This is a genomic window from Sphingomonas sp. BL-S-30, assembly GCF_055521475.1.
The window spans coordinates 175,014-290,356 of sequence record NZ_CM145481.1 but is presented as its reverse complement, the minus strand read 5'-3'; the positions used below and the strand labels follow the sequence as shown (position 1 = coordinate 290,356).

The following is a 115,343-nucleotide window of genomic DNA, read 5'->3' as shown; positions in this document are numbered from 1 at the left end:
GTGCGCGAACCCCTCCTGCTCGCGGTTGATGACGATGTTGATCGCGCCCTGCCGCCAGCGCTCGACTGCCTTGCGGCGATGCCTGCCGACACACACGAAACCCAGCGCGGCCAGGGTACCGCGCAGCATCGCCGCCTCGGCATCGTCCGCCGCGAACTCGATGAAGCTCACCCGGGTCGGCGACACACGCGGTGGCATGGTCGGCGCGACCGGGGTCCGCGGCCGCCGGCCTACCTCGTCCTCCAGCGCGATCAGCGAACGATAGCCGTCGAGCGCCACGACATGCGCCGACCCCGATCGGAACCGGTCGTTGAAAATCTCCAGCGACCAGTAGCCGTCATAACCGATCCGCATCAGCTCGGCGGCATATTCGCCGATCGGGAAGTCGCCCTGCCCCGGCATGTTGCGCAGGTGCCGCGCCCAGGACAGGTAGTCCATCTCGACGAACGGCGCGTCGGCGACCTGGACGATGAACAGCTTCGCCGGGTCGATATCGCCGATGCTCGACGAGGGGATACGCCGCGCGAGCGAATGGAAACTGTCGAGGATCAGCCCGAGCGCCGGATGGTTCACGTCGCGCACCACGCTCCAGGCATCGCGATGATCGTTGACATGCCGCCCCCAGGCCAGCGCTTCATAGCCCACCCGCAAACGCCGCGCCGCCGCCCGGTCGGCCAGTTCGGCAAAGTCGTCGAGGATGCGGTCGCGGTCGGGCAGCGAGAGCGGCGAGCAGTTGGAGCAGACCAGGATCAGGTCGGTGCCCAGTTCGTGCATCAGATCGAACTTACGCTCGGCCCGGTCGAAGGTGCGGGCGCGCAATTCTGTCGGCATGCCCTCGAAATCTCGGAACGGCTGGAACAGCGTACAGGCCAGCCCGAGGTCGCGCATCATCGCCCCGATCTCGCGCGGGGACGAGGCTGCGGCGAGCAGGTCGTTCTCGAAGATCTCGACCCCGTCATAGCCGGCATCGGCAATCGCGCGCAGCTTGTCCTCGAGCGTACCGCTGATCGAGACCGTGGCAATCGAGGTAAGCAAGAGGCGGCTCCGGCACTGTGTACTAACTGGTTACCACCAATGCAGGGCGGGTGTCGATAGCGCCGCCATCGACACCCGAAGCATCAGTCGCGCGGCGAGCCGGAACGCGGCGGCGCGGGCTGAGTCGCGACATTATGCGCCATCAGCCAGTCCTGCCGCCTGGGGTCGAGTTTCACCAAGGACACCTGGTCACCAAACATGATCTTGCGTTCGTCGCCCGGTTTCCAGGCCGGCCAGGGCATCGCCGGCGTGCTCGGGTTGCCGGTCGCGGCAAAGGCGATCAGCGCCCCCATCATCTGCTGCGACAAGGTACGGTCCCACGCCGTCCAGTTCCGCGTCGGTCGCTGCCAGTTGTATTTGTCCTGCGTGCCGAACCAGTAAGGGATGTCGGCGGTGTGATAGGCACCGACCGTGGCGGTGTCCTGATCGGCGATGCGCACGCCCGGCACATAGGGATGAACCCGCGTATATTCGTCGATATAGGCCGGCTGCCCCACCGCGGTCTGGGCCTTGGCGCAGAAGCGCGCGCTGGATTGCAGCCCGGCTTCGGTCGCCGCGACCCGGGCCACGCCCGGCACTTCGGCATCGGTCTTCACCGGGTAGAATTTCAGGAAGGCATCGGCATCCGCCCCATAGAGCTTGCGCGCGCCCTCCTGGAATTCGGCGATCGTCTTCGCCGACAGGATCGGCTCGAGCCCGAAGCTAAGATCATTGGCGTTGTAGCTCGCGATGATCGGCACCTGGTTGAACGTCCCCGCCGCGAGCATCGTCGCCTTGGGCGCGGGCAACACATAACCGTCGACGATCGGCCCGCCGACCCGCACGCCCTCGACCCGCACGCCGAGCTGGTTCTCCGATTGAGTCGCCAGGATGCGATCCGCCGGGATCTGGCGCAGCGCATCGAGACTCGTCACCTTGAGCCGCTCCTGCAATTGCAGCCCGACCTTTTCCGCATCGGCGAGCGACGGACCGTCGCCGCGGAAGTTGCACCCGCTCGACATCACCGCCGCGCGGAACAGACCCTTGGCCTGCGGGCTGAAGATCTGCGCGATGACCGAGCCGGCACCGGCGGACTGGCCCATGATCAGCACCTTGTCCGGATCGCCGCCGAACCGGGCGACATTGTCGCGGATCCAGCGCAGCGCCAGCGTCTGGTCCATGATGCCGTAATTGCCCGAATGCCCGCCCTGCTCGCGCGTCAGTTCGGGGTGCGCGAGGAAACCAAAGGCGCCGACGCGGTAGTTGAAGTTGATGAACACCGCCCCGGCCTTGGCCATCGCCTCGCCGTCATAATTGGCCATGCCCGACGACCCGATGGTGAAGCCGCCGCCATAGAGGAACACGATCACCGGCAGCTTCGATTCAGGCGTTGCCTGGGCCGGCGCCCACAGGTTCATATAGAGGCAGTCCTCGGACGAAGGCTCCTCGCCGAAATAATGGTTGATGTCGTGCGGGCGCAGCACCTGGATGCATTCGGGCCCTTTGCGATCGGCATTCCACACGCCCTTCCAGGTCGCGGGCTGCGGCGGCGCCCAGCGCAGCGGCCCGACCGGCGGCGCGGCAAAGGGGATGCCGAGATAGGCGCGGACACCCGAATCGAGCTGCGTGCCGGCGATGCGCCCGCTCGCCGTGACAACCGGATCGCTCGCAATCGGTGTCATCGAGCGGTCGGCCGGCGCCATCCCCATCAGCGCCGACGCGCCCAGCAGCATGCCCAGAATCCTGTGTTTCGACCCGATCATCCATCCATCTCCCACTGAGCGCCTGTCGCGCCTGCTTGTTTATATGTACTAGTTCGTTACATAACTGGCAGTCGCCGGCTTTGCAAACGGGATGTTCGACATCCGGGGCAGCGCGGCCGAAAGGATGAGGGCCGGAAATGACGATCGGACGCGCGACCTTATGGCTGACGATCGGCGGGTTGCTGGCCCTGCTCTCCACGTCGGCCGCACTGGCCCAGCCAAAGCCCGAGTTGCTGCTGTGGCGGCTGGATTGCGGCACGGTCGACGTGCCCGATCTCGACTTCCTGTCGGACAGTTTCGCCTTTTCCGGCATGTCGAAGACGGTGTCGGTCAGCTGTTATCTGATCCGCGACGGCGACCGCTATCTGCTATGGGACACCGGCCTGCCCTTGTCCCGGCTCGGTGCTGGACAGACCAGCGTGGGCGGCGGCCGGGCACGGCTCGCCCGCTCGATCCTGGACCAGTTGCGCGACATCGGCGTGCGCCCCGACCAGATCGGCCTTGTCGCACTGAGCCATCACCATGCCGACCATGCCGGGCAGGCGTCGAGCTTCCCCACGGCAACCTTGCTGATCGGCGCCGAGGACCTTGCCGTGGTCCGCGGCACGGGCAAGACCTTCAATCTCGACCGCGACCAGTTCGTGCCCTGGACCGGGGGCAGCGCGCCGATCGACCAGGTCTCGGGCGACCGCGACCTGTTCGACGACGGGCGCGTGATGATGCTGGCGACGCCCGGGCACACGCCCGGCCATCATTCGTTGCTGGTCCGGCTCGCCGATGGGCCAGTGATCCTGACCGGCGACCTGTGGCATTTCGCCGAGCAAAAGGCGGCCAATGGCGTGCCGAAGATCAACACCAGCCGCGCGGATACCCTCGCCTCGATGGATCGCATAAACCGGGTGGCCGAGATACTGCATGCCCGTATCATCATCGGCCATGAGCCAGCGGATATCGGCCTGTTGCCGGCCTTTCCGCAGCCCGCCCGCTAACGGCATCCTCCCCGGAGCAACGCCATGACTGAAGCCCCGTTCCTCACCCGCCGACAGGCAGCGCTTGGTGCCGTGCTGGCGGCGGCGCTGCCGCGATCCGCGTTTGCCGCGGCCGATAAGACCCCGGCTGCGCCCGCGCTCGAATTCGTCTTCGAGGCCGTGATCTTGCTCGCGCCGCCGGTCGAGCTGGGAATGGTCGACGGTGCCCGGCGGCGGCTGGTGCCGATCACCGGCGGCACCGTCAAAGGCCCCCGGCTCAACGGCACGGTGTTGCCCGGCGGCGGCGACTGGCAGGCGATCGGCAAGGACCGTACCCTCATCCATGCGAAATACACGCTCGAGGCATCGGACGGCACGCGCATCGCCATCGACAACCCGGGCGTCAGGGTCGCCGCGCCCGAGATCATCGCCCGGCTGACCGCCGGCGAGGATCTCGACCCGGCGCTCTATTATTTCCGAACCACGCCCCTCTTCGAAGTCCAGGCCGGGCCGCATGACTGGATGACCCGCAGCGTCTTCGTCGGACAAGGCATCCGTCATCCGAGCAACGTCGTCATGCGCGTCTTCCGCGTCACGTGACGCTAGGCTGAGGCGTCAGGCCCGGCCGAAAACGCAATCGTCAGGATCATGGTCAGCAGGGCCAGCAGCGCGATCGCCACTGCGACCGGCACCGGGCTGTGCGGCGCCAGGGCGGCGACGAGCGAGCTGACCGCGGCGTTGCCCAGCATCTGCAGCGCGCCAAAGGCGCTGACCGCAGTGCCGACCCGCTCAGGGCTCCCCGCCAGCGCAGCGACAAAGGCATTGGGCACGACCAGCCCGCCGCCGAACGAGAAGACCGCCATCGGCACGATCATCGCGACGATCTCATGCCGCCCGAGCGCCGCGCCGACCAGGAATCCGATCGCTCCGGCCGCGGCGAGCGACGCTCCCAGCCGCATCAGGCTGCGCGCACCAAGGCGCCCCGCCAGCCGGTTCACCGACAGCGCGCCCGCCCCCGCGCCAAGCGCAACGGCGCCGTAATAGATGCCGAGCCCGTGCGGATCGGCCCCGTAGAAATCGACCAGCAGGAAGGGCGACGCACCAAGAAAGACATAGAGCCCGGCAGTGAACGAGGTGCCGAGCAGCAAATTGCGCAGGAAGACCCTGTTCGTCAGCACCTGCGCCCAGTTCGTCAACAGGCTCGTCCCGCCGGCGGGACGCGGAACGAAGGTCTCGGGCAGCCAGCGCATCGCGGCGATCCCGCACGCCAGACCGAGCAAGGTCAGCACCGCGAAGATCGCGCGCCATCCGCCGCTATCGGCCAGGACGCTGCCGAGCAGCGGCGCAATCATCGGCGACAGCATGACGATCGCGGTGAGCAGCGCCATGTCGCGCGCGCCGCGCCCCTCCGCCGTATCGCCGGTCATCGCGCGCCCGACGACCAGCCCCGCCGATGCGCCGAGCGCCTGGATCAGCCGCCCGGCGAGCAGCAGCCACACCGATCCCGCCGCCCAGCAGATCGCCGAGCCGAGCACGAAGATCGCGATCCCGCCGAGCAGCACCGGCCGGCGTCCGACATGATCGGCCAGCGGTCCGCTGACGATCTGGCCGGTACCCACGCCGACCAGATACAGCGTCAGCGTGAGCTGCATGACCGAGGGCGAGGCCTGCAGCATGACCGCAGCAATCGGCATGGCCGGCACGAACATATGGATCGCGAGCGAGCCGAGCGCGGTAATCGCGCCGAGCAGCATGACCTGCCGGTGCGGCGATGCTGAAGTCGCTGGTGGCAAGCCGGTCAGGGCCGGACGAGAATGTCGACGCGCCGCCGCGACGGCTCGGCCAGCCCATCCGCCGTATCGACATCGATCGCAGCCGCCTTGCCCTCCGCCCGCACGGTGATGATGTGCCGGTCCACCCCGAGCCTCACCAGCGATTCAGCGATCCGGTCGGCGCGGGCGCGGGCGATCGCCGGATCTTCGGCGATGCTGCGCCCCGAAACCGTCACCGGATCGGTCGCCGCGCGTCCCGTCACGACGATCGACCTGGGCTTTGCCGCGCGAATCCAAGTGATCGCCTGATCGAGCAGGTAATCGTCATATTGATAGATCAGGAAATCCCGATCGAAGTCATAATAGAGGTGGAACGTCGTCGGCGCATAGGGCCCCGGCGGGACGGCGCGCTCCGCCGACATCGGCGCGACGTTACGCTTGGGCAGCACGAACGGACGCCCTTTGTAGCTCTCGGCCGGCAGCATGTGCCGCGTGCACGCGCCCGGCAGGATCGAGGTGCGCACCGGCTCGAGCACCACCCCACCGCACGGATCGCCCGGCGCAGCGCTTACCCTGCCCTCGACCAGCACCTCATGGTTCCAGTCCGGCTTGGACGGCGCCTGGCTGACGTCAAAGCGGCGCCCGTCCGCAGGATCATCGACCAGCCAGCAGCCGGATTTCTTGCCGCTGTCCGTATCGCGATAGACCGGGCAGGCAATGAAGCGGACCGTCTCGGGCGCGCTGCCCCCGGTCACCGCGGCCATGGCGAGCAGGGCAGCGACCGTCTTCACAGCGCGCTCATCAGGTTGACCAGGTCCTGCTTCTCCTGCTCGGTATAACCGATGGAATAGCGCCGCTCGTAGAAGTCGACGATGCCGCGCAGATCCTTCGCCAGCCCATTGGAGAAATAGGGCGCCCGCGCCGACAGGCCGCGCAGCGATTGCAGCGTGATCTTGCCCACATCGGCACACCGCCCGGTGGTCAGCGCATAGCCCGGATCATTGGTCAGGATGACGCGGCCATAATGCGGATGCGGCGGCCCCTTGCAGGTCACGCGGAACAGCGGCAGCCACGGCATCGGATCGGCAAAGGGCTGGTTGGTCGTACCGAGATCGACCTGGCCCGGCGCGACATCATTCCCCATCTGCGACATGTTGTGGCAGAAGGCGCAGCCATTGCGCACCGGGTTACCGAAACCGACCGGCGAGTTGATCCCCGCGCTGTCGGTGATCAGGAACGTCTTGTCGCGGAAGATCTTCGCGCCGCGGGCTACCGACGCGCGAAAGGCCGCCTGTTCGGGGCTAAGCCCCGGCGCCGGCTTCTCCCAGGCCTCGAACTCGCTCCACACAGGCTTGCCGATGCTGCCGAGCTGGCCCGGCTTCGACACGGCGAGCTTCTCCGCGCCGCCCTCGGCGCCCGCGATGTTCAGCGCGCCGCCCGTCCTGTCGACCTGTTGTGCGGTATAGACCCGGCTCTCAAAGTCGACGATCCGCGCCATGTCGACCGCGTCCATATGCTTGAGCAATTCTAGATGAGTCGCCGACGCATCGTTCATCTGTGCGTTCAAGGTGCTCGCGCGGCCATCGGCCATCAGATTGCCTGACAGCGGCTTGCCCGTCTCGGGATCGAGCGGCAGCGGCATGCCCTGCTTGGGATCGTGATAGAAACCGACCGCCAGCAGATATTTGAGGTTCGCGACCGGCCGTGGCCGGCGATAGACCGAGATGCTGCCCTTCGCCGCATTGCATCCGGTCGGATCGCGCACGACCTCGATCGTGATATCGGGCGTCATCGCCCTGCCCGCCGCGTCCCTGGGCGGCCACGGGCGCTGGATGCGGATCAGCCCATGGTCGAGCAGCAGTGAATGCGATGCGCGCTCACCCTGCGGCAGGGTCGGGCAGTTCGACCCGTCATAGGCAGCGAACAGCGGGTCCTTGCCGCCGGTCGCGTCCCAACGCGCCTGTGCGGTCGCAGCGGACAGGCTCATCGCGTCGGCCGGCTGGTGGCAGGTGACGCAGGCGCGACCATGCGGCCCGGTCGCGGTGAAGAAGGGATGGCCCTTCGTCTCCATCGGCCCGCCAGTCAGCAGCACGCGCAGGCTGCCCGTGCTGTCGGCATAATCGACCTGCGCGGGGAAAGTCCGCCCGCTGTCCGGCGCCCACCAGGCGTCGCCATAATCCGCCTGCGCCGCGACGCTGGTCGCGAAGGCGGCGAGGGAGAGGCCCAGTGCGATCGGGGCGGCGCGAAGCTTCATCCGAACGCGTACCCGCCTTCACCCCTTGTCCCTTCCCCGGCGGAGGCCGGGGCCCAGTTGGGATGGCCGAGGTAACTACGCGCAGCGCCCGTTCCCTTCTGCCCCCTAACTGGACCCCGGCCTTCGCCGGGGAAGCACGGGTAGATGGAACGGCCGGCAACCATCATCAGAACTTCGCCACCGCGCGGATGCCGTAGGTCCGCGGCGCGCCATAGATGCTGCCGCCATCGGCGCTCGACGAATTCTGGATCTGCGAGGCGATGTACCGCGTGTCGGTGAAGTTCGCGACATAGCCTTCGAGCTTGTAGTTGCGGTTGATCTGCAGGGTCAGCCGCGCATCGAACACGTCGCGCTTCGGTACGATCGTGTTGAAGCTCGGGAACGGCGTCGCGACCTGTTCCGACAGATGCGACCATTGCACGCGCGGCGTCAGCGAGCGCTCGTCGCCGCCCAGCGGGATTTCGTACTGGACACCGGCATTGATCGTCCATTCGGGCGAGAAGGGCAGCACCCGGCCGTCCGGCACAAGCCGCAAATTGGTCGGGCAGCCGGCATCGGTGCCCGCCGAATTGGTGTCGGTGATGCAGGTGCTGCCGTCGAACCGGGCATGGAGATAGCCGCCGCCCGCGTTGAAGCTCAGCCCGCCGAACTGGCCGGTGACCTCGAGCTCCGCGCCATAGGATTTGCCGGCGGCCGCGTTCTGCGTGACCGGCAGGCCGTTCAGCAGGCTCGACAGCTGGATGTCGCTATATTCGGAATAGAAGACGTCGCCGTTCACGCGCAGGTGATTGTCGAGGAACTGAGTCTTGAATCCGGCCTCGTACACGCGGTTGGTTTCCGGCCCGAAATTGGGCGTGCCGATGGTCAGGTTGACGCCGCCCGCCTTGTAGCCCTGCGACGCCGTCACATAGAGCAGGTTGCGGCCGAGATGGTAGTTGATGCCGACCTTGCCGGTCACCTTGGTCGAATGCTGCGTCGCGACCAGGCTCGCCCCGGCCGGCACAGCGCCCGCCGGGATGAGGCGGTTGTAGATCTGGGTATCGTCGGAATAGCGCGCACCGGCGACGATCTCGAGCGGCGACGTCACGAACCAGTTGACCTGGCCGAACACCGATTTGGTGATGTTGTTCGCGCTCGTCTTGAAGGTCGAGGTCGACGAGATGAAGTCGGTCGTGTGGTTGTTGTCGCGCTGCGAGAAGGTGTCGACCGTCTCGTCGAGATAGAAGCCGCCGACCACCCAGTTGAAATTGCCCTTGCCGGTCGACAGCAGGTTCACTTCGCCAATGAAGGTATTGATGTCGGTCGACACCAGGCTGACCCGGCCCACCGCATTGGCCGGTGGGCGCGGCAGAGCGGTCGCGGTGCGATCGCCGTCGGTCTGGTCGATCGTATGGAGATCCTGGTACGACACCATGGTGCGCAGATCGACGCCGTCGAGGATCTTGATCTTCACTTCGCCCGACAGCTTGCCGCCATGCTGGTTCTGGAAGGACCGCGCATCCTCCTCGATCACGAACGGATTGGACGAGACCAGATCGTTGCGGCGCTTCACCGCATTATTGTCCGATTTGGAATCGAAATAGTCGACGCGCAGATTGGCACGCAGCACCTCGTCGGGCGAGCGCACCGCGAGGTTGAAGCGCCCGGCATAGAGGCTGCTATTGCCCGGGGTGCTCGGGCTCGGCCCGATATTGTCGGTGAAGCTCCCGCGCTCGTCATGCGTCGCCGCGACGCGGAACGCGACTTCATCGCTGATCGGCACGTTGATCGCGCCGACCAGCTTGAACGTGTCGTAATTGCCATAGGTCGCGTCGACGAAACCAGAATAGGCGTCGAATTCGGGCTCGGGCGTGCGCACATAGATCGCGCCCCCGGTCGAATTCTGCCCGGTCAAGGTGCCCTGCGGACCGCGCAGCACTTCGATCGACGCGATGTCGAAGAAACTCTGCCCGATGAACTGCTCATGCGGGATCAGCTGGCCGTCGATATAGAAAGCGACGCCCGGGTTGGAGGTCGGCGCCGACTGCGCGATGCCGACGCCGCGGATGTTGATGAAGGTCGATCGGTTGAAGGTGTTGATCGCGATCGACGGCGCGACCTGCTGGATGTCGGCGAGGTTGTTGACGCCCTTGCGCGAGATATCGGCGGCGTTGAGCACGGTGGCCGAGATCGGCACGTCCTGCAGGCTCTGCGTCCGGCGCTCGGCGGTGACGACGATATCCTCGAGCCCGCCATTGTCCTCCGCCTGGGGCTGGAGATCGGCGGCGGGTGCCGACGGGCTGGCAACCTGGTCCTGCGCGGCGGCGCTCTGCGCCTCGGCCGGCATCGCGGCCAGCGCGACAGCAAGGCCAGTCACGCCGGTAAGAAGAATCGCCTTTGAAAATGGGGTCACGGACATCCTCCTCGCTTGACCGCCGGCGCCCTTGCGTCGCCCTGGCTAAGGCCGCTTACTACCATTGTGGTGCGAAGCTGCAAGCGTTTTCATTATGGCATATAACTAATGCCGGACAGGGCCTTTGCCGCGTCCGGCGCCATGTCGAGCGACCAGATCGCCGCCGCCAATTCCGCCGCCGCGTCCGCCGTCAGCGCCTGGTGCGCCCGGCCCGCACAATCGACGAACTTCGCCTCGAGCGCGGCATCGTCGATCGGGCGCGAGACATGGCCCGCGGCCATGTCGACCCAATGCTCCAGCCGGGTTCCGTCGTTCAGCATGACGGCAAGTCCGCCCGACGCGGCGCGCTCACGGCCCCAGTCGGGATGGCGTTCGAAACTCACCTTGGCTGCCTCGGCAAGCTTGCGCGGATCGGCGAGCGACGCGGCGTCATAGCTGTCGAGCGTGACCTCGTCGTCGATCAGCGCGGCGGCGATGGTGAAGGGAATCGAGAATTTCGCGTCGATCGCCGTCGCCGGCGCGCGCTTGCTGGCGGCGGGCTCGACCAGCATCACCTGCACCTCGCCGCCCGTCGCCACGATCGAAGCGACATCCCCCGGCGCAAAGCCATGCGCGGCGCGCAGCGCTTGTACTGCCTCGATATAGGCATGTGTGCCGCGACAGGCCGGCCATTTCTTGAAGCTCAACTGCTCGATCCAGAACCGCTCGCCGAGCCCGTCGAGGAGATCCGCCGGCTCATATCGCCCATCGGCATACAGGCGGAAGAACCCGCCTTTGCCCTCGAACGGCGCATCGAAACCGCGCACGCAGAGCACCGCAAGCGCGGTCGCCCGCACCGCCGCCTCGGCCGGCAATGCCTCGCGCACCGCACGGATCACGGTGTCGCGGCTATATTTGATCTCGCCTGGGCAGCTTGCCTGGCACAAAGCCAGCGACAGTGCATCGAGCGTCTGGCGCGAGGACAATCCCCGTAACCGCGCCGCCGCGGCGGTCGCGCCGAACACGCCGAGGATAGGCGGCGGATACCAGCCGCCCGCCTCCATCTCGCGGCGCAGGCTCAGCCCCAGCCGGCAGACCAGGTCGCAGCCGATCGCGATCGCGCCGAGCAGATCGCGGCCGGACACCGGCGCGCCCGTCTGCAACACCGCGAGCACCGCCGGCAGCAGCGATGCATTGGGATGGCTCGGCGCTGCGTCGAACGCGTCCTCGAAGTCCAGCGCATGCGCCATCGCGCCATTGGCGAGCGCAGCAAGCGATGCACTGGTCGTCACCCCGCGCCCCAGGATACTCGCCTCGCCCGGCCCGCCGGCGCTGGCATAGGCAATGAAGGGCTCGACTTCCGGACTCGTCCCACTCGCGGCGAGCATCACGCCAAGCCCGTCGAGCAGTGCCCGCTTCGCTGCGTGAAGCGTCGCGTCGCTCAGCCGTCCGGCATCGAAGCCGGTGATGTGATCGGCGAGTCTTTCGCTCAGTGAGCCGGCCTGATCCACGGAAATCCTCCAATGTAAGCGCTTGCGTCGCCTTGCCGCATCGGCAATGAGCCTGTCGAGCACATAATGGCGATTCTAGCCGGAGCGGGACATATGGAAGCTGGATTGCAGGCGATGGCGGGTAAGATCCGGTGGCGGCTGATCCTGCCGACGATCCTGTTCATGCTGCTCAGCTCGATCGACCGAGTGAATGTCAGCTTCGCCGCGCTGCAGATGAATGCCGATCTCGGCTTCACCCCCAGCCAGTACGGTTTCGGCGCGGGCATCTTGTTCGTCGGCTTCCTTGCCGGCCAATATCCCAGCGTGTTGCTGCAGCAGCGCATCGGCATGCGGCGCTGGATGGCGGCCTGCGCCCTGTTATGGGGCGTCTGCGCCGGTGGCATGGCCTTTATCGAGACTCATTGGCAATTCTACACCTTGCGCGTGCTGCTCGGCCTGGCCGAGGGCGGCCTCGCGCCCGGCATCGTGCTCTATCTCAGCCAGTTCGCGACAGAGCGCGAGCGCGCGACGACCTTCGCCATGCCGATGATCGCCATTCCCCTGTCGATCGTGATCGGCGGGCCCTTGTCGGGCTGGCTGATGAGCATGGAACCGCCCTTCGGTCTGGCCGGCTGGCGCTGGATGTTCCTGGGTGAGGCGTTGCCGACGCTGGTGTTCGGCGTGGCCGCCTATTTCTATTTCCCCGACCGCCCGGGCGACGCCACCTGGCTCGACGCGAGGGAAAAGGACTGGCTGTCGCGCAACGCCGCCAATCGCCGCGACACGGCGCAGGCGAACGACTGGAGCGTGCTGCGCAAGCCGCTGGTCTGGGCCTCGGCGCTGTTGTGGTTCTGCCTGTTGTCGGGCTCCTATGGCGTCATCTTCTGGCTGCCCCAGATCGTGAAGCAGATGACCAGCCTGACTCCGGTCGAGATCGGCCTGGTCAACGCCCTGCCCTGGATCGGCAATGTGCTGGGCATCTATTTCAACTCGAAACATTCGGACCGCACCGGGGAGCGTTTCTGGCACATCGCGATTCCGGCGACAGTGGCCGCAGTCGCCATCCTAAGCGCTGCCGCGGCGGGCGCGACGCCGCTCGGCCTGGTCGCGCTGTTCGTTGCGGGCACCGCGCTCGGCGCGGCGCAGGGGGCGTTCTGGGCATTGCCGACCCGCATGTTCACCCCCGCCACCTTCGCGGTGGGGGCGGTCGCGATCAACATCGCGGGCAGCTCGGGCGGGTTGATCGTGCCGCATCTGGTCGGGCTGGTGCGCGAGAAGACCGGCGCGTTCACCGCGCCGATCTGGCTGATCGCCGGCATATTGCTCCTCGCCGCGACGATCGTCCTGATCCTGCGCCGTTCGGCCGGCAATGAGGCAAAGGCGACCGCCTGATGCCCGGTTTCGCGATCGTGGCGGTCGGCGATGTCGGCGCGAAGCGCGACGATCTCGCCTCGATGTTCGCCCCCCTTGCTGGCTTGCTCGAACAAGCACCGGTGGTGTTCGGCCAGCTAGAGACGACCGTGTCGGACCGCGGCGCGATCGTGCCCAATGCGAAGCTCGCGATGCGCGCGCCCTTGGCGCTCGCTCCGGCCCTGGCCGATGCCGGCTTCACCATGATGTCCTTCGCCGGCAATCATTGTCTCGATTGGGGCTATGACGCGTTCGACGATACGCTGCGTCATATGGCGGATGCCGGCGTACTGCTGGCCGGTGCCGGCGCCAGCCTGACCGAGGCGCGCGCGGCGGTGATCCAGGAGCATGACGGCGTCCGCGTCGCGATGATCGCGGCCAGCTCGATCCTGCCGGAGGGCTATGCCGCCCGCACCGACAAGCCCGGCTGCGCGCCGTTGCGCGCCCACACCTTCTACGAGCAGATCGAGCATGATCAGCCCGGCACCCCCGCCCGCATCCGCAGCCATGCCGACCGCGCCGATCTCGCCGCCCTGCTCGCCGCGATCCGGTCGGCGCGAGCCCAGGCCGATATCGTGCTGGTCTCGCTCCACTGGGGCATCCACATGGTGCGCGGCAGCCTCGCCGAATATCAGATCGAGGTCGCGCATGCCGCGATCGAGGCCGGCGCCGATGCGATCCTCGGCCATCACCCGCATCTGATGAAGGGCGTGGGCTTCCACCGCGGCAAGCCGATCTTCTACAGCCTGGGCAATTTCGCGATCGAGCAGCCGCATGTCTGGGACCCGGCGATCGTCGACACCGACTCCTTCCGCCACCTCGTCAGCCTCAATCCGAGCTGGACGATGGACGCGACGTACATGTTGCCGGCGGAGACGCGGATCACAGGCATCGTCGGGCTGGTGGTGCGGGATCGGAGCGTATCGGAAGTACGCTTTCGGCCATGCTGGATCGGCGACGACAGTGCGCCGCGGCCGCTAGCGGCGAGCGATCCGTTGTTTGCGCGGGTGCACGACTATCTGGTGGAGGTAACGGCGGCCGAAGGGCTGACGACGAGCATCGCGATTGATGGCGACGAACTGTTGCTGGCGTGTCAGGATATTCCAGAGTGCGTGAAATCATTCCCCGCCGTTCGTCCTGAGTAGGGGCTGAGCGAAGTCGAAGACCCGTATCGAAGGACATGGGTGAGGCCTGTCCTTCGATACGCCATTTCGACAAGCTCAATAGCTACTCAGGACGAACGGAGTGGCTCATGTACGTACACCCTACTTAAACGTCAGCGGCACGCTCAGCGCCCCAATCTCCGGAAAGCGCGTCGGCACCACCTCGCCTGCCAGATCGAACGACGGCAGCCGCGCCATCATCTCCTCCAGCGCCACGACCAGTTCCAGCCGCGCCAGCGCCGCGCCGACGCACATATGGGTGCCGCGCCCGAAATGGAGCGAATCCTTCATGTTCGGCCGGTCGATCCGGAAGCTCTCGGCATCCTCGAAAACATCCTCGTCGCGATTGGCCGAGGCATAGACGAGCGCGATCGGCTCGCCTGCCGGGATGACGCGCCCGTGCAGTTCCACGTCGCGCGTCGCCGTCCGGGCAAAACCGCGATAGGGCGTGTAGAGCCGCAGGAACTCGTCCACCGCCGCCGGGATCAGCGCCGGCTCCGCGCGAAGCTTTGCCTGCAATGCCTGGTCGCGCGACAGATGCACCGCGATCGAGCCGATCATCACCGTCGGCGCGATGATGCCGACCACCAGCACCTGGCGGATCGTGCCGACGATCATTTCGTCGGGCAACGGCGCGCCATCGACTCGCGTCGCCAGCAAGGCACTGGTCGCGTCGTCGGCCGGATCGAGCGGCGCGGCCTTGCGATCGGCGACGAGCTTGCGCGCCATCTCGTAGAGCAGCAGGCTGGTTTCCTTGGTCGCGACCATGTCGTTCGACTGGACCGCGATATTGTAGCGCCGGCCGACTTCGGCGAGCGAATCGATCTGCTCCTGCGGCAGGTTCATCCAGGTGGCGAACACCCGGATCGGCATGCGCGCGGAGAATTCCTCGCAGATATCGCCACCACCCCTCGCCGCCATCGCGTCGAGCAGGCTGATGCAGATCTCGCGGATCACCGGCTCGAGCGGGGCGACCTTGCGCTCGGTCAGCAGCGGGCTGAGCGCGCGGCGATAGGGCGTATGCTCGGGCGGATCGAGATGCAGCGGCGGCCGGCGCCCGGTAAAGGCGACCGCCGGCACGACATTCTGCTTCGAGGTGATGTAAGTGGAACTGTCCGCCGCGGCCGCCGCGACATCGGCATGCTTCATCAGCGCCCAGAAGCCGCCCCAGGCGTCGCTATGCGCCACGGGGCAGCGGCCGCGCAGGTCGCGATACACGGCCTGGGCACTGTCGAACGTCTCGGGAAGCAGGGGATCGAAGTCTTGCATGGCTTCGCTTAAGCGATGATGAAAGCGCTTGCAACGGCTTTCGGCGCCAGTCTTTCCCGGTTAGCGTAGGAAAATGACCGACAGCCCCAAGATTCCGAAACTGGAGGATGTCGCGCAGATCGCCGGTGTTTCGTCGGCGACCGTATCCCGCTTCTTCAACAACCCGGCGATGGTCGCGACCGCGACCGCGGATCGCATCCGCGACGCCGTCGCCGCCACCCATTATGTTCCGAACCTGATGGCCGGAGGCCTCGCATCGAGCCGAAGCCGGCTGGTCGCCTTGCTGGTGCCCGATGTCGCGCAGTCGATCTTCAACGCGACGGTCGAGGCAATGGTCGACGAATTGTCCGCCAGCGGCGACATCGTCATGCTCGGGCTGACCGGGGTCGACAATGTGCGCATGCCAAGCCTCATTTCGGCCGCGCTCGCGCGCCGCGCCGATGCGATCATCCTGACCGGCATCGTCTCCGATCCCGCCACGCGTGATCTGATGCGCCGGCGCGAGGCGACGGTGATCGAGACCTGGGGCCTGCCGACCGACCCGATCGACGTCGCGGTCGGTTTCTCACACCGCGCGGTCGGGCAGGATATCGCGCGCTTCGTCCATGGCCGCGGCTATCGCCGGCCGCATCTGCTGACCGCTTCGGGCACGCGCGCGATGGAGCGCCGCCAGGGTTTCATCGACGACTGGGCCTCCGCTGGCGGCGATACCCCGACCGAACAGATGTTCGCCAGCCAGACGCGCTTCGGCCATGGCCGCGCCGCCTTCCGCGCCCTGCGCGAGCTGGACAATCGCCCCGATGTCGTCGTGTGCAGCTCGGACTGGCTCGCCCAGGGGCTGCTGGTCGAGGCGATGGCGGCGGGCGTGCGCGTGCCGGACGAACTGGCCGTGGTCGGCTTCGGCAACCTCGCCGTCGCCGCCGAGATGCGCCCGACCATCACCACCATCGATATCGACGGCGCGCGCATCGGCCGCGAAGCGGTCAGCCTGCTCCGCCGCCGCACCGCCGGCGAGAAGATCGAGAACCGCCTCATCGATGTCGGCTTCCGCCTGATCGTCCGCGAAAGCGCCTGACAATGTTCAGGCGAGCCTGGACTCAACCGTCAGATACTCGGGGGTGAGAGCCCGGAGCAGATCCGGTGCATCGAAGGCAGCGCCCGGCGCCAGCACACCGGCACCCTCGAACCGCCCGTCGAGGAGGCGCTCCACCGCTTCGCAGATCTGCGGCGCGGAGAACGCATAGATGTCCTGCCCCGAGGCGGCGACCCGGCGCCGTTCCGTGCCCCGTGTCACTACCGCTTCGACCAGGAAGCGCTGCGCCGATCGGCCGCTGGCATCCACCGCCTTCGGGGCCGGTGTCGTTGGATCGCGGATGTCCTTCAAGGCGATGTCGTTGAGATAGGTGTGGAGAGTGTCGGTCCGCAGATGGCGGGAGATCAGGATCGTCTCCGAGAAGGGCAGTTCGACCATGGTCTGGCGGGCAAAGGGTGGCGGGAAATCCCAGCTCGTCGTCGCGGCGGGCAAGGCGATCGGCACCAGCTTCCCCTGCTCGATCGCGAGGCGCGGCGCGGTGTTCCGTACGCCCGTGATCCTGGTGCCTCGGGTCGGGTGCCAGCTATCCAGCGCAATGCCGATCTCGATCGCGTCGGCGGACGCCCAGTCGCCCATCGCGCTGGTGGCGAGAAGATCGGCAAGGCCGCCATAGAATCCCATTGCCGGGATCAGGACGACACCGGCCCGGCGCGCGTCGGCATTGAAGCGATCGAACACGGCACTGGCACTTGCCTGCTCGGCCGTCACGTCGAGATAGGGGACGCCCACGCGCAACGTCGCGGCGGCCACTGCCTCGGCCGTTTCGAGAAACGGCCCCGCGCAGTTGATCACCGCGTCGGCACCATCGAACGCGCGGTCGAGCGAGGCCGGCTCCTCGACTGTCGCGACCCGGCGATCGGCGACTTCCAGTTCGGCAAGCCTGGCCGTGTCCCGCCCGACCGCGATCGGCGTCAAACCTCGGCGCAGCAATTCAGCGATCACGAACCTGCCCGTGTGCCCGGCCGCCCCGAATATTGCGACGCTACGCCCCTTTTCCATCCCGGCCACATCCTTCCCTTCAATATACTACAGACCTGTCTGTTCTTTCGATACGTACAGGTCTGTAGCGAGTCAATCGCCGCTGTGATATCCGGCATGGAACCGGAGATTTCGATGACGACAACGACCACCACCCCCCAGGGCACCGATGTGAAGGAGCGCATTCTGGAGACGGCCTCGGCGCTCTTCTATCGCTTGGGCGTGCGCGCGGTGGGCGTCGATCTCGTCGTCAAACAGGCCGATGTCGCCAAGACCAGCCTCTACCGTCATTTCGGGACCAAGGACGATCTGATCGCCGCTTTCCTCGAACGCGAGGACGCGGAATTCTGGGGCACTTGGGACGCGGTGGCCGAACGGCACAAGGACGACCCAAGGGCCGAGCTGGACGCCCATCTCGACTGGATCGGCGAACGCGTCGGGCGGCCCCAATATCGGGGCTGCCCGCAGATCAACGTCGCCGCCGAATTCCCCGACGCGGATCATCCCGCGCGCAAGGTAGCGTCAGCGCACAAGCAGGAAATGCGGCGGCGGTTGCGGGGTATCGCCGAACGGCTCGGCGTCGCGCGACCGGATGAGCTAGCCGGCCAGCTTGCGCTGCTCATCAACGGCGCCTTCGTCAGCGCGCAGATGTTCGAGCCCGGTGAGGCGACGCTGCTGCTACGACAGACGGCGCACAGTCTGATCGCCGCGACCTGACGCCACCACCCCCAACCGTTCGTTTCGAGCGAAGTCGAGAAACCTTGCTCAGCACTTGAGGCCTGTTTCTCGACTTCGCTCGAAACGAACGGGGTATTTGGTGCTGGCTGAGGGCCCGTCAACTCTCTGCCCGGGCCTCGGCCTTCGCGCGCGAGAAACGCGGCGCCACTGACAGCAATATGATCGCCGCCACCAGGATCGCCGCCCCGATCGTCTCGGCCGCGGTCGGTGCCTTCAGGCCCCAGAACCATGCCAGCAGATAGGCAGCGGCGATGCCCGCGAGCAGGCTCGACGCCCGCTCGAGCGGCACGCAATAGCTGTTCTCGCGCGCATCGAGCAGGATCACCGCGGCAAAGATCGAAATGATCGTCAGCGTGGTGCCGATGCCGATCAGCCACCACACCACCGGATCGCTCCACACCGCGATAAAGCCCCAGCTCAACTGCCCGGCCTGCGCGCCGATCCCGCTCCACGACAGAATGGCGAGCGCCGCCACCGACAGCGGCAGCGCGACCAGCTTCTCCTCGACGAAATAGCGCCGCACCAGCGCCGGATCGCCGCTCTTCGCCGTGCTCGTCATCACCGCGAGGCGGATGAAGTAACCGACCGTGTAGAGAATGACCGTCAGGATCGCGAGCGGCGGCAGATGGAATCCACCGCGCTGCTGCACCACGAAGGCAAGCGACACCGCGACCATGAACAGCGCGACCCAGCTCCACCAGCGCACCCGCCGCCCGAACATCAGGTCGACCAGCGGCGCGATGATCAGGATGTCGCCGCGCATCAGCAACTGGATGAAGGGGATGCTCACGCCTTCGAAGGTGAAGGACAGGGGCACGGTGAACAGCACCAGCGCCGTGCCGATGCCCGACAGGAAGGTCGACCGGGTCCACACCGGCACGCGCAGCCCGCCGACCTGTTTGCCATGCGCATCGCGGTGCCAGCCCGACACGAAGATGAAGACATAGGTCAGCACCAGGCTGACGATCAGCGACGCGGGCAAGGTCTCCAGCCCCGTCGGCGGCCGCCCCAGCCCGGCATTGGGCGCGGTGGTGACCAGCTTGGTCATGATGATATTGGGCAGATAGCTCAGGAAATAGAGCAGGGTGATCAGCTCGATCGGCAGGCGGCGGCTCATTGCGCCGGACCCGCGATGACGACATGGTCGCCGGCGATCTCGTACCGCGCGTTGAGCCCGGCCTCGGCCGTGATCGCGGTCATGTAATCGATCACCTCGCCGAAGCGCGGATCCTCCGGCGGCAGGATACGCGGCACCGCGTCGCGGTCGATCCACAAAGGCAGGAATCCCGTCTCCACGACCTTGCCCTCCCTCACCTCGATCCGCGCGATCATCGACATGCGCGCGGCGGGCGGGAAATTATACAGGCTCTCGAAATCGGGCACCCAGTCCTCGGCCAGCGCCTGGATCTCCTTGAAGCTCTTGCTCGCGGCATGCGCCGGATCCATCCGCAGGTCGCAGGCGAAATTGCACAGGCTGTAATAGACCGGCTTGCCCTGGATAAACTCGATGCCCTTCAGGATATGCGCGTGCCCGCCCAGGATTACGTCGGCCCCGGCGGCGATCGCCGCGCGCGCCACGTCGCGCTGATAGTCCGCGATCGACGCGCGCACGAAATGGATGCCCCAATGCTGCGAGACGATGACCACATCGGCCTGCTGCTTCGCGGCGCGGATATCGGCCTCCATCGCCGCAAGATCGTCGCGGTGCGGATAGCTGTGCACGCGCGGCGGCGTGCCCGGCTGGTCATGCTCGATCTGCTCGTAAATGGTGTGGGCCCGCATCGGCGCGCAGCCCGGCCGCCGCTCATCGGCCCAGTATGACATGGGCAGGATCGAGCAATAAGCCAGCGTCGCGATCAGTGTGCCATCACTCAGGGTCGAGAAAACCGGCTTGCGCGCTTCGGCGATAGTGGCGCCGGCGCCCACCACCGTGACGCCCGCCGCGGCGAGGTTGCCCATCGTCTCGAACAGCGCCTCATTGCCCCAGTCGAGCACATGATTGCCGGCCATCGAGATAATGTCGAAGCCGGCGCGCCCAACGGAGGCTGCAGCGTCCGGCCTGGTCAGCACGGCATGCCGCGCCTGGGGCAAACGCGTGCCGCGCTCGGCGAAGCTGGTCTCCAGCTGGCCGAACACCAGGTCCGCCTCGCGCAGCACATCACGCGTCGCCGCGAAGCATTCGTCGGCATCGTCCCGGTCTGGGGCAATGTCACCGGTCGCCAGAATCAGGGGCATGCAGGATCCTCTCGCCTTTGGGCTAGGAGATTATGCAAGCGCTTGCAATATCTCGTCGCTTGGCCATGAAATTTCGTTTCGTAATATAACCGTTGAACATATCCACTAAATATGGTCTTTGCTGCTCAGGCAGCGATGAGTCTCTCGACAGAAGGGGCGTGGGATGCCGCGATGGAGGAGATGCCGGTGATCGGAAAAGGCCCTGTGTCGGGACGCGCGCGGATCACCGCAGCGCTCGCTTGTATCTCCCTTCTGGCCACGCCGATGAGCGCGATCGCGGCTTCCGGAACGCCTGCTGCAATGGCTTACAGCGATGTGACCCGAAGCTCGCTCTACGTGCCGGTGCGCGACGGCACGCGCCTCGCGGTCAACATCTATCGCCCGGTGGTCGACGGAAAGCCGGTCGAGACGCCGCTGCCGATCGTCTTCGCCTTCACCCCCTATCGCGCGCGCTATTTCGACAAGGACCACAAGCCGGTCGAGCTGGCCGATTCGCCGATCTTCGGCCTGCGCGCGCTGGTGAAATCGGGTTATGTCGTCGCCACCGCCGATATTCGCGGCAAGGGTGCCTCGTTCGGCGCGCGGCGCGGCTTCCTCGACCAGACCGAGGCGCATGACGGCTATGACCTGATTCAATGGCTCGCGGCCAGGCCCTGGTCCACCGGCAAGGTCGGCATCACCGGCTGCTCCTATCTCGGTGGCACGTCGATGCTCGTGGCGGGCGCTTCGCCGCCGGCGCTTCGCGCGGTGTTCGCCGCCGCGACCGACATCGACAAATACAGCTTCGTGCGCAACGGCGGCATTACCGGCCAGTTCAACACCCGCCCCGACGAGCCGCTCGATGTCGATCTCGCCAGCGTGCCGGTCGATGCGGACAGCGACGGCACGATGCTCAAGGCGGCGGTCGCCGAACACGCGCGCAACATGCCGATGGCGAAATTATGGGAGACCATGCCCTATCGCGACAGCGTGTCGCCGCTGACCGGCAACCGCTATTGGGAAGAGGTCGGGCCCTATACCCATCTCAAGGCGCTCAAGGACCCGAAGCTCGCCTGGCTGCTGTGGAGCAACTGGGAGGACGAGCCGACCGAGCAGATGATCCTCAACGCGGTCAACATCCCGTCGCGGATGCTGATCGGTCCGGGCAGCCACTGCGTCGGCCCGAAGCAGTTCGACATCGCCGGCGAGCAGCGCCGCTTCTTCGATCATTATCTCAAGGGCATCGATAACGGCTTCGATCGTGGCCCGCGCTACAGCTGGTATCACGAGGCCCCGGGCGGGACCGGCACGATGGTCGCGTCGGCTACGGCACCCGGCATCGGCGTGGCCCGTTCAGCGCTCTACCTCTCCGCGACGACGCAGGGCGACCTGTCGCCCGCCAGGCCGGGCAATAGCAGGCGGCAGTTCACGGTCGACTATGATGTCGGCAAGGGCGAATATTTCGCCTTCTGGCCGCCCTCGCCGAACGGCAAGGGCCCCAGCTTCACCAGTCCGCCGCTCGCCGCCGACGCCGCGATGACCGGCTATCCGATCGCGACCATCACCACCGCGCTCGACCGCCCGGACGCGAACCTGTTCGTCTATCTCGAGGACGTCGATCCGGCGGGCAAGGCCTATATGGTCTCGTTCGGCCGGCTCGCCGCCTCGCACCGCAAGCTGTCCAGGGCACCGTATGACCGGCTCGACCTGCCCTATCATTCGGGGCTGAAGGCGGACGCCCTCCCGATGGTGCCAGGCAAGCCGGCGACCCTAACCTTCTCGATGGTGCCCCGCGCCTTCACTTTCGCTGCGGGCCACCGGCTGCGCGTCACCCTGGCCGGCGCCGATCCGCGCCAGCGTAACCTGGCCCAGATCCGCCAGGACCCGCCACCGGTCTTCACCATCGTCAGCGGCGGCAAGGACGCCTCGCGCATCGACATTCCATTCACGACGAAACCGACGTTCCGCTGAGCAAAGCGGGCGCGACAAGGGGAGAGACATGATGAAGGCCCACACGAAAATCTTCGCCCGATCGGGCGTCGCCCTGCTCGCCCTCGCCTGGGCGACCGCAGCGCAGGCCCAGGAGGCACCCGCTGCGGGCCAGCAGGAAGCCGCCGGCCCGACCACGACCACCGCCGAGGACGACGTCGCCGGCGAAGTCGTCGTCACCGGCAGCCGCCTGCGCGGCGCGGCGCCGGTCGGCTCCTCGGTCATCTCGCTCGGCCGCGAGGACGTGATCGCTTCGGGCGCCGTCACCACCGACCGGCTGATCAAGCAGATCCCGCAGGTCTTCGATCTCGGCGTCAGCGAGAATTCGCGCGGCCAGTCGGGCGGCAATGGCAACATCACCTATGGCAACAGCGTCAATCTGCGCGGCATCGGGCCTTATGCGACCCTGATCCTGGTCGACGGCCACCGCGCGGTGAACAACAGCCGCGCCTTCGATCCCTCGGCCATCCCGACGCTCGGCCTGGAGCGCGTCGAAGTCGTCGCCGACGGCGCCTCGGCCATTTACGGCTCCGATGCGGTCGCCGGCGTGGTCAACCTCATCCCGCGCCGCACCCTCAACGGCGTCGAGGCGAGCGCGCGCTACGGCGTCGGCGGGCGCGGCGATTTCTCCGAATATCAGCTCGGCATCGCGGCCGGAAAGGTCTGGGACACGGGCCAGGCAATGCTCGCTTATGAGCATGTCTATCGCTCCGCCCTCAACGGCGACGACCGTGATTTCTTCCGCTCGGACCAGCGCGCCTTCGGCGGCAACGACTATAGCGTCACGCGGTGCGCGCCCGGCACCATCACCGCCGGCGGCGTCAACTACGCGATCCCCAAGGCCGGCGTGACCCAGGCGAGCGCGGCCAGTCTCGTCGCGGGCACCACCAACCGCTGCGACGACCTGATCGGGCAGGATCTGTTCCCGCAACAGACCTATGACTCGGTCAACGGCACCTTCACGCAGGAGATCACCCCCTGGCTGACGGTCTTCGCCGACGGCTTCTATTCGAAGCGCAAATTCCTGCGCTACCCGGCGGAATCGAGCGCGACGCTGACGGTCCCGCAAACCAATGCCTTTTTCGTGCGCCCGGCCGGCTTCGCCGGCACCAGCTACACCATCGCCTATAATTTCATGAACGACCTGCCGCGCAACGCCAATCCGGGGTCGGCCGAGAATTGGGAGATCACGCCGGGTGTCCGCATCAAGCTGCCCGGTGACTGGCAGGTGGAAGGCATCTTCACCTATGGCCGCGGCAACGACCAGGCGGACCAGACGCGCGGCCTGAACAACGCGGCCCTGAACGCGGCACTCGCCAGCAGCAATCCCGCCACGGCCTTCGACCCCTATGGTCTCGGCCGCACCAGCGAGGCGACGTTGCTGGCCATCAGCAACTTCGTGTCCTTCTCCCCCACGCTCAACAAGTTCAACGGCTATGAGGCGCGGGTGAACGGCACGCTGTTCCGCCTGCCCGGCGGCGGGGTGAAGGTCGCGGCGGGCTATGAAGGACAGGAGATCACCGTCGATCTCGGCTCGGCGCGCGGCGTGCCCACCACGCCCATCGTCTTCCGGCATTTCACCCGCCGCGTGGACTCGGGTTATGCCGAACTGCTCGTGCCGATATTCGGCGCGGACAACGCGATCCCGTTCTTCCGGAAGCTCGAGATCGACGCCGCCATCCGCTACGACAAATATAGCGATGTCGGGTCGACCACCAATCCGAAGTTCGGCGTCAACTGGTCGCCGGTTACCGGCCTCACCCTGCGCGGAAGCTACGGCACCTCGTTCCGCGCCCCGCTGATCTCGCAGATCTACGGCAACAGCAACGCGCTGTTCATTCAGAACTACCAGAACCCGGCCGGCGGCGCCCCGCTGGTCGGCGTCGCCTATTCCGGCCCGAACCTCGCCTTGCAACCGGAAGAAGCGACCACCTGGTCGGTCGGCGGCGACTGGGACATCGCGCCCGGCCTCCGGCTCAGCGCCACCTATTTCAACGTCGAATATATCAACCAGGTCGACACCTATCTCTCCGATCTGGCGATCCTTACGCGTGAGGCGCAGTTTGCGGGGACCGGCATCATCCTGCGCGGAACCCAGGCGCGGGACCGCGTGCTCGCCCTGCTCGCCCAGGGCGTGGGCATCGGCGGCGGCGTCTTCCCCGGCGGCGATCCCAACAACGTCACCCTGTTCGTCGACGGGCGGAACAACAATCTCGGCCGCTCCAACACCGAGGGCATCGATGTGACCGCCAACTGGCGGCTGGCGACGGCATCCACCGGCACGTTCAACTTCAACGCCAGCGGGACCTATCTGACCCGGTTCGAAGCGGCGATCTCACCCGCGGGCACGCCGATCAACCGGCTCAACACCATCTTCTTCCCGCTGAAGTTCAAGGCGCGCGGCAGCGTCGCCTGGGACATCGATCCGTTCCGGGTACAGCTCACCGCGACTCATGTCGGGGGGTACACCAACAACGCGGTCACCCCGAACCAGAAGGTGGCGAGCTACACGCCTGTCGATCTCAGCCTCGCCTGGACGGTCGGCGGTGCGGACAAGGGCCCGTTCGGCGGCAAACTCACCGTCGGCCTGGAGGTCCGCAACCTGTTCGACGCCGATCCGCCCTATGTGAACCTGACGCCATCGGGCAATGGCAGCGGCGGTTATGACGCCTCCGCGTCGAACCCGATCGGCCGGCTGTTTGCGGCATCGGCCCGCATGAAGTTCTGAGGTCAAAGGGGGCGGAGCGCGCGCTTCCGCAAGGGAGCGCGCGCTCTGGTTACTCCTTCGCGCGGTAATAGGCCGCGAGCACATCGAACGCCTGTTTGCGCTGCCCGGTCTCGGAAATCAGCCCCTTGCGGTTCCAGCCTTGCTGGAAGTCGGGATTCTGCCGGCGCGGCGAACGAAAGTCCTTGAGGATCCAGGGCGACATGCCGCGCAAGGTCGGGACCGAATCCGCCATCTTGAGCGTCGCGCGGTAATAATCCGCCTGATATTCCTCGGAGAATTTCTGCGGACCGGTCAGGTCGTGGAACCCGGCCCGGGCATCGGCGCCGAATTCGGAGAAGACCAGCGGCTTGTCGGCGGGCACTTTCCAGACGCTGCCGGGCAGGTCGGTCAGCCGGTCGTTGGTGTACCAGCCATTATAGGTGTTGATCGCCAGCACATCCAGGACCTCGGCGAGCGGATCGGCCATGGTCATGGTCGGCGTCTTCGCGTCCTTCGAGCGCTCGACCAGCAAGGCCGCGCTGACCAGCCGCGTATCGTCGAGGCGGCGGACATCGCCGACCAGCGTGCGCAGGAAGATGTTGCGCGCCTCGCTGACGGGCGTCTCGTTGGCGACGCTCCAGATCGCGATCGAGGCGCGGTTACGGTCGCGCAGGATATTCTCGGCCAGCATGTTGCGCGCGGTCGCCAGGGTATCCGGGTTGGACCAGGCAACCAGCCAATAGACCGGCACCTCGCTCCACACGAGCAGGCCGAGTTCGTCGGCGGTGCGCGTCATCATTTCGGAATGCGGGTAATGCGCCAGGCGGACGAAATTGCCGTGCAGCCCGTCCTTGATCTCGCCGAGCAGGGCGCGTGCCGCTGCCGGGCTGATCGCGCGGGTCGGCTCGCTGCCCAGCTCCTCCTCGTGCATCGAGATGCCGCGCAGGAAGATCGGCTTGCCGTTGAGCAGGATGTCGGCCCCATGCACTTCGATGGTGCGGAAGCCGATACGGTCGCGCCACTGGTCGTCGCCGCTCGCGATCGTCACGTCATAGAGTTTGGGGCGCTCGGGCGACCAGGGGACCAGCGCGCGCGGCGCGGCCATGGTCGCGCGCCAGTTGCCGGCGGCGTCGGTCGTGCCCGCCTGGTCGAGGCCGAGCTCGGCGACGCGCAGCCGGACCGCGCGATTGGCCGCCTGCGGCCCGTCCAGATGCACATCGACCGCCATGCGCCCGTCGCGGGTCAGGCGGACCCAGGCATCGTCGACATAGGTGTCGGGCGTCGAGATCAGCCGCACCGGCCGGGTGATGCCGCCATAATTCTCCCAGTCGGTGACGGGCGGGGGCACGGTCGCCTCGGTCGCCTGCGAATCCACGCCGACGGTGATCTGGTTGTCGCCGTCGCGCAACAGGCGGGTGACCTCGAAGGCGAAGGGCGTAAAGCCGCCTTCATGGCGCCCGACCGGCTGGCCATTGAGATAGACGACGGTGGCGTAGTTGGCCGCGCCGAAGCGCAGGAACATCCGCCCCTTGCGCTGCGCCTGCACCGGGAAGCTGCGCTGATACCACATCAGACCCTGATAATAGCGCAGCTCGGGCGCCTCGGTCAGCCAGGACGAGGGAAGCGTGGTGACCGGCGACCGGGCGAGGTCGAACTCGTACAGGACGCGGCTGTCCTGCGCCATTTCCTTGCGCACATCGACATCGCGGTAACGCTGCTGGCCCTTGTCGGGCGTCTCGCCATGGAAGCCGGCCAGGCCGGAGCGGTACGGATCGATCGAATAATGCCAGGCGCCGGACAGATCTGTGCCCTGCCGCATGTCGGCGGAAACCAGCAACGGCCCGGTCTGAGCCGTCGATTTGGGAAGCGAGGGGGGGGCGGCCTGCTGTGCGGCTATTGGGTCTGCCCACAAAACGGCCGCGGCTATGAGCCATGCGGCCTTCATTCGGTTAAGCACATCCGTCTCCCATCGCCGGTCGTCATGATATTCCGGAGGTCGCATGCGCGATCCCGCGTTCGAGCCCGCGCAGTTCCGCCAGCCCGCGCATGCGGCCGAGCAGCGAATAGCCCGGGTTGGTCACCTTGGTCAGGTCGTCGAGCATCTGATGGCCATGGTCGGGGCGCATCGGGATCGAGCGGCCGCTTCGCTGCTGCAGGCGGTGGACCGCCGCCACGATGTCGACCATCCCGGCATCACCCTCGAGATGCGCTGCCTCGTGAAAGGCGGTGTTCGGTTCGCGCTGCACGGAGCGCAGGTGCAGGAAGCCGATCCGGTCGCCGAGCCGATCGACCATGCCGGGCAGATCGTTGTCGGCGCGCACGCCGAACGATCCGGCACAGAAGCACAGGCCGTTGGAAGGGTTGGGCACGCGCGCGAACAGCAAGGCGACATCGGCCTCGGTGCTCACCACGCGCGGCAGGCCGAAGATCGGGAAGGGCGGATCGTCGGGGTGGACGACCAGCCGCAGCCCCAGCGCATCGGCGACGGGGCAGACCGCGGCCAGGAAGTCGGCATGGTTCGCGCGCAGGCGTTCCGCATCCACATCGGCATAGGTCTCGATCGCGGCGAGGAGCGCGGTGGAGGTGAAACTCTCCTCGCTGCCCGGCAAGCCGGCGATGATCGTCCGCTCCAGCCTGTCGCGCGTCGCCTCGTCCATGGCGTGGAAGCGCCGCGTCGCGCCTTCGACCATGGCCGGCGTATAGGAAGCGTCGGCGCCGGGCCGGCGCAGGATGTGGAGATCATAAGCCGCGACCATCTCCAGCTCGAAGCGCAGTGCCAGCGCGCCATCGGCAAGCGGCCAGGCCAGATCGGTCCGTGTCCAGTCGAGGATCGGCATGAAATTATAGGTCACGGTGGTGATGCCGCACGCCGCGAGGTTGCGCAGGCTTGTGCAATAGCGCTCGACCAGTCGGTCCCATCCGGGCCCGCGGGTCTTGATCTCCTCGTGCACCGGAAGGCTTTCGACCACGGTCCAGCCAAGCGCCGCCTGCTCGATCTCACCCTTGCGCGCCGCGATCGCCTCGCGAGTCCAGACCTCGCCGTTCGCGACCTCGTGCAGCGCGGTCACGACCTCGGCCGCGCCTGCCTGGCGGATGTCGCGCAGCGACACCGGATCGGACGGCCCGAACCAGCGCATCGTCTGCGTCATCAACATACGCCTTTACTCCCTGGCCGGCGCGCGCACCGCGCGAGGCCGGCTGTTTTACGCGTCACGTCTAGGACGCAGGCTTGAACTCGAGCGACATGCCCGAGGCTTTGTTCGGCTGGAACCCCTTCCACAAAGTGGCGGCGGGAGGCCCGGGGCTGAAGCCGGCATAGCGGCCTGGCGGCGCGCTGGCCCAGACCCCCTCGTTCGAATTGGGCACGAGACCATCGATATAGGCTGCCCTGGTCATGTCACCCTTCACATAGCGATCGAGAAAGGCGGTGATGAAATGCGCCTCGATCGCCATCAGCCGGTCCTTGCGCCACACCGAATCCTCGAACCAGTCCTGGTCCCAATAGCTCTTCCGCATTTCCGGCGGCGCGCCGATCAGGGCGATGCTGTGCCCCGCCTCGCGAAACGTCAGCAGATAGCGCGCCGCATGCACCTCGTCGTCGAACAGCGTGCGCACGCCGGGATCATAACCGACGGTACGGTCCTGGCTGCCGACGATGAACAGGGTGGGTGCGTGAATCGCGGCGACGCCGGGTGCCGCCCACATGGCGGCGCCGCGCACCGCACGCGGCGGCGAGATCGCGACCACCGCCTTCAGGCCGGCAACCTTGAGCGCGCCCGCTTTCGGTCCGCCCGCGACATAGGGCGCGAGCACGTCGCGCGTGGCCCCGGCCAGCGCGGGATCGAGCGGGGCGCCCGCGGCCGTGAGCACGCCGTAACCACCCATCGAATAGCCGATCAGCGCGGTACGATCGGCATCGGCGACGGCGAACGGCCCCTGCCCCGCCCGCGCGCGCCGCTGCGCCTCGGCCGCGACGAATGCGATGTCGAGCGGCCGCCGGGCGATCGGGCCAGCGGCGGCGGCAGCAGTACGGATGGTGATCGGTGGATCGCGAAAGGCCGGGGCGACGACGACATAGCCCTTGCTCGCGAGATTCTCGCCGAGCCAGGACAGGACTTCGGGCGTGTTGCTGTATCCATGCGCCAGGATCACGAGCGGGAACCGGCCCCGCGCGGCACGCGCCTCCGGTGTGGCGATGCCGGGAACGGTGAAGGCGATGTCGGTGCCTTTCTCCCCGGGCAGCGCCGACCGGTAGATCGTGCCGGCCCCGGGTGCGGCGGCAGGATACCAGACCTTGAGCGGCAGGTGACGGTCGACGATCGCCGGCCTGTCCTGGCCCTGGAGCGGGTCGGCCTGGCCGGGCTGGACGACCTCGATCGCGGCGACGCCGACCGGATAGGACCCGAGCGCGGCAAGCTCCGGCGCGTCGACGGCGGGTTTCGCCGGTGCATCCGCTGCCGGCGCGCTTGCCGACAACAATGCAACGGCACCCGCCATCGCCACCGGCAGCGCAACACGAAACATTTCTTGCTCCCGATCCGTTGGAGAACAGAGGGGGCGGCGTGCGCCCCCGCTGCCTTCAGAAATTCACGCCAACCCGGACACCGCCATAGCGGCGGAAGTCGCGTGGCAGCAGTGCCTGAGTCGCCAGCTTGTTGCCGAAATTGCCCGCCGTGTTGACCAGGGAGGGGAAATATTGCTTGTCGAACAGGTTGTTGACGAAAGCGACCACTTCCCATTTGTGGTCCTCGGCGCGTACGCCGAGCCCGCCATTGACGATGCCATAGGCCGGCTGGAACGTCTGGGGATCCTCCGCCACATAATAGACGCTGCTCTGATATTGCCAGCTGGCCTGGACGATGCCGCGCAGATCGCCGCCCAGCGACGGCGAATAATCGGCGTTGACCGAGAATTTCCACTCGGGCGCCTGCACCGCGCGCTGGTCGGTCAGGACCTGATAAGCGGGCTGGGCCGGTACTGGCGGCGCCGCCGGCACCGCGGGTACGCATCCCTGTGCCGGCGTCTGCAGGGGATAACATTGAGCGCGCGGAAATGACGTGTATTTCGCGTCGAGATAGGCGACCGACGCGCCAAGGTTGAGATCGTTGCCAATCCGCGCCGAGGTGTCGAGTTCCACGCCCTTGGTGTTCAGCCCGCCGACATTGGTCAGACGGAAATTGCTGGTCCCGTCCGTCAGCGTCTCGATCGTCTGCGCCTGCAGATCCTCATAATCGGTGTTGAACAAGGTGAGGTTGGCCGTCACGCGCCGGTCGAGGAACTGCATGCGCGCGCCGAGCTCCCAGTCACGCGACCGTTCGGGCCTGATCGGGCCGGCGTTCGCGCGGTTGGCGTTGAAGCCAGTGGTCAGATCATAGGTCTGGCCCTTGTAGCCGGTCGAATAGGTCGCGAAGACCATCATGTCGGGCGTGACTTCGTAGCGCCCGCTGAGGCGATAGGTGCCCGCGGTATCCTCGGCACGGCCGCTGAAGAGAGACGGCGCGCCGACGGCCGCGAGATTGTCCTTGAAGGTATAGGCAATCTTCTCGTTCTGGACGCGCCCGCCGCCGGTCAGAGTCAGATGCGGCACGATCTCCCAGTCGATCTGCGCGAAGGCAGCGATCTGTTCCGACTTCGACGTCGCGAACCAGTTGGCGAGCGAGAAAGCCGGGCCGCGCAGGAAGGGCCGGTCGAACTTCACATTCGCATAATAGGCGCCCACCGTATAACGGAACGGCTTGTCGCCGGGCGACAGCAGGCGGATTTCCTGCGTGAACAATGTCGAGTGGAACGTGCCGACCTGGATGTTGCTGCCGCTGGGAGTCGTGGACGACGTATCGTCCTGATCGAGAAAGTCGTTGAGGCGGAACTTGTCGTACGAGCTGATCGACACCAGGGTCATGTCGCCCAGACCGACTTCCGCGCGGAGCGACCCGCCGCCGCCCTCATATTTGGTGCGCGCGTCGTAATTGTTGCTGACGTTCTGATTGTCCTCGTTGATCGTCACGCCGGGCATCGCCACCGCCGCGGTCTGGCCCGCGATACCGCGGAACAAGGCGGTCGGGTCCATGCGGATGAACGGCCGGCCGACGCTGGTATTGCCGTTGAGATAATTGCCCGACAGGGTCACGGTGACGTCGTCGGTCGGTTCCCAGCGGAGCTTGGCGCGGGCATTGAATGCCTCGCGCCCGTTCACTTTCTTGCCGTTGAACAGGTTGCGGACATTGCCGTCCCAGTTGGAATAGCTGGCCGACAGGACATAGCCCAGTTCAGGGGTCATCGGGCCCGACACGCTGAAATTGCCGCCATATTCGCTGTCGGTGGTCGCCAGAGCATTCGCCCGGAAATGAAATGTGTCGGTCGGCTGGCGGGTGATGATGTTGATCAGGCCGGCCGAGGCCGACTTGCCGTACAAGGTGCTCTGCGGCCCGCGCAGCACTTCGATCCGCTCGACATCGGGCAGGTCAGTGAAGGCGCGTGCCTGGAAGGCGAGCGGCACTTCGTCGACCAGCACCGCGACGCTCGGCTCGACGCCGATGCCGAAGGCGAAGGTGCCGACGCCGCGCAGCGACACATTGGCGTTGACCGGATGTTCGGCCGGACGGACCGTCAGCGAGGGCGCGATGCGCCCCAGGTCGGAGAACTGGCGCACGCCGGAGGCCTGCAATTGCGCCGACGACAGCACGGACACGGCGAGCGGCACATTCTGCACATTCTCGGCGCGCTTGTTCGCGGTGACGATGATGTCGTTGGGTTCTAGCCCGGTCTGCGCTGCTTCGGCCGGCGCGCTTTGCGGTGCCGCGGCCGAATCGGCTTGCGGCGCGGCGGCGGGGTCGGCCTTGGCCATCGCCGGCGTCGCGCCCAGCGCCAGCGACGCGGCAAGCGCCCTCAGGCAAACGGTCTGGTGGAATTTTCCCATCTTGATCCTCCCCTTGGCGTCGGATCACGAATGCCCGCGCCCGTTTCTTTGTAGGGAGGTGGCTATCAAATGGCCTGACCAGTTGCAAGCCCTGTCTGACAATGGCTTTCGCACCAGCCTTGGCGGCTTTCGCCCTGTTGCCCGATTGTCACGGGGCTGATATAGGCCAGTTCAGCTATGCCATTGAAGAAATTGATCAGACCAGTTGGCGACCCGGCGACGGCCACGCTGCAAGCGGACGGGCGGAAACTCTACCAGCAAGTCGCCGCCGCGGTGGCGGAGGCGATCCAGCGCGGCGATTTCGCCCCCGGACAGCGCATTCCGTCCGAACGCGAACTGGCCGACGAGTATAAGGTCAGCCGGCCGACCATCCGCGAGGCGATGATCGCGCTCGAGGTGATCGGCATCGTCCGGTCGCGCCACGGCGCGGGCATCTTCGTCACCGACAATCCGCCGCTGGACGCGCCGACCATCGGGCTCGATATCGGCGCGTTCGAGCTGACCGAGGCGCGCCGGTTGTTCGAGGCGGAGGCGGCGGCGCTAGCCGCGGTGTCCATCAGCGATGCCGAGATCGCGACGCTCGAGACGCTGATCGGCGAGATGGAACGCGAGAATCTGGAGAATATCAGCGGCGAGCATGCCGATCGCGAATTCCACCTGACCATCGCGCGCGCGACGCGCAACTCGGCCGTGGTCGATGTCGTCGAATCCCTGTGGGACGCGCGTTACCGCTCGCCGCTCTGCGCGCACATGCTCGAACGCGCGCGCAGCGTCGGCGTCCAGCCGCGCATCGACGAACATCAGGTCATCCTGGCGGCACTGCGCGACCGCAACCCCAAGGCGGCCCGCACGGCGATGCGCAATCACCTCGCCCGTGTGATCGACGGCCTGTTGCAGGCAACCGAGAACGACGCGGTCAACCGCGCCCGCGCCGAAGTGGAGGCCAAGCGCACTGACCTGGCGAAGCGCGTGGCGGTGTAACGCCGGTCGCCGTCAGACCCTGATGACCACGCCGCGCCGGCCCTCATGCTTGACGGCATCGCCAATCCCGCCATTCACGATCAGTTCGCGCTCCTCCCCCGGCGGCAACAGGAGCGTGATCCTGTCGTCGCCAAAGGTCCCCGGCCCCTCGCGCCGCACCTCCAGGACGATTCGTGCCGCATCCGCAGTGCCGGTAATGCACCACTGGTCGATCGCCCCTGCCCCGTCGCCGGCATCCTCGAGGGCGGACCAGGCAAAGGCGCCCTGGCGTGGCGGGAACAGCCAGACGCCGCGGCGATAGGGCCCGGGCCGCCACCCGCCTTCAGCGAGATCGACCAGCATCGCCGATCCCGCTCGCGCGAGCAGCGGCGGCGGGCCGTCGAGCGGTGCGTCGAGCACCGCCGTCACGCCGCCAGCAACGCGGTCGCCGGTCCACACGTCCAGCCACTCCGCCCCGGCCGGTGGCCGGACGGTGCGCGTATCGGCACCCGCCTCCATGACGGTGGCGACCAGCAGGTCAGGCCCGAGCAGATGCTCGTCATTTTCCGCCCAGGCCGCCGCGTCGCCGGGAAAATCGAGCCAGGTCGGCCGCACCATCGGCTCATACGCCTGATGGTATCGATGCAGCAGATCGTAGAAGAACGGCAACAATGTCTGCCGCAACGCCATCAGGCGCCGGATCGCGGGCAGCGATTCGGGGTACATCCAGGGCTCGTTGACGCTGCGATCGTCGTTCCAGCTATGGATGCTGAAGCGCGGCATCAGCACGCCCGCCTGCACCCAGCGGACCAGCAATTCCGGCGACGGCGCCGGCCCGGCGAACCCGCCGACGTCATGCCCGCTGTTCGACACACCGGACAGCGCCAGGCCGATCGCCATGCGGGCATTGTAGCGCAACGTCTTCCACTCGGTGCGATTGTCGCCGCTCCACGTCTGGGCATAGCGTTGCAGCCCCGCCATGCCCGAGCGCGTGACGACATAGGGGCGGCTGGCCGGCGCGGCCTCGGTCTGGGCGCGGCGTGAGGCCCGCGACATCAGCAGGGGCTGGACGGGACGCCAATCGGCCGCCGCGCGAGGCGTGCCGAAGCCCGCAAACCGCGCCCGCCTGTCCCAGATCTCATATTCGTTATTGTCGTTCCAGGTCGCGACGATGCCCTGATCGAGCAAGGCGCTGCCGACCTGCGCCCGCCACCACTGCGCCGCGGCGGGCTTGGTGAAGTCGATATAGCTGCCGACTTCGTCCCAGAACTGCGCCTCCACCGGCACACCCTCCGCATCGGCCACGAACAGACCCTCGGCGGCGACCTCGTCATAGCGCGGATGGCTGCGCAGCAGCGCCGGTTTGATGTTCGGGACAAGCTGGATCCCCGCCGCCGCATAGCTTTGGACGAAGTGCGCGGGCTCCGGGAATTTCTCCCGGTTCCAGTGGAACACATATCTCTTGTCGCCGATCGAGGTGTATCCCGATGACAGATGAAACGAGGTGCAGCCGATATCGTGCTCCGCCAGCTTCTCGATGAACCCGGCCATCTGCACCGCGGCGTCGGGCGCGTCGGTATAGGTCATGGTCGATCCCGAATAACCGAGCGACCAGCGCGGCATTAGCGCCGGCCGGCCGGTCAGCCAGGTGAAGCGGCGCGTCACCGCCAGCGGATCGGGCCCGGCGATCATCCACAGGTCGAGATCGCCGGCCTCCGCCACCATGTGGCGATACAGGCCGTGATAATTGTCCAGCTCGCGGCCGAAATCGAACGCCGTGTCGGCAAGCGTGTCGTAAAAGGCGCCGTGGCAGTGCCCCGCGGCGTCGGCGACCAATAGATAGGGGATCGACTTGTACAGCGGATCGCCATTCTCGGCGTCATAGCCCATCGGATCGAGATTGGTCAGGCGGAAGCTGCGCCCCGCGCGGTCCGTATCGCCCGAACGGTCGCCCAGGCCGTAGAAGCGCTCGCCCGGTCGCCGCGCGCAATAATGGTGCACGCGGCCGTCCCACCAGCCAAAGTCATAGGCTTGGGTCGGCCGGTCCTCCGCCATCAGGCGCCACTCGGCGCCGTCATGCTGTTCCCAGATGCAGTGCAGCCCGTGCAGGCGAATCCGCACGCGCAGCCGGGCCGTGGCGACCGTCACCACCCCGTCCCCGGTCTCGACCCGGAAATCCGGGCAGGTGAAGCCGTCCAGATCCATCCGGTCGCGCCCCGGCTCGGCGATGTCCGCGGCGCCCGGCGCGATCGCCCAGCTCGGCGGGCTCGTCACGGTGCCATTGGCGAGCAGCAGCAGCCGCGCGATATCCTCCTCCAGCACGAACAGATGCGCCGTCGCCCCGGTCTCGGCCACCAGCGTCAGCCGGCCCCGCGCCTGTTCATGCACCGCGAACAGCGGCGGGTTGGACAAGGTGGCGCGCTTCATCGGCGGGACTCCGCGGGAACGAGGTGGCGAATGCTGACGATCAGGACCGCGGCGCCGATCAGGTCGAACACCGACAAGGCGGCGAACAGCGGCGCATAGCCGATCGTATCGGCGAGCTGGCCGATCAGCAGCGAGAACAGCAGCCCGCCGATCCAGCCCGCCTGGCCGATAAAGCCGTTGGCGGTGGCGACCTCCTCGGCGGTGAAGACGTCGGCGGACAGGGTGTTGATCAGCACCGAGATCATCTGATGCGCGAAGCCGCCGACGCAGAACAGCGCGATCGCGGTATAGGGGCTTGCGGCCAGGCCGATGCACCCCGGCGCGATCATCAGCACCGCCGCCAGGACGATGCCGGCGACGCGCGACGTGATCAGCGACAGGCGCAGCCGCCCCATCAGGAACGGCGACAGATAGCCGCCGAGCACGCCGCCGAGATCGGCCGCGAGGAAGGGCAGCCAGGCGAACAGCGCGATCTGCTTCAGGTCCATGCCGCGCTCGGTGGCGAGATAGAGCGGGATCCAGAAGCTGAAGGTCTGCCAGGCCGGCTCGGCGAGGAAGCGCGGCACCGCGATCACCCAGAATTTCGGCGTGCCGAGGATCTCGCGCGCCGTCGCGCGGCGACCGGTCAATGGCGGCCGGTCGGCCTGGATCAGCGCCAGCTCGTCGGGCGTGATCGCCGGATGCTCGGCCGGGCTGCGGTAGAAACCATACCACGCCGCCGCCCATACCAGCCCGACCGCGCCGGTGACGACAAAGGCCAGGCGCCAGTCGGCCCATAGCGACACCGCCACGACCACCGGCGGGGCGATCAGCGCCCCGAGCGACGTGCCCGCGTTGAACCAGCCGACCGCGACGGAGCGTTCGCGCGCCGGGAACCAGGTCGCGATCGCCTTGATCCCGGCCGGCACCGCCGCCGCCTCCGCCATGCCGAGCAGACCGCGGAAGAACATCAGGCCAAGCCAGCCGGCGGCGAGCGCATGCAGCATGTTGGCGATGGACCAGGCAACGCCGAACAGGGCGAAGCCGCTGCGCAGTCCGATCCGGTCGACGACGAAACCGGCCACCGGCTGCATCACGGTATAGGCCAGCTGGAAGGCGCCGACGACATAGCTGTATTGCTGAGTCGTCATGCCGAGACTGGTCTTGAGCTCGGGCGCCAGCACGCCGAGCGAATTGCGCGCGAGATAATTGGCGATCGTGCCGAAGCAGATCAGCGCGACGATCCACCAGCGCAGATATGGTATTCGCCTCAACCCTTCCCTCCCGCCAGGCCACCGGCCCGTTTCTCTTATGCCGTCGGACTATCCCACCCGTCACCCTTTGTCGATATTGGTCAGGCCAGAAAGTCGCGTAGAGCCTCGATGGCCTGACAATTTTGCGCGCGACAGGTTGACGAAGCTGCTTGGGCGGCGTCTTATCGCCGGTAATTCGCGGCGCGGGCAACGTCCCGCAGACCGTTTCAGCAGAGGAGAGAGTGGATGAAGGCGGCCAAATCGCGCGGTGGGATAGCCCTGAAGCTGACCGCCGCCAGCGTCCTGATTGGCTTGACCAGTAGCGCCGCCTACGCCCAGCGCGAGCTTGCCTGGATGAGTCCGTCCGTCGTTTCCAGCCAGGCCGCGGCAACGACCGATACCGCCAGGGAGAAGATCGCGCGGCGTCGCGCGCATCAGCTGATCGCCGCGATGACCCTGGCGCAGAAGATGCAGCAGCTCACCGGCAGCATGCCGGCGCTGCTGCCCGAATTGCCGAACTGCTATGGCGCGCGCCATGTGACGGGTAACCCCGCTCTCGCCATTCCGACCTTCCGCATCACCAACGGCCCGGTCGGCGTCGGCCAGAATGACTGTGTCGACAAGAGCGTGCAGGCCGAAGCTGCCGCCGGGGGCAATGCGATCTACGCCGCCTATTCGCATCCCAGCTCGGCGCAGGCGACGGCGCTTCCCTCCGGCATGGCGATCGCCGCGTCGTTCGACCCGCGCGTCGCCGCGGCTTTCGGCGGCGTCATCGCCACCGAGATGACCAATCTCGCGCTCCACGTCTTCGAGGCGCCGGGCGTGAACCTGGCGCGCCTGCCGATCCTCGGCCGCAACTTCGAATATTTCGGGGAGGATCCCTTGCTGTCGGGCACGATGGCCGTGGCCGAGACCAGGGCAGTGCAGTCGCACGGCATCATCGCGATGGCGAAGCACTTCGTCGCGAACGAGCAGGAAACCAACCGCATGACCATCCAGGAGACGGTGGACGAGCAGGTGCTGCGCGAACTTTACCTGATTCCGTTCGAAATGGCGGTGAAGGACGGCCGCGTCGCGAGCATCATGTGCTCGTATAATTATGTGAACGGCCTCCATTCCTGCGAGAACGAACCCCTGCTGAACGGCGTGCTGCGCCGCGACTGGGGCTTTACCGGCTATGTCCAGTCCGATTTCTTCGCGATGAAAAGCACGGTGCCGACGCTGGCGGGCGGCATGGACCATGAGATGCCGACCCCGATCCACTGGACTCCCGCCAAGCTGAACGCCGCGCTGGCAAGCGGTGCGATCACCACCGTTCAGATCGATACCGCGCTGGAACGCCGCTATACGCAGATGTTCAAGGCCGGCATCTTCGACCGGCCGCTGGTCCAGACGCCGATCGACTTCCAGGCAGGCGGACGCAAGGCGCGCGAGATCGGCGCCCGGTCCGCGGTGCTGCTGCAGAACAACGGCGCCCTGCCGATCGTGCGCAACGCGCGGGTGATCGCCCTGGTCGGCAAGGCGTCGCAGGTCTATGCGCAACAGGCCGTGGCCGGCGGATCGGTCCTGGGCCGCTCGATGGGGGCGGGCGGCGGCAGTTCCGACGTCGTCCCGCATTATACCGTGTCGCCGATCGACGGCATCCGCACCGCGCTGCGCGAGATGGGCCACGCCGACACTCAGGTGAGGATGGTGCTGGTCGACGACGCCAACGCATCGGCGACGGTCGACGGCAAGGCATCGTCTTTTGCCGCGGCGCTCGATCAGGTCGCGGCGGCGGATGCGGTGGTCGTCATGGCAGGCACGAACGCTGAAGAAGGCGCGGATCGCGCGACGTTCAGGGACGCGACCGGGCGGGAACTGGCCGCGAGCGCGGCGGCGGGCAGCTCGCTCGACTGGTATGTCGCCAGGCCCAATCTGATCGCGACGAAGGACACGGGCGCCAACACTGCCCGGTCGAGCCAGACGGTCGCGATGCTGGCCGGGATCATGGCAGCCCGGTCGACCACCGGGCGTCCGATGTCGCAAAAGACCGTGCTCGTGCTGAAGGACAATGCCGGCGTCGCGATCGACCCCGGCCTGCTCGGTCCGCAGGGCCCTTCGATCCTGGAGGTGTGGTTTCCGGGCCAGGAAGACGGCAACATCGTCGCGGATCTGCTGTTCGGCCGGACCAACCCGTCGGGCAAGCTGCCGGTCACTTTTCCGCTTACCGGCAAGGGTTTTCTCGACTCGGTCACGCCGCGGCAATTTCCCGGCGTCCCCGGCAGCGACGGCAAGTCACCGTCGGTCACCTATAGCGAGAAGCTCGACATCGGCTATCGCTGGTACGACGCCAATGCCGGCGGCCACTGCGCCGTGACGGCAGGCAGCAACCCGTGCATCGCCTTCCCGTTCGGCCATGGGCTGTCCTATACCAGCTTCGCCACCTCGAGCCCCAGGCTGGTGCCCGACCGGCGGACAGGCAGCTACCGCGTGACGATGACCGTGAAAAACACCGGGAAGCGCGCCGGCGCTCAGGTCGTACAGGCCTATCTGTCGCTGCCGGCCAGCGCCAATGCGCTCGGCGCGGCGCAGCCGCCCAAAAGGCTGGTCGGTTTCGACCGCGTCGAGCTGGAACCCGGTGCATCCCGCCAGGTCACGATCACGATCGATACGGCGAGCAGCCATCATCCGCTTGGCGTGTGGAACAAGTCCGCCGGGCGCTGGGTCATCCCTTCGGGGCGATATGAGGTCAAGGTCGGCACCTCGTCCTCGCCGCGCGACCTGGTCCCGGCGGGGGCGTTTACCCGCTAGCGCATTTTCGAGTTCTAATGATCCCCCACCTCCGTTCGGCCCCGGACTTGATCCGGGGTTGTCGAAGCCCTGCTCTTCTCTTCCAAGGAAGAAAGAACAGCCCTTCGACACGCTCAGGGCGAACGGGAGCGGTGATTCCAGCCAACTAAGTTTTGCTCGAGGCCTACCCCAATTTCGCCCGCCGCGCGTCACTCGCCGCACCCGCAGGCCCCTCCAGGAACGCCACCACCCGCGCGTCGACATCCGCCTCGGCGGCCTCGTCGCGCGAGAAATTGTCCATGCCCAGCTCCAGCACCGCGACCCCGGCGTCACGCAACGCGCGCAGCACCAGCGGGTCGGCATCCGACAGTGCCACCGCGCCGTCGCACTGGTGCAGCCGCGCTTCCTTGACGTGCCACGCCCCCGCCCAGGTCGGCATGCGCAGCTCGTCGCCCATCGTCACGAAGCGCGCGGCCAGTGCCCGCAGCGGATCGCGCCCGCGATCGTGGCGGCGGATATAGCCGTCGGCCGCCAGGCTCAGATACATCGAACAGACGAACACCGCGCCATGGCTCTCTTCCCAGCGCTGATAGAATTGCATGTCGCTCCACAGCCCGCGGCCGACGAACATCAGCCGGATGCGTTCGTTCGGGCACGCCGCCTCGCCCGCCCGCACCCGCTCGGCCACCTCGTCATGGAAATCGCGTGCCGCATCGCGCGCCCATTCGGTCCCGCGATGCCATTGCGGCACCATCGTCGCGGGCATGGTGTCGACGATGCCGACCGGCACCGGCACGGTCCGCGCGATCAGGTCGCGCGTCTCGCGATAATGATCCTCCTGCTCGTTGACGAGAGTCATCACCTCTTCGAGCCGAGCGGGATCGAACCGCGCGCCCGACACTTCTTCCAGCTCGGTGATCGCCAGCTTCAGTTCCGCCTCGAACAGGTCGAGCCGCTCGGGCTCGATGAACTCGTCCCAGCGGTCCGCCAGCCCGTCCCACCAGTCGATCGGGATATCCCACCGGCATTCGACGCTGCGCTGGAACCGCTGCAGCCGCGCGCCCGTCGCGGCCTGCCACGCCTCGAACAGATGCGTGGTCGCGTCGGTGCTCGCCACCATGCCCAGCACGTCGGGCCGCGGCAGCCCGCCCCATGGCGCGAGCGCCGGATCGTCGTCGAACGCCGCCGCCACGCCCTGCGCGCTATAAGCTTCCACCGCCGGCGGCAGATCGTTCGCCGCGAGCAGCCCGGCGTACCGCGCGGATTGCTGCTTGGCCGCGACGATCGAGGCCCACCATTGATTGACCACGAAGGGAATACCGATCGCGCGCAGCATCTCCTGCGGCGCATTGGCGTTCACCGCCGCGAAGGTCCTGCCCGACAGCGCCGCAGCGCGCACCTCGGCGAACCACTCGCGCTGATAGGTACCGAAGCGCGCCACCGCCGCCAGCGACTTGCGGCTGCGCGGCGCGCGCGGACGGGGCGGTGGAGCGGCCTCCTCTGGTTCCGGCACGACACTCGCCGCAGCCGCATGGCCATCGGCGATAAAGCGCGCGATCGAGTCGCTGTCCGGTGCCGCAGCGAGCATCGGCACGCCGCTCGCCTCGATCGCGCGGCGCAGGGCAGCGACCTCCCAGGGTGCGCTGTCGTCGCCGCTGCGGCTGAGATGCAGCACCCGCTCGGGCCGAAGCCGCGCCACCGCCGCGCCGAGGCCCGTGGCCCGGTCCGCCGTGCCGGAAAACACACCCCACACCGGCGTCAGCGAGGACCGCGCCAGCGCCGCGATCGGATCGCCATCGCGCGCCAGCGCCCGATGCACCCGCGCCGCGCCCCATCCATGATCCTCGCCGATCACCAGCGCCCCCAGCGCCTCGATCCGCGCGATCGTGGCGACGTCCTCGATATCGCTCCCGCTGAGCAGCGTGCGCGCCCCCGAACGCACCGGCAGCTCAGCCTTCCCGGCCTCGATCGCCGCCAGCAGATCGGCAAATTCGTCCACCGGCAGGATCGACGCCGCCGCGACAAGGATGTGCGCCTCGACCCCGCTCAGCCGGCCCTCGGCCCGCAGCCCGAGCACCGATACCACCGCCTCCCGCTGCGCCTCGCGCCGACCGATCGCTCCGCCCAGGTCGCCCGTTCCGCCCAGCCAGGCCACCGCCTGCTCGACCCGGATGCGGTTATAGCGCTCGGTCGCAGGCCGATCGATCGTCAGCAGGTCGAGGAAATGCACCTCGGGCCTGGCAATTGCCCCGGTCCGCGCCAGCTCGCGCAACGTCGCGAAGATCTGCGGCTGCTCGGTATCCGCATGCGAGATCAGCAGCGCATCCCCGGCCGGCAGCGCGATGATCTCCGCCAGCAGCGATCGCCCGCGCTCGCCCAGGGTCTCGGCGCTGACCATCGCATCGATCGCGCTGCGGTCGACCCGCGCATCGGGCACGAGGCGGATCGGATGGAACCCCGCTGCATCGACCAGCGCATAGGGCAGGTCGCTGCCCAGCATCCACGCCACCCGCCGCCCCGCCGCGCGCACCTCCGCCGCCACCGCACGCGGATCGGCGCACGCCCCGGCCAGCCGGGCAAGCGCCGCGGCCGCGGTCATGCGACCACGCCGTCCCGGGTCAGCTCGGCGATGGTCGCCGCGTCATACCCCAGCAACTCGCCATAGACGCTGTCATTATGCTCGCCGATCATGACCGGCAGGACCGGGTCGAAGCCCGATCGCGACGCGGAGAACTGGATCGGAATGCCCGCAGTGCGCAGCTCGACGACCGAGGCGTAGTCGGGATGCGACACCGCATTGGTCTCCTCGCGCGCCACCACGCGCGGATCGGTCAGCGCCTCTTCCGGGTGACGCACCGGCGCGACCGGCACGCCCTCCGCCTCCAGCGCGGCGACGGCCTGCGCCACCGTCAGCGCCTTCGACCATGCGGTGATCGTCGCCTCGAGCACGGGCGCGTTGGCGACCCGGTTGTCGCGCGTCGCGAAACGCGGATCCTCCAGCAGTTCGGGCTGCCCCATCGCCGCGAACAGCCCGGCCGCAAGCTTGTGGTGCACCGCGACCAGCGCGATATAGCCGTCGGCGCATTCGAACACGCCGAACGGCGACAGCCGCTGCACCGTCAGCCCGGTCCGCGCCGGCATGTCCACCGCGCGCATCGCCGCCCAATTCTCGATCGCGACGAACGAGGTGAGCGCGCCGAGCATCGAGATGTCGACATGCTGCCCCTCCCCGGTCCGCTCGCGCTGATGAATCGCGGACAGAATGCCGATCACCGCGAACACCGGCGCAAGCATGTCGGCGATCGGCACGCCCATGCGCACGGGCGGATGGTCGGTATCGCCGCTGGTGTACATCGCGCCGGACAGCGCCTGGATGATCACGTCCATCGCCTTGCCGCCCTCGGGCGCGTCGGCGCCGAAGCCGCTCAGCGAGCAATAGACGATGCGCGGATTGGCCTCGCGCGCCGCCCCGTACCCCACGCCGAGCCGGTCGGCGGTGCCCGCGGTGAAATTCTCGACCACGATATCGGCGGTCTTCACCAGGTCGCGAAACACGTCGCGCGCGCGGGGGTGTTTCAGGTTCAGCGCCACGCCGCGCTTGCCCCGGGCGCGCGTCAGATGGGAGATCGAGATGTCGTCCTCATGCCGCCGCTCGATCACCACCCCGTCGCGCCCGACATAGGGGCTGTTCTCGCGCGCCAGGTCGCCGCCCTTGGGATCCTCCACCTTGATCACTTCGGCCCCCAGGCCGGCCAGCAGCAAGGTGGCATAGGGCCCGGCCAGAGCGCGGGTCAGGTCGATCACGCGCAGCCCTTCCAGCGGGCGCGGCAGATCAGCATCGGTCATGTCGAAAACCCCAATTCGGTCAATATGGTCTCGGTATCGGCGCCCGCCAGCCGCGCCGGGCGCGGCGGGACGGCGGGCGTGTCGGACAGGTTGATCGGCGATCCGATATGGCGGATCGTGCCGCTCTCGCTCTCCACCGCGATCGACATGCCGCGCGCGATATTGTGCGGATCGGCCAATGCTTCCTCGACCGAATTGACCGCCGCGAACTGCGTATCGGCCTCGGCCAGCAGCGCCAGCCAGTGATCGAGCGGCCGGGCCAGGAACGCGGCATTCAGCCAGGCGATGATCTCCGCCCGGCGCGTTTTGTCATTCTGTGCCGCGATGAAGTCCGGACAGCCCATCGCCGTGCAGAACCGCTCCCAGTATCGCGGCTCCATGTCGGTCACGACGATGAAGCGCCCATCGCGCGTCTCGTAGATGCCGCTGTCGGCACGGTGGCGCCCGCGTCCCGGCGCGCGCGACAGATCGGGATTGCGCGAGATCACCGGCGCGATCAGCGCCATCGCGCTGTCCGACATGGCGATGTCGACGCGCTGGCCGCGCCCGGTCGTGTGCCGCGCCTGAAGGGCGGCGAGGATGCCGATCACCGCATTCGATCCGCTCAGCAGATCGGCGACGGGCACGCCCGCCGATCCCGGCTTGCCCGGATCCTCGCCGATCCGCGACAGCGCGCCCGACACGGCGAGCGCGACCGGATCATGCCCGGGCTTGTCGCGATACGGCCCGGTCTGGCCGCACAAGGTGACCGAGCAATAGATCAGCCTCGGGTTGATCGCCGCGACCGCCTCGTAACTGAAGCCCATCGAATCGAGCACGCCCGGCCGGTAATCCTCCACCAGCACATCGGCGCTACGCAGCAATGCCTCGATCGGTTCGCGCGATTCCGCCGCACCCGGATCGATCAACAGGCTGCGCTTGTTGCGCGCGAAGATGTCCTGCCCGCGAATGCGCGCGCGCTCCGCCTCGGGCAGCTTGTCCCAGCCGAACACCTTGGCCTGTTTCGCCAGCTCGCGCGGATGCTCGATCCGCACCACGTCCGCGCCCAGATCGGCCAGCATCCAGGTGCAATAGGGGCCCGGCAGGAACTTCGAGAAATCGACCACCCGGATGCCCTGCAACGGGCCGGCCATGGCGCTGTCCGTCATGCCGCGCTCCATTGGTAGAGCGGCCCCGGCACACGCACCGCGTGCCCGTCGACCTTGTCGTCGCGCCACAGCCCACGCGCGGCGAGATGCGGACTGGCAATCACATCGGCCGCCTCGTCGATCGCCGACAGCCCCATGCCATGCTTGTTGGACATCGCGCTCAGTTCGGCCCGGGTATGAGTCATCAGCCATGCGCCGATCTCGCTTTCCCACGCCTGCAACGTCTCCTGCGGCATGTCCGCGACCAGGATCGCCTCCCAGTCGATCGCCGCCAGCGCCCCCGCCATGCCGTCCTCGGCCATGCGCGTGACGGTCGCGCGCATCATCGGCGGATTGTCGACCAGCGCCCAGGTGACGAAGCCGTCGGCGCAGGACCAGATCTGCTTCACGCCGGATTTGCCGCGCACCAGCAGATTGCCCGTGCGCTGCCCGACCTTGCCCGCCCATTGCCAGCTCACCGGCTCGCGGTAATTGGCGAGCACGGCGGATCGATAGGCCGAGACGATCACCCGCTCGCCCAGCCCGCTCGCCGCGCGCGCATTGAGCGCGGTCAGCGCGGCGATCGCGCCGTGGATGCCGGCCAGCGCCCAGGCCTGGCGCCCGGGCAGCGCCATGGGCGGCCGGTCCGGATCGCCGACGATCGCCAGCAGGCCGGACCGCGCCATGATCGTCAGATCGGTGGCCGGCCGCCCCGCGTTGCGCCCATGCGGATCGAAGGCAAGGATCGCCACATCGATCAGTCGCTCGTTGGTCGCGCCCAGCCCCGCCGGCATCGCCTCCGGCCCACGCAGCAGCACGTCCGCTTCGTCGACCAGAGCACGCAGCGCCGCATCGTCCAGCGCCATGCGCTCGATCCTTTTGCCCCGCCGCGCCATCGCGATCTCGGCCGCATCGCCGACGGGGTCGGCCCATTCGACCTGCACCACCTCGGCGCCAAGCTCCGCGAGCATCACGCCGGCATAGCCGCCCAGATCGCGGGTCAGGTCGACCACTTTCAGATGACCGAGCATCGTCACGCCAGCACCCCTTCATCGGCCAGCGCCGCGATCTCGTCCGCGTCCATGCCGAGCATCTCGACGAACACCCGGACATTGTCCCCACCCAGCATGGGCGGCGGCCCGATCTTCACTTCGGAGCGCGAGAAATCCGCCGGCGGCCCCGGCATGTCGCAGCGGCCGAGCACCGGATGGTCGATCGCGACATAATGGCTGCTCTCGATCAGCTCGGAGTCGGTAAACACCTCGCGCCCGTCCTGTACCGCCTCGGCCGGGATACCCGCTGCGGCCAGCTGCTCGGCGATCAGATGCTTGTCCCGCCCGCGCGTCCAGTCGGTGAGCGCCGCGGTTGTCTCCGGCGCGCCGCGCGCGGCCAGGTCGAGCGCCGGGTCAGCGCCGATGATCTCCGCCAGCGCCCGCCAGTCGGCATCGTCGCGCACCGCGATCGCGCAATATTGGTCAAACCCGCGCGCCGGGAAGATGCCGTGCGGCGCCATGCCCGGGGCGGCATTGACGGGCTTCTCGAACGCCTCGCCCTCGATCTGCCGGCGGATCAGCACATCGCTCAGCACATGCACCAGCGGCTCGACCTGCGAGACGTCGATATGCTGCCCCTCGCCGGTCTGCCTCTTGCGCTCGAGCGCGGCGAGCACCGCCATCGTCGCGAACATCGGCGCCACGACATCGCCGTACGCGAAGGGCGGCATATGCGGCCCGCGATCGGGCCAGCCCGACAGCGCCGCCAGCCCGGACAGCGCCGCCGCCGAATTGCCATAGCCGCGCAGGTCCGACATCGGCCCCACTCGTCCCGCGACGCTGACCGACAATATGATCAGATCGGGCTTGATCGCGCGCAGTACGTCCGCGCCCAGCCCGATCCGCTCCATGAAACCCTTGCCGAAATTCTCCACCACGACATCGGCCCAGGCGACCAGCCGCTTCGCCACCTCGATTCCACGCGGATCGCCCAGGTTGATCGTCACGCCCAGCTTGCTGGTGTTGGTGATGGCAAAGAAGGACGACCCGTCCGGGTTGCGCTTGCCGTCCTTGAACGGCGGGCTCAGCCGCCCGAGGTCGAGCCGCTTGCGGCTCTCGATCTTCACCACGGTCGCGCCGTGATCGGCCAGGTCCTTGGTCGCGCGCGGCCCCGCCCCGACCCAGCTGAAATCGGCGATCTTCACGCCCGTGAGTGCCTGAGTGTTTTGGGCCTGAGTGTTTTGGGCTTGCGTCATTTCACCGTCCCACAATCGAGCGGCCGACCCGCGGTGCGCTGGGCGACCATCGCCGTCGCATGTTCCGCGATCTCCCGCCCCGGAATGCCCATCCGGCCGAGCGACGCGCCGAGCTTCGTCGCATTGGCGCGGTACAGCGTGTCGAACTCGGCCTGTGCGCCCGGTGCCGGATCGACGAAGGTCAGCCCGGCCTCCTTCGCATAGTCGGTCGAGACCGCGACGGACTTGTCGAGCTCGGCGATCATCGCCGCTTCCCACACGGTTTCCGCCCGGGTGAACAGCGCCTGGTCGGCCGGGCTCAGCCGCTGCCAGACCTTTTCACCCATCGCCCGCGCGGGATAGGCGCCCCGCGGCACGCGCAGCGTCGTGTAATAGCGCGCGACATCGGCGAGATGCATCGCCCGGAGCGCATCGATCGGCGTCACCACGCCGTCGATCACGCCCTTGGCCATCGACGGATAGACTTCCGCCATCGACATGTTGACCGGGTCGGCGCCCAGCGCGCGCAGCACGTTCGCCGTGTCCTCCTGCGCCCGCAGCCTCAGCCCCTTCAGGTCGGCGAGTGTCCGCACCGGCCGGTTGCGCGTCAGGATGCCGGGGAAGTTGCCGCCCTGCACCGCCAGCACATGCAGCCCGCGCACCTCGGCATTGAACGCCGGATAGGTCCGGGCGAGGCAACGATAGACCGCGACCTGGTCGGCCATGGTGCCGACCCCGCTATAGAAGCTCGGCTGGATGCGCTGGAGATGCGCGCTGCGCGCATACATCGGCGTGATCATCCCGATATCGGCGACACCGTGGCGGATCTCGAGCATGTTCTCGTTCGAGGAGAGCAGCGCCCCGCCCCAATAGGGCTTGATCCGGATGCGTCCTTTGGACTCCCGGGCGACATAATCCATCCAGGCCTGGTCCGCCCGGCTGAAGGTGTGCGTCGCCGGATACGGACTGGCATAGGTCAGCACGATCGTACCGTCGGGCGCCGGCGCGCGGCCGCAGCCGCCCAGCAGGCCGAGCAACACAGCGAAGAGAAGCGTCAGCCGGGCCATCTCAATGCGCCAGGATCGTCGGCAACCACATCACGGTCGCGGGGATGAAGATCAGCATCGCGAGATGGACGAAGTCGCTCGCCAGGAACGGGATGATGCCGCGGAAGATCGTGCCGAGCGAGATGTCGCGCGCCAGCGAATGAATGACATAGACGTTGAACCCCAGCGGCGGATGGACGAAGCCGATCTCCATCGTGCGCACCAGGAAGATGCCGAACCAGATCGGGCTCAGCCCCAGGCTCTCGATCACCGGCAGGAACAGGGGCGCGGTCAGCAGCATCAACGCCAGCCCGTCGAGGAACGAGCCGAGCACCAGCAGCACCACCGCCATCGCGATCACCGCCAGCATCGGGCTCGCGCCGAGGCCCTGCACCAGGCTCGTCATATGCTCGGGGATGCCGGTCACGCTGACGAAGGTGGAGAAGATGATCGCACCGATGATGATCGTGTAGATCATACCGGTGGTGCGCAGGGTCGAGCCGAGCGCTTCGGACACCGCCGCCCGGGTCAGCTTGCCGCGAAGCGCGCACACGCCGAGCGCGCCGACACAGCCGATCGATGCCGCCTCGGTCGGGGTGAACCAGCCGATGATCAGCCCGCCCACCACGAACAGCACCAGGGCCGCGATGTCGATCACCCGCACCAGCGACGCGCGCCGCTCCGCCCAGGAGGCGCGCGGACCGGCCGGGCCGAGCGTCGGGTTGAACCGGCACAGCAGCATGATCACCGCGACATAGAACAGCGCCTGAGTCGCTACCGGCACGATCGCCGCGGCGAACAGCTTGCCGATCGATTGCTCGGCGATGATGCCATAGACGATCAGCGCCCCGCTCGGCGGTGTCAGCGATCCGAGCGTCCCGCCCGCCGCCAGCGCCCCGGTCGCGAAGCCCGGCTTGTAGCCCTGCGCGCGCATCTCGGGCAGCGCGACCGCGCTGATCGTCGCGACGGTGGCCAGGCTCGATCCGCTGATCGCGCCGAACCCCGCGCACCCGCCGATCGAGGCGATCGCCAGCCCGCCGCGGCGATGCCCGAAAAAGCTCGACGCCATGCCGAAGAAATCCCGGCTCGCCCCCGCCGCGAAGCACAGCTGCGCCATCAGCATGAACAGCGGCAGCACGCCCAGCTCGTAGCGCGACAGCGTGTCGAACGACGCCACGCCCGCCTTGATCAGCCCGGCCTCGGGCGAGATGATCACCGCCAGCCCGACCATGCCGACCAGCGCCAGCGCCGCGCCGATCGGAATGCCGACCAGCAGGATCGCGAGCAGCGCGACGAACCCGATCAGGCCGACCCATTCCGGCGTCATCGGCGGAAGCTCCGCACCAGGCTGCGCAGCAACAGCAATGTCACCGCACCGGCCGCAAGGATCCACACCAGCCGGAACCAGCGCAACGGAATGCCGAGCAGCTCGGTCATTTCATGCGTGTCCCACAGGTCCGCCGCGACCCACACCGACCCGGCACAGAGCAGGGCGAAGGACAGGGCCCCCGCCGCCAGCCCGGCCCGGTCGAGCCACAGCTTGGTCGGCGGCGAAACATATTCGGTCAGGATATGCACGGCGGCATGGCGCTGCGACAGCGTCGCCAGCACGATCGCGACACTGGTCGCGACCACGGCGAAGATCTGGAACAGCTCGATCGCGCCGAGAAAGGAGAAACCGGCATGGCGCCCGATCACCGCGATCGCGTCGGTGGCCATGGCCAGCAGCAACGCCCCGGCACCGACCGCCTGGAGCAAACGATGCGCCGGCCCCGCCGGCTCTCCGCCAGGCGTCATGTCTTCCGGCGAAGCGTCCACGCATCCTCCTCGGCTCCGGCGGCTTATGATTCCCGCCTCAAAACAAGTTTGCAGATATAACCGTAGATGTCATCAACTATTTTGCTTCTGCGAGGTTTCGCTTTTAACACCCTTTGCGATCTGTATAGCCTGCGCCCGCACTACAGGGAGTTTGAGCCATCGGCGAACGCAGGAAATCAGGCGACGACGTATCGCTCGGGCGGCTGAGCAGCTTTCTCGGCTTTCGCCTGCGCCGCGTCCAGAACCAGCTGTCGCGCGATTTCTCGGCCCGGACGCGCGAATGGGGCCTGCGCCAGGGCATGTTCAGCGCGCTCGAGGTCATCGCCGCCAATCCCGATATCTCCCAGACCAATCTCAGCCGCGAGGTCGGGCTCGACAAGTCGGTGATGGTCGCGATGGTCGACGATCTGGAGGCACGCGGCTGGGTCAAGCGCACCCGCTCCACCAATGACCGCCGGCGCTACAAGCTGGCCATCACCCCCGAGGGCCGCGACACGCTCGACGCGCTCTTCGCCGAGCTGGAAACGACCGAGGAACTCGGCCTCGCCGCCCTGACCGAGGAGGAGCGGACCGTCGTCAACGACGCGCTCGACAAGGTCTACCGGGCCTATGTCCGGCCGCAGAAAGCAGCGCGGGCCGGGGATTAGAGTCCGATGACTTTACCTTTACCCGTTCGTGCCGAGTGAGACCGAGTAGCGCCGCAGGCGCGTATCGAGGGCTCGTATCGAGGCAATGTTCCGGGCGACACCTGTCTCTCGATACGCCATCTCGCTACGCTCCTGCGGCGCTACTCGATGGCTACTCGAGACGAGCGGCAGGGCCGGATCGACCTGAAGTCATCTCGCTCTAGCGCGAACCTTGGTTAGGCCGTGAACCCATAAAGGGCCGCTTTCGGCACAAGCGCTGACCGGCGATATTTGGTGGAATGCCGTCCGACGGCTTTCGGGTGGCGCTGAACTCTAGCTGCCCTAACCGCGCCGCTTGACCACGTTCGACATCGCAGGTCGGAGTCGCTCCGTCAGGTTGCCCGCATCCTTAAGTCTTAAGCCGCCAAGAAGGTCAAAGCCTTCCATATACCACCCTAGAGCAATCGGATCGGCTTCGCTGTACACGCCGGTGACCTTGTTGGTGTGGGAGATGAACAAATAAGATGGCTTTGGCCACGCCTCTATGTTGAACGAGATTTCCGTCACTAGTTTTTCCGTTTCACGACGCCGCAGCAGGAAGCGCAGGGCCTCTCGATGCTCGCGAACGATCGAGTCAGCATGGAGGATCGTGTCAACTTGGTCGGGCTTCAAAGCGAGCAGAGCGTCGACAATTCCATGCATGATGACTTCGAACGCATCCGGAACGTTCGGAAAATCATCCGTCACTCCGACGTGAACGTAGCGTTGCCACCAGTCGCCCCCATCATTGGTCAGTTGAACGGAACCAGGCTTCAGCGACGCCGTGAATAGCACGTATAGGGCCGAAAATGCTCCCAGGCTGACACCCTCGCCGTTCAGGTGCCAAGCGATGCGACGGCCGTAAGCAACCGCTTCTTCATGGTCTTTTAGATAGACATGCCTGTCTCCGGCAAAAAGCCTAATGTCATTGATGAGGGAGGGGCGGCCATCTTTGGTCATGCGCTGATGTCCGCTATCGATGCTCTGAATTGCAATAGCGAAAGGCAGCAATCGGGGCGTAAGCGGACAGGCCGCCTTTAATGAGTCTACGGCCCAGCTGGAATCACCCCTCCCGGTTCGCCCGAGCTTCGACGCCCCCGATCAAGCCCGGGGCCGAACGGACGCGGCGGAGTAATCCAGCTCGAACGCTCTGGCCGCCCGGCAGATCGATTCAAATCGGCAGAGAAATGGTGCAACGCCCCCGAGCCGAGGCCCCTGGCCCCGCCCGCTGTTTCTCAAGTGAAGATCACACACCCGGGGCGCGAGATCCTTTCCCTGTTCCGCGCGATGCGTTCGCTGTTTTCGCGCGCCCGTTCGCTGTTATGGGATAACAGGGAACGCCGAGGTAAACGGTTGAGATAGCGATCGAAAGTGGCGCCAGAAGGCACGCTCGGAAGGGCAAGATAAATATCTTCCCTGTTATTTCGCTGTTCCGGGCGGATAACAGGGAACGCCTACACCGTCCCCCAGACGTCCCGCGCGACATCGATCACCAGCTTCAGCTTGTCGCGCTGCTGCCCGACTTCGATGTCGTTGCCGTGCACGGTGGACGAAAAGCCGCATTGTGGGCTCAGCGCCATCTGGTCGATCGGCATGAACGCCGCCGCCTCGTCGATCCGCCGCTTGACGTCGTCGGGCTTTTCCAGCTCGCCCAGCTTGGTCGTGACCAGCCCCAGCACCACCGTCTTGCCCTTGGGCACATGGCGCAGCGGCGCGAAATCGCCCGAGCGCGGATCGTCATATTCCAGGAAATAGCCGTCGACCGCGAGCTCGTTGAACAGCACTTCGGCGACGGGTTCGTACCCGCCTTCCGCCGCCCAGCTCGACCGGTAATTGCCGCGGCACAGATGCACGCACGCCGCCATGTCCGCCGGCCGGTCGCGGATCGCGGCGTTGATCAGCCGGGCATAGGCGCGCGGCAATTCGTCGGGGTCCATGCCGCGCCGCCGCGCATTCTCGCGCTGAGTCTCGTCGCACAGATAGGCGAGGTTGGTGTCGTCGAGCTGGATATAGCGGCACCCGGCCTCGGCCAGGCTGGCGATCTCCGCGCGGTAGGCCGCGGCCACATCCTCGTAGAATTCTTCCAGGTCGGGATAGGCCTCGGCATCGATCGCTTCGCGCCCGCCGCGGAAATGCAGCATCGTCGGCGACGGGATCGTCACCTTGGGCGTCGCCGAGGTGACCGAGGCGAGGAATTCGAAATCGCGCCGCTGGATGTCGTGCGCATGGGCGATCCTGCCCGCCACCTTCATCACCGGCGGGGCATATTCCAGCTCCTTGCCGCCATGCTGGTGGAACTTCACCTGAGTCCCGCCCGCTTCCTCGACGCCGTCGAGCTGCAGCAGGAAATCGGTGTGGAAATAGGTTCGCCGGAACTCGCCGTCGGTGATGCCCTTCAGGCCCAGATCCTCCTGGAAACGCACCACGTCGCGGATCGCCTCGTCCTCGGCAGAGCGTAGTTCGGCCGGCCCGATCTCGCCGGCACGATGCGCGGCGCGCGCCTCGATCAGCGCCTTGGGGCGGAGGAAGCTGCCGACATGGTCGGCACGGAAGGGGGGCTTGCCCGGCATCGAATCACTCTCCTTGCACCATCCGTTCGAGTCGGATTATCTGTACGTGTTACGTACAATATAATGATGCGGTCAAGCGCGTCGTCAGGAGAGCCCATGACCTTCATCCGTAACCGCTGGTATGTCGCCGCCTGGGACAGCGAGGTCGACCGCACGCCCATCGCCCGCACCATCTGCGGCGAGGCGGTGATGCTCTACCGCAAGCTCGATCGCGGGATCGTCGCGATGCGCGACGCGTGCCCGCATCGCCTGTTGCCACTGTCGATGGGCATCAAGGAGGGCGACTCGATCCGCTGCCGCTATCACGGCCTGAAGATCGCCCCGGACGGCTGCGCCGAGCAGATGCCGGCCAAGTCGGAACGCGTGAACAAGGCGGTCTGCGCGACGCTCTACCCCGTCATCGAACGCCACCGCTATGTCTGGATCTGGATCGGCGAGGCCGCGCTCGCCGACCCGGCGCTGATCCCCGATTACTGGCCGTGCAGCGCACCGGGCTGGACCTTCGACGGCGGCTATTACCGCATTGCCTGCGACTATCGCCTCGTGATCGACAACCTGATGGACCTGAGCCACGAGACCTATGTCCATGCGGGGTCGATCGGCCAGCTCGAGATCAACGAGACGCCGATCGAGACCGAAACGCGCGGCGACGAGGTGATCGTCCGGCGCTGGATGCCGGGCATCGAGCCCCCGCCCTTCTGGCGCGACGCGCTGAAGCAGGACGGTCTGGTCGATCGCTGGCAGATCTGCCACTTTCTTCCCCCATCCTCGGTGCTGATCGATGTCGGCGTGGCCCCGGTCGAAGCGGGCGCGACGCCCGAGCACCACGATCAGGGCGTGCGCGGCATGGTGGTCGATGCGATCACCCCGGAGACCGAGACGAGCTGCCATTATTTCTGGGGCATGGCGCGCAATTTCGATATCGCCGATACGGGCTTCACCGCCCGCTTCAAGGCGCAGCAGGGCGCCGTGTTCCTGGAGGATGTCGAGATCTTGGAAGCGCAGCAACGGTCGATCGCGGCCAACCCCGACATGAAGCTCAGGGCCTATGCCATCGATCAGGGCGGCGTCCGTGCGCGCCGGATCATCGACCGGTTGGCCCGCGCGGAGGCCGGCCTTGCCGGATGAGCTCGGCGCGCTCGACGCGATCCTCGGCTTCCACATCCGCCTCGCCCACGGCGCGGTGCAGCGCCATTTCGCGGATCATTTCGCCGATCTCGACCTGACCCAGAAACAGGTCTCGGTCCTGTGGCTCGCCCATGACCAGCCCGGCATCGCCCAGACCGACCTGTCGCGCCGCCTCCAGATGGACCGCGCGACCACCATGGCGATCGTCCACGCGCTCGAACGCCGTGGCCTGCTCGCCCGCGGCCCGGCCGAAACCGACCGCCGCCGCATCGCGCTGTCGCTGACGCCGGAAGGACAGACCATACTCGCCGAGGCGCGCAAGGCGATCGAGACGCACGAGAACTGGCTGAAAGGGCGGTTTACCCGGGCGGAGACCGCACAGCTCATCGGTTTCCTGCGCCGGATCCATGACTAATGGGGGTCAGCGACGTGCTCCGCCCCCCTCCGTCATGCCGGACTTGTTCCAGCATCCATGTTTCCGCAAATATGCAGGCGTTGCTTCTGCGGCGCGATGGCCCCCCTGAACAAGTCCGGGGTGACGTCGGATTTCGGTGCATATTTGCCGTTGCAGCCAGATAGGTACGCCTCAAGAATTGTTGCATAACATAGCAAAATCCGGCAACCTTCCGCACATAACGAAAAGAGGGGATGAGATGGCCACCGATCCGCGCACGATCCTCGACCGCGAGCCGATGTCGCCGTTCCAATGGGGCGTCGTGGCGGTCATGGTCGGGCTCAACGCGCTCGACGGGTTCGACGTGCTCTCGATCAGCTTCGCCTCGCCCGGCATCGCCAGGTCCTGGGGCGTGGATCGCGCCGCGCTCGGCCTCGTCCTGTCGATGGAGCTGATCGGCATGGCCGCCGGCTCGCTGGTGCTCGGCCGCGTCGCCGACCGGATCGGGCGCCGCGCGATGATCCTCGCCTGCCTCGTCGTGATGGCCGCCGGCATGTTCGGTGCCTCCACCGCGCACGACATCGTCACCCTTTCGGCATGGCGACTGTTCACCGGGCTCGGTATCGGCGGCATGCTGGCGGCGACCAACGCCGCCGTCGCCGAGGCCTCCAACGCCGCCCGCCGCCCGCTCGCCGTCGTGCTGATGGCCGGCGGCTATCCCATCGGCACCGTCGTCGGCGGTTCGGTGTCGGCGGTGCTGCTGCGTAGCCATGACTGGCAGGCGGTGTTCGTGTTCGGCGGGATCGTCACGCTGTGCTTCATTCCCATCGTGCTGTGGCGCGCGCCGGAGTCGATCGCCTTCCTGATGCAGAAGCGCCCGGCGAACGCGCTGGAGCGGATCAACCGCACGCTTGCGCGCATGGGCCATGGCCCGATCGACGCGCTGCCGCCGGTCGCGGACGAGCCGCCCGCCTTGCCGGTGTCGGCGCTGTTCTCACCCGCGCTCGCCCGGGTCACCGTCCTGCTGACGCTTGCCTATCTCGCGCACATCATGACCTTCTATTTCATCCTGAAATGGATCCCCAAGATCGTCGTGGACATGGGCTTCGCGCCCTCGTCTGCTGCGGGCGTGCTGGTCTGGGCCAGCCTGGGCGGCGCCGCCGGCTCGCTGATCCTCGGCCTGCTGACCGCCCGCGTCAGATTGCTGACGCTCACCATCGTCGCGATGCTGCTGTCGTCGGGCTTCGTCATTGCTTTCGGCCAGCCTCAATCCGGCCTGCACGGCCTGTCGGTCGTCGCCGCGCTGGCGGGCTTCGTCACCAATGCGGGGGTGGTCGGCCTCTACGCGCTGCTCGCCCAGTCCTTCCCGACCTCACTGCGCGCCACCGCCACCGGCTTCGTCATCGGCATCGGGCGCGGCGGCTCGGCGCTCGCCCCGGCGCTCGCGGGCTTCCTGTTCGCCGCCGGCTTCGGTCTCGCGACCGTGGCGGTGCTGATGGCGATGGGGTCGCTGGTCGCGGCGCTCGCGCTGTTCGGGCTGCGCCGGAACGCCGCGGCGACGGCGGCTTGAGGCGGCGCGTGACTCGACCTATGCCAGGTGCCGATCAGGAGAAGCCGTTTGCCGATTGCGTCCGTGCCCATGGAAGATGACGATGCCGCGCTCGGCGCGCTGGAAAGCCTTGCCGGCTATCATCTCCGCCGCGCCTCCAGTGCCTTTTCCAACGATTTCGCCCGCGCGATCGAAGGCACCGGCATGCGCCAGGTGCTGTTCGGCATCCTTTCCGTGGTCGGCGCCAATCAGGACATCAACCAGGGCGAGGTCGGCCGCCTGCTCGGCATCCAGCGCGCCAATATGGTGGCGCTGATCAACCAGCTGGTCGATGCCGGCCTGGTCGACCGCCAGACCGCCAGCTACGACCGCCGCGCCTTCGCGCTCAACCTGACGCCGGCCGGCGACGCGATGCTCAAGGATTGCCTGGCCCGGATCGAGCAGCACGAGCAGCGCATGCTCGCCGGCTTCACCGCCGCCGAGCGCCGCACCCTGATCGCCCTGCTGACCCGGATCGAAGCGCAGGAGCGCTGACCCCCTACTCCCGTTCGTTTCGAGCGCAGTCGAGAAACCGGGCTTGGCGCTCCAACAATGTTTCTCGACTACGCTCGAAACAAACGGGGAGGGAGCGGTTCTCAAGCCCGCCCGATCACCCCGCCGGATCAGTCAGGATCAGCGCATCGAGCGCGACCACGCCCTGTCCGTCGGGATAGACCACCACCGGGTTGAGATCGATCTCGCGGATCGCCGGCGTGCCCGCCAGCAGCCGGCCCAGCCCCAGGATGACATCCGCCACCGCGCCCACGTCGAGCGCGGGCGATCCGCGATAGCCGTCGAGCAGCGCACCGCTCTTCAACAACCGCAGCTCGGCGATGATCGCGTCGCGGGTCAGGTCGGGCGGCAGCAGGCGGAAATCGTGGAGCATCTCCGCCATCACGCCGCCGAAACCGACCAGGATCGTCGCGCCCCATTCGGGATCGCCCCGCGCGCCCACGATCAGCTCGGTGCCGCGCGCGCCCATCGCCTCGACCAGCGCCCCGTCGAGCGCCACGCCCGGCGCGTGCGCCGCGACATTGGCATAGAGCCGGGCCCAGGCCGCATCGAGCGCCGCATCATCGGCGATGTTCAGGATCACCCCACCCGCATCGCTCTTGTGCGAGAGTGCGGCGGCCTGCGCCTTCAGCACCACGGGATAGCCGATCTCCGCTGCGACCGCTTTGGCTTCCGCCGCATCGCGCGCGAACCCGCCCCTGGGGAAGGGCACGCCGAGCGGCGCCAGCAGTTGCTTGGCGCGATATTCCGGGATCACGCCGCCACCGATCGGCAGCTCGGCCGCCACCGGCGGCGTATCGGCGCTGGCGAAGTCGCGGCCAGCCAGTCGGGCAAGCTGCGCCACGGCACGGAAGGCGCGATCCGGCGAGGGGAAATAGGACACGCCCAGCGCGCGCAGGTCGCGGATATACTCCGCCGGCACGTCGGCGCCGTCGTCCAGCCCGGCGAAGATCACCGGCTTTCCCGGCTTCAGGCTGCGGATCGCCTCGATGATCGGCAGGAACTTCATCCGCGACGTCGCTTCGTCGGTCTGGATGATGCCCATGATCACACTGCCATAGGTCGGATCGTCGAGCAGCGGCTCCAGGGTGCGGCGATACAGATCGGGATCTACCAGCGCCTGCGCGGTCAGGTCCATCGGGTTGCTCACCGGGATGAAGTCCGGGATCGCCGCGCGCATCCGCGCCGCAGTCGCTGCCTCCATCGCCGGCAGATCGAGCGCCAGCGCTTCGCACAGGTCGAGCGCAAGCGCCTTGAACGCACCCGATTCCGTCAGCACCGCGGTACCGCCCGCCGGGAGCGACCCGCTGCGCAGCGCGAGATCGAGCACGTCGCCCAGCTCTTCCAGGCTGTCGACCAGCACCACGCCGGCGCGCTCCACCTTGGCCCGCATCACCGCATAGTCGCCGGCCATCGCACCGGTATGCGTCGCGGCGGATTCGCGCGCGGCGCTGCTCTTGCCCGGATGGAGCAGCACGATCGGCTTGCCCGCCGTGCGTGCCTTCGCCGCCAGCGCCAGGAAGCGCGCGGGTTTGCGGAACTGCTCGACGATCATGCCGATCACCTGGGTGTTCGGGTCGTCGAGCAGATAGTCGACATAATCCTCGACCCCGCTGGCCGCCTCGTTGCCGGTCGAGACCGAGATCGAGATGCCGAGCTCCTTCGACATCAGCGTGGTGCCCAGCACCACTGCCATCGCGCCCGATTGCGAGACGATGCCGATGCCGGGCCGCTCGTCGAGGCGCTGCGCCGGGGTCTCGACGAAGGTCAGCGGAATGCCGTCGACATAATTGACCATGCCCAGGCAGTTGGGGCCCTCGATCACCATGCCGTATTCGGCGGCGATGCGGGCGACCTCGCGCTGCGCCTCGAGCCCTTCCTCGCCCCCTTCGGCAAAACCCGCCGAGAAGATCACCGCCGCGCCCACGCCGCGCGCGGCCAGCGCACGCACCGTATCGAGCACTGCCGCGCCGGGAATCGCCAGCACCGCCGCGTCGACGCCCATCGGCAGCGCGTCGACGGATTTAAGGCAGGGTCGGCCCGCGATCTCGTCGCGCTTCGGGTTGATCAGGTGGATCTCGCCCGCAAAGCCGTGCCGCTGCAGGTTGAGCAGCACCGAATTGCCCAGCGCGCCACGCGTCGGCGAAGCGCCCACGATCGCCACCGACCGCGCCTTGAGCAGCCGGTCGAGCGAAGGGGTGGCGAGCTTGGTGTCGGTGGTCACTTCAGTCTCCGGTAGTTCAGGCCGCCAACGCTGCTGTCGTCACCCCGGACTTGTTCCGGGGTCCATCGTCCCGCGAACGCAACAATGGTGGCGTGTGCGGAAGCATGGATGCCGGAACAAGTCCGGCATGACGGGAAAGGGAAGGCCGAAAGCTTCAGGCCTTCTGCTTCGACGTGTCGTACGCCCCAAGCCCCGGCTTGAACGTCTTGTCGTCGATGAACTGCTTGATGCCTTCCTTGCGGCCTTCATTGTCGTAGCTGTTGGCCGCTTCCTGCGCGCGGATCAGATAATCCTCGGCATCGTCATAGCTCATCACGCCGACACGGCGGACCGCGTCCTTGGTCGCCTTCAGCGCGACCGGGTTCTTCTTGAGCAGCACGCCAGCGACCTCGGTCACGCGCGCCTTCAGGTCCGCAAGCGGCAGCGCCTCGTTGACCAGGCCCCAGTCGGCGGCGGTCTTGCCGTCGACATTCTCGCCCATCATCGCATGGTACATCGCCTTGCGGAACGGCAGCAGCTCGGTCGCGACCTTGGTCGCGCCGCCGCCGGGCAGGATGCCCCAGTTGATCTCGCTCAGCCCGAACTGCGCTTCGTCCGCCGCAAAGGCCAGGTCGCAGGCGAACAACGGGCCGTAACCGCCGCCGAAGCACCAGCCATTGACCATCGCGATGGTCGGCTTCTGGTACCAGCGCAGGCGCCGCCACCAGCCATAGCTCTCGCGCTGCGCCTGACGACTGGCACCCAGGCCCTTGGCCTCGGTCTCGCGGAAATATTCCTTCAGATCCATGCCGGCCGACCAGGCCGTGCCCTCGCCCGACAGCACCAGCACGCCGACATCGTCGCGGAACTCGAGCAGGTCGAGCACTTCCATCATGTCGCGGTTGAGCGTCGGCGACATGCAGTTGCGCTTGTCCGGGCGATTGAAACGCACCCAGGCGATGCGGTCGATCACGTCATAGGCAACGGTGCCGTTGGAGCTGGTCTCGGTCATGGAAGGTCCGTTCTTGGAAAGGGAATTGAATCAGATCGGGTAATGGCCGGGCTGGGTCTCGATCGTGATCCAGCGCAGCTCGGTGAAGCTGTCGATGCCGGCCTTGCCGCCGAAGCGGCCATAGCCGGAGGCCTTGGTGCCGCCGAACGGCATCTGCGCCTCGTCATGCACGGTCGGGCCGTTGACGTGGCAGATGCCCGACTTGATCTGGCGCGCCACCCGCAGGCCACGCGCCGTGTCTTTGGTGAATACCGCCGCCGACAGACCGTATTCGGTGTCGTTAGCCAGCTCGATCGCATGCGACTCGTCGCGCGCGCGGACGATGCCGACCACGGGCCCGAAGCTCTCGTCGCGGAACAGCTTCATCTCGGGCGTGACCTTGTCGATGACATGCGCCGGCATCAGCACGCCGTGGGAATCGCTGCCATTGACCTGCACCGCGCCCGCGCCGAGCGCGTCGGCGATCAGGCTCTTCACATGATCGACCGTCTTCTGGTCGACCACCGCGCCCAGCGGCGTCTTGCCTTCGCGCGGATCGCCGACCGGCATCGAGCCGACCTTGGCCGCGAACTTCTCGACGAACGCGTCGGCGACGCTGTCGACCACGATGATCCGCTCGGTCGACATGCAGATCTGGCCCGAATTCATGAACGCGCCGAACGCGGCGGCCTTCACGGCTTCGTCGAGATCGGCATCGTCGAGCACGATCAGCGGCGCCTTGCCGCCCAGTTCGAGCAGCACGGGCTTGAGATGCCCCGCCGCGCGGATCGCGATGATCTTGCCGACCGCGGTCGATCCGGTGAAGTTGATGCGGCGCACCGCGGGATGGTCGACCAGCGCGCCGACGATCTCGGCCGCGTCCTTCGGCGCATTGCTGACCAGAGTCACCGCGCCCTTGGGCAGGCCGGCTTCCTCGAACGCCTCGACGATCAGGCCGTGGGTGCGCGGGCATTGCTCGGAGGCTTTCAGCACCACCGTGTTGCCGCAGGCGAGCGGCATGGCGATTGCGCGCACGCCGAGGATGATCGGCGCGTTCCACGGCGCGATGCCCAGCATCACGCCGACCGGCTCGCGCAGCGCCATCGCGATGCAGCCCGGCTTGTCGGAGGGGATGACTTCGCCGCCGATCTGGGTGGTCATTGCGGCGGCCTCGCGCACGATCCCGGCGGCGAGCATCAGGTTGAAGCCGGCCCAGCCCCGGGTCGCGCCGATCTCGCCCATCATCGCCTCGATGAATTGCGGCGCCTTGGCCTCCAGCGCATCGGCCGCCTTGTTGAGCAGCGCGCGTCGCGCATTGGGCCCCATCGCCGACCAGATCGGGAAGGCGGCCGCCGCCGCCTCGCACGCCGCATTGGCGTCAGCGATCGTCGCGGCCGGTGCGGTGGTCGCCACTTCCCCCGTCACCGGGTTGAGGCGGTCGAAGGTCGTTGCCGAACGCTCGGCGAGCATGGTGTCGAACTCGGTCATCACCCTCTCCTTAATTGTTATGTGACATAGCATGATGAATCAGGGGCCGCAAGACCCTCGGACGTCATCGGCGCCTGGCGGCGCGCATCACTTTCGGCGTGAGCTGAGCGAGATAATCGGGTTCGACAACACAGCTGAACGAAGCAGCGGCCTTCGGGTCGCCCTTGCCGTCATATCGTGCCCGTTGCGGAAACGCACAGAGTGGCCGCGTGAACAGCGCCCTGTCGTCGGCGACCTTCGCTGCCTCGATCCGCGCCGGCGCGCGACCCTGCTCGACCCAGTCGATCAGCGACCACAGCATGTCGCGCGACGGATCGCCCGCCACGGTCGCTTGGCCCGATCCGCCGAACTGGTCGGCGCCTGGCCCGCGCGCGCAATGATACATGCCCGGCACCATGAACAGCCGGACCGAGTCATCGAGCTTTTCGTACCCGCCATTGGCCCGGGCGAGCGCGGCATAATAGTCGACCGTCGGTCCGGCGATCACCGAAGGGTCCTGCCAGCCCTGATAGACGATCGCCTTGCCGCCCCGCGCAAGGAACGGCGCGATCCTCGTGCTGTCGGCGCGAAGCTGGGGCATCGTCTTGTTGACCAAAGCCAGGTCACGCGTGCGCTGGAAGCTGTTCTCGTTCCAGTCCGGATTGCGATAGACCGCATCGCCCCACATCGCGCGCAGCAATGGCGAGGCCGGGCCGGGGCGCGTGCGCACGCCCGGCAGCAGTCCCTTGTCCATCGCCCGGCCGCGCTCGTCGGGCATCGGGGCAATGATCCGCCGCAGCATGGCGAGGCGCGGCGGCGACAGGCATGCCCTGGTCTCGCCCGGCTTGCACGCCAGCACGGCCGGATCGAAGCGGCACGCCAGCGGATTCTCGACCACGCCGTCGCGCAGGCCATCCTGCGCATCGCATGCCTTGTTCGACGCGCTCTCGTACAGCGCCCAGTCCTCGTCGCTCAACGCGCCCGCCGCATCGCGCTTCTGCGCCAGCGAGAACCACATCATCCGGACAGAGATCAGCGGCATGTACGGCCCGGGCGCGCCGGCGATCACGCCGTCATAATCGCCGGGATAGGCCTGCATTTCCTTCAGCGCCTGCCGTCCGCCGCCCGAGCAACCCGAGAAATAGCTGCGGTTCGCCGGCTTGCCGTAGAAGCGCTCGACCAGTGCCTTGGCCGCCACCGCGGTCAGATGCACCGCGCGGTGCTCGTAATCGTCGCGCGCCTTGGCCTCCATCATCCAGTGCGCCATGCTGGCCTTGTGCCCACTATCGGTGGTGACGGTGGCGAAGCCCTCGCCGATGCGCCGGCTCATGTCGTTATAGTTGAACACCCCAGCATCACCGCCGACCCCGGCGCCGAGCAACCGCCCGTTCCATTGTTCCGCCAGCGGCAGCCACAGCTCGAAGCCGATACTGCCCTCGATCCGCCCCTCGACCCGGCACAGCGAAGCGCGGACCGGTTGCGGCTTGTAGAAACTGTCGGTGGCGGGCGCCCAGCCCTTCGCCTCCGGCACGATCTCGGTTGCCGACACAACTTCGACCGATCCGGCATGCCTGCCCGCCAGGTCGGCACAGGTCGTGGCCTGGGCCGGCGCCGCAACCGCGAGCGCCGGGACGAACGCCAGCATGGCGAGCAGGGACTTCACCGGATCAGAACTTCACGCCGGCGGTAAACGAGATCAGCCGCGGAACCGGATTGGCCGATTGCGGATCATAGCCACGCGTCGTGTCGACGAAGGGCGGATCGCGGTCGAAGAGGTTACGCGCATCGACCGACACAGTGATGCGCGGCGTGATGTCGTAACCGAGCGACAGGTCGACCGTGTCATAGGCCTTCACATATTGCTTCGGCACCACGGTGTTGTTCCGGTAGCCCGACAGATGGTTCAGGGTCGCCCGCGCACGGAAGCCGTTCCACGCAATGCCGGTGTCGGCCTGCATCCGAAATTTCTGCGAGAAGCCGATCGTGTTGAGCACATCGACCAGCCCCGATCCCGGCACCGCCTCGAACTTGTAGCGCGTGTAATAAGTGCCCTGCACACCGGCATCGAGCTTGAAGTCACTCCATTGCCAGCCATAGTTCAGGCCGAAATCGATCCCGCTGACCAGCGACGTGCCGAGATTCTGCCGCCGTCCGTCAGCGATGAACGCGACCGCCGATGCGTTGATCGTGTTGTTGATCGGCAGCCCCGAATTGATCAGCGCGGTGATCTGCGCCTGAGTCGGGGAAAGGTTGCGGAACGCCGCATAGATCGGGTTGGTGAGCAGGCCCGCCGTGCCGCGCAGCGCCTGGATCTGGTTGGTATAGTTGATGTCGAAATAGGTCGCGGTCGCGACCAGCCCGGGCACGCCGCGAGGCGCGATCTCGAGGCCGACCGACCAGGTCTTGGCGGTCTCCGGCTTCAGGTCGGGATTGCCGCCGGCGATGCCGATGCCGGTCAGGTTCCCGTTCGGCCCGGGCAGGGTGTCGTAATAGAGCCCGGCGCCGCCCGCGATGGTCGACACCTCGGTAAAGGTCGGCGCGCGGAACGACGTGCCATAGCTGCCGCGCAGGGTGACGCCATCGACCGGCTTGTAGGTCAGCCCGATCTTCGGGTTGGTCGTGTCGCCGAAATCGCTGTAATCCTCATAGCGCCCGGCGACCGACAGGCTGAGCTGCTCGATCCCCGGCATGGCATTGTCCACCCCGACGATCGGCACGAACAGCTCGGCGAACACGGCCTTCACATTGCGCGATCCGTCATCGGCGACATGGACCTGCGCCGCGCTGTTGCCGGTCGCGAGATCGGTGAAGGTATATTCCTTGCGATATTCGCCGCCGACCGCGAGGCGGACATTGCCGCCCGGCAGCGCGAACAGCGATCCATCCATCTGCGCGTTCACCACATCGAGCCGCGTCGCCCCGGTGATGACGAAATAATTGTCGTTGATCCGCGCGAGCGTCGCCGCATTGTTGGTCCCGCCGAACACGTTGAGCGCGGTCGCGGGATTGGCGTCGGCCAGCGCCGCGTTCAGCGCCGCGGTGTTCACACCCTTGCGGCGATCCGCCACGTCGCGGGAGGCGCCGTGCGCATAATAGACCGTGCCGGACCAGTCGCCGAACAGCTTGGCCTCGACCCCGCCCATCAGGTTCCAGGAATAGGAATGATAGGGATTGCGATCGGGCCCGAGCTCCGGGAGCAGCGAATAGGTCACCGTTTCCTGCGTCGCACCGGCGACCGGCGAGACGAAGAACGGATTGGTGTTGCGCACCGTCGCGGTGAAGGTGTCCGCCGTGCCGAGGATGATGCCGTCGCGGTAGGAATAGAAACCATCGGCAAAGATGCGCACGCTGCCCACATCCTGCGTCACGGCACCGACCACGCTGTAGCGCTGCTGCTCCGGCACCACGGCATCGAGGCCGTTATAGAAGCATTTATTCGACGTGCCGGCGACCAGCGTGCCGACATTGGCCGAGGTCACCCCGCCCGCCGGAATGGCATAGGTGTTGCCGCCCGCGGTGATCGTGCCGGGTCGGCAATTGGTCGTGCGCAGGTCGCGCCCGCCGCGGGAGCGGTTGTCGTCCTGGTACCAGGGGAGATCGTAACCGCGCAGCGCCGAATTGCGGGTATATTCGCCCGCGATCATGGCGGAGCCGCCATCCCATTTCTTGCCCGCGATCGCCGAGACCTGCGCCTCGTTGTAATTGCCGTCAGTGAAGCCGTAGCGCGCCCGCGCCTCGATCCCGTCGACATCCTTGCGCAGGATGAAGTTGACCACGCCGGCAATCGCGTCCGATCCGTAGATCGCCGACGCACCGTCAGCGACGACCTCGACCCGGCCGAGCGCGATGCTCGGCAGCACGGAAGGGTCGGTATATTGGCCCTGGGTGCCCTGGGGCGGGAAGCGCTTGCCGTCATAGAGCAGCAGCGTCGCGCCGGTGCCGATGCCGCGCAGGTTGATGCCGGCGCCGCGCGTCGCATTGGCCGCGCCATTCTGCGCGGTGCCACCATTGCGGTTCGCGCCGAGCGAGACGACCTGTGGCACGCGCCGCAGCAGATCGTTGACCGAGGTGACGGGTTCCTGCGCGATCTTCGCCTGGTCGATCGCGATGACGTTGGAGCCGACCGGCGCGATGCCGCGGATCCGGCTGCCGGTGACGACCACTTCGGCAACGTCCTCGGCCGCGTCAGGCGTCTGATCGGCCGGTGCCGCCTGGCTGACGGGCTCGGCGGTCTGGGCCATGGCCGGGCCGGCAAAAGCGATCAGTCCGATCGCGGCGCTCGATGCGAGCAAGGCGTGACGGTTCAGCATCTGGATCATTTTCCTCTCCCCTGCCCTCCGCATCCGGCATCTGCGTGCCGTGACGAATGGACTCCCTTGAGCCCGGTGGACGCTCATCGCCGCACCGGAAGTAATGACTTATAACAATCTGTATAAGCTGATTGCAAGCGCTTGCAAGCCTGCCGATCCGTCGATAGGCTGGCCGTTGAAATCAGGCGGATTCCCGCGCCACGACCGGTCAATCGGCGTGCGACTCGGGCGTCGAACAGGGAGAGACGGATGCGGTATCGGCACCTCGCGCGCGGCACGGCGATGACCAGCTTGCTGGCGGCCATGGCCCTTTCCACCGCGTCCGCCCAGGTCAGCCCGCAGGCCAACGCCGACCTCGCCAGGGAGATGGCGGCGCAGCGTGCCGCCTATGCAGCGATGCCCGATACGCCCGGCACCGGCCCCTATCCCGCGGTCAAGCAGGTCGTCGCCTCCCTGCCCGATCATGTCGTCTATCGCCCGGCCGATCTGGCGGCGCTCGGCACGCGCAAGCTCGGCATTCTCGCCTGGGGCAATGGCGGCTGCCGCGCCGACGGTGCCGGCGCGCGGCTCCACCTCGCCGAGATCGCCTCGCACGGCTATCTCGCCATCGCACCCGGCGCGATCCTCAGCGGCCCGGGCGCGCAGCCGGCCAAGGTGCCCGAGCGCGGCATCGATCCAGCGACGGGCAAGCTGCCCCCGGTCGCGACTACGTCAGCCGCGCTGATCGCGGCGATCGACTGGGCCTATGCCGAGAACAAGCGGCCGGGCAGCCCGTTCTTCGGCAAGCTCGACACCGACAGGATCGCGGTTTCCGGCCATAGCTGCGGCGGGCTCCAGGCGCTCGAGGCAGCGATCGATCCGCGCGTCCACGCCGTGATCATCCACAATAGCGGTATCTTCGCTGACGGCAGCAACCCGATCAGCGGCATCACCGTCGACAAGGCATTGCTCAAGCGGCTGCACACCCCGGTGCTGTACATTCTCGGCGGGCCGAAGGACGTCGCCTATCCCAATGGCATGGACGATTTCAAACGGATCGACACCGTGCCGGTGATGGTCGCCAATCTCGGTGTCGGCCATGGCGGCACCTTCACCCAGCCCAATGGCGGCGCGGCGGCAGCGGTGGCGGTCGACTGGCTCGACTGGCAATTGGCGGGCGACAAGCGCGCCGCGCTACGCTTCACCGGCAAGGACTGCGGCCTGTGCACCGACCCCGCCTGGACGGTCGAGCGCAAGGGGATCGAATAGGGTCTTCACCTCAAGCCTGTCGTCATGCCGGACTTGTTCCGGCATCCATTCCTCCGCAAGCGCCGCAGATGTTGTGTTTGCGGACCGATGGACCCCGGAACAAGTCCGGGGTGACGGTCTGTTTTAGTCGTTCGGCCGACCAAACTGTCATCACCGGCACGTCTTCCCCCGCACGCAGGGCCGCAGCATCGGCGCCGGCATATGGGCCACGAAGGTCGCGGCCGGAGCCGGCCAGCGCCGCGTATCCAGCCGTTCCCCCAGATAGGACAAGGACGCCAGCACCACCGGGGTCGGGAAGTTGCAATGCCCCGCGCCCTCGACCCATAAAGGCTTCACCAGCGCGCCCCGGCCGCTCGCTTTGGCCGCATCGGCATAGGCCTGTTGCAGCGACGGCGAGGTCAGGCCGTCGCCCGTCATCTGTACCGCCAGCAGCGGCGCCAGCGGTTTCGCATCAGGGGTATAGTGGCTCGTCATATACGCCACCGCCGCCGGGTCGGCCGCCACCCGCTCGCTCCTGGCCAGCACGGCCAGGTCAGCGTCGAGATCGATCCCCACCTCGCGGTACAGCGCCCGCACCATCGCCTCGCGGCCCGATATCTTCAACTGCGCCGCATAATCGACGCCGGTGTTCCACGAAAACACTCCGCCCGCCCGGCGCTCCTGATCGCCGCGCGGCAGGAACACGCCCATCGCAAAGCTCTTCGCCATCTCCGATTGCTGCGCAGCATAATCGCCGACCGTCGGGTGTTGGCTGTTCGGCGTCGTCCATCCCGGCAGGCCGGCCAGCACCGCCGCCAGCGCCACCCGAGCACGCCCGGCGGCACTGCCCTGCGCCTCCTTCAGCGCGGCCGTCACCCGCCCCGCATTCTCGCGATCGTCGCCCGTCCGCACCAGCCTGATCCCGGCCTCGGGCGCGACCAGCGTACGAAAGGCATAGGCGCCGTCGAGCGCCATGTTCATCATGCCGATCGCCCCGCCGATCGACCCGCACAAGGCCAGCCCGCCATCGACCCGGCGCGGCGACCGCTCGACGATCGCGGTCGTCACCAGCGCGCCCATCGACATGCCCCAGGCGATGACGCGTTTCGGCTTGCCGAACTTCCGCTCGAACGCGGCGAGCGTGCCGAGCTGGTCGGGCACCGCCGACTCCAGCGCCCAGCCGCCATCGGCATAGGTCGACCCCGCCAGCGCATAACCCGCCGCCAGCAGCTTCTCGCGATGTGCCGCCGGGCCATCTTCCGCGGTGCTGCCGCGAACCTGCGAATAGCCATGGCTCCACAGCAGCAACGTGCCGTTCCAGTTCGCCGGGATCGTCGCGCGCCACAGCGCGCCGTCGGCCAATGTCCCGTCCGCCTGCCGCACCGCCGGATCCTGTCCGCCGGCCGCCACGGGCGTCGTCATGATCACGGCCAACGCGGCTACTATCCCGCGTACAAGGCGCATGCATCTCTCCCTCACCGGTCATGATAGAGCCGATGAAAGCGTTTGCAATGTCGCTTGTTGACGTCAGTCTCCGGGCGGCCCGAGATAGTCGGCGCCATAGACCGCGGCCCGGATGTCATGGTGTAGCGTCCCGTCGAATGGCCTGACCTGCACGAAGAACACCACTGCCATGTCATTGGCCGGATCGACCCAGAACAGGGTCGTCTCCGCCCCATCCCAAAAGAACTCGCCGACTGCGCCGCGATTCTCCTTCGCGTCGCGCGGCCGCGCCGTGCGCACCGCGAAGTCGAAGCCGAACCCGACTGATCCCTTGCCCGGCAGGAAGAAACGCCGCGTGATTCGCGGGTCGAGCTGGTCGGTCGACATCAGCCTCACCGTGGACGGCGCGAGGATGCGCACGCCCTCCAGCGTGCCGCGCCCGAGCAGCATGCGCGCGAACCGCATATAATCGTCGAGGGTCGAGGCGAGCCCGGCCCCGCCCATCGTCAACCGGCGCGGACCGAAATTCAGCGCGCGTGTCTTCTCGTCGGGCTGGCGCAGAAGCTTCCCGTCGGTCTGTTTGTCATAACTCGCCGCAAAGCGCGCGAAACGCTCCTCGGGCTGAGTCCAGCCGGTCTCGCGCATGCCCAGCGGATCGAGGATCGCGCGCCGGACATGCTGTTCGAACGGCTCTCCCGTCAATTTCTCCACCAGCAGGGCCTGAACATCGACCCCGGTGCTGTAGCTCCATTCAGCCCCCGGATCGAACAGCAAAGGCACCTGCGCCAGCTTCCTGCCCATCTCGTCGAGGCTGTTGGTCAGGGCGAGCGGATCGATCTGATGGAAGATCATATCGGCGGTAGTATCGCGCATGCCATAGGAGAACCCCGCGGTATGCCGCATGATGTCGCGCACGCTGATCGGCCGCGCCGGCGCACGCAGGACCGGCTTGCCGTCCGCCCCCGTGCCGTCGATCACCTTCACCGCGCCGAACTCGGGCAGATAGCGTTCGAGCGGATCGTCGAGCCCGAACTTGCCCTGCTCCCACAGCTGCATCAGCGCGACGCCGGTCACCGGCTTGGTCATCGAGAATATCTGCACCAGCGTATCGCGCCGCATCGGCCGGTGCGCCTCGCGATCGGCCTCGCCCGCCGCACCGAAATAGCGTTCCGCGCCCTTCTGCCAGACCAGCGCCGAGGCGCCCGTCGCGCGGCCGCTGGACACCATCTGGCGCAGCGCCGCGTCGATTCGCGCCCGGTCGATGGTGACGCCTGCCTTGTCCGCGCCCGCGCCTCCCGCACCGGCCCACGCCATTTTCGGTGCGGCCAGGCCGAGCATGATCGTGGCCAATGCGCTGCGTCGCTGCATTTCAGCTTCTCCCCTGTCGCCGCCCACGATAACGTTCACAACGCTGGCTTTACAAGAGACTTACCCGAGGCCAGCCTTGACCGGAAGAGGATTGCCGCCCGATGAGCCCGCTCATCCTGATGACGCTCCAGGCGGCAAGCCTGGCCGCGACCAACTACACCGTCGACGCGCCGATGGAAGCGCCCTCCACGGTGCCCGACTGGGCCGACGAGTTCGACGGCAAGCGGATCGACACCGCCATCTGGCGCTTCGACACGGAGCGCAACGCCCAGGGCTGGTTTAACCACGAACTGCAATATTACGCCCCCGAAAATGCCTCGATCGAGCAGGGCGCGCTGGTCATCGAAGCCCGCCGCGAAAAGCTGCCCATCAAGCCCGACTGGGGCGGCCAGGCCTATACCTCCGCCAAGCTCGTCAGCCGCAAGGCCCATGGCCATGGCTTCTACGAAATCCGCGCGAAACTCCCTTGCGCCCGCGGCACCTGGCCCGCGATCTGGCTGCTCCCGCCCGACGGCAAATGGCCCGACGAGGGCGAGATCGACCTGATGGAAATGGTCGGCTGGCAACCGCGGATCGTCCACGCGACGCTCCACACCGGCGCCTTCAACCACGCCAGGGGCACACAGCGCGGCGCCGAGAAGCTGGTGCCGACCAGCTGTTCCGACTTCCACCGCTACCAGCTCGACTGGCGCGCCGACTCGATCACCATCGGCGTCGATGGCCGCGCCTATCTACGCGTGAACAACGACCAGCCCGGCGGCAAACCCGCCTGGCCGTTCACCCGCCCCTATAACCTCATCCTCAACCTCGCCATCGGCGGTGACTGGGGCGGCGCGAAGGGCGTCGACGATTCGGCGCTGCCGCAGCGCATGAGCGTCGATTATGTGCGCTACTGGAAACCGCGATGAGCGACATCACCGTCCATCGCATCGGCCGCGAGCAACAGCCGCTCGTCGTCATCGACGATTTCGCGCCCGATCCCGACGCGCTCCGCGCCACCGCGATCGCAGCCGAGTTCGGCCCGGCCCTGCACCATTATCCCGGCATCCGCGCCCCCCTGCCGGCGGCGTACATGTCGACGCAACAGCCGGTCATCGCCAGGGTGCTTGCGGACATCTTCGGCCAGCCCGGCACGATCGCGCTGATCGACGCCAGCTTCTCGATGGTCACCACCGATCCCACGGCGTTGTCGGTCCAGCAACGCCTGCCGCATTGCGACGCCTTCGCGGTCGAGCGAATCGCACTGATCCACTACCTCTCCGAAGGCAACGGCACTGCCTTTTTCCGGCACCGCTCGACCGGGTTCGAGACGGTCGACCAGATCCGCGCCCCGATCTATCTCGGCCAGCTCGACGCCGAGCTTCGCCATGGCGGCGAACCGCCGCACAGCTATGTCGCCGGCGACACACCCTTGTTCGAGCGCACCCTGCTTGCCGAGGCGCGCTTAAACCGCGCGCTGATCTACCGGAGCTATGTTTTGCACAGCGGCGCGATCCGCCCGGACGCGCAGCTCTCGCCCGATCCCGCCAAAGGCCGCCTGACGGTCACTGCCTTCCTGTCGGTGGAGAAAATATGATGGAGACGAACCCGACCCGCCGGACGGTGGTCGCCGGACTTGCCGGAACCGCTATCGCCACGGCGGCCGGCCCCGCCACGGCCCGCACGCGCGATCCCGATCTCGGCCCGAACGTCCTGATCGCCGACCCGTCAATGCCCCGCGCCGAGCTGCAGCAGCGGCTCGACGCGATCTTCCAGTCGATGGAACGCGCGCATTTCACGGACGAGCGCCACGCCATCCTGTTCAAGCCCGGCCGCTACGATCTCGACGTCAATATCGGCTTCTTCACCCAGGTCGCCGGGCTCGGCGCGCTGCCCGGCGACGTGATCGTCAACGGCCATGTCCATGCCGAGGCGGACTGGGCCAAAGGCATGGCGCTGGTCAATTTCTGGCGCGGCGTCGAGAATCTCGCAGTCCGCCCACCTGACGGGGCCGATCGTTGGGCCGTATCGCAGGCGGCCCCCTATCGCCGGGTCCATCTCGCCGGCGACCTTGCGCTCGACGATGGCGGCTGGTCGAGTGGCGGCTTCATTGCCGATTGTCGCATCGACGGGGTGATCCGCTCCGGCTCGCAGCAGCAATGGTTCACCCGCAGCAGCGCGCTGCGCGGCTGGCAGGGATCGAACTGGAACATGATGTTCATGGGCGTCGAGGGCGCCCCCGCCACGAGCTTTCCCGATCCGCCCTATACCAGCATTCCGACTGTGCCGATCATACGGGAAAAGCCGTTCCTGCACATCGACGCGTCCGGCGCGTGGAAGGTGTTCATGCCTGCCCTCCGCCGCAACGCAAGCGGCGTGAGCTGGGAAGGCGGGAAACCGCGCGGCACCTCGATCCCACTCGCGCGCTTCTTCATCGCCAGGCCCGAAATGTCGGCCAGCCAGCTCAATGCGGCGCTGGCCCGTGGCCGGCATCTGTTGCTCACGCCGGGCATCTACCGCCTCGACGCGCCCCTCCGCATCGCGCGCGCGAACACCGTTGTCCTCGGCCTCGGCCTCGCCACCCTGCTGGCGGAGAGGGGCAGCAAGGCGATCGCCGTCGCGGACGTGCCCGGCGTCACCATCGCCGGGCTGATGATCGACGCCGGCCCCGCCCTTTCACCCGTACTGGTCGAGATCGGGCCAAGGGGCGCCAACCGCGATCACCGCGCCAATCCGACCCTGCTCTCCGACCTGTTCTTCCGCGTCGGCGGTGCGACGATCGGCAATGCCGAGACCTGTCTCGAGATCAACAGCCACCACGTCATCGGCGACCATCTGTGGATCTGGCGTGCCGATCATGGCGACCGGGCAAGCGGCCGGATCCATGTCGGCTGGGACGAAAGCATCGGCAATCAGGGGCTGGTGGTGAACGGCGACGACGTGACGATGTGCGCGCTCTTCGTCGAGCATTTCCGCCGCTACAACACGCTGTGGAACGGCGAGCGTGGCCGGACCTGGTTCTACCAGAACGAGCTGCCCTACGACCCGCCGAACCAGGCCGCGTACATGGCCGGCACCATACGCGGCTGGGCCGCCTACAAGGTCGCCGACCGGGTGGAGGACCACCAGGCAGTCGCGCTCGGCATCTATGCGAACTTCACCGCCGACCCGAGCATCGTCGTCGAAAGCGCGATCGAGGCGCCGCACAAACCGGGCGTCCGGTTCTCGAACGTCACGACCATCTCGCTCGGCGGCGGCAAGGGCACGATTGCGCATCTCGTCAACCAGGCCGGCGCCGCGGCAGAGCCCGGGGCGATCAAGCAGACGCTGGTCAGCTATCCCTAGAGTTTCGGCCCGATTGCCCCCTCTCCGTTCGGGCTGAGCTTGTCGAAGCCCTGCTCTTCCCTTCCGCGGAAGAAAGAACAGCCCTTCGACAAGCTCAGGGCGAACGGAGAGTGGTAGTCTGATTCTAACGCCGCCCGCGCACCCCGATCACGCTCAGCCCGCCGCACAGGGTCAGCCCCACCAGTGCCAGCATCAGCGTGCTGAAATCGCGCGGCGTCGCCAGCGACCAGGTCAGCAACGGGCCGAGGAACGAGGGCAAGGTATTGGTCAGGTTGATCAGCCCGAGATCGCGCCCGCGATGATCGGGGTCGGGCAGCAACTGCATCGCAAAGGCCGCGTGCAGCGGCAGGAACACGCCCGATCCGATCGCGTAGAGCGCGAACGCCGCCGCCCCCATGGTCCAGTCCCGGGCAAACGCCATGCCGAGCAAGCCCATCGCCGCCACCATCGCCGCGGCGAGCAGGAACGGCTTGCGGCGATCGATCCGGTCGGACAGGCGGCCGACCAGCACCGCGATCGGCAGCGGCACGATGAAGGATATCGCCAGCAGATGCCCGACCCGCAGCGCCAGGTCGCGCGGGTCTTCACTGGTGATGCTCTCGAAATAATAAAGCAGGTACAGCGACAGCACCGCGCCCGCGACCTGCACGAACAGCCGCGCCGCCCAGGCGATAGCGAGATCGCGCCGGGGCGAGGTGAAAACCGGGCGCGGTTCGCTCCCGACCGGCACCGGGATCGACCGCGACAGCAGCAGCGGCGTGACGCACGCCGTGAACGCCAGCACCACGAGCCCGAACTGAGTCACCTCGCCCAGCCGGTGCAGGCCCACCACGATCGCCAGCACCGCCGACGCCGAGGGGTTGGCCAGCGCCAGCAGGCCGCCGGTCAGACCCTTTTGCGCATCGGGCACTTCGTCCGCCATGATCGCGGCGAGCGGCCCGAGCATCGCGTTGAGCGCAACCTGGAACAGGATCGTCGCCATGATGATCGCCCCCGGCGTCGAGGCCGCCGCGACCAGCGCATAGGTAAGGGCCGTCACGATCATCCCGCCCGCCACCCAGCGACGGCGCCCGCCACCCGCGGCGACCGACCGGTCGCTCAGCCAGCCGAACAATATGCCGCACAGGCTCGCCGCGATCGCGCCGCACACCACCGTCGCGGTGAACACATCGATCCGCGCCGCGCCCGACACGCCCTCGATCTTCATCGGCAGCAGCATGCTGAGCAGCGGCATATACGCCATCACCCCGCCGGCATGCGCGATCGCATAGATCAGCAGGAAGCCGATCGGCCGGTGGCCGGTGCGCGGTCCGGCCGCGAGCGCAGGAGCGGGGGGGAAAGGCATCAGCGGTCGCCCGACCTTGCCCGTGCCGGCGGCAATCGGCAACTGCCGGGGTTGGGGGCGCCGATCCTTAGTGTCGGCTCATCATCCCTCAATCGTCACCCCGGACTTGTTCCGGGGTCCATCGTGGTCCAAGCGCAGCGCTTCATGATGCACGCTGCGCCTCGCCGCAGAATGGATGCCGGAACAAGTCCGGCATGACAGAAGTGCTCACGGCTTCATCGTCGCCGCCGCCACCGTGGCGGTCGAGACGATCGAGCGATCCGTCGCGTCACGCCCCAGCGCCACCCGGTATGTGCCGCCCGCGATCCGCCACCCGGGCAGCTTGACGTCATAATCAGCCAGGATGCGTGGCTCGGCGGTCAGGGTCACGCGCCGCACCTCGCCCGGCTTCAAGGTGATGCGCGTGAACGCGGCAAGGCGCATCGGCGCCTTCGATCCCTCCCGCGTGACATACAGTTGCGGCACGTCGGCGCCAGCGCGGCTACCGCTGTTCACCACCTCGAACGAGAGGCTCAGGGTCTTGCCCCCGGTCACCACCGGCCGCCGATAGGTGAAGCTGGTGTAACTGAGCCCATGCCCGAAGGCGAAGAGCGGCTGCCGGCCCTTTTTCTCGTACCAGCGATAGCCGACATCGGCGCCCTCGACATAATCGACCGGAAAGCTCGCCAGCTTGAACTTGCTCGCATTGGCAGGGTCCGCCGCTGCCTGCGCTTCGAGCGAGGTCATCGTATCGAGCCCGACCGGCGCCGGGCGCGGCGCCTGCTCCGCCGAAGCAAGGAAGGTGATCGGCAGGCGGCCCGAGGGATTGACCCTGCCCGTCAGCACATTGGCGATCGCCTCGCCGCCGCGCTGGCCGGGATACCAGGCCTGTACCACCGCCGGCACCGCCTTGATCCATGGCATCAGCACGGGCCCGCCGGTCTCGAGCACCGCCACCGTCTTCGGCTGCGCCGCGGCCACCGCCGCGATCAGCGCGTCCTGCCCATCGGGCAGCGACAGGTCCGGCACGTCCTGCGCCTCGGTCGTCCACTGAGTCGCAAACACGATCGCGACATCGGCACCCCGCGCCGCCGCTGCGGCCGCCGCAACGTCCTTGCCGTCGACATAGCAGATCTCGGCTTGCGGCATCGCCGCGCGCAACGCCTTGAGCGGCGCGGACGCATGATAGGTGACGCGCGCGAAGGACATCGCCGCCCCGGACGTCAGCGGAATCTCGATCGGGGCACCGCCGACCGACCGCACCTGGCTCGATCCGCCGCCCGACAGGACGCCGACATCGGCATTGCCGCCGATCACCACGATCCGTTTCGCCGTCGCCGCGAGCGGCAGCACGCCGCCGTCATTCTTCAGCAGCACGATGCCCGCCTCGGCCGCGCGCTGCGCCACCTCGGCATGCTGCGCATAGGGGATCGGCTGCACCGTATCCGCCACCGGCGCGTCGAACAGTCCCGTCTCGATGAGCCCGGTCAGATAGCGCACCACCATGTCGTCGAGCCGCGCCATCGGCACCTTGCCCGCCTCGACATCGGCCTTGAGCCTGTCGAAGAAGATCTCGCTGTCCAGTTCCTGGCCCGATTCCTGGTCGAGCCCGGCATTGGCGGCCTTGGCGGTCGAATGCACCCCGCCCCAGTCGCTCATCACCCAGCCTGGATAGCCCCAGTCGCGCTTCAGCACCTTGTTCAGCAGGAAGTCGTTCTCGCACGCCCAGTCGCCATTGACCTTGTTGTACGAGCACATCACCGAGCCGGGCCTGCCGCGCTCGATCGCGATCTGGAAGGCAAGCAGGTCGCTTTCGCGGAAGCTCGCTTCGTCGATCCGCGCATCCACCACCATCCGACCGGTCTCCTGCGCGTTGAGCGCGAAATGCTTGACCGTGGAGACGATGCGGTTGGACTGGACCCCGGCGATATGCGCGCCCGCCAGGGTGCCCGCGAGCAGAGGATCCTCGCCGAGATATTCGAAATTGCGTCCGTTCCACGGGTCGCGCGTCAGGTTGACGCCGCCCGCGAGCAGCACGTTGAAGCGCTTGGCGCGCGCTTCCGCGCCGATCATCACCCCGCCGGCGCGGGCGATCTCGGGGTCGAAGCTCGCCGCCGTCGCCAGGCTCGACGGCAGCGCGGTGGCGACATCGCCCTTGCGCTGCTCGACCTGGTTGGCGACGCCGAGCGACGCATCGCTCTCGCGCAGCAACGGCACGCCCAACCGCGGCACGCCGTCGATATGGCCGGCCGAGGGGATCAGCTCATGCCTGGTCTTGCCCTTGGCCATGGGCGGGAACAGACCATGGACCAGCCCGATCTTTTCATCGAGCGTCATCTTCGCGACGATCGCGGTGGCCCGCGCGCGGGCGTCCTGCCTGACACTCTTGGTGCCGACGCTCTTCCTGGCGGCGCTCTGCGGCTGGGCGATGCTCGCCGCCGCCCCCGTCAGTGCGAGAACCGACACCGCGGCCAATATGGCCTGCATCCTTTTCGACATCCTCTTTCCCCTCGAATCCGTTGCCGATTTGCACCAGCCCGGTGATGATTTGCGCGGGTGGCGAAACCCGCAATCGCCCGAAAACATGCAAATTGCTAACGTTCACAACCACTCAGGCCGATTCGGTGCCATTTGCGGCTTTCCGCGAAGGACCTTGACAACGCACGACAAATTTCGCAAGTGAACGTTATCAATAAAGTGCGGATCAAGCTGCACTGATAAAACAGGGGAGGATATATGCGGCGTCGTTCTACTCGCGTGCTTTCGCGATTCGTGGTTGGAGCATCGGTTCTGGCGATCGCCACGGTGTCCGGCACGGCCCATGCGCAGGACGCGAATGCAGCGGGTGGCCTGGTCCAGGATCAGCCGGCTGCCGATGAACCCGATATCGTCGTCACCGGCATCCGCGCCAGCTTGCGGCAGGCGCTCGACATCAAGCGCGACTCGCAGGGCGTGGTCGATGCGATCTCGGCCGAGGACATCGGCAAATTCCCCGACACCAACCTCGCCGAATCGCTTCAGCGCATCACCGGCGTGTCGATCGACCGGTCCAACGGCGAGGGCTCGCTCGTCACCGTCCGCGGCTTCGGGCCCGAATTCAACCTGGTGACGCTCAACGGCCGCCAGATGCCGACCGCGCTGATCGGCGACGGCGGCAGCGCGCCGTCCTCGCGTTCCTTCGACTTCGCCAACCTCGCCTCCGAAGGCATCGCCGCGGTCGAGGTCTACAAGAGCGGTCGCGCCTCGATCGAATCGGGCGGCATCGGCTCGACCATCAACATCCGGACCCCGCGCCCGCTCGACCGGCCCGGCATGCGCGGCAGCCTCACCGTCAAGGGCGTGATCGACAGCTCGCAGAACGGCAAGAACGACATCACGCCGGAAGTCTCGGGCATCTTCAGCAGCACCTTCGCGGACGACCGGATCGGCATCGCGATCATCGGATCCTACCAGAAGCGCAAGGCAAGCACGAACCAGGGCGTCGTCGGCTGGCGCGACGGGTATCTCGGCAACGAGAACAACTGGGGCTCGCTGGCGCAGCCCGGCAGCCCGGGCGCCGCGAACATCACCAACCGGCCCGATCCGACCGATGTCTATCAGGTGCCGCAGAACGCGTCGTACGAGTTCAACGACATCGATCGCGAGCGCATCAACGGCCAGGCCGTCCTGCAATTCCGCCCGACCGACGAGCTGACCGCGACGATCGACTATACCTATTCGCGCAACACCGTCGAAATCCGCAACAGCAATGTCGGCATCTGGTTCAACCATGGCGACACGTCGAGTTCCTGGACTGACGGCCCGGTCGCCGGCCCGGTCTTCTATACCGAACGCTTCGCGGTGCCGGATGCGGGGTGCGTGGCGCCGTCGACGGTCTGCAACGTCGGCAAGGACCTGTCCTATAGCGGCTCGCTCACCGCCAACCGCGCCGAGAACAAGTCGCTCGGCGGCAACCTGGTGTGGAAAGCGCCGGGCGGGGTGACGGTGACGCTGGATGGCCATCATTCCACCGCGGAAGTGAAGCCGACCAACCGGTTCGGCTCGAGCATGTCCGTCGGCACCGCGATCTTCGGCGTCCAGAACCAGACCATCAACTTCGACCACGATCTGCCGGTCATCTCGTACAACATGGCCCCCGGCATCGACCCGCTCAACGCGGCGCTGATCACGCCGACCGGCAACGCCTTCCGCAACGCCTATTTCAGGGACGAGATCAATCAGGCCCAGCTGGCCATTCACTATGATCATGAAGGCGGCTTGCTCGACGGCCTCGATTTCGGCGTCTCCTATGTCGAGAACAAGGTCCGCTCGGCCTTCGGCACCATCCAGAACGACAGCTGGGGTGGTATCGGCCCGGCCTCGTCGGTCCCCGACAGCATGTTCACGCTCGCGACGCTGCCCAACCTGTTCCCGGGCCTGGCGCAACAGGGCATGGCGCAGAAATTCTACACCTTCAATTTCGAGGACATGGTCGATCTCCTCGAATCCAAGTTCAAGGCGTGCAGCCAGCCGCGATCGGGCGCCTCGATCCAGGGCAGTTGCCTAGCGCAGTTCAACACGGACCGGCGCATCACCGAAAAGACGCTGGCGCCTTATGTGCAGGTGGCCGGGAAGTTCGACGCGTTCGGCAATCCGGCGCACATCGTCGCCGGCGTGCGCTACGAATCGACCGACATCACCTCGTCGGCGCTCGTGCCCGTCCCGTCCAGCACGCAGTGGGTGGCGGACAACGAGTTCAACGTGGTCCTGTCGGGCAACAGCGCCTTCACCCGATTCGACGGCCGGTACGATAACTGGCTGCCGTCGATCGACTTCGACATTTCGCCGCTCCACAACGTCAAGCTGCGCGCCTCGTACAGCCACACCATCACCCGCGCGAGCTATGACCTCATGCAGGGCGGGCGGACGCTGGACGGGCTGTTCCGTGTCGGCGGCGGCACCGGCGCTCAGGGCAATCCGGGCCTGATCCCGTACAAGTCGAAGAACATCGATCTATCGGCCGAATGGTATTATGGCCGCGACAGCTATGTGTCGGTTGGCTATTTCCGCAAGAGCGTCGCGAACTTCATCGCGTCCACGCGCTTCGACACCACTGCCTTCGGCCTGACCACCCCCCAGGGCGGTCCGCGCTACAATGCAGCGGTCGCGGCGATCGGGCCGAATGCGACGGCCACCCAGATCCGCCAGTATATCTTCGCGCATTACCCGCAATCGTCGAACGCGGCGCTGGGCCTGATCTACTCGCTGCCCGAGGATCCGGCGCTCAACTTCAAGATCACCACGCCGGTGAACAGCGATCAGACGGCGACGCTCCATGGCTGGGAATTCGCCATTCAGCACAGCTTCTGGGATACCGGCTTCGGCGCCATCCTGAACTACACGATCGTCGACGGCAGCGCGGTGTACGACAATACCAAGCCTTCGACCGTCACCCAGTTCGCGCTGACCGGGCTCAGCAACAGCGCCAACGCGGTGGCGTTCTTCGACAAATACGGCATCCAGGCGCGCGTCGCGTATAACTGGCGCGACGAATTCCTGAACTCGACCGGCATCAATCCGACTTACACCGAAGCCTATGGCCAGGTGGACGCGAGCGCGAGCTACGAGTTCATGAAGGGCATCAGCGTCTTTGCCGAGGGCATCAACCTGACCGGGTCGGGCCGGCGCCAGCATCTGCGGTCCGATCGCAACGTGACCGTCGTCGCACCGGGCTTCGCGCGCTACTCGTTCGGTGTTCGCGCGGCGTTCTGATCCGACCGTTGGGACATTGCCGGTGACAGGAAAGCCACCCTCCGACGAGGGTGGCTTTTCCTCTCCTGGCGCGGCAAGTTGCCGATCGTGGATGAAGGCGCGTAGCGTGGACGAGGCAGTCTCGAGGGTCGTGATCGTCGGCGGCGGCACCGCCGGCTGGCTCGCGGCGTGCCTCATCGCCGCGCGCGCCAACCCGGCGGCTCCGGCGCCGCTTTGCGTGACGCTGATCGAATCCCCCGATATCCCCACCATCGGCGTCGGCGAGGGCACCTGGCCAACGATGCGGCGGACGCTGGAGCGGATCGGCATCAGCGAGACCGAATTCCTGCTCGCCTGCGACGCTTCGTTCAAACAGGGCTCGCGTTTTATCGGCTGGCGCACCGGCGGCGATGGCGACGCCTATCTCCACCCCTTCGTCGCCCCGATCGACGGCGATCCGCGCGACGTGGTGGCGGCATGGCACGATGCCGCGCCCGGCCGCGGCTTTGCCGACACGGTCACGCCGCAGGCGCGCCCGTGCGCGCTCGACCTGGCGCCGCGCCAGCGCACCATGCCGGATTATGCCGGCGCGCTGAACTATGCCTATCACCTCGACGCCACAAAGCTGGCGGCGCTGCTGAGCCGGCACGCCACCGATCGGCTCGGCGTGCATCTTGTCCGCGACCATGTCGTCTCGGTCGAGCGGCGCCAGGGCGGCGACATCGCGGCGGTCCGTACCCGGGCGTCGGGCGATGTCGCGGGCGACCTGTTCATCGATTGCACCGGCCACGCCGCCCTGCTGATCGGCGGGCAATATGGCGTCGATTTCCTCGATCGCAGCCACGAGCTGTTCAATGATCGCGCACTGGCCGTGCAGGTGCCGGTCGCGCCCGACAGCCCGATCGCGTCGCAGACCAACGCTACCGCGCACGCCGCAGGCTGGATCTGGGACATCGGCCTGCCGACCCGGCGCGGCGTGGGCTGCGTCTATTCGTCGCGCCACGCGAGCGACGAGGAGGCCGAAGCGACCCTCGCCGCCTATCTGCGCCGCGCCCTGCCCGGCGCCGATACCGACCGCCTGACCTTCCGCCGCCTCACCTTCCGCTCGGGCCATCGCGAGCGTTTCTGGGAGCGCAACTGTCTCGCGATCGGGCTGTCGGCGGGTTTCCTCGAACCGCTTGAGGCATCGGCGATCGTGCTGACCGAGCTGTCGCTGGAGGCGCTGCTCGACAATTTCCCGGCGACCCGCGACGTGATGCCGATCCATGCGGACCGCTTCAATACGCTGTTCCGCTATCGCTGGGACCGGATCGTCGAGTTCCTCAAGCTTCATTATGTGCTGAGCGCGCGCGACGAGCCCTATTGGCGCGACCACCGCGATCCTGCCTCGATCCCGCCGCGCCTGGCCGATCTGCTCCGCCTCTGGCGCGACCAGCCGCCGTCGCGTGCCGACCTGCCCGCGGCGGAGGAGATCTTCCCCGCGGCGAGCTATCAATACATCCTCTACGGCATGGGCTTCCCCGCCCCGCCCGCCGGCGCCATCCTCGGCGCGCCCGGCAACGGCGTGACGCAACAGCTCGGCCAGGTCGAGCAGCGGTCCCGCGTGCTCGCCGCCAGCCTGCCCACCAATCGCGCCTATCTCGATGCGCTGCGCGCGCATCACGCTATGGCGCCTCCCATGGAAAATACGCGCTGATATGCCCGAACACGCGCTTCTCACCCTCGAAGACCATCGCGACCTCCGCGTGCGCACTGATCGCGGTATCGCGCTGGGCGATGCGGTGATGTGCGCCATCGCGGTGCCAAGCGAGTTCCGCCGCGTGCAGGACGACTATCCGATCCTGTTCCGCCTGAATGCGGAGCGCGACCGCTTCACCGCGCTGGCCATGTTCGGCTTCGATACGGGCGAGAATCTGTTCCTCGACGATGGCCGATGGGATGCGCGCTACCTGCCGCTGGCGATCGACATCCAGCCCTTCCTGATCGGCGGATCGCCGTCGGAAGGCGGCGACAAGCAGGTGCATATCGACCTCGCCAGCCCGCGGATTGGCGCAGACGGTGTGCGGCTGTTCGACGAGGATGGGCGGCCGACACCCTATCTCGAATCGATCACACATAAACTGGGCGAACTCGACCTGGGTTATCGCGAGTCCGAAGGCTTTTTCGCCGCACTCGATCGCTACAAGCTGCTCGAGCCGCTGACGCTCGAGATCAAGCTCGACGACGGATCGACCAACCGCCTGGTCGGCTTCCACGGGATCGACGAGGATCGGCTGCGCGAGCTCGACGCGGCGACCTTGGGCAAGCTGCACGCCGACGGCCATCTGATGCCGATCTTCATGGCGATCGCGTCGCTCGGCCGGCTGCGCGAGCTGATCGCGCGCAAGAACCGCCGGATCGGACATGGCTGAGGCCGACCCCGGAATCTTCGAGGCGCTCGCGCCGGTGCCCGAGGTCGAGGTCGAGGTCGCCGACGCCGCCGCGCTCGACACCCTCCTGCGCGAGGCCGATCGCCCCTTCGTGGTGCGCGGGCTCGTCGCCGACTGGCCGCTGGTCCAGGCAGGCCGGCGCTCCAACCGCGACGCGCGCGCCTATCTGCTGGAGCGGCACCGCGACATTCCCTTCGCAGTCTCGGTCGGGTCGCCGGCTTCGGGCGGACGGCTATTCTACGACGACGCGATGGGCATGAACTTCCACATGCTGCGCGCCCGGTTGTCGGAGATCTTCGCCAAGATCGAGGCGAACGAAGGCCGGGCGGACGCCCCGCCGATCTATCTCGCCTCGATCGACATGCACGAATTTTTCGACGGCCTGCACGAGGCGAATCAGGTCGATCTCGGCGACCGCGCGCCGCTCGCCAGCATCTGGATGGGCACGCGCACGCGCATCGCGGCACATAACGACGTGCCCGACAATCTCGCCTGCGTCGCGGTCGGGCGCCGCCGCTTCACGCTCTTCCCGCGCGACCAGTTCCGCAACCTCTATCTCGGCCCGATCGACAATACGCCGGCCGGCCGCGCTATCAGCATGGTCGATTTCCACGCGCCCGATTTCGCGGCCCACCCGCGCTTCCGCGAGGCGCTGGTCCACGCCCAGACCGCCGAACTCGACGCCGGCGACGCGCTCTACATCCCGGCGCTCTGGTGGCACCATGTCGAGGGGCTGGAACCGTTCAACATCCTGATCAATTACTGGTGGCGCGAGGCCCCGCGCTGGTTCGGCCAGCCGCAGGACGCGCTCAACCATGCGCTGCTGTCGATCCGCGATCTGCCCGACGACCAGAAGGCCTATTGGCGCGACCTGTTCGACTATTATGTCTTCGGCAATGGCGACGACGTGACCGCGCATATCCCCGAGCAAGGCCGCAGCATCCTCGCCCCCCTGACCCCCGAAAGCGCTGGCCGGATCCGCGCCTTCCTGCTGAGGCAATTGAGCCAATGACTGACGGCATGCCGCACCCCCGACGCATCGTCATCGCCGGCGGCGGCACCGCGGGCTGGATGGCGGCGGCGGCGATCGCACGGACGATGGGCCGGACAGTCGAGGTCATCCTGGTCGAATCCGATGCGATCGGCACGATCGGGGTCGGCGAATCCACCATTCCCCCGCTCGTCACCTACAACCGGCTGCTCGGCATCAACGAAGCCGATTTCATGCGCGCCACCCAGGCGACGTTCAAGCTCGGCATATTGTTCGACGACTGGAAGACGATCGGTAGCCGCTATTTCCACAGCTTCGGCCTGACCGGCAAGGATCACTGGTCGGCCGGCTTCCAGCATTTCTGGCTCTACGCGCGCAGCAAGGGCTATGAGCAATCCTATGACGACTATTGCCTCGAGCTGATCGCGGCTTTGCAGGGCAAGTTCGCGCACCTCCCCGACGACGGGATGAACTACGCCTATCAGCTCGATTCCACGCTCTACGCCAAGTTCCTCCGCACGATGGCCGAGGGCGACGGCACGAAGCGCGTCGAGGGCAAGATCGCGCAGGTCGATCTCGACGGCGAAAGTGGCGACATCGCCGCTTTGCTGCTCGACTCCGGCCCGCGGATCGAGGGCGACCTGTTCCTCGACTGCACCGGTTTCCGCGCGGTGCTGATCGAGCAGGCGCTGCATGCCGGCTTCGACGACTGGACGCATTACCTGCCGTGCGACAGCGCCATCGCGCTCCAGACCGAAAATGTCGGCCCGCCCGTCCCCTATACCCGCGCCATGGCGCATGACGCCGGCTGGCAATGGCGCATCCCGCTGCAGCACCGTACCGGCAACGGCCTGGTCTATTGCAGCCGCTATCTGTCGCGCGACGATGCGCTCGAACGGCTGCTCGGCAATGTCGAGGGCGCGGTGCTGACCGAGCCCAACATGCTGCGCTTCACCACTGGATCGCGCCGTCGCCAATGGTATCGCAACTGCATCGCGATCGGCCTGTCGGGCGGCTTCATGGAGCCGCTTGAATCGACCAGCATCCACCTGATCCAGCGCGCCGTGCTGCGCCTCATCCGGATGATGCCGCTGGGCGAGATCAGCGCGCGCGACGTCGCCGAGTTCAACGACCAGCAGGACGAGGATACGCGTCAGATCCGCGACTTCCTGATCCTGCACTACAAGGCGACCGAGCGCCGCGACAGCCCGTTCTGGCGGCAATGCGCGGCGATGCCGATCCCCGATACGCTCGCCCAGAAGATCGAGCTGTTCCGCGAGACCGGCCGCGTCTTCCGTAAAAACGAGGAATTGTTCGCCGAGAACAGCTGGGTCCAGGTGATGATGGGCCAGGGCATCGTGCCGCGCTCCTATCATCCGATCGCGGCGAAGCTGCCCGATACGGAGCTCGACAAGCTGCTCGGCACGATCCGCGACCATGTCACCCGCACCGTCGCCTCGCTGCCCGCGCACGGCGCCTATGTCGCCCGCTATTGCGGCGCGGCCACTCCAGCCGCGCGGGGCTGACCGGCATGGCAAGGCGCCGCCAGGCCGTCACGATCAAGCATGTCGCCGCCGATGCCGGAGTCTCGCTCCAGACGGTCAGCCGCGTCATCAACAAGGAGCCGAACGTCCGGCCGGAGATGACGCTCCGTGTCCAGGCGTCGATCGACAAGCTCGGTTACGTGCCCTCGATCGCCGCGCAGCGCATGAGCGGATCGCGCTCCTATCTCATCCTCGCACTCAACGACCGCGAGCGCACCATCGCCGACTGGCGCAAGCGCGAGGGCGCCGACTGGATCGACCAGATGCTGCTCGGCGGCATGCTGACCTGCGCCGAGCATGGCTATCGCATGATCGTCGAGCTGGTCGACACGCATAGCGACCATATCGAGCGCGAGCTGCTCGGCGCGATCGCCGCGCTCCAGCCCGACGGCGTGATCCTCACTCCGCCGCATTCGCAGAATCCGCATATCACCGACCTGCTCGAGGCGCAGAAGATCAGCTTCGCCCGGATCGGCTCGCTCACCGAAGGCCCCGGCTTCGCGCTGACCATGGACGACGAGCATGCCGCGCGCATGGCGACCGAGCATCTTGTCGGGCTCGGCCATCGCCGGATCGGCCTGATCGCCGGATCGCCCGAATATGAGCTCAGCGCCTGGCGCGTGCATGGCTGGCGCGCGGCGATGGCGGAGGCGGGCCTGGACACGACCGGGCTGCTCGCCGAGGGCGATTTCAGCTACGCGTCTGGCCGGCACGCCGCGCTCCATTTGCTCGACAGCGCGACGCCCCCGACCGCGATCATCGCCAGCAACGACCAGATGGCGTTGGCGACGCTCGAGGCAGGGCGCGAGCGCGGCATCAAGGTGCCGCGCGACCTGTCGCTGATCAGCTTCGACGATACCCCGATCGTCCGCTTCACCCATCCGCCCCTGACCGCGGTGGTGCAGCCGATCGCCGATGTCGTCGCGCGCGCGGTCGAGCTGATCATCGCCGACCGCGCGGGCCGCATCGTGCCCAACGCGCCGGTCGTGGTGCCGGCGACGCTGGAACTGCGCAGTTCCACCGCCCCGCCCCGTCAGGGTTGAGCGTCCACCGATTTTCATTGGCAAAGTCCGTTTTCACTGAGATAATAGACGCAGCCGGAATCGAACGACGGGGGAGAGGGAAATGGCGCTCAAGGGCCTCGCATGCTGGGCACTGGCCTCGGCCGTCGCGCTCACGGGCACTGCGCTCGCCGCGCCCGGCCCGCTGCCCCGCATCGACAGCCGCGACGGCCGTCACGCGCTGATCGTCGACGGCAGCCCGTTCCTGATGCTCGGCGCGCAGGTCAATAATTCGAGCGCCTGGCCCGCCATGCTGCCCAAGGTCTGGCCAGTGATCGACCAGCTCCACGCCAACACCGTCGAGGTCCCGATCGCCTGGGAACAGATCGAGCCGCAGGAAGGGAAGTTCGACTTCTCCTTCCTCGACACGCTGCTCGACGAGGCGCGCGAGCACAAGGTCCGCCTCGTGCTGCTCTGGTTCGGTACCTGGAAGAATACCGGCCCCAGCTACGCCCCGTCCTGGGTCAAGCTCGACAACAAGCGCTTCCCCCGCATGATCGACGCCAAGGGCGCGACGCATTACGCGCTCAGCCCGCACGGCGCGACCACGCTGGAGGCGGACAAAAAGGCCTTCGTCGCGCTGATGCGCCACCTGAAGGACCGGGACCAGGCCAACACCGTCATCATGGTGCAGGTCGAGAACGAGCCCGGCAGTTACGGCAGCGCGCGCGATCACTCCGCCGAGGCCGACCGGTTGTTCGCCGGCCAGGTCCCCGCCGCGTTGGTGAAGCAGACCGGCAAGAAACCCGGCAGCTGGGCCCAGCTCTATGGCCGCGATGCCGAGCTGTTCTTCCACAGCTGGTACGTCGCCAGCTATATCGACGCGGTCGCCGCCGCGGGCAAGGCCGTGAAGCCGTTGCCGATGTATGCCAACGCCGCGCTCACCAGCAATCCGTTCGTCTGGCAGGACCCGAACACCTTCGCCTCGGGCGGGCCTTCCCACCCGGTGATCGACGTCTACAAGGCCGCCGCCCCGCATCTCGATGTGGTGAGCCCCGACATCTACAACCCCGATCACGCGCAATATCTCGGCTTCCTCGATCGCTACACGAGACCCGACAATCCTTTGTTCGTGCCCGAGACCGGCAATGCCCGCCCCTATGCCCGCTATTTCTTCCCGGCGATCGGCCGCGGCGCGATCGGCTGGGCGCCGTTCGGCATGGACGCCACGAAATATTCCAACTTCCCGCTCGGCGCCAAGGCGCTCGACCCCGAGACGATCGAAGCCTTTGCCCGCAACTATCGCCTGTTCCGCCCGCTCGAACGAGTCTGGGCCAAGCTCGCTTATGAAGGCCAGGTGTGGGGCGCCGCCGAGCCCACCGATCCCGCTGCAAAGCACGCGCAATCGCTCGATCTCGGCGCGCACAAGGCCACCATCAGCTTCGGCCTCCCGCAATTCGGCACGCCCGCCCCGACGGGCAACGAGACCCCTTCGGGCGGCGTCGCCATCGCGCGGCTCGGCCCGTCCGAATATCTCGTCACCGGCTTCCACGCCCGGGTCGATTTCAGCCTGACCGAGCCCGGCAAGCGTCATCTGATGCTCGAGCGCGTCGAGGAAGGCCATTATGTCGACGGCGCCTGGGTGTTCGACCGCCTGTGGAACGGCGACCAGACCGATTACGGCCTCAACTTCACCTCGGAGCCGCAACTGCTCCGCGTGAAGCTCGCGACCTGGCAATAGGAGAGAAGAAGTGACGCGACTGGATTCACGCATTGCGAGCGCGCTGCTTTCCCTCTCCCAGCGGGAGAGGGAGGGAGCCGCCGAAGGCGGCGGAAGGGTGAGGGTGACCGGCATGAGCGTCTCCCGCTCAACCTCACCCCGCGCTGCTGCGCAGCTTGCCCCTCTCCTGAAAGGAGAGGGGCAGAGGGCCACACTCTTCGCCACGGCAATCCTCCTCGCCACCGCCGCCACCCCCGCGCTCGCCGCCGAGGTCCAGCGCGTCGATCACGGCGTGGTCGTCACCCCCGACAGCGGCCCGGCCAAGCGGGTGCGCATACTCGTCTATGGCGAGGACAAGTTCCGCGTCACCGCCGTCCCCGGCACCAGCCTCGACCTGCCCGACAGCTTCATGGTCGTCGCCAGGCCGCACGGCACCCTGACCGTCACCGAAGCCAACGGCCTGGTCACCCTAAAGGCGACCAAAGCCACCGCCGAGATCCGCCTGAGCGACGGCCATGTCGCCTTCCGCGACGCCAGCGGCAAGCTCACCCTGGACGAAGCCGCGCGCGGCGCCTTCAAGCTCGTCACCCTCGACGGCAAGCCCTGGCTCGCCACGCAGCAGCAGTTCAACCGCGGCACCGACGAAGGCTTTTACGGCCTCGGCCAGCACCAGAACCGCCAGATGAATTACAATGGCGAGGACGTCGAGCTCGCCCAGCACAATATGGACATCGCCGTCCCCTTCCTCGTCTCCACCCGCAAGTACGGGCTGCTCTGGGACAACAACTCGATCACCCGCTTCGGCAACCCCACGCCCTATGCGTTCGTCGGCACGACGCTGAAGGTGACGAGCGGCGGCACGCCCGGCTGGAAAGCTGAGTATTATCTCGGCGACCGGCTCGCGGTGACCAGGCAGGAGCCCGTGATCAATTACGAATATATCCGCGACCAGGACAAATGGCCCGCCGCCGCGAAGGCGCAGACGGTGGCTTCGGCCGATAGCGGCCAGAACACCGCCGGCAAGACCGTGCAGACCCAGCATGTCGTCTGGACCGGCGCCGTCACCCCGGAGACCACCGGCGAGCATAAATTCCGCCTCTATTCCTCCAGCTATGTGAAGGTCTTCGCCGACGGCAAGCTGGTGCTGGAGCGCTGGCGCCAGAACTGGAACCCCTGGTTCCACAATTTCACCCTGCCCATGGTCAAGGGCAAGCCGGTGAACCTGCGCATCGAATGGGAGCCGAACGCGGGCTATATCGCCTTCTACCATAATGACCCCCTGCCCGCCCCCGACCGCCACTCGCTGTGGATGTCCTCGGATGTCGGCAAGGCGACCGATTATTATTATGTCGGCGGCACCAGCATGGACACTGTCGTCGCCGGCTATCGCGACCTGACCGGCAAGGCCGCGATGCTGCCCAAATGGGCCTATGGCTTCTGGCAGAGCCGCCAGCGCTACGAGACGCAGGAGCAATTGCTCGGCGTCGTCCGCGAATACCGCAAGCGCCGCATCCCGCTCGACAATATCGTGCAGGACTGGTTCTACTGGCCCGAGGACCAATGGGGCAGCCACGAGTTCGACAGGAAGCGCTTCCCCGACCCCAAGGCGATGGTCGACGAAGTCCATGCGCTCGACGCCAACATCATGATTTCGGTCTGGCCGAAATTCTACCCGAACACCGCGAACGCGAAGGAGCTCGACGCCAAGGGCTATCTCTATCACGGCAATCTCGACGCGAAGCGCAAGGACTGGGTCGGCCCCGGCTATCTCAACACCGATTACGATCCCTATGCGGCCGAGGCGCGGGCAATCTATTTCCGCCAGGTCCGCGAGCGGCTGGTGACGCTCGGCTTCGACGCCTGGTGGATGGACGCGACCGAGCCCGACATCCACTCCAACCTGTCGATCGACGAACGCATCGACGCGATGGGCCCGACCGCGAAAGGGCCCGGCGCCGCCTTGTTCAACAGCTTCCCGCTGGTCCACGCCCAGGGCATGGCGGAGGGCCTGCGCGACGCGCGGCCCGACGTTCGCCCCTTCATCCTTACCCGCTCGGGCTTTGGCGGGCTGCAACGCACCAGCTCGGCGGTGTGGTCGGGCGACACCGCCGCGCGCTGGGACGATCTGCGCGACCAGATCTCGGCCGGCGTCAACGTGTCGATGTCGGGCCTGCCCAACTGGACGCACGACATCGGCGGCTTCGCGGTGGAGGACCGCTACACCAACCAGCTGCCCGAGGCCCGGGCCGAATGGCGCGAGCTCAATTTACGCTGGTTCCAGTTCGGCGCGTTCAGCCCGCTGTTCCGCAGCCATGGCGAGACGCCGAAGCGCGAGATCTACGAAATCTCGGCCGACGACCCGGCGATGCAGCGCTCGATGATCTGGTACGATCAGCTCCGCTACCGGCTGATGCCCTATATCTACACGCTCGGCGCTGACACCAATTTGAGGGACGGCTCGATCATGCGCGGCCTGGTGATGGATTTCGCCGCCGACAAAAAGACGTGGAGCATCGACGACGAATATCTGTTCGGCCCCAGCCTGCTCGTCGCCCCGGTCACTCAGTTCAAGGCGCGCACCCGCCAGGTCTATCTGCCCGCCGGCGCCGACTGGTACGACTTCAACACCGGCGCATACCATCCGGGCGGCCGCACGATCACCGCGGCGGCCCCCTACGAGCGCATGCCCCTCTTCGTTCGCGCCGGCAGCATCCTGCCCACCGGCCCCGAGGTGCAGTCGACGAAGGACCAACCCGACGGCCCGCTCGTCCTCCACGTCTTCACCGGCGCCGATGCCAGCTTCTCGCTCTACGAGGACGACGGGGTGAGCCCGGCCTATCTCCAGGGCAACTATGCGCGCGTGCCGATCGCGTGGAACCAGGCGACGCGCACGCTCACCATCGGCGCGCGCGAGGGTGGGTATGAGGGGATGCCGGCGAAGCGGTCGGTGTCGGTGCGGTTCTACGGGCCAGGCAAGGCGGTGGCGCCGGACTTTGCGGAGAATGGGGCGACTGGGGTGGTGTATGAGGGGAAGGCGGTTACGGTACGGGAGCGGTGAGAGGGTACGGTGTTCGGGTAAATATAGCTAAGCCAATTGTGGCCGTCAGTCTCGGCAATCATGACGGGTAGTAAGATCAAATACGATAGTTACTAGAGGCTTTCACTATCGGTTAAATTATAGACCTTTACTAAAATTTAGTCGGGGAGTGAGATTCCTATGCGCTTTGCTAGCGCAGTGGCGAATGACCGAACCTTACTCTTCCTTCCTGGCCCCTTCTGCCAACGACGCAATGAATGCCGGGTTAGCTCTCGCAATGGAATATCCAGTGACATGCCAATAGCGCGAAAGCGATCGTGGTGGTCTTGGCCTGCGGTTTCGGCTAACGCATCCTCAATTCGCCCCACCGATCGTTCGGTGACGGCCGCAAACTTTGCGACATCGTTCGCAATTGATTCAATCAGTTCGATCTCCATCGCAGCACTGAAGGGCAAGAAATCAAAGCGATTGGCAGATGGCCATGGGGCCACTTCAGCCTTAGCGTCTCCGTCCACGATTCCCAAAAAAGCCACGGATTCTACGCCCTCCGGTAGGCTCTCAATCGACGCGCGAATTGGCCCTAGCCCTCCCTTAGTTAGAACCTCTAGCTTCGCGGACACATGAAACTCGAACTGCGCGAGAAGTTCCTCGAGCACAAACTTTGCAACGTCATCCTCTACGAAAATTATTGCGACTCTCTGTGGCGCCAGCCCTAGTCTAGATAAAACTCTCTCTTTGGCTTCTCTTGAAGTCGGCACCAAATACTGCCCACCTGAGCTCCTAATCGACAATATCGTACTACGCGAAAAATGAGTAGCAACTTCACTCGAGTGAGTAGTGATCGCAAATGCAAGCCTATATTTAACGGCAGCCCAGCTTATTAGCATAAATATTGCACCGTGGCTGGCAGGCGGCAAATATGCTTCAGGCTCCTCAATTAGAATCACCGAGAGAGGATCGTATGACTGCATAGACCATGCGAGGTATAGGATAGATAATTCGCCAGTCGACATGGTACGGGAGTTGTATGAAATATCACCTACGCCGACTTCAAAGTAAGGGAAGACCCGGTCATCCGGACCCTCAAGTTCGTAAACGGAAATACTAGTATAGTCCTTGCGACATACAAACGCAGCAAGCTCAAGAATTTCTCTCGGTAGAGAGCTAGCAGCTATCCCCTCTTTGGAAACATCAACATCGTTCGATTTGAAAAACTTATCCAGATCAGAAGTTCGCTGGGCAAGGCCTATCAAATCGACTCGAGGACCGTATCCTTGCGCAGGTAGGGGTGTACCATTTAGTTCTATTTCTCTTTCGAATAGGCCATTTGGCGTCATTACTGACAATCCGGCTGCAGCACCATCTATGCGTGGTGGTACTTCCGTAGTGCCGTCACCGGAGACGAGGCACAAATACATTAGGTTGAGAAGGGCGCTCTTGCCCGATCCGGTACCTCCACAGATTGCAAGATGAGCACTTGCCAACGTCACGGACGCATCGGCGAATCCGGTCAGAGAGCTGAATCGGAAAGAGGTAAAGTGCGGCACCGCCGCCAAATTGCGCTTCTCTAACGCTTTTTTATATCACCTTGCTTGGCGAGCTTCACGATGCTTGTCCCATCCGCCCGCGAGCTCACTTTCGACTAATGCGCGCTCACCTAAGTCGGTCGGCATTTCTGAAAGCCGATGTGTGGTGTGTGTAATAAATTCAGCCCGAGCGCGCATCACCGGCAATCCCAACGCGTCCTGCGGAGCTACGCGAAATGCAACTAGGTTTAGTACCATATCGCGTAACAGAAGAGAATTTACGTCATTTACTCTCGAGGATGCTCGATCATTAAAAATTACCAATACTTCACTTACCGCCCGGTCGCGACTCAAAGCAGTGTACAATTCTGTTTCCGGCGGAATAAGGCTGAGGCGGGCCCCATGCACGCTTCGAATGGCTTCGAACGCGTTGAAGAAATCCTTGAAGAAATCAAAGAATCTCGGTGAAGAGACCCAGCGGTTGTCGCAAACAAAAAACAACCAAGAGAACAAGCTAGCTTTATTTTGTTTCCAAGGATACTCGCTCACGTACGCCGATGATAGAGTCCGTATCGATTGAGATATCGCGTTGATAATATCTCTATTGAACGCGGATCCCATACGATATCGTAGCTCCAAGCTATACGCAGTCAGCTTTGCCGACAAGGATCTTGCCTCCAAGCAGACGGCCAATCTCGATAATACGTCGTCAAAATTCATTCTAGAGTTGGTAAATCCCAGCCCTATCTGCGAGAACGATGTCTCCAGTTCTTCAGCGAGGCGTTTCACTTGGTTTCGAGGCTCACCGACCAGCGCATTGCGCTGCTCCGCGGCCGTTAAGGCTGTTAGCTGATTTAATCGAAAAAATAATTCTCCCGGCTCCTCGGGCCGGTAGTCCCTAAGTCTCACCGTCGTCAGCGGGAAACGCTTAAATCGCGATTTCGCGCGATCAGGTAGCTGAGAGAAATAAAGTCCGCCCACACTGATGACGCGGTCGTCGGCGGGGGCAATACTGCCATCTACAGTAAACTCGTCATTCATGAACTCGATGATAGTTCTAAGTCGTTGCTGACCGTCGAGCACCTCCTCACGGTCCAGGTCATCATTTACAACAATATGAATTGCTGGAATATACCATTCTCTTAGGATCGTGTCTATCAGACGCCTTTTTTTTGCATCAGACCATACTTGGCCGCGCTGAAAATCAGGCTGCAAATCGAGTTCATTGTTTTGGACCTTCTCAACGAGGTGTGAGACGTCCATGGAGGATTGGTCGAGCCGCATATGAACGTCATAGCTGCCAGAGCGCCACAATCAAACATATCCGTTTGGCATCTGCCACTACTGGCACGTACAACGCCCCCTTTCTCACGGGCAATCATCGGCTTCACGAATTGAAAGGCTGTTACACAGATGCGACGTGCTCGGTCACCGACTGGCACACTCCCTGACCTCGCCATACGGTGCCAATTTACTTAACCCCTTAATCCGCCACCCTGCCTATCGCCTTCCGCGAAAACCCGGATTCAGGTGACGGCGCATCAAATTAGGACGGTTGCGTCTTGTACGGTTCGGTCGGTCGCTCAACGACAAGCATCCGGTGAACCTCATTTGTCAGCAGCCTCAGCGCAGCCACGATCGCGCGGAAGCAGACTGCCGGGATATCAGTGACAGTGCACTTAACTACGCGTGCGTTTAGCAGAATCTAGCAATATCAGTGGCTTATCGTCTTCCAGACCATCAAAAAATGTCAGCGACCCTCATGACATTATGACCACCCACCCCATCGATTCAAACCTCACCCCACCGCCGCTATTTCGGCACCATGATCTACAAACCAGAATTCGCCGATCAGGCCCGCCTCCTGTGCCGCCTCGGCGCCACCGACGAGGAACTGGCCGAGCATTTCGGCGCCTGTGTCCGCACCATCTATCGCTGGCGCAACACGCATGAGGCATTCGCCGACGCCGTTATCGCCGGCAAGGACCACGCCGACGCCCGCGTCGAGCGCGCGCTCTATGCCCGCGCCGTAGGCTGCACCGTGGAGCGCACCAAAGTCTTCAAGAGCGCTGGCGAAGACCCGGTCTATGCCACCTACCAGCATCATTTGCCGCCCGACACCAATGCCGCGCTGAACTGGCTTCGCGTCCGTCAGCCGAAGAAATGGCGCATGGCGGAAAAGGAGGAGGAGATGAGCGAGAGCCGGATGGCCCTTGCGGCGTTCGTCCGCCGCTGCGAGGCCAGAGACGAAGAGAAAAGGCTGGCGCAACAGCGGGAGCAGCAGGCGTCGGCACCACCGCCGCCGCCAGAAGCCCCGGATACGGACCCCGATCTGGAGCCCGACCCTGACCTGGACACCTGTCCGGATGACGAGCCGGCCAAGGGGCCCTGCTCATCCCCGGACGAAGAGCCGGCCTCCTATGCAGGGCCGGCTGCACCGTCGGCGCCAGGCCTCTGGGAGCCGACGCCGACGCCGAAACCGCCACGGCCGCCGCACGCGCCGCCCCCTTTCGCACGCGCACAGCCGCCGGTCGCCGCCCCGCAACCGGTCGCACCCCGGTTCCCGGTCCTTGACATTACCCCTCGTGGCTATCGTTAGCCCCACCGCCCGTCCCGGCCGCGCGTCAGACCAGCCCTGCGCCCTCCAGCGCAATCACCGGCACGATCTCCCCCGGCCCAGCCCGCGGCAAGGTCAGCCTCAGCCCCGAGCCATCCCGGTCGAACGCGATCGGGCCGCCGCCGACCAGGCTCGCCCGTTCGATCCGCGCCCCCGGCATCGCGCGCGACGCCAGCGAAGCGATCGTCACCGGCCCCTCGGGCCAGCGCAGCAGCGCGGCGAACAGCGTGCCGTTCTTCACCGTGAAGCGCACATCCTGCGCGGTGAAGGCGCCCGCCTTGCCCTCGTTCATATGGCCAGCGCTGAGCTGGGTCGGCCCCTCGCCATAATGGCGCCAGGGCCGCGATCCGTAAATCGCCGTCTCGCCGTTGCGCGCCATCCAGCGCGTGATGCCGGCGACGATCGTCTCTTCCTCGCTGTCGATCGTCCCGTCGCCGCGCATCGGGATGGAGAGCAGCAGATTGCCGTTCTTCGACACCACGTCGCACAGCCGCTGGATCACCTGCTCGGCGGGCACGTAGCTTTTGTTGTCGAAGCGGGCGCGGTTGTAATGCCAGTCGCCGATGCAGGTGCAGGTCTGCCACGGCTCGGGGCGCAGCCGGTCGCTGAAGCCGCGCTCCACATCCTCCACCATCGCGCGCCGCTGATAGGGGGTGAGCAGCTTGCCCGTCGCGACCACGTCGATGCTGCCATGCTCGCGCTGCGACTGAGCGTAGAAGTGCGCCAGCGCCTCGACCCCGGTCGCGCCGAAGGGCAGGCCGGTATCGTCGAAATAGACCATGTCGGGCCGGTATTTCTCGACCAGCTCCTTCTGCCGGAGCAGCCAGGTGGCGACAAAGGCCGGCGGCGCGGGCGGCGATCCTTCCATCCAGCGCCCGTCATGCACTTCGTGCCACGCGTCCATCGCCGCGATCGATCCGATGCCGTCGGGCGGCACGAAGCTGGGGCCGACATAGAGCTCCTGGGGGTCGAGCCCGTCCCACCAGCTGCCCTTGCCCTGGCTCTTGCGCAGTTTGAACGCGTCGTAACGCTGCCCGGCGCGCGGGCCGACCGCGTCATAGCCATAGGCCGTCTGCCACCAGTGCCAGGCATGCGCGCTATGGTTGCTCACCCCGAAGCGCAGCCCCTCGCGCCGCACGATCTTCTCCCACGTCCCGATGATGTCGCGCTTCGGCCCGACCCGCAGGGTGTTCCAGGCATGGTGGCTGCTGTCGAACGTGTCGAGATTGTCGTGGTGGTTGGCGATCGCCATGAAATATTTGGCGCCGGCTTTCTTGTAGAGCGCGATCAGCGTCTCGGGGTCCCAATGCTCCGCCTTCCAGCGGTTCTCGATCTCCATGAAGCCGGTGTCGGCCGGGTGGCCATGGGTCTTCAAATGATGCTCGTAGAATGGGTTGCCCTGCACGTACATCAGTCGGCCGTACCAGTCGCCGAACTCGGGCACGCACTGCGCGCTCCAATGCGCCCAGATGCCGAATTTCGCGTCGCGGAACCAGCGCGGCGTCTCATAGTCCCGGATGATCGAGGACCAGTTGGCGTCGACCTGCCTCGCCTGCGCCGTCGCGGTCAGCGAGGCCCCCGCCAGGCCGGCCGCCCCGCCGAGAAAGCCGCGCCGGTCGATCATGCCGCCGACGCGGTGCCGACCGGGCTGAACGCGAAGCCCGCGAGCGTCGCCGGCTTCATCTCGATCGAGAAACCCGGCGCGGTCGGCGGCATGTACGCCGCGCCCTTCACCACACAGGGCGTCACGAAATGCTCGTGCAGATGATCGACATATTCCGCCACGCGTCCCTCGGTCGTGCCCGAAAAGCAGAGATAGTCGATCATCGACAGATGCTGGACATATTCGCACAGCCCGACGCCGCCGGCATGCGGGCACACCGCCAGGCCCTGCTTGGCCGCCATCAGCAGCACCGCGAGCACTTCGTTCACCCCGCCCAGCCGGCACGCGTCGATCTGCACCACGTCGATCGCGCCGCGGCTGATGAACTGTTTGAACATCACCCGGTTCTGGCACATCTCGCCGCTCGCCACTTCGATCGGCGCGATTGCCTGGCGGATACGGCGATGCCCCTCGATATCGTCCGGGCTGGTCGGCTCCTCGATGAACCAGGGGTCGGCAAAGGCGAGCGCCTTCACCCGCTCGATCGCTTCGTCCACGTCCCAGATCTGGTTGGCGTCGATCATCAGCTTCACGTCGGGGCCGATCACCTCGCGCGCGATCGTCACGCGGCGGCGGTCGTCCTCCGGGTTGGCGCCGACCTTCAGCTTGATATGGCCGAAGCCGTCGCTCACTGCCTTGGCGCACAGCCGCCGCAGCTTCTCGTCCGAATAGCCGAGCCACCCCGCCGAGGTGGTGTAGCAGGGATAGCCCTTCGCCTTCAGCGTCTCGACCCGCGCCGCCTTGCCGGCCGACCGCTCCTCGAGCAGCGCCACCGCTTCCTCGGGCGTGATGAAGTCGGAGATATAGCGGAAGTCGATCAGCCCGACGATCTCGGCCGGGCTCATCTCGGCGATCAGCTGCCACAGCGGTTTGCCCGCCTGCTTGGCCAGCAGGTCCCACACCGCGTTGACGATCGCTCCGGTCGCGAGGTGGATCACGCCCTTTTCCGGCCCGATCCAGCGCAACTGGCTGTCGCTCGTCACATGCCGCCAGAAGCGCGCGCCGTCCTCGCGGATCCAGTCGAGGTCGAGCCCCACCACCAGCGGTGCCAGGGCCGCGATCGCCGCGCAGCAGATCTCGTTGCCGCGCCCGATGGTGAAGGTCAGTCCATGCCCCGTCAGCCCCGGCTCGTCGGTGTCGAGGATGCAATAAGCGGCCGAATAATCGGGGTCGGGATTCATCGCATCCGACCCGTCGAGCATCAGCGCGGTGGGAAAGCGCAGGTCGACGATCCGGACGCCGGTGATGGTCGTCATGCGCGACCCCGATACGCGGGACGGCGGTCACTACAGCACCTCACTCGACCCCTCCCCGGCACGCCGTACCAGCCCCTCTCTTGCCCGACACTTCGTTCGCGGGTGATGAGCATTTTCATAGGTGGGAATGATGGGCAGCGCAAGCGCACAGTGGTTGGGGGCGGCGTTTTGGGGTGTGGGGATGCGTCTATTCACTTCCTTGTGCTCCCGCGAAGGCGGGAGCCCAGCCTGGGCTCCCGCCTTCGCGGGAGCACAAGGAAGCATGGAACGGCCTCAGCGCATCACCGAGCCACGAAAATCAGATCCGGCTATCGCCCTCGACCAGCTGATCCGAGATCCGGTCAGCCGCCGCACGCACATAGGCGCCGGCATCGGCCCGCGGCAGATGCGGCCCGAGCTTCTTGAGGAACGGCACGGTCAGCGCCGCCGCCGCCACGCCGCCGCGCATCACCGGCGCGGAGATGTCGGTCACGCCCGCCACGAACTTGCTCGGCGTCAGCTCGACGCGGCGCTTGCGCACCTCGTCGGCATGCGCGCGAAAGCTGGCCAGTTCCTCGTCGCCGAGCGGCGGGCTGAGCAGCTTTTCCCAGCGCCGGCGCACATCCTCGGGCTGAAAGGCATAGAGCACTGCGCCCGATGCCGCCTGGTGCAGCGGCCGCCGGTAGCCGACGCGCACCGAGAAGCCGAGTTGCTCGCTCGACTCCATCCGCGCCACCACCACCATCTCGCCCAGCGTGTGCACCGCGAGATGGCAGGACTGGCCGAGATCGAGCGACAGCTGGCGCATCACCGGCAGCGCCAGTTCGACCAGGCTGTACATCCGCGGCTGCTGCATGCCGAGCGAGAACAGCCGGTCAGTCAGCAGATAGCCCTCGGCCGCCGAATCCTGCTCGATATAGCCGCGGAACTCGAGCACCTGGACCATGCGGAACAGCTCGCCATGCGATCGCCCCAGCTCGTTGACGATTCCGGTCAGGGTCATCGGCCCGCGCGCGGTCGCCAGCAGCTCCAGGATGTCGAGCCCCTTCTCCAGCGCGGGCGCCTTGTAGCGGCGGTCGTCGTCGTCGATGGTGGTCTCGTCTGATGGCACGCCGCGCCTCGCTGCTCGATCGGGGGATGCGATCAGATAGGACCGTCGATGGTCGGGCGGCAACCGTTTCGTCACGGGGGTCCGCTCAGCGCTTCGGCACCGCGATCTCGAACCGGTGCGGCTCGCCCGCGACCAGGATCGTCGCGGTGACCATGGCCGTCTTGCCGCGCTTGAGCTTCGTGGTGACGACCTGCCCGCCATCGGCCGCGCCCGGCTTCAGCGTGATCGGCTTGAGCAGCACGGCGTCGAGCGCCGCCACCGCCGCCTCGGCCCTGGGGTCGCGCCGCTTCGACCGGTCGATCGTCCCCTGCGGCACGCCGGCCGTGGTCGTGCCCATGCCGCCGGTGAAACCGGTGACGTCGGTCTGCCCGTTGGGCGTGACCAGCAACGCGGCGCCGGCATGGCCCTGGCTGGTGTCCTCGGTCACGCTGCCCGGCCGGCCGCCGCCCTGCTCCGCCAGCAGGGTCGCGCGCGGGACCAGCGGCACGGGCGCGCCGTCCGCCGTCGCCACCGCGACATCGCCCGGCCCGAAGCTCAGCGGCGCCGTGCCCCGGTTCAGCACGACGATGCGCAACACCAGCCGCCCGTCCGACAGAGTCGGATCGGCCACGACATGCACCTCGCCGCTCGCCCGGCGCGATACCAGCTCGGCGCCCGCCTCTCCGCGCACCGGCGCGGCGTCCTGTGCCACCACCGGCGCGGCGCATCCCAGCGCCACCGCGAATGCCCATCCAGCCTGTCTCATCCGTCTCTCCTCACCCGGCGCCGCAATGGCGGTCGATGAACTGGGCATGCCCCGGCATGCCCGCCGCCGTGGTCGCGATCACCTTGCGCATCCCGGCCAGCACGGCCCGCGCCTCGTTCAGCGGCACCACTTCGGCCAGCGTGTCGTAGCGCTGCGGGCTGATCCCCTGGCCGAGCAGCACCGCGAGCCAGCTCGCTTCGTGGAACAGGTCCTTGTCGCGCTCGATCAGCCGGCCACTATGGCGGAACATCTCGATCTTCGCGGCCAGCGTATCGGGAATGTCCATCTCGCGGCATCCCTGCCAGAACGGTCCCTCGCGCTCGGTCGCCTGGTAATGCAGCACCAGGAAATCGCGCACTGATTCAAATTCCCGCGCGACCAGACGATTATATTCCTGCCTGACGCGCGGATCGAAATCGCGGTCGGGAAACCAGGCGAGCAATTTGGTGATGCCGCTCTGGACGAGGTGAAGGCTGGTCGATTCGAGCGGCTCGAGGAAGCCCGAGGCGAGCCCGAGGGTGACCACGTTGCGTTCCCAGGCGACCTTGCGCTGCCCGGTGGTGAAGCGCAGCCGGCGCGGATCGCCGGTCGCGGGCGTGTCGAGGCTGGCGAGCAGGATGCGCTCGGCCGCGTCATCGTCCATATGGCGGCTGCAATAGACATGGCCGTTGCCGGTGCGGTGCTGCAGCGGGATGCGCCATTGCCACCCGGCCGGCCGCGCGGTCGACCTGGTATAGGGCGGCAGGTCCGCCATGCGTTCGCTCGGCACCGCGATCGCCCGGTCGCACGGCAGCCACCGGCTCCAGTCGTCATAGCCGACCCCCAGCGCCCCGCCGATCAGCAGCGCGCGAAAGCCGGTGCAGTCGAGGAACAGCTCGGCCTCCAGCCGCCGACCGTCCTCCAGCACCAGCGCCTCGACGAACCCGCTCTCCGGCTTGAGCGCCACTTCGGCGATCTTGCCCTCGATCCGCGTCACTCCCCGCGCTTCGGCATAGGCACGCAGATAGGCGGCATAGAGCCCGGCATCGAAGTGATAGGCATAGGAGAAGGTCGAGAAGACCGAGCGCGGATCATTGGGCGGCCGGTCGAAGCGATTGAGGTACGCCGCGGCCTCAGTCAGCGAATAGGCCGAGAGCGGGGTCGTATCCCCCTCGGCCCGCGCGCGCAGCCATTGCTGGTGGAACGGCGTCATCCCGAAATCGTCGCCATAGCGCCCGAACGGGTGGAAATAGCGATGCCCCGGCCGCAGCCAGTCGGCGAACTCGATGCCGAGTTTGAACGTCCCCTGCGTCGCGCGGACGAACGCCGCCTCGTCGATGCCGAGGATGCGGTTGAACGCCTGGATCGGCGGGATGGTCGCCTCGCCCACCCCGACGGTGCCGATCTCCTCGGACTCCACCAGGGTGATGCGGCATCCGGTGCCGACCAGCGCGGCGGACAGCGCGGCCGCCGCCATCCAGCCCGCACTGCCGCCGCCCGCGACCAGGATCGAGCGGATGGCGTTGCCGTCGGTCATGCGGCCAGCGGCGCCGGGCAGCAGCGGGCGAGGAAGGTCGCATGATCGGGCATCGTCTCCGCCGCCCGCGCGATCGCCGCGCGGCGCTGCGCCATGCCGCCGCGCAGATGCTCGAGCGGCAGCTGGTCGACGATCGGGTCATAGCGCCGCGGCAGCACGCCATTGCCGAGGAAGATCGAGACCCAGCTCGGCTCCTGATAGGATTCCTCGCAGTAGAGCGGCACCTTGCCGCCCGCTTCCCACACCGCGATCTTGCGCGCGAGCGTCTCCGGGATCTCGGCCGCGCGGCACTGCGACCACATCGCCTCCGGCCGGCGGCTGCGGCAATAATGCAGGATCAGGAAGTCGCGGATCCGCTCATATTCGTTCGCGGTGACGCGGTTATACTCGTCGATCAGTATCGGATCGAAGCGCTTGTCAGGCAGCATCTCCACGAGCCGCGCAAGCCCGGTCTGGATCAGCTGGATGCTCGAGGATTCGAGCGGCTCCAGGAACCCGGCGGCAAGCCCGATCGCGACGACGTTGCGATGCCAGAACTGCGCGCGTCGCCCCGTGGTGAAGCGCAGCAGCCGAGGCTCGCCGAGTGGGGCGCCGTCGAGATTGTCGAGCAGGGTCGCCACCGCTTCGTCATCGGAGATAAAGGCGCTGGCATAGACGTGCCCGTTGCCGATCCGGTGCTGCAGCGGGATGCGCCATTGCCAGCCCGCGGCGCGCGCGGTCGACCGGGTGAACGGGGTCATCCGCCCCCGCCGTTCGCACCCCACCGCGACCGCGCGGTCGCACGGCAGCAGATGCGACCAGTCGACATAACCGACGCCGAGCGCCCGCGCGATCAGCAACGCGGCAAAGCCAGTACAATCGATGAAGAAATCCCCGGCAATGGCCTCGCCGCCGTCCTGCATCGTCAGGCTGGCGACATTGCCGGTGTCGGGATCGAGCACGACATCGCCAATCCGCCCCTCACGCCGCCGCACACCACGCGCCTCGGCATAGCCGCGCAGATAGCGGGCATAGAGGCCGGCATCGAAATGATAGGCATATTTGTAGAACGCCGCTTCACCCCGCATCGCCTCGGGCGGCGCGAAGCGGTCGCGGCGCGCGGCCGCATAGGGCATCGACCAGTCCTCGATCGGCGCGGTCTCGCCCGCCTCGTGCAGCTTCAGCCAATGGTGATGCGGCGCCACGCCCTGGATGGCGTCGCCATAATCGCCAAAGCCATGGAAATGGACATTGCCCGCCTCGCCCCAGTCGCGGAACTCGATGCCCAGCTTGAAGGTGCCGTTGGTCTTCGCGACGAAGTCGGGCTCGTCGATGCCGAGCAGCCCGTTATACTGGGTGATCAGCGGTACCGTCGCCTCACCCACGCCGATCGTGCCGATCTCGTCGGACTCCACCAGCACGATCTCGGCAAAGGGCGGCGGCATCAGCCGCGCGAGCAACGCGGCCGCCATCCAGCCCGCGGTCCCGCCGCCGGCGATCACGATCCTGCGGACGGGCGCCTCACTCATGGAAACGGTCTACGCAATCAGGAGGGTCATAGTAGCCAAAAAACGCCCCCGGATCGCTCCGGGGGCGCAAGGTTACAGGAGGGGCTAGAAAACGCCACGCACAAGGAATGCGAACCGTCTATCGGTGTCCGTCCAGCTGTAGCGCGGCTTGAGATCGGGATCGCCGACATCAAGGAAAGTCCGCGCGTTCAGCAGGTTCGTGCCCTGCACACCAATCTTGAAATGCTTGTCGATCGAATAGAGGATCGACCCGTCGAGCTGGCCGTATTTCTCCGACCAGACCGGGAAGTTGATGTTCGCCGCCGAGGTCGTCAGCAGATAGCTCGACCGCCAGTTATAGGCGAGCCGCGCCGATATCCCGTATTTCTCGTAGATGCCCGCCACGTTGAACGAGTATTTGGAAAGGCCCTCGAGCGGCAGGTTCGGCCTGATCGCATTGGTCGTCTGGTTCGAATCGAACACATTGACCGCGGTATTCCTGCCGCCGGAGCTGTCGACATAGGTGAAGTTGCCCTGGAAGCCGAGGCCGCTGAGCGGCCCGGGCAGCATGTCGAAAAACTGGGTATAGGCGACCTCGAAACCCTTGATCTTGCCGTGCGCGCCATTCGTCTGTTGGGTCACGTCGAAGGTCAGCGTCTGCCCGCCGCTCGTATAGGTCTGCGAGGCGACGCCCGCGAAGATATAGTTGCTGATGTCCTTGTAGAAGCCCGCCAGGGTCAGGCTGTTCGATTTCGAGAAATACCATTCCAGGCTGACGTCGAACTGGTTCGATCGTGTCGGCCTGAGATCGGGATTCCCCGCCGTGCCGGTGAAAGCCGTCACCCGGCCGCCCGCGCCCGTGCCGTTGGCGATGCCAGTGGCGGAGTCGAAACTGAACCCGAGGGTGGTGAAGGGATTGAGCTGCGCGAAGGTCGGCCGGACGATCGCCTGGGCGGCCGCCAGGCGGAGCTGCAGATTGTCCTGGAGGAAGAAGCGCAGATTCAGACTGGGCAGCACATCGGTATAGGAGCCGCTATGCGCCTGAGTCAGTCCGCCGATATTGCCGCCGGAAAAGGCGACGGCGCTGGCCAGCAGGTTGCAATCGGCCTGGGTGACCGTCTGCCCCGCCCTCGGCCCCGACGTGATCGGAGTCCCGACGGTGCAGCCCGCCGTGGGTGCCGCGACCCGGATCGCCGAACCGGTCGCGCCGGTGTCGGTGTTGACGACGCGAACGCCGATATTGCCATCGAAATGAAGGCCGCCATCCGAGCCGAAACGGAGCAGGGCGTAACCGGCCCTGGTCTTCTCGCTCTGGTTGTTGATGCCACCGCTGACATTGTCGGCGCCCGGCGCGGCGAGCGAATAATCGCTGCTGAGCGGGGTCCAGCCCCAGCCGCCGGATTCAGTGCTCTTCAGGTAATTATAGGCATTGGCGGTGCCGTTGCTGACCAGCGCGTTGCTCGGGAACCAGAAACTGCTGCCGATGGCCGGCACCTTGCCGCGGAAGAAGTTGCTGTAGGTGAACAGCTCCGACTGCCCCGGAAGCCCGGGCGCCTGGGGCCCGCCGGCATAGCCCGTCTGGTTGAGATAGACCGGGTTCCCGGTCGCGCCCCAATATTGCTCGCTGAGCAGCGCCCAATTGTAGCCGGTCTGGCGGGTGATCGCCGTGCGATCGGTGCCGCGCGCGCCCAGCCGGAAGGATTTCAGGAACGGGTTGTCGATGAAGCTATATTCCACATCGGCGCGCTCGGCCCATTCATGCGCCTCATTGTCCTCGATATGGTCCATCGCCGCGGCCCACCAATAGCTGCTCTGGTTGGCCCAGGTGCCGAAGCTGGCGCCCGGCCCGGCGGTGGGCGTGACGGTCAGCGAGGGGTCGTCGCCGCGGAAATCGAACTTGAAGGTGCCGAGCGTGTTGGTCTGGGTGAAGGCGGTCATGCTCACCACCTGCGCCGTCGACTTCACATATTGGACATCGGCGCTGAACGCCCAATGCTCATCGGGCGTCCAGCGCAGGTTGAGCGAATAATCCTGCGTCTTCTTGTGCTGCGACCCGAACCGCGTATCCGGATTGATCTGGCGATTGGTGATCGTGCCCGAGGAGAGCTCGCGGTTCGGGCCGAAAGTATAGGTTCCGATGTCGGGTGAATTGGCCGCGACCGACGGCCCGGCATAATCGCCGACCGCATGTTCGATATCGTGCGGGTCCGCCTGGCTGATCAACGCTTCGCCGGTCAGCAGCAAGGTCTCGCTCGGTTTCCACTGCACCGATCCGACAAAGGCCGTCCGCTTCTGCTCCCAGTCGATCTGGCGGAAACCCATGCCGTTGGGAACAAAAACGGTCGTCCCCGCGGACACGCCGTCCTGCGCCTTGCCGAGGGGCGCCGCATCGTAACGGCCGGCCGAGATGCTGTCGGTGCGATTGCCGATATTGCCGATGCTGTACGACAGCAGCACGCCGATCTCGCCGAGCGGGGTCGACCAGCGATCGCTGGCCAGCACATTGCCCGACCAGAAACCTTTTTTCCGAAGATCGGCATAATTATAGTCGCCCGACGCCGCGAGGACGAGGCCTGTGGAATCGAACGGCTTGCGCGTGCGCAGGTTGACGATGCCGCCGATGCCGCCCTCGACCAGTTCGGCCGATGGGTTCTTGTACACGTCGACGCCGGCGAGCAGGTCCGACGATACATCTTCGAAGCTCAGACCGCGGCCATTGTTCGCCGAGAAGACGTCACGGCCGTTGAGCTCGGACCGCACCCAGGAAAGACCGCGGATGAACACGCCGCCGCCTTCGGACGACAGGCGGGCAGGGTCGCGATTCTCGTTGGTGCGCTGGAGCGTGATGCCGGCGATGCGCTGCAATGCTTCCGACACCGAACGGTCCGGCAGCGCGCCGATATCCTGCGCGGTGATCGAATCGACGATCTGCTCGGCATTCTGCTTGCGCGCCTGGGCAGTCTGCAGCGAGGCGCGAATGCCGGTGACGACGATATCGCCCTTGGTATCGGTCGAGAGCGCCGAGTCCTGCTCGGACGCCTGGGCGTCGGGCCCCTGGCCCGCGCCGCCGCCGCCGCCGCCGGCCTGGCCGGCAGCATCGGCGATGGCGGTCTGCGCCAGAGCGGGCACCGGCAGCATCATCGCCGCGATCACCAGCGACGATGCGCCGAGGTGCCGGCGCCGAAAGGCAGCCATCGACCGGGCCGGTCCAGAAGCGATTTCATCGAATAGCATCAAAAGGGTCCCCTCCCCGTGAAGTCGGCACCGTTCGCGGTGCCCGTCATCCATTGGTCTCGTCGGCAGGATCGCTGCGATCGAAGCACGTTCGTCCGCCGGAGCCCGTCCGGCGCGTCTGACAGTGGCAATTCGATTAAGCCTTCGATCCTCCCGATAGGCGGCGCTTGAGCGCTCGTTCTGCCCTCATTGTCTAGCACTGGTAAAAACGATTTTCAAGCATGAGACGTACGTTGTCATATTGCAGCGCAGCATAATTGGGCCGCTGCAGTGCAGCAGATTACGTGCCGTGAAATGTTCAAGGACACCGGTGTCTATCCCCTGACTGGATGGCCTATCGCTAGAAATTATTCGCATATGCAGCATAGACGATAATGCGATTATTTTTACATGTGAGTATCTTTTTCACAAATCGCGCAGGTTTTCTGGTGGAATGCGTCCTGAAAGAGCTATGCTCGTCCATCACGAGTCCCGGGCAAAAAACCGGGAGGGAGCAGGATCATCAGGGCAATCCGCGAAGTCGACCCGGCCATGTTCCGATCGGTGATCGCCGAGGCGCGGCCCGCCGTGCTGCGCGGGCTGGTCGCCGACTGGCCTGCCGTTGCCGAGGGTCGGCGCAGCGCCGCCGACCTCGCCCGGTATCTGTCAGCGATGGACAGCGGCAAGCCGGCCGGCTGCGTGGTGGGAGCGCCCGCCATCGGCGGCCGCTTCTTCTACCGCGACGACATGACCGGTTTCAATTTCGGGCGGCGCGATGCCCGGGTGAGCGACGTGGTCGGCCAGTTGCTCCACCAGGCGGCCACTACCGAACCGCTCGCCATCGCGATGCAGTCGGCGCCAACCGACGACGTGCTCCCCGGTTTTGCCGACGCCAATCCGATGCCGCTTTTGCCCGACGTGCGTCCGAGGATCTGGATCGGCAACGCCATCCAGGTCGCGACGCACTATGACTCCAACGACAATCTGGCCTGCGTCGTCGGTGGGCGGCGGCGCTTCACGCTGTTCCCGCCCGATCAGATCGCGAACCTCTATGTCGGCCCGCTCGAGATGACGCCAGCGGGCGCGCCGGTCAGCATGGTCGATGTCGAGGCGCCCGATCTCGACCGCTATCCGCGTTTCGCCCAGGCGCTGGAGGCAGCGGAGACGGCGGAGCTCACGCCGGGCGACGCGATCTACATCCCTTATTTCTGGTGGCATGCGGTACGCTCGCTCGATCCGCTGAGCATGCTGATCAACTATTGGTGGAACGACATCCGCGAAGCAACCTCACCGCTGAACGCGCTGCTTCACGCGCTCCTCGCGATGGGCGATCTGCCGGCGGAACGGCGTGCGATCTGGAAGGGCATGTTCGATCATCTCGTCTTCCAAGCGAACGGCGACCCCGCCGGGCATCTGCCCGAGCATGTGCGCGGCGTGTTCGGCACGCTCAGCCCGGAGCAGCGCCGCGACCTCACCGCTCACCTCGCCCGCTCGCTGGCGGACAAGCCCTGACGCCGCTCAACGGCGCTTGCGGGCAAGGACATGGTCGATCGCCGCCTGCGCGATCGGTGCCATGCGGGCATAGCCAGTCGGCAGCGGATGAAGGCCATCGCGCGTCAGGTCGCGCTGAAGCAGGCCGTGCCCGTCAGCCATCGCAGCATGATAATCGGCGAAGCCATAGCCGCGCGTCCGGCAAAATGCCTTCAGCCAGGCGTTGAGCGCGCGGATCACCGCCGGATCGCGTTCCTTCAGCATGTCGCGCGCATTGTCCGTATAGTTGTTCACCGGCATGACCGATCCGAACACGACCGCGATGCCGTGCCGGTCGGCGAGGTCGGCCATCGCCTCGTAATTGGCTTCGATCTGTTGCTCGGTCTCCTGCTGCAGCACGCCGTGCAGATCGTTGACGCCCGCGAGGATCACTACCGCCGAGGGGCGCAGCGCGATGACATCCTGATGGAAGCGCAACAGCATTTGCGCGGTGACCTGGCTGCCGATGCCGCGATTGACATAGGGCTTGCCGGGAAAGGCCCTGGACAGGTCCCAGAGATCCGTGATCGAATCTCCAAGGAAGACGACACGGCGCTCGCCCGGCCTGGGCGGCGGCAGCGCGCGGTTCGCGGCGGCGTAGAGATAGCGCTCGCCGAAATCCTGCATCAGACTCGGCACCAGCGTCGCGCGGAATGGGCCGAGCCAGGGGCCCCAGTCCTTCTCGACGACCGTCCGTCGTTCGGGCGAGCTTTGATAATGATCCTGCGCCGACAGCGGCGCCGCGATCGCCAGCGCGGCAGCCAGCCAGACCAGTACCCTCATGCCGCGAACATGCCCTTGCGCGCCGCATAGGTAGCGAGCAGCCGCGGCCAGCTCATCACGGGCAGGGCCTGAGGAGCACGCACGCCGAAGCCATGCCCGCCTTCGTCGAACACGTGCAGCTCGGCCGGGCGCCCCGCAGCGAGCAGGGCCGCATACAGCGCCAGGCTGTTCTGGACCGGGACCAGCCCGTCGTCCGAGGCATGGACGAGGAAGATCGGCGGCGTGCGTGCATCCACCCGCATCTCGATCGAATGGCGCTGCCGCTCGGCGACCGGAGCGCCCTTGCCCAGCAGATCGTCACGCGATTCGATATGCGTAAAGGGTGCGGCCATCGACAGCACCGGATAGATCAGCGCGGCGAGATCGGGGCGCGCCGACAGCCGGTCAGCCTCATCCACTGGTTTGTAGAGCGCTTCGGCATGGCGTGTCGCGAGCGACCCGGCGAGGTGACCGCCCGCCGAGAATCCCAGCACCGCGACCCGCGCGGGATCGATCCCGAAGCGCTGTGCCCCTGCGCGGATGAGCCGCATCGCGCGTTGGGCATCCTGCAGTGGCACCTCGCTGCGGTCGCCCCATCCCTCGACCGGCAGGCGGTAGCGCAGAATGAAGGCAGTCACCCCGCGCTCGTTGAGCCAGCGCGCCTGTGATGTTCCCTCATTGTCATAAGCGAGGAAACGGTAGCTGCCGCCGGGCACCACCAGCACTGCGGCGCCATTGGGCCGCGCCGGTCGGCACACCACCAGCACCGGTCGGTCGACTCCGGTCAGCCAGCGATCGGGATGCGCCGGGTCCTTCGACTGATCGTCATTCTTCGGCCGGATCACGGTACCGCGATCGCCCGGAACCGCGCCGGGCCACAAAGGCACCGTCTCTTCCCCGGCAAAGGGCTGGCCCATGGCGGCGCCGGGCACCAGCGCAAGCGTCGCCCCGGCTTGCAGCACGGCACGGCGTGACATGTCGACCATCCCCATCTCTCCCTTCGCCGCGCCTGGATGCGCGCTTGTCGTGGCGTTTGATAGGCCAGACACACCGCGCGCCGCAATGCACTTAATCACTGGTGAAAACGTGTTTCACATTTCACAATGACGAAACGATCGGCTATCACTGGTCAAAGCACGCCGCCGCGACCGGCGAGCAGGCATGGGGAGGATTGAGCATGCCGTTGTCAGGCACCACCATCGACGGAACCGCGCCGTCGATCGCCGTGGCCCCGGACCCCACCGACACCACCAGCCGCCGGGCGCTGATCCTGGTGATCGGGCTGTTCTTCCTCTGGGGCGTCGCGAACAATCTCAACGACGTGCTGATCGCGCACTTCCGCCACGTCTTCTCGCTCGGCGATTTCCAGTCGGGGCTGGTGCAGTCGGCCTTCTATCTCGGCTATTTCTGCTTCGCGATTCCGGCCGCCCTGTTCATGCAGCGCTTCGGCTACAAGGCCGCAGTGATCTTCGGGCTTGGCCTGTTCGGGCTTGGCGCGTTGCTGTTCTGGCCGGCCTCGACCGCGCTCAGCTATCGCTTTTTCCTGCTCGCCCTGTTCGTGATCGCAAGCGGGCTCGCCTTTCTCGAGACCGCCGCGAATCCGATGGTGGCTGAGCTTGGCCCACCCGAAAGCGCCGAGCGCCGGCTGACCTTCGCCCAGGCCTTCAACCCGCTCGGCTCGATCACCGGCGTGACGCTAGGCGCCTTGCTGATCCTGCCCGCCGGCGACAGCGCGCAATCGGCCATCGCCGACACCCAGGCGGTGCGGCTGCCTTATATGTTGATCGCAGCCGTCGTGCTCGGCTGGGCGGCCTTGCTGGCGATCACCCGTTTCCCGACCCGGGCGTTGCGCCCGCGCGAAACCGGGCCTGGCAGCCTCGCCGGCTATCGCGCCCTGCTCGGACGGCCGCACTATCTGTTCGGGGTCGCAGCGCAATTCTTCTATGTCGGCGCGCAGGTCGGGGTGTGGAGCTATCTGATCCGCTATGTCGATGCGGCCCTGCCCGGTTTCGGTCAGCGCAACGCCGCCTGGCTGCTGACCGCCTCGCTTGCCTTGTTCATGCTCGGCCGTTTCGTCGGCAGCGCGCTGCTCGCACAGATCAGCGGGGCGCGGCTGATGCTCGGCTTCGCGGGGATCAACGCGCTGCTCTGCCTGCTTGCCACCATGATCGGCGGACCGGTCGGCGTCGCCGCGCTGGTCGCCACCAGCTTCTTCATGTCGGTCATGTACCCGACGATCTTCGTGCTGGCGCTGCGCGACCTCGGGCCGCTGACCAAGCCCGGTGCGTCGCTGGTGGTGATGGCGATCATCGGCGGCGCGGTCATCACCGCACTGATGGGCGTCGCTTCGGACCACGCCGGCACGATCCGCGCGGCAATGGCGGTGCCGGCGCTGTGCTTCGCTGTGGTGGCGCTTTTCGCGCGGAGCCATCTGGGTGCCCGCGCTTGATCGACGCTCATGTCCATATCTGGCACCTCGGCCGCAATGACTGCACCTGGCCGACCGCTGATCTCGCCGCGATTCACCGCGATCACGAGCTGGTGGAGATCGAGCGGCTGGCTGCGCCGCTCGGTGCAACCGCCATGATCCTGGTCCAGAGCCAAGAGAGCGACCGCGATACCGACTGGTTGCTCGGTCAGGCTGCCGCCTCGCCGTTCGTTACGGGCGTCGTCGGCTGGGTCGATCTCGCCACCACCGATATCGGGGCTCGGCTTGACGCGCTGATCGCGGCGGGGCCGCTGGTCGGGATTCGGCCGATGATGCAGGATCTGCCTGCCGATGCCTATGACGATCCGGCGCTGGCTGCGGGGCTGACGGCGCTCGCCGATCGGGACCTGACCCTCGACGCGCTGATCCGGCCCGGACACCTGCCGGCGCTCGGCCGTCTTGCCGATCGGCATCCGCGCCTGCGCATCGTGATCGATCATGCCGCCAAGCCCGAGATCGGCGCTGGCGGCCATGACCGCTGGCACGAGGCGATCGCGCCGCTGGCCCGGCATCCCCTGATCGCCTGCAAGCTTTCCGGCCTGCTGACCGAGACGGCCCCGGACCAGCCCCCCGAGGCCGTGCTTGACTATATCCGCGCGGTCCATGCGCTGTTCAGCGGCGACCGGCTGATCTGGGGCAGCGACTGGCCGGTGATCAACCTGCGCGGCGACTATGCCGCCTGGCTGGCGCTCGCCCGGGGTGCGATCCCGACCAGCGAGCATGATGCCGTCTTCGGTCGCAACGCGCGCGCCTTCTATCCCCGGACACGGACATGAGCATCGCCCTCCCCCGCCTCGGCATGGGCACGGCGGCGATCGGCAATCTCTATCGTGCCGTGTCCGACGAAGAGGCGCAGGCGACCGTCAGCGCGGCCCTCGGAGCGGGCATCGGCTATTTCGACACCGCGCCGCATTATGGCTTCGGCCTGGCCGAGCGGCGGCTGGGTGCGGCCCTCGCCGGGCATGATGCGATCGTCTCGACCAAGGTCGGCCGCCTGCTCGAGCCAACCTCTGCTCGCGGGACGCGGCACGGGTTCGTCGATGCCGATCCGTTCGAGCCCGTGTTCGATTACAGCGCCGACGGCATCCGGCGATCGCATGAGGCGAGCCTGAAACGCCTGCGCCGCGACCGGGTCGAAATCCTGCTGGCGCACGATCTCGGCGTGGTGACTCATGGCGACCGGCACGAGCATCACCGCCGTGCCTTTCTCGACGGCGGTTATGCGGCAATGCGCGCGCTGCGCGATACCGGTGCGGTCGACGCGATCGGCATCGGCGTCAACGAAGTCGCGATCTGCCTCGACCTGCTGCCGCGCGTCGCGCTGGACGTGATCCTGCTCGCCGGCCGCTATTCGCTGCTCGATCGCGGCGCCGATGCACTGTTCGAGCTGTGCGCCGAGCGCGGTGTCCGCGTGATCATCGGCGGCCCGTACAATAGCGGTATTCTCGCGCGTCATGATCTCGGCGGCGGCAGTGGATTGCATTACGACTATGCGCCGCCTTCGCCCGACATGCTGGCGCACGCTCGACAACTGGCGGCGATGTGCGCGGCGCACGGTGTGCCGCTTCCCGCCGCCGCGTTGCAATTCCCGCTTCGCCATCCGCAAGTCGCGACGGTTATCCCGGGTATTGTCGGCGTCCCCCAGTTGCGCGACACGCTGGTGCGGCTGGCCACGCCGATCCCCGAGGCGCTGTGGACGGCGCTCGACCAGGCAGACATCCCCCTTCGACAAGAGGCATCATGACTCAGCGACTAGCCGGAAAGACCACCCTCATCACTGCCGCCGGACAGGGCATCGGACGCGCTTCGGCCCAGTTGTTCGCCGCGGAAGGCGCGACCGTGATCGCGACCGATCGCGAGCCCGCTACCCTGGCCGGGCTGGACGGCATCGACTGCCGCGCGCTCGACGTGACCGATCCCGCCGCGATCCTGGCGTTGCGCGATGCGATCGGGCCAGTCGACATCCTGTTCAACGTCGCCGGCGTCGTGCAGGGCGGCACCATCCTCGACTGCGACGAAGCCGCCTGGGCCTTTTCGATCGATCTCAACATGACCGCGATGTACCGCACGATCCGCGCCTTTCTGCCGGGCATGCTCGACAGGGGCGGGGGGGCGATCGTCAACATATCGTCGATCGCCAGCTCGGTGAAGGGCATCCCCGATCGCTTCGCCTATGGCGCGACCAAGGCCGGCGTGATCGGCCTCACCAAGGCCGTCGCCGCCGATTTCGTCGGCCGTGGCATCCGCTGCAACGCGATCTGCCCCGGCACGGTCGACACGCCCTCGCTCCAGCAGCGGCTGCACGACACGGGCGATTATGAGGCAGCACACCGCGCCTTTATCGGTCGCCAGCCGATGGGCCGGCTCGGCCGCGCCGAGGAGATCGCCGCGCTGGCGCTCTACCTCGCCAGCGACGAGGCGAGCTTCACCACCGGGGCGGTGCATGTCATCGACGGCGGCTGGATCAACTAGGTGCGTCACGTCCTGCTGATCGACCTGATCGACGAGGCGGAAGCGATCGCGCGGTACGAGGCATGGCATGCGGCCGGTGCCCTGCCGCCACCCATCGGCGAGAGCATCAGGCGGGCGGGCATCACCGGCATGGAGATCTACCGCACCGGCAATCGCCTGGTCATGGTGATGGAGACCAATGCCGATTTCGACCCTGCGGCCAAGGCGGCGGCGGACACCATCGATGCCGCGGTACAAGCCTGGGAAACGCGGATGGACAGTGTCCAGCGCCCGCTATCCTGGGCCAGCGACGGCGCCAAATGGACGACCGCCACGCGCATCTTTTCGCTGGCTGAGCAGCCCTGACGGATTCGTGACGCGGCGCTGGCGCAACCAAAACAGTCAATTTAGGTTAAGCACGCTGGCTGGCCGTCGAGGCCGGTGAAAACAAGGGGCGGTCGCTTTACCGATGAATGATGTCGTCGCGGATTCAGAACAGCGCCGGCGCGAGGCCCTGGCGCGGTACAACATTCTGGACACGCCCCCCGAAGCGATCTTCGACGACGTCGCGCGGCTCGCCGCCGACCTGTGCGAAACGCCGATCGCGGTCGTAAACCTGATCGGCGAGGGCCGGCAATTCTTCAAGGCCGAGGTCGGGCTCGGCGTGCGCGAGACCCCGCTGGAAACCTCCTTTTGCGTCCATGCCCTGCTTGAGGAAGATTTCCTGCTGGTACCCGATACCAGCGCCGATCCGCGCTTCGCCGGCAATCCGTTGGTCACGGGCGCGCCGCACCTGCGCTTCTATGCCGGCGCGCTGCTGAAGACGCCCGACGGCCATGCGATCGGCACGCTCTGCGTCCTGGATACGAAACCGCGCGCGCTGAGCGACCTGCAGCAGCGCACGCTGAAGGTCCTGGCGGGACAGGTGATGAGCCAGCTCGACCTCCGGCTCGCGCTGCGCCAGCGCGACGAGAAGGAAGGCCAGTACCGCACCCTGTTCGATTCGATGGACGAGGGCTTCTGCATCATCGAATTCCTCGACGGGCCGCACGGACCGCTCAGCGACTATGTCCATGTCGAGGCCAATGCCGCTTATGCCCGCCATGCCGGCATTCCCGATGTCGTCGGGCAAAAGGTCCGCGACATGGTGCCGCTCGAAGCGGGCGACTGGGTGGCGCGCTACGGCACGGTGCTCGAAACCGGCACGCCGATCCGCTTCGAGCGCGAGCTGGAAGCGACCGGGCGCTATTTGTCGCTGTCGGCTTTCCGGATCGAGCCGCCGGAGCGCCGCCAGGTCGCGGTGCTGTTCCAGGACATCACCGCCCGCCGCGCGGCGGAGCTCGAGCTGGTGCGGCTCAACGCCACGCTGGAATCGCGCGTCGACGAGGCGCTGGCCGAACGCAAGATCCTGGCCGATATCGTCGAGGGCACCAATGCCTTCGTCCAGGTGGTCGACGCGGACTATCGCCTGCTGGCCGTCAACGGCGCCTCGGCGGCCGAGTTCGAGCGCGTCTTCGGCATCTATCCCAAGGTCGGCGACAGCCTGCTCGATCTCCTCGCCGACCAGCCCGAGAGCCAGGCCGCCGTACAGGCGATGTGGAGCCGGGCGCTTGCCGGCGACGAGTTCACCGCCGTCGCCGAGTTCGGCGATCCCGGTCGTGATCGGCGCCATTACGAGATGCGCTTCAACGCGCTGCGCGACAAGGACGGGCGCCAGATCGGCGCCTATCAGTTCGTCCATGACGTGAGTGAACGACTGCGCGAACAGGACCGACTGCGCGATGCCGAGGAAGCGCTGCGTCAGGCGCAGAAGATGGAAGCGGTCGGCCAGCTGACCGGCGGCCTGGCGCATGACTTCAACAATCTGCTCGCCGGCATCTCGGGTGCGTTCGAGATGATCGGGACGCGGCTGGCGCAGGGGCGTGGCAGCGATGTCGAGCGCTATCTGTCCGCCGGCCAGGGCGCCACGCGGCGGGCGGCGGCGCTGACTCACCGGCTGCTCGCCTTCTCCCGCCGCCAGACCCTGTCGCCCAGGCCGGTCGTCATCAACCGCCTCATGGCGGAGCTGGCCGAACTGGTGCGCCGCACGGTCGGCCCCTCGATCGCGGTCGAGACGGTCGCGGCGGGCGGTCTCTGGCCGAGCCTGGTCGATGCCAACCAGCTCGAGAACGCAATCCTCAACCTGTGCATCAACGCCCGCGACGCCATGCCCGACGGCGGCAGGATCACGATCGAGACTGGCAACAAATGGCTCGACGCGCGCTCCGCCGCCGAGCGCGGGCTTGTTCCCGGACAATATGTCACGGTGTGCGTCAGCGACACCGGGACCGGCATCGAGAAGGACGTGCTCGACCGCGTGTTCGACCCCTTCTTCACCACCAAGCCGGTCGGCGAGGGAACCGGCCTTGGCCTCTCGATGGTCTATGGTTTTGCCCGCCAGTCGCACGGCCATGTCCGCATCTATTCCG

At 66.6% G+C, this 115,343-nt stretch carries 82 protein-coding genes (2 of these 82 cut by a window edge); 35 read left to right on the top strand and 47 right to left on the bottom strand.

Going from position 1 to position 115,343, the window contains the following annotated elements:
- Positions 1-1,035, bottom strand: the 5' portion of a protein-coding gene (locus ACZ1I5_RS01120; protein ID WP_465171908.1) for a bifunctional sugar phosphate isomerase/epimerase/4-hydroxyphenylpyruvate dioxygenase family protein. The gene continues 831 nt to the left of window position 1, outside the view; only the first 1,035 of its 1,866 coding nucleotides appear in the window; it begins with the start codon at positions 1,033-1,035; the stop codon falls past the left edge of the window.
- 83 nt (positions 1,036-1,118) lie between these two features.
- Positions 1,119-2,777, bottom strand: coding sequence for a carboxylesterase/lipase family protein (locus ACZ1I5_RS01115; RefSeq protein WP_465171907.1), 1,659 nt, complete (start codon positions 2,775-2,777; stop codon positions 1,119-1,121).
- Between the two features lie 137 nt (positions 2,778-2,914).
- Between ACZ1I5_RS01115 and ACZ1I5_RS01110 the strand changes: the two genes are divergently transcribed.
- Positions 2,915-3,766 (top strand): N-acyl homoserine lactonase family protein, encoded by an 852-nt coding sequence (locus tag ACZ1I5_RS01110; protein WP_465171906.1) that lies wholly within the window; start codon positions 2,915-2,917, stop codon positions 3,764-3,766.
- 24 nt (positions 3,767-3,790) lie between these two features.
- Positions 3,791-4,345, top strand: coding sequence for a DUF3237 domain-containing protein (locus ACZ1I5_RS01105; RefSeq protein ID WP_465171905.1), 555 nt, complete (start codon positions 3,791-3,793; stop codon positions 4,343-4,345).
- 2 nt (positions 4,346-4,347) lie between these two features.
- Here the strand turns inward: ACZ1I5_RS01105 and ACZ1I5_RS01100 are convergent, their stop codons facing one another.
- From ACZ1I5_RS01100 to ACZ1I5_RS01080, 5 genes are all read right to left on the bottom strand, one after another.
- Positions 4,348-5,499 carry a multidrug effflux MFS transporter gene (locus ACZ1I5_RS01100; RefSeq protein WP_465171904.1) on the bottom strand — a complete coding sequence of 384 codons (1,152 nt, stop codon included), beginning with the start codon at positions 5,497-5,499 and terminating at the stop codon, positions 4,348-4,350.
- A gap of 44 nt (positions 5,500-5,543) precedes the next feature.
- Positions 5,544-6,308: an OmpA family protein gene (locus ACZ1I5_RS01095; RefSeq protein ID WP_465171903.1), complete on the bottom strand. Its 765-nt coding sequence runs from the start codon at positions 6,306-6,308 to the stop codon at positions 5,544-5,546.
- The gene (locus tag ACZ1I5_RS01090; protein ID WP_465171902.1) at positions 6,305-7,771 is read right to left on the bottom strand and encodes a hypothetical protein; all 1,467 of its coding nucleotides are present in this window, start codon (positions 7,769-7,771) and stop codon (positions 6,305-6,307) included. Before ACZ1I5_RS01090 ends, ACZ1I5_RS01095 begins: the two co-directional genes overlap by 4 nt.
- A gap of 166 nt (positions 7,772-7,937) precedes the next feature.
- Positions 7,938-10,169, bottom strand: coding sequence for a TonB-dependent receptor (locus ACZ1I5_RS01085; RefSeq protein ID WP_465171901.1), 2,232 nt, complete (start codon positions 10,167-10,169; stop codon positions 7,938-7,940).
- A gap of 86 nt (positions 10,170-10,255) precedes the next feature.
- The gene (locus ACZ1I5_RS01080; RefSeq protein ID WP_465171900.1) at positions 10,256-11,653 is read right to left on the bottom strand and encodes an MmgE/PrpD family protein; all 1,398 of its coding nucleotides are present in this window, start codon (positions 11,651-11,653) and stop codon (positions 10,256-10,258) included.
- 114 nt (positions 11,654-11,767) lie between these two features.
- On the opposite strand from ACZ1I5_RS01080, the gene ACZ1I5_RS01075 reads away from it, so the two are divergent.
- Positions 11,768-13,024 carry an MFS transporter gene (locus tag ACZ1I5_RS01075; protein WP_465171899.1) on the top strand — a complete coding sequence of 419 codons (1,257 nt, stop codon included), beginning with the start codon at positions 11,768-11,770 and terminating at the stop codon, positions 13,022-13,024.
- Positions 13,024-14,187: a CapA family protein gene (locus tag ACZ1I5_RS01070; protein WP_465171898.1), complete on the top strand. Its 1,164-nt coding sequence runs from the start codon at positions 13,024-13,026 to the stop codon at positions 14,185-14,187. Before ACZ1I5_RS01075 ends, ACZ1I5_RS01070 begins: the two co-directional genes overlap by 1 nt.
- Before the next feature lie 120 nt (positions 14,188-14,307).
- On the opposite strand, the gene ACZ1I5_RS01065 is transcribed toward ACZ1I5_RS01070, so the two are convergent.
- Positions 14,308-15,474 (bottom strand): cytochrome P450, encoded by a 1,167-nt coding sequence (locus tag ACZ1I5_RS01065; RefSeq protein ID WP_465171897.1) that lies wholly within the window; start codon positions 15,472-15,474, stop codon positions 14,308-14,310.
- Positions 15,475-15,547: 73 nt separating this feature from the next.
- Here ACZ1I5_RS01065 and ACZ1I5_RS01060 point away from each other — a divergent pair, with 73 nt between their 5' ends.
- Entirely contained in the window at positions 15,548-16,549 is a 1,002-nt protein-coding gene (locus tag ACZ1I5_RS01060) for a LacI family DNA-binding transcriptional regulator (protein ID WP_465171896.1), read from the top strand.
- Positions 16,550-16,555: 6 nt separating this feature from the next.
- On the opposite strand, the gene ACZ1I5_RS01055 is transcribed toward ACZ1I5_RS01060, so the two are convergent.
- Positions 16,556-17,566, bottom strand: a complete 1,011-nt coding sequence (locus ACZ1I5_RS01055; RefSeq protein WP_465171895.1) for a saccharopine dehydrogenase family protein — start codon at positions 17,564-17,566, stop codon at positions 16,556-16,558.
- A gap of 114 nt (positions 17,567-17,680) precedes the next feature.
- On the opposite strand from ACZ1I5_RS01055, the gene ACZ1I5_RS01050 reads away from it, so the two are divergent.
- Complete coding sequence (locus ACZ1I5_RS01050; protein ID WP_465171894.1) at positions 17,681-18,262, top strand: TetR/AcrR family transcriptional regulator; 582 nt, start codon at positions 17,681-17,683, stop codon at positions 18,260-18,262.
- A 118-nt stretch (positions 18,263-18,380) separates the two neighbouring features.
- On the opposite strand, the gene ACZ1I5_RS01045 is transcribed toward ACZ1I5_RS01050, so the two are convergent.
- The gene (locus tag ACZ1I5_RS01045; protein ID WP_465171893.1) at positions 18,381-19,400 is read right to left on the bottom strand and encodes a hypothetical protein; all 1,020 of its coding nucleotides are present in this window, start codon (positions 19,398-19,400) and stop codon (positions 18,381-18,383) included.
- Entirely contained in the window at positions 19,397-20,518 is a 1,122-nt protein-coding gene (locus ACZ1I5_RS01040) for a CapA family protein (protein WP_465171892.1), read from the bottom strand. Before ACZ1I5_RS01040 ends, ACZ1I5_RS01045 begins: the two co-directional genes overlap by 4 nt.
- Before the next feature lie 111 nt (positions 20,519-20,629).
- On the opposite strand from ACZ1I5_RS01040, the gene ACZ1I5_RS01035 reads away from it, so the two are divergent.
- Together ACZ1I5_RS01035 and ACZ1I5_RS01030 are read left to right on the top strand one after the other, a co-directional pair.
- A complete protein-coding gene (locus ACZ1I5_RS01035; RefSeq protein WP_465171891.1) occupies positions 20,630-22,468 on the top strand; it encodes a CocE/NonD family hydrolase in 1,839 nt (612 codons plus the stop codon).
- 28 nt (positions 22,469-22,496) lie between these two features.
- Positions 22,497-25,214: a TonB-dependent receptor domain-containing protein gene (locus tag ACZ1I5_RS01030; RefSeq protein WP_465171890.1), complete on the top strand. Its 2,718-nt coding sequence runs from the start codon at positions 22,497-22,499 to the stop codon at positions 25,212-25,214.
- Between the two features lie 49 nt (positions 25,215-25,263).
- On the opposite strand, the gene ACZ1I5_RS01025 is transcribed toward ACZ1I5_RS01030, so the two are convergent.
- From ACZ1I5_RS01025 to ACZ1I5_RS01010, 4 genes are all read right to left on the bottom strand, one after another.
- Positions 25,264-27,012, bottom strand: a complete 1,749-nt coding sequence (locus tag ACZ1I5_RS01025) for a glycoside hydrolase family 2 protein (RefSeq protein WP_465171889.1) — start codon at positions 27,010-27,012, stop codon at positions 25,264-25,266.
- 160 nt (positions 27,013-27,172) lie between these two features.
- On the bottom strand, positions 27,173-28,342 hold the full coding sequence (gene uxuA, locus ACZ1I5_RS01020; RefSeq protein WP_465171888.1) for a mannonate dehydratase: 1,170 nt from the start codon (positions 28,340-28,342) through the stop codon (positions 27,173-27,175).
- Positions 28,343-28,409: 67 nt separating this feature from the next.
- Positions 28,410-29,717: an alpha/beta hydrolase family protein gene (locus tag ACZ1I5_RS01015; protein ID WP_465171887.1), complete on the bottom strand. Its 1,308-nt coding sequence runs from the start codon at positions 29,715-29,717 to the stop codon at positions 28,410-28,412.
- A gap of 55 nt (positions 29,718-29,772) precedes the next feature.
- Positions 29,773-32,109 (bottom strand): TonB-dependent receptor, encoded by a 2,337-nt coding sequence (locus ACZ1I5_RS01010; RefSeq protein ID WP_465171886.1) that lies wholly within the window; start codon positions 32,107-32,109, stop codon positions 29,773-29,775.
- 192 nt (positions 32,110-32,301) lie between these two features.
- Between ACZ1I5_RS01010 and ACZ1I5_RS01005 the strand changes: the two genes are divergently transcribed.
- A complete protein-coding gene (locus tag ACZ1I5_RS01005) occupies positions 32,302-33,090 on the top strand; it encodes a FadR/GntR family transcriptional regulator (RefSeq protein ID WP_465171885.1) in 789 nt (262 codons plus the stop codon).
- 12 nt (positions 33,091-33,102) lie between these two features.
- Here the strand turns inward: ACZ1I5_RS01005 and ACZ1I5_RS01000 are convergent, their stop codons facing one another.
- On the bottom strand, positions 33,103-35,496 hold the full coding sequence (locus ACZ1I5_RS01000) for a glycoside hydrolase family 31 protein (RefSeq protein ID WP_465171884.1): 2,394 nt from the start codon (positions 35,494-35,496) through the stop codon (positions 33,103-33,105).
- The gene (locus tag ACZ1I5_RS00995; RefSeq protein ID WP_465171882.1) at positions 35,493-36,749 is read right to left on the bottom strand and encodes an MFS transporter; all 1,257 of its coding nucleotides are present in this window, start codon (positions 36,747-36,749) and stop codon (positions 35,493-35,495) included. The genes ACZ1I5_RS01000 and ACZ1I5_RS00995 overlap by 4 nt, the downstream gene beginning before the upstream one ends.
- A 225-nt stretch (positions 36,750-36,974) precedes the next feature.
- Here ACZ1I5_RS00995 and ACZ1I5_RS00990 point away from each other — a divergent pair, with 225 nt between their 5' ends.
- Entirely contained in the window at positions 36,975-39,521 is a 2,547-nt protein-coding gene (locus ACZ1I5_RS00990; protein WP_465171881.1) for a beta-glucosidase, read from the top strand.
- A gap of 163 nt (positions 39,522-39,684) precedes the next feature.
- On the opposite strand, the gene ACZ1I5_RS00985 is transcribed toward ACZ1I5_RS00990, so the two are convergent.
- The 8 genes from ACZ1I5_RS00985 to ACZ1I5_RS00950 are packed head-to-tail and all read right to left on the bottom strand — an operon-like array spanning position 39,685 to position 49,564.
- Positions 39,685-42,099 (bottom strand): 2-hydroxyacyl-CoA dehydratase, encoded by a 2,415-nt coding sequence (locus ACZ1I5_RS00985; protein WP_465171880.1) that lies wholly within the window; start codon positions 42,097-42,099, stop codon positions 39,685-39,687.
- Positions 42,096-43,346 (bottom strand): CaiB/BaiF CoA transferase family protein, encoded by a 1,251-nt coding sequence (locus ACZ1I5_RS00980; RefSeq protein ID WP_465171879.1) that lies wholly within the window; start codon positions 43,344-43,346, stop codon positions 42,096-42,098. The genes ACZ1I5_RS00985 and ACZ1I5_RS00980 overlap by 4 nt, the downstream gene beginning before the upstream one ends.
- Positions 43,343-44,494, bottom strand: a complete 1,152-nt coding sequence (locus ACZ1I5_RS00975) for a CaiB/BaiF CoA transferase family protein (protein ID WP_465171878.1) — start codon at positions 44,492-44,494, stop codon at positions 43,343-43,345. Before ACZ1I5_RS00975 ends, ACZ1I5_RS00980 begins: the two co-directional genes overlap by 4 nt.
- Positions 44,491-45,504: a CoA transferase gene (locus ACZ1I5_RS00970; protein WP_465173870.1), complete on the bottom strand. Its 1,014-nt coding sequence runs from the start codon at positions 45,502-45,504 to the stop codon at positions 44,491-44,493. Before ACZ1I5_RS00970 ends, ACZ1I5_RS00975 begins: the two co-directional genes overlap by 4 nt.
- Positions 45,505-45,506: 2 nt before the next feature.
- The gene (locus ACZ1I5_RS00965; RefSeq protein ID WP_465171877.1) at positions 45,507-46,721 is read right to left on the bottom strand and encodes a CaiB/BaiF CoA transferase family protein; all 1,215 of its coding nucleotides are present in this window, start codon (positions 46,719-46,721) and stop codon (positions 45,507-45,509) included.
- Positions 46,718-47,767, bottom strand: a complete 1,050-nt coding sequence (gene dctP / locus ACZ1I5_RS00960) for a TRAP transporter substrate-binding protein DctP (protein ID WP_465171876.1) — start codon at positions 47,765-47,767, stop codon at positions 46,718-46,720. The genes ACZ1I5_RS00965 and dctP overlap by 4 nt, the downstream gene beginning before the upstream one ends.
- Position 47,768: 1 nt before the next feature.
- Positions 47,769-49,073, bottom strand: a complete 1,305-nt coding sequence (locus tag ACZ1I5_RS00955; protein WP_465171875.1) for a TRAP transporter large permease — start codon at positions 49,071-49,073, stop codon at positions 47,769-47,771.
- Entirely contained in the window at positions 49,070-49,564 is a 495-nt protein-coding gene (locus tag ACZ1I5_RS00950) for a TRAP transporter small permease subunit (protein WP_465171874.1), read from the bottom strand. The genes ACZ1I5_RS00955 and ACZ1I5_RS00950 overlap by 4 nt, the downstream gene beginning before the upstream one ends.
- Before the next feature lie 299 nt (positions 49,565-49,863).
- On the opposite strand from ACZ1I5_RS00950, the gene ACZ1I5_RS00945 reads away from it, so the two are divergent.
- A complete protein-coding gene (locus ACZ1I5_RS00945) occupies positions 49,864-50,211 on the top strand; it encodes a MarR family winged helix-turn-helix transcriptional regulator (RefSeq protein ID WP_465171873.1) in 348 nt (115 codons plus the stop codon).
- 321 nt (positions 50,212-50,532) lie between these two features.
- Here the strand turns inward: ACZ1I5_RS00945 and ACZ1I5_RS00940 are convergent, their stop codons facing one another.
- Positions 50,533-51,189 carry a hypothetical protein gene (locus tag ACZ1I5_RS00940; RefSeq protein WP_465171872.1) on the bottom strand — a complete coding sequence of 219 codons (657 nt, stop codon included), beginning with the start codon at positions 51,187-51,189 and terminating at the stop codon, positions 50,533-50,535.
- 494 nt (positions 51,190-51,683) lie between these two features.
- Positions 51,684-52,799, bottom strand: a complete 1,116-nt coding sequence (locus tag ACZ1I5_RS00935; protein WP_465171871.1) for a 5-methyltetrahydropteroyltriglutamate--homocysteine S-methyltransferase — start codon at positions 52,797-52,799, stop codon at positions 51,684-51,686.
- A 96-nt stretch (positions 52,800-52,895) separates the two neighbouring features.
- On the opposite strand from ACZ1I5_RS00935, the gene ACZ1I5_RS00930 reads away from it, so the two are divergent.
- From ACZ1I5_RS00930 to ACZ1I5_RS00915, 4 genes are all read left to right on the top strand, one after another.
- The gene (locus tag ACZ1I5_RS00930; RefSeq protein WP_465171870.1) at positions 52,896-53,927 is read left to right on the top strand and encodes a Rieske 2Fe-2S domain-containing protein; all 1,032 of its coding nucleotides are present in this window, start codon (positions 52,896-52,898) and stop codon (positions 53,925-53,927) included.
- The gene (locus ACZ1I5_RS00925) at positions 53,917-54,342 is read left to right on the top strand and encodes a MarR family winged helix-turn-helix transcriptional regulator (protein ID WP_465171869.1); all 426 of its coding nucleotides are present in this window, start codon (positions 53,917-53,919) and stop codon (positions 54,340-54,342) included. Before ACZ1I5_RS00930 ends, ACZ1I5_RS00925 begins: the two co-directional genes overlap by 11 nt.
- A 238-nt stretch (positions 54,343-54,580) precedes the next feature.
- Complete coding sequence (locus tag ACZ1I5_RS00920) at positions 54,581-55,891, top strand: MFS transporter (RefSeq protein WP_465171868.1); 1,311 nt, start codon at positions 54,581-54,583, stop codon at positions 55,889-55,891.
- 48 nt (positions 55,892-55,939) lie between these two features.
- On the top strand, positions 55,940-56,404 hold the full coding sequence (locus ACZ1I5_RS00915; RefSeq protein ID WP_465171867.1) for a MarR family winged helix-turn-helix transcriptional regulator: 465 nt from the start codon (positions 55,940-55,942) through the stop codon (positions 56,402-56,404).
- A 115-nt stretch (positions 56,405-56,519) separates the two neighbouring features.
- Here the strand turns inward: ACZ1I5_RS00915 and ACZ1I5_RS00910 are convergent, their stop codons facing one another.
- The 5 genes from ACZ1I5_RS00910 to ACZ1I5_RS00890 all read right to left on the bottom strand — a co-directional run bounded on the left by ACZ1I5_RS00910 (position 56,520) and on the right by ACZ1I5_RS00890 (position 65,402).
- Positions 56,520-58,646 carry an acetate--CoA ligase family protein gene (locus ACZ1I5_RS00910; RefSeq protein ID WP_465171866.1) on the bottom strand — a complete coding sequence of 709 codons (2,127 nt, stop codon included), beginning with the start codon at positions 58,644-58,646 and terminating at the stop codon, positions 56,520-56,522.
- A gap of 154 nt (positions 58,647-58,800) precedes the next feature.
- On the bottom strand, positions 58,801-59,637 hold the full coding sequence (locus ACZ1I5_RS00905) for a p-hydroxycinnamoyl CoA hydratase/lyase (RefSeq protein ID WP_465171865.1): 837 nt from the start codon (positions 59,635-59,637) through the stop codon (positions 58,801-58,803).
- Positions 59,638-59,667: 30 nt separating this feature from the next.
- On the bottom strand, positions 59,668-61,104 hold the full coding sequence (locus tag ACZ1I5_RS00900; protein ID WP_465171864.1) for an aldehyde dehydrogenase: 1,437 nt from the start codon (positions 61,102-61,104) through the stop codon (positions 59,668-59,670).
- 64 nt (positions 61,105-61,168) lie between these two features.
- Positions 61,169-62,746: a tannase/feruloyl esterase family alpha/beta hydrolase gene (locus ACZ1I5_RS00895; protein ID WP_465171863.1), complete on the bottom strand. Its 1,578-nt coding sequence runs from the start codon at positions 62,744-62,746 to the stop codon at positions 61,169-61,171.
- 4 nt (positions 62,747-62,750) lie between these two features.
- Positions 62,751-65,402 (bottom strand): TonB-dependent receptor, encoded by a 2,652-nt coding sequence (locus ACZ1I5_RS00890; RefSeq protein WP_465171862.1) that lies wholly within the window; start codon positions 65,400-65,402, stop codon positions 62,751-62,753.
- 240 nt (positions 65,403-65,642) lie between these two features.
- Here ACZ1I5_RS00890 and ACZ1I5_RS00885 point away from each other — a divergent pair, with 240 nt between their 5' ends.
- Positions 65,643-66,641: a dienelactone hydrolase family protein gene (locus ACZ1I5_RS00885; protein ID WP_465171861.1), complete on the top strand. Its 999-nt coding sequence runs from the start codon at positions 65,643-65,645 to the stop codon at positions 66,639-66,641.
- A 150-nt stretch (positions 66,642-66,791) separates the two neighbouring features.
- On the opposite strand, the gene ACZ1I5_RS00880 is transcribed toward ACZ1I5_RS00885, so the two are convergent.
- Positions 66,792-68,084: an alpha/beta hydrolase family protein gene (locus ACZ1I5_RS00880; protein WP_465171860.1), complete on the bottom strand. Its 1,293-nt coding sequence runs from the start codon at positions 68,082-68,084 to the stop codon at positions 66,792-66,794.
- Positions 68,085-68,147: 63 nt separating this feature from the next.
- Positions 68,148-69,431, bottom strand: a complete 1,284-nt coding sequence (locus ACZ1I5_RS00875) for a serine hydrolase domain-containing protein (RefSeq protein WP_465171859.1) — start codon at positions 69,429-69,431, stop codon at positions 68,148-68,150.
- Between the two features lie 101 nt (positions 69,432-69,532).
- On the opposite strand from ACZ1I5_RS00875, the gene ACZ1I5_RS00870 reads away from it, so the two are divergent.
- From ACZ1I5_RS00870 to ACZ1I5_RS00860, 3 genes are read left to right on the top strand one after another with little or no spacing between them, the layout of a single operon-like run.
- A complete protein-coding gene (locus tag ACZ1I5_RS00870; RefSeq protein WP_465171858.1) occupies positions 69,533-70,339 on the top strand; it encodes a glycoside hydrolase family 16 protein in 807 nt (268 codons plus the stop codon).
- Positions 70,336-71,007: a DUF6445 family protein gene (locus ACZ1I5_RS00865; protein WP_465171857.1), complete on the top strand. Its 672-nt coding sequence runs from the start codon at positions 70,336-70,338 to the stop codon at positions 71,005-71,007. Before ACZ1I5_RS00870 ends, ACZ1I5_RS00865 begins: the two co-directional genes overlap by 4 nt.
- Positions 71,004-72,755: an adenylyl cyclase gene (locus ACZ1I5_RS00860; protein ID WP_465171856.1), complete on the top strand. Its 1,752-nt coding sequence runs from the start codon at positions 71,004-71,006 to the stop codon at positions 72,753-72,755. Before ACZ1I5_RS00865 ends, ACZ1I5_RS00860 begins: the two co-directional genes overlap by 4 nt.
- A gap of 124 nt (positions 72,756-72,879) precedes the next feature.
- On the opposite strand, the gene ACZ1I5_RS00855 is transcribed toward ACZ1I5_RS00860, so the two are convergent.
- Positions 72,880-74,100: an MFS transporter gene (locus ACZ1I5_RS00855; RefSeq protein WP_465171855.1), complete on the bottom strand. Its 1,221-nt coding sequence runs from the start codon at positions 74,098-74,100 to the stop codon at positions 72,880-72,882.
- A 207-nt stretch (positions 74,101-74,307) separates the two neighbouring features.
- A complete protein-coding gene (locus ACZ1I5_RS00850; RefSeq protein ID WP_465171854.1) occupies positions 74,308-76,566 on the bottom strand; it encodes a beta-glucosidase in 2,259 nt (752 codons plus the stop codon).
- A gap of 249 nt (positions 76,567-76,815) precedes the next feature.
- Between ACZ1I5_RS00850 and ACZ1I5_RS00845 the strand changes: the two genes are divergently transcribed.
- The 8 genes from ACZ1I5_RS00845 to ACZ1I5_RS00810 all read left to right on the top strand — a co-directional run bounded on the left by ACZ1I5_RS00845 (position 76,816) and on the right by ACZ1I5_RS00810 (position 90,552).
- On the top strand, positions 76,816-79,830 hold the full coding sequence (locus tag ACZ1I5_RS00845) for a TonB-dependent receptor (RefSeq protein WP_465171853.1): 3,015 nt from the start codon (positions 76,816-76,818) through the stop codon (positions 79,828-79,830).
- A gap of 106 nt (positions 79,831-79,936) precedes the next feature.
- The gene (locus tag ACZ1I5_RS00840; protein ID WP_465171852.1) at positions 79,937-81,505 is read left to right on the top strand and encodes a tryptophan halogenase family protein; all 1,569 of its coding nucleotides are present in this window, start codon (positions 79,937-79,939) and stop codon (positions 81,503-81,505) included.
- Position 81,506: 1 nt separating this feature from the next.
- Entirely contained in the window at positions 81,507-82,220 is a 714-nt protein-coding gene (locus ACZ1I5_RS00835) for a SapC family protein (protein WP_465171851.1), read from the top strand.
- Positions 82,213-83,250, top strand: a complete 1,038-nt coding sequence (locus ACZ1I5_RS00830) for a cupin-like domain-containing protein (protein ID WP_465171850.1) — start codon at positions 82,213-82,215, stop codon at positions 83,248-83,250. The genes ACZ1I5_RS00835 and ACZ1I5_RS00830 overlap by 8 nt, the downstream gene beginning before the upstream one ends.
- A complete protein-coding gene (locus ACZ1I5_RS00825; protein ID WP_465171849.1) occupies positions 83,247-84,755 on the top strand; it encodes a tryptophan halogenase family protein in 1,509 nt (502 codons plus the stop codon). Before ACZ1I5_RS00830 ends, ACZ1I5_RS00825 begins: the two co-directional genes overlap by 4 nt.
- Before the next feature lie 5 nt (positions 84,756-84,760).
- Positions 84,761-85,816 (top strand): LacI family DNA-binding transcriptional regulator, encoded by a 1,056-nt coding sequence (locus ACZ1I5_RS00820; protein ID WP_465171848.1) that lies wholly within the window; start codon positions 84,761-84,763, stop codon positions 85,814-85,816.
- An 82-nt stretch (positions 85,817-85,898) separates the two neighbouring features.
- Positions 85,899-87,515: a DUF5597 domain-containing protein gene (locus tag ACZ1I5_RS00815; RefSeq protein ID WP_465171847.1), complete on the top strand. Its 1,617-nt coding sequence runs from the start codon at positions 85,899-85,901 to the stop codon at positions 87,513-87,515.
- A 112-nt stretch (positions 87,516-87,627) separates the two neighbouring features.
- A complete protein-coding gene (locus tag ACZ1I5_RS00810) occupies positions 87,628-90,552 on the top strand; it encodes a TIM-barrel domain-containing protein (RefSeq protein ID WP_465171846.1) in 2,925 nt (974 codons plus the stop codon).
- Positions 90,553-90,689: 137 nt separating this feature from the next.
- On the opposite strand, the gene ACZ1I5_RS00805 is transcribed toward ACZ1I5_RS00810, so the two are convergent.
- The gene (locus ACZ1I5_RS00805; protein ID WP_465171845.1) at positions 90,690-92,021 is read right to left on the bottom strand and encodes an OLD family protein; all 1,332 of its coding nucleotides are present in this window, start codon (positions 92,019-92,021) and stop codon (positions 90,690-90,692) included.
- A 93-nt stretch (positions 92,022-92,114) separates the two neighbouring features.
- Complete coding sequence (locus tag ACZ1I5_RS00800) at positions 92,115-93,341, bottom strand: DUF262 domain-containing protein (RefSeq protein WP_465171844.1); 1,227 nt, start codon at positions 93,339-93,341, stop codon at positions 92,115-92,117.
- A 541-nt stretch (positions 93,342-93,882) separates the two neighbouring features.
- Between ACZ1I5_RS00800 and ACZ1I5_RS00795 the strand changes: the two genes are divergently transcribed.
- Entirely contained in the window at positions 93,883-94,656 is a 774-nt protein-coding gene (locus ACZ1I5_RS00795; protein ID WP_465171843.1) for a hypothetical protein, read from the top strand.
- A gap of 25 nt (positions 94,657-94,681) precedes the next feature.
- Here the strand turns inward: ACZ1I5_RS00795 and ACZ1I5_RS00790 are convergent, their stop codons facing one another.
- The 7 genes from ACZ1I5_RS00790 to ACZ1I5_RS00760 all read right to left on the bottom strand — a co-directional run bounded on the left by ACZ1I5_RS00790 (position 94,682) and on the right by ACZ1I5_RS00760 (position 105,626).
- The gene (locus ACZ1I5_RS00790; RefSeq protein WP_465171842.1) at positions 94,682-96,298 is read right to left on the bottom strand and encodes an alpha-L-fucosidase; all 1,617 of its coding nucleotides are present in this window, start codon (positions 96,296-96,298) and stop codon (positions 94,682-94,684) included.
- Positions 96,295-97,593 (bottom strand): L-fuconate dehydratase, encoded by a 1,299-nt coding sequence (locus tag ACZ1I5_RS00785; RefSeq protein WP_465171841.1) that lies wholly within the window; start codon positions 97,591-97,593, stop codon positions 96,295-96,297. The genes ACZ1I5_RS00790 and ACZ1I5_RS00785 overlap by 4 nt, the downstream gene beginning before the upstream one ends.
- 298 nt (positions 97,594-97,891) lie before the next feature.
- Positions 97,892-98,683 carry an IclR family transcriptional regulator gene (locus ACZ1I5_RS00780; RefSeq protein ID WP_465171840.1) on the bottom strand — a complete coding sequence of 264 codons (792 nt, stop codon included), beginning with the start codon at positions 98,681-98,683 and terminating at the stop codon, positions 97,892-97,894.
- A gap of 85 nt (positions 98,684-98,768) precedes the next feature.
- Complete coding sequence (locus tag ACZ1I5_RS00775) at positions 98,769-99,428, bottom strand: hypothetical protein (RefSeq protein ID WP_465171839.1); 660 nt, start codon at positions 99,426-99,428, stop codon at positions 98,769-98,771.
- 10 nt (positions 99,429-99,438) lie between these two features.
- Positions 99,439-100,944 (bottom strand): tryptophan halogenase family protein, encoded by a 1,506-nt coding sequence (locus ACZ1I5_RS00770; protein ID WP_465171838.1) that lies wholly within the window; start codon positions 100,942-100,944, stop codon positions 99,439-99,441.
- Entirely contained in the window at positions 100,941-102,452 is a 1,512-nt protein-coding gene (locus tag ACZ1I5_RS00765) for a tryptophan halogenase family protein (RefSeq protein ID WP_465171837.1), read from the bottom strand. Before ACZ1I5_RS00765 ends, ACZ1I5_RS00770 begins: the two co-directional genes overlap by 4 nt.
- Before the next feature lie 84 nt (positions 102,453-102,536).
- Entirely contained in the window at positions 102,537-105,626 is a 3,090-nt protein-coding gene (locus ACZ1I5_RS00760; protein ID WP_465171836.1) for a TonB-dependent receptor, read from the bottom strand.
- A 570-nt stretch (positions 105,627-106,196) separates the two neighbouring features.
- Between ACZ1I5_RS00760 and ACZ1I5_RS00755 the strand changes: the two genes are divergently transcribed.
- Positions 106,197-107,156 carry a cupin-like domain-containing protein gene (locus ACZ1I5_RS00755; protein WP_465171835.1) on the top strand — a complete coding sequence of 320 codons (960 nt, stop codon included), beginning with the start codon at positions 106,197-106,199 and terminating at the stop codon, positions 107,154-107,156.
- Positions 107,157-107,162: 6 nt separating this feature from the next.
- Here the strand turns inward: ACZ1I5_RS00755 and ACZ1I5_RS00750 are convergent, their stop codons facing one another.
- Both ACZ1I5_RS00750 and ACZ1I5_RS00745 read right to left on the bottom strand, forming a co-directional pair.
- The gene (locus ACZ1I5_RS00750; RefSeq protein ID WP_465171834.1) at positions 107,163-107,957 is read right to left on the bottom strand and encodes a GDSL-type esterase/lipase family protein; all 795 of its coding nucleotides are present in this window, start codon (positions 107,955-107,957) and stop codon (positions 107,163-107,165) included.
- Positions 107,954-108,922 carry an alpha/beta hydrolase gene (locus ACZ1I5_RS00745; protein WP_465171833.1) on the bottom strand — a complete coding sequence of 323 codons (969 nt, stop codon included), beginning with the start codon at positions 108,920-108,922 and terminating at the stop codon, positions 107,954-107,956. Before ACZ1I5_RS00745 ends, ACZ1I5_RS00750 begins: the two co-directional genes overlap by 4 nt.
- Before the next feature lie 191 nt (positions 108,923-109,113).
- On the opposite strand from ACZ1I5_RS00745, the gene fucP reads away from it, so the two are divergent.
- From fucP to ACZ1I5_RS00715, 6 genes are all read left to right on the top strand, one after another.
- Complete coding sequence (fucP, locus tag ACZ1I5_RS00740) at positions 109,114-110,385, top strand: L-fucose:H+ symporter permease (protein WP_465171832.1); 1,272 nt, start codon at positions 109,114-109,116, stop codon at positions 110,383-110,385.
- On the top strand, positions 110,382-111,200 hold the full coding sequence (locus tag ACZ1I5_RS00735; RefSeq protein ID WP_465171831.1) for an amidohydrolase family protein: 819 nt from the start codon (positions 110,382-110,384) through the stop codon (positions 111,198-111,200). Before fucP ends, ACZ1I5_RS00735 begins: the two co-directional genes overlap by 4 nt.
- The gene (locus ACZ1I5_RS00730) at positions 111,197-112,168 is read left to right on the top strand and encodes an aldo/keto reductase (protein ID WP_465171830.1); all 972 of its coding nucleotides are present in this window, start codon (positions 111,197-111,199) and stop codon (positions 112,166-112,168) included. Before ACZ1I5_RS00735 ends, ACZ1I5_RS00730 begins: the two co-directional genes overlap by 4 nt.
- A complete protein-coding gene (locus ACZ1I5_RS00725; protein WP_465171829.1) occupies positions 112,165-112,896 on the top strand; it encodes an SDR family oxidoreductase in 732 nt (243 codons plus the stop codon). Before ACZ1I5_RS00730 ends, ACZ1I5_RS00725 begins: the two co-directional genes overlap by 4 nt.
- Positions 112,897-113,241 (top strand): L-rhamnose mutarotase, encoded by a 345-nt coding sequence (locus ACZ1I5_RS00720; protein ID WP_465171828.1) that lies wholly within the window; start codon positions 112,897-112,899, stop codon positions 113,239-113,241.
- A gap of 103 nt (positions 113,242-113,344) precedes the next feature.
- On the top strand, positions 113,345-115,343 hold the 5' portion of the coding sequence (locus ACZ1I5_RS00715) for a PAS domain-containing protein (RefSeq protein WP_465171827.1). 485 nt of this gene lie beyond the right edge of the window; the window shows 1,999 of its 2,484 coding nt (coding positions 1-1,999); its start codon is at positions 113,345-113,347; its stop codon lies off the right edge, out of view.

Coding starts and splice junctions, on each gene's coding strand:
- ACZ1I5_RS01015 (WP_465171887.1), bottom strand. CDS start 29,717: ATGTTTCGTGTTGCGCTGCCGGTGGCGATGGCGGGTGCCGTTGCATTG.
- ACZ1I5_RS01085 (WP_465171901.1), bottom strand. CDS start 10,169: ATGTCCGTGACCCCATTTTCAAAGGCGATTCTTCTTACCGGCGTGACT.
- ACZ1I5_RS00965 (WP_465171877.1), bottom strand. CDS start 46,721: ATGACGCAAGCCCAAAACACTCAGGCCCAAAACACTCAGGCACTCACG.
- ACZ1I5_RS01070 (WP_465171898.1), top strand. CDS start 13,024: ATGCCCGGTTTCGCGATCGTGGCGGTCGGCGATGTCGGCGCGAAGCGC.
- ACZ1I5_RS00835 (WP_465171851.1), top strand. CDS start 81,507: ATGCCCGAACACGCGCTTCTCACCCTCGAAGACCATCGCGACCTCCGC.
- ACZ1I5_RS00985 (WP_465171880.1), bottom strand. CDS start 42,099: ATGACCGCGGCCGCGGCGCTTGCCCGGCTGGCCGGGGCGTGCGCCGAT.
- ACZ1I5_RS01045 (WP_465171893.1), bottom strand. CDS start 19,400: ATGAGCCGCCGCCTGCCGATCGAGCTGATCACCCTGCTCTATTTCCTG.
- ACZ1I5_RS01110 (WP_465171906.1), top strand. CDS start 2,915: ATGACGATCGGACGCGCGACCTTATGGCTGACGATCGGCGGGTTGCTG.
- ACZ1I5_RS00760 (WP_465171836.1), bottom strand. CDS start 105,626: ATGGCTGCCTTTCGGCGCCGGCACCTCGGCGCATCGTCGCTGGTGATC.
- ACZ1I5_RS00855 (WP_465171855.1), bottom strand. CDS start 74,100: ATGCCTTTCCCCCCCGCTCCTGCGCTCGCGGCCGGACCGCGCACCGGC.
- ACZ1I5_RS00970 (WP_465173870.1), bottom strand. CDS start 45,504: ATGCTCGGTCATCTGAAAGTGGTCGACCTGACCCGCGATCTGGGCGGC.
- ACZ1I5_RS00975 (WP_465171878.1), bottom strand. CDS start 44,494: ATGACGGACAGCGCCATGGCCGGCCCGTTGCAGGGCATCCGGGTGGTC.
- ACZ1I5_RS00955 (WP_465171875.1), bottom strand. CDS start 49,073: ATGACGCCGGAATGGGTCGGCCTGATCGGGTTCGTCGCGCTGCTCGCG.
- ACZ1I5_RS00860 (WP_465171856.1), top strand. CDS start 71,004: ATGATGGAGACGAACCCGACCCGCCGGACGGTGGTCGCCGGACTTGCC.
- ACZ1I5_RS00940 (WP_465171872.1), bottom strand. CDS start 51,189: ATGACCAAAGATGGCCGCCCCTCCCTCATCAATGACATTAGGCTTTTT.
- fucP (WP_465171832.1), top strand. CDS start 109,114: ATGCCGTTGTCAGGCACCACCATCGACGGAACCGCGCCGTCGATCGCC.
- ACZ1I5_RS00730 (WP_465171830.1), top strand. CDS start 111,197: ATGAGCATCGCCCTCCCCCGCCTCGGCATGGGCACGGCGGCGATCGGC.
- ACZ1I5_RS00890 (WP_465171862.1), bottom strand. CDS start 65,402: ATGATCCAGATGCTGAACCGTCACGCCTTGCTCGCATCGAGCGCCGCG.
- ACZ1I5_RS01035 (WP_465171891.1), top strand. CDS start 20,630: ATGGTCTTTGCTGCTCAGGCAGCGATGAGTCTCTCGACAGAAGGGGCG.
- ACZ1I5_RS01010 (WP_465171886.1), bottom strand. CDS start 32,109: ATGGGAAAATTCCACCAGACCGTTTGCCTGAGGGCGCTTGCCGCGTCG.
- ACZ1I5_RS00750 (WP_465171834.1), bottom strand. CDS start 107,957: ATGAGGGTACTGGTCTGGCTGGCTGCCGCGCTGGCGATCGCGGCGCCG.
- ACZ1I5_RS01060 (WP_465171896.1), top strand. CDS start 15,548: ATGACCGACAGCCCCAAGATTCCGAAACTGGAGGATGTCGCGCAGATC.
- ACZ1I5_RS01050 (WP_465171894.1), top strand. CDS start 17,681: ATGACGACAACGACCACCACCCCCCAGGGCACCGATGTGAAGGAGCGC.
- ACZ1I5_RS00850 (WP_465171854.1), bottom strand. CDS start 76,566: ATGCAGGCCATATTGGCCGCGGTGTCGGTTCTCGCACTGACGGGGGCG.
- ACZ1I5_RS01025 (WP_465171889.1), bottom strand. CDS start 27,012: ATGCGGCAGGGCACAGATCTGTCCGGCGCCTGGCATTATTCGATCGAT.
- ACZ1I5_RS00845 (WP_465171853.1), top strand. CDS start 76,816: ATGCGGCGTCGTTCTACTCGCGTGCTTTCGCGATTCGTGGTTGGAGCA.
- ACZ1I5_RS01000 (WP_465171884.1), bottom strand. CDS start 35,496: ATGAAGCGCGCCACCTTGTCCAACCCGCCGCTGTTCGCGGTGCATGAA.
- ACZ1I5_RS00945 (WP_465171873.1), top strand. CDS start 49,864: ATGTTCAGCGCGCTCGAGGTCATCGCCGCCAATCCCGATATCTCCCAG.
- ACZ1I5_RS00880 (WP_465171860.1), bottom strand. CDS start 68,084: ATGCGCCTTGTACGCGGGATAGTAGCCGCGTTGGCCGTGATCATGACG.
- ACZ1I5_RS00790 (WP_465171842.1), bottom strand. CDS start 96,298: ATGATCGACCGGCGCGGCTTTCTCGGCGGGGCGGCCGGCCTGGCGGGG.
- ACZ1I5_RS00745 (WP_465171833.1), bottom strand. CDS start 108,922: ATGGTCGACATGTCACGCCGTGCCGTGCTGCAAGCCGGGGCGACGCTT.
- dctP (WP_465171876.1), bottom strand. CDS start 47,767: ATGGCCCGGCTGACGCTTCTCTTCGCTGTGTTGCTCGGCCTGCTGGGC.
- ACZ1I5_RS00810 (WP_465171846.1), top strand. CDS start 87,628: ATGAGCGTCTCCCGCTCAACCTCACCCCGCGCTGCTGCGCAGCTTGCC.
- ACZ1I5_RS00980 (WP_465171879.1), bottom strand. CDS start 43,346: ATGACCGATGCTGATCTGCCGCGCCCGCTGGAAGGGCTGCGCGTGATC.
- ACZ1I5_RS00830 (WP_465171850.1), top strand. CDS start 82,213: ATGGCTGAGGCCGACCCCGGAATCTTCGAGGCGCTCGCGCCGGTGCCC.
- ACZ1I5_RS00930 (WP_465171870.1), top strand. CDS start 52,896: ATGACCTTCATCCGTAACCGCTGGTATGTCGCCGCCTGGGACAGCGAG.
- ACZ1I5_RS00775 (WP_465171839.1), bottom strand. CDS start 99,428: ATGAGACAGGCTGGATGGGCATTCGCGGTGGCGCTGGGATGCGCCGCG.
- ACZ1I5_RS01090 (WP_465171902.1), bottom strand. CDS start 7,771: ATGAAGCTTCGCGCCGCCCCGATCGCACTGGGCCTCTCCCTCGCCGCC.
- ACZ1I5_RS00875 (WP_465171859.1), bottom strand. CDS start 69,431: ATGCAGCGACGCAGCGCATTGGCCACGATCATGCTCGGCCTGGCCGCA.
- ACZ1I5_RS00770 (WP_465171838.1), bottom strand. CDS start 100,944: ATGACCGACGGCAACGCCATCCGCTCGATCCTGGTCGCGGGCGGCGGC.
- ACZ1I5_RS01055 (WP_465171895.1), bottom strand. CDS start 17,566: ATGGAAAAGGGGCGTAGCGTCGCAATATTCGGGGCGGCCGGGCACACG.
- ACZ1I5_RS00800 (WP_465171844.1), bottom strand. CDS start 93,341: ATGCGGCTCGACCAATCCTCCATGGACGTCTCACACCTCGTTGAGAAG.
- ACZ1I5_RS00815 (WP_465171847.1), top strand. CDS start 85,899: ATGGCGCTCAAGGGCCTCGCATGCTGGGCACTGGCCTCGGCCGTCGCG.
- ACZ1I5_RS01100 (WP_465171904.1), bottom strand. CDS start 5,499: ATGCTGCTCGGCGCGATTACCGCGCTCGGCTCGCTCGCGATCCATATG.
- ACZ1I5_RS01075 (WP_465171899.1), top strand. CDS start 11,768: ATGGCGGGTAAGATCCGGTGGCGGCTGATCCTGCCGACGATCCTGTTC.
- ACZ1I5_RS00785 (WP_465171841.1), bottom strand. CDS start 97,593: ATGACGACCATCACCGGCGTCCGGATCGTCGACCTGCGCTTTCCCACC.
- ACZ1I5_RS01065 (WP_465171897.1), bottom strand. CDS start 15,474: ATGCAAGACTTCGATCCCCTGCTTCCCGAGACGTTCGACAGTGCCCAG.
- ACZ1I5_RS01105 (WP_465171905.1), top strand. CDS start 3,791: ATGACTGAAGCCCCGTTCCTCACCCGCCGACAGGCAGCGCTTGGTGCC.
- ACZ1I5_RS00900 (WP_465171864.1), bottom strand. CDS start 61,104: ATGACCGAGTTCGACACCATGCTCGCCGAGCGTTCGGCAACGACCTTC.
- ACZ1I5_RS00935 (WP_465171871.1), bottom strand. CDS start 52,799: ATGCCGGGCAAGCCCCCCTTCCGTGCCGACCATGTCGGCAGCTTCCTC.
- ACZ1I5_RS00765 (WP_465171837.1), bottom strand. CDS start 102,452: ATGAGTGAGGCGCCCGTCCGCAGGATCGTGATCGCCGGCGGCGGGACC.
- ACZ1I5_RS01040 (WP_465171892.1), bottom strand. CDS start 20,518: ATGCCCCTGATTCTGGCGACCGGTGACATTGCCCCAGACCGGGACGAT.
- uxuA (WP_465171888.1), bottom strand. CDS start 28,342: ATGACGCAGACGATGCGCTGGTTCGGGCCGTCCGATCCGGTGTCGCTG.
- ACZ1I5_RS01115 (WP_465171907.1), bottom strand. CDS start 2,777: ATGATCGGGTCGAAACACAGGATTCTGGGCATGCTGCTGGGCGCGTCG.
- ACZ1I5_RS00820 (WP_465171848.1), top strand. CDS start 84,761: ATGGCAAGGCGCCGCCAGGCCGTCACGATCAAGCATGTCGCCGCCGAT.
- ACZ1I5_RS00905 (WP_465171865.1), bottom strand. CDS start 59,637: ATGACCGAGACCAGCTCCAACGGCACCGTTGCCTATGACGTGATCGAC.
- ACZ1I5_RS00870 (WP_465171858.1), top strand. CDS start 69,533: ATGAGCCCGCTCATCCTGATGACGCTCCAGGCGGCAAGCCTGGCCGCG.
- ACZ1I5_RS00885 (WP_465171861.1), top strand. CDS start 65,643: ATGCGGTATCGGCACCTCGCGCGCGGCACGGCGATGACCAGCTTGCTG.
- ACZ1I5_RS00725 (WP_465171829.1), top strand. CDS start 112,165: ATGACTCAGCGACTAGCCGGAAAGACCACCCTCATCACTGCCGCCGGA.
- ACZ1I5_RS00795 (WP_465171843.1), top strand. CDS start 93,883: ATGATCTACAAACCAGAATTCGCCGATCAGGCCCGCCTCCTGTGCCGC.
- ACZ1I5_RS00755 (WP_465171835.1), top strand. CDS start 106,197: ATGTTCCGATCGGTGATCGCCGAGGCGCGGCCCGCCGTGCTGCGCGGG.
- ACZ1I5_RS01030 (WP_465171890.1), top strand. CDS start 22,497: ATGATGAAGGCCCACACGAAAATCTTCGCCCGATCGGGCGTCGCCCTG.
- ACZ1I5_RS00920 (WP_465171868.1), top strand. CDS start 54,581: ATGGCCACCGATCCGCGCACGATCCTCGACCGCGAGCCGATGTCGCCG.
- ACZ1I5_RS00990 (WP_465171881.1), top strand. CDS start 36,975: ATGAAGGCGGCCAAATCGCGCGGTGGGATAGCCCTGAAGCTGACCGCC.
- ACZ1I5_RS00825 (WP_465171849.1), top strand. CDS start 83,247: ATGACTGACGGCATGCCGCACCCCCGACGCATCGTCATCGCCGGCGGC.
- ACZ1I5_RS00865 (WP_465171857.1), top strand. CDS start 70,336: ATGAGCGACATCACCGTCCATCGCATCGGCCGCGAGCAACAGCCGCTC.